This is a genomic window from Paenibacillus brasilensis (assembly GCF_009363115.1).
GTDB lineage: Bacteria > Bacillota > Bacilli > Paenibacillales > Paenibacillaceae > Paenibacillus > Paenibacillus brasilensis.
The window spans coordinates 3,328,187-3,443,529 of sequence record NZ_CP045298.1; the positions used below are offsets into that span (position 1 = coordinate 3,328,187).

The window sequence follows — 115,343 nt, forward strand, 5'->3', positions numbered from 1 at the left end:
TGTTGTGAATATATATGATTGCGTCAACCGGAAACAGGATTTTGGCATGATCGAGAAAGCGTATATCCGCATTCTGGACGGTGCGAACTCCAAGGAACTGGTGACGTTCAATTTATCTGATAATTATGAAGGACTGACTGCGCTGGTCTGTGGAGAACTCTATCGTCATAATAACGAATGGAAGTTTGCTGCAATCGGTGAAGGCACCCATGCCGAGCATATTGATGTGCTGGCTCGGCGTTACATGTAATTTTTATTGTCATACAAAACTAATGAGAAACGGGGTTCTTACTCATGGCAATTAACTTATCTAAAGGTCAAAAAATTGATTTGACGAAAACAAACCCAGGATTGTCCAAAATTACGGTTGGCCTCGGCTGGGACACAAACAAATACGATGGCGGTAAAGATTTTGACTTGGACGTATCCGTATTTTTGGCGAATGCGGACGGTAAAGTGGAAACGGACAAGAACTTCGTCTTCTTTAATAATCCACAAAATGAGAACGGTTCTGTCGTTCATACCGGAGATAACCGTACAGGTGACGGTGACGGAGATGACGAGCAAATTAAAGTTGATCTGAGCAGCGTACCTGCGAACGTAGAAAAGATCGCTTTTACGATTACCATCTATGAGGCACAAGAGCGCAGCCAAAACTTTGGACAAGTGTCCCGTGCTTATGCGCGTATCGTAAATGAGGCAAATAATGAAGAATTGGTTCGCTTTGATCTGGGAGAAGATTTCTCGATCGAAACAGGCGTTGTGGTAGGTGAACTGTATCGTCATAGTGGTGAGTGGAAGTTCAATGCGATTGGCAGCGGCTACCAGGATGGTCTTGCAGGGCTGACACGCGATTACGGTTTGGCTTAAAAAATCTATACAAGAAGGCAGGTATGCGGTATGACCATTAGTCTTTCCAAGGGACAACGTATTGATCTGACCAAAACGAATCCAGGCTTGACTCGTGTTGTCGTAGGTCTTGGATGGGATACCAATAAATATAGCGGTGGCGCGGAATTCGACTTGGATGCTTCGGCTTTTCTGCTGTATGAAGACGGTAAAGCGAAGGCAGCTGACGATTTTGTATTCTACAACAACCCGACCGGTGGAGCGGGTGCTGTTACGCATACGGGCGATAACCGCACAGGTGAGGGCGACGGGGATGACGAGCAGATCATTGTTGATTTTGCGAAGGTTCCTGCGAACATCCATCGTATCGGAATTACGGTTACGATTTATGATTATGAGGCACGTGCACAAAACTTTGGACAAGTATCCAATGCTTTTGTGCGGGTGGTAGATGCGGCTACGGATCGTGAAGTGCTGCGTTACGATTTGGGTGAGGATTTCTCCACTGAAACGGCCGTGGTTTTCTGTGAATTTTACCGTCACAATGCGGATTGGAAATTTCAGGCGATCGGTAGCGGCTTTGCTGGTGGATTGGGTGCGCTTGCTAAAAACTATGGCTTGGACGCTCAGTAATATCCACTTGGGGTGGTGTCCAAAGGGCGCCACCCTTTTTTTTTAAGCCATTGAATGGCGTACGCTGACACATGACAAACGGACAGAAAGGTGACACAATCATGGCTGTTATCGTAGTAAAGGGACAGAAGGCGGATTTGACGAAAACCAATCCGGGCTTGACCCATGTCAACGTAGGGATCGGATGGGAGTCCCCGGCGGCTTTGGAGCTGGATACTTCCGCATTTTTGCTGGGTCCGGGAGGGAAGGTATCGGGCGATGAGGATCTGATCTTCTACAATAATCCGACCACACCTTTTATCACTTATTCAGATGGACAACAGTTAGGTGACAAGAAACAATTTTCCCTTGATCTAACCAAAATACCTTCACATATTGAGAAGATTGCGTTTACGCTGACCATTTATGATGCAGATCAGAAACGGCAAAATTTTGGACAGGTTCAAGGTGGATTTATACGTTTTGCCCATCCGGTTAGCGGAGAGGTTTTGCGGTTTAATTTGGATAGTGGTTTTACAGTCGAAACAGCCATTGTTATTGGTGAACTGTACCGCCATAACGGTGAATGGAAATTTAACGCGATTGGTGCGGGTTTTTCCGGTGGATTGGATGCGTTGTGTGGAAATTTCGGAATCGAAGTGGATAATAATCCGGCTCCTCCGGCACCAGCTCCTATACCACCTCCAGTTCCTCAGCCAACCCCGCCGCCAGCACCTCCCGCTCCAAAGCCAGAGCCACCTGCAACTCCGGTGAATCTGAATTTGCGCAAAATTGAGCTAAAGAAAAAGGGCGACACCATTAATTTGAAAAAGGGCTCAAGTGGATTGGGTGAAATCCTGATCAATCTGAACTGGAATCAGGTACAGCAAAGTAAGGGCTTTTTCAGTCGTGGCTCCAAGGGTGTCGATCTGGATCTGGGCTGCTTGTATGAGATGAAGAACGGGGATAAAGGGGTTGTTCAGGCGCTTGGGGAAGCATTCGGTTCTCTCCATCGCTTCCCGTACATTGCCTTGGATGGTGACGACCGGACAGGCTCTGTGAAAACAGGGGAAAATCTCCGCATAAATGGGGCTAAAATTTCTGAGATTAAGCGAATTTTAGTGTTTACCTTCATTTATGAAGGAGTCACGAACTGGTCACAAGCAGACGGGGTGGTCACGCTGTACCAGAAGGACGGGCCGGACATTATTGTTCATATGAACGAACATGACAATCGCAAAGGGATGTGTGCGATTGCGATGATCCAAAATGTGAATGATGAAACGTTCAGTATTGAGAGACTCGTGCAATTCTATGGCGGTCATCGTGAACTTGATCGGGCATACAACTGGGGCATGCGCTGGACGCAGGGTAGTAAATAAACTGAATTATCGGAGGCACTCTTTTCATGTTAAATGATTTATTCAAAAATATCAGCGAGAACTACGGTCATTTCTTTTCATGGAGTGATGTGGTAGGCACGTTTACTGACCCGGTAAGTTGGGGGATTATTGGTACTCTCATTTTGCTGGAAGGTCTTTTGTCAGCGGATAACGCTTTGGTTCTCGCAGTTATGGTTAAGCATTTACCGAAGGAACAGCAGAAGAGAGCCTTATTTTACGGAATTTTAGGTGCGTATTTATTTAGATTCCTGGCCATCGGCTTGGGTACCTTCCTGATTAAATTTACACTGATTAAGGTACTGGGTGCTGCTTATCTACTTTATATCGCTTATAAGGGCTTGTTCAAGTCCGAGGGTGATGGAGAAGTGAAGAACAAACCTACTTCTTTCTGGAAAACCGTATTAATGGTCGAACTGATGGATATTGCCTTCAGTATTGACAGCGTCATTGCCGCTTTTGGGGTGAGTGAGAAAGTATGGGTTCTGTTCATGGGTGGTATACTCGGCGTTCTAATGATGCGTGGTGTCGCACAACTGTTCCTCAAGCTCATTGACAAATTTCCGGAACTGGAACAGACAGCCTTTATTATGATCGCCATTATCGGGGGTAAAATGCTGGCTGCTGCTTTTGGCTTTCATATGTCGCAAGTATTATTCTTCGGCATTTTGATTGCCGTCTTTGTAGGCACAATGATTCTCAGCTCGGCGAAAAGAAAGAAAAAGGCCGACAAAGAGGCTTAATGTACAAAGTATAGCGAAATCCCTCCTGAAACTAAGGGGGGATTTCTTTTATACCCGAGGCGTAGGGCTTCAGTCAGGCGAGATAGAGCAAGAGGAGGGAAAGGACCCTGAAATATTTTAATGATTTAACCTCTGAGGAAGTAGAAAGCATCTTTTGTACTCCACCGATGGAGTTTCATAACCGTTCACCCAAAAGTATATTAGCTTATGCGATAGGGGCAGCTCTGTACATGCCGGCGACCCGCTTGGAAGTAGCGGAAGAGATCAAAAATGGAAAGCATGCAGGACTAACCACGGTCATTTTGGATTTGGAGGATGCTATAGGGGATCAGCAGGTCGGACAGGCCGAAGAATCGCTGGCACAGCAACTGCTTCAACTATTGACCTATGTGCGCACAGGTATGATGAGTGAACAGAAATTACCTTTGCTGTTTGTACGTGTTCGCTCTGTCGAACAGTTGGAACGACTGCTGAACAGCTTGGGCGAAACCTTGGCGCTGCTCACGGGCTTTGTCCTCCCCAAGTTTTCTTCTGATCATGGACGGGCGTATTTTGCCCTCATTGCTGAATATAACCAGACTATGCATACAAGGGCAGGAGACGCAAGCCACAGGCCTGTGTTGTATGGATTGCCGATTCTTGAAAGCTCTAAAATTATTTATCGGGAAACCCGCTGGGAAGAGCTACTGTCGATTAAAGGAATTTTGGACGAATATCAGAAATATGTGCTGAATGTACGAATTGGGGCAACTGATTTCTCGAGCTTATATGGACTGAGACGCAGCCCGGATATTACGATTTATGAAATCGCCGTCATTCGGGATTGCATTGCAGATATTATGAACTTGTTCGGACGCGTGGACTCGGATTATGTCATTTCCGGGCCTGTATGGGAATATTTCTCCCACCGAGAACGTATCTTTAAACCTCAATTAAGAGTGTCACCCTTTGAAGACGCATTTGGGAAGCCAGGGCGCCACTTGCGAATGGACTTCATCTCAGATGCGGTGGATGGGCTGATTCGAGAGGTCATGATGGACAAAGAGAACGGGATTATCGGCAAAACGATTATTCATCCGTCCCACATTAAACCGGTACAGGCCATGTACGCGGTGACACATGAGGAGTATATGGATGCCCTCGCGATTGTGGAGCGTAATGACGGTAGTCTGGGTGTGTTCAAAAGTACCTATGCCAATAAAATGAATGAAATTAAGCCGCACTTGAATTGGGCTCATCGTATTATTAGTAGATCAAAAGTATACGGGGTGTTACATGAACAACAACATTTTGTCAGTCTCTTACCCAAACACGAAAACACATCTGCTCCCAATCTTGGAGCAGTTCAGCGTTAAAATTACCGAGACACATAATCCATTCCGCCTCCCTGTGGACAAGCTGTTTGCAATGGCGGCGCGGGTGAACAAGAAGCGTTCGTTTTTGTTTGTCAGCAAGGTACTGGGCAAGCATATTCCAGTGAACCCATACACCTCCCTTCTCAGTGGCGCGGCGCTGGCGGTCCTGCTGTATAAGGAGCTTGTCCCACAGGCGGGACAACAGATGGATCAACTCATCGGAGAAGCCGTGAAAGGACTTCTGGACGTGGAATATGCGGAAGAAGCCTATCGCAGGCTGCTAAATGAGCGTTTAGCTTTTGCCGAGTCCATCAAGTTTGTTGGTTTTGCCGAGACGGCTACAGCGTTGGGACACAGTATGTATCATATATTTGCCGATGGTGCTTCGTATATTCATACGACGCGTGAGGATATTCCAGACCTTCTGCCGATCATTCGGTTTGAAGAAGAGCATTCGCATGCTGTTGATCATCGCTGCTATGCACTGGATGAGCATGCATTTGCCGGAGATGGCCCCATTGTACTGGTAGATGATGAAATTACGACGGGCAAAACGACCCTTAATATCATTCGGGATATTCAGGCACATTTTCCAAGAAAGCACTATGTGATTGCTTCATTATTGGATTGGCGGACAGACCGTGATGAGCAGGCTTTTAACGATCTGGAGGCAGAGCTGGGAATTACGATTACGCCTTTAAGCTTGCTCAAAGGTAAAATCCAAGTACTAGGGGAACCCATGCTGGATCACGCAGAATACGCTGGACAGGCCGGACACACCGAACATGCTGCTACTAGCTTGGTAGAGGATGCGGCAGAAGCTTCTGGAATAATTGACCACTGTTTTGAGAAGGATGCTTTCTGTTTTGAGCGGATACTGCACAGCTCCATCTCAACGGACGGATACGCCAATACGACTCCTTATTTGAAATATACAGGTCGTTTCGGTCTGCAATCCGCTGATAATCCAGCACTGGATGCAGAAATCACGCGCACAGCTGAACGACTGAACCAACTTCGTTCAGGGCAGCGCACATTGGTGATGGGTACAGGTGAATTCATGTACATTCCCATGCGGATTGCAGCAGAGTTAGGTCCGAATGTATATTATCAGTCCACGACACGCAGCCCGGTTTACCCCCATCGAGAAAAAGACTATGGCGTAGCTTGTGGTGTGACCTATTCCTCGCCCGATGACAGTACAATACGTAATTTTATTTATAATGTAGATCCCGGTCAGTATGACGAAATATTTGTTTTGCTGGAAAGGGAGTCGAACCCGGAGCGAATGAAGCCTATGCTGGATGCTTTGACCCACCTGGGCTGTGATAAAGTACATGTGGTTTATTTTAACCGTTTAACTAGCCAAGAGAGTAAAGGAGCGCGGATATGAAGCAAGCACTCATGGAGCAAATACAGCAGAAGAACATTCATCCGCCCGAACCGTTAGGCAGCTACCCTGCTTCGGATGTCACTTTCTTATTGAAGAATTTAAGTCGTGTTACATTAGAAAAAGGAACAGAGGATCGTGAAGAGGCAATTCAGTCGGGTATCCACTATTCCGAAATGCTTCCCGTGGAATATGAGCCTACAGCAGAGTATATTGCTTTGTTTCACGAAACGCTTGCCCAATCTGCCGAAAAGGTTGCGCTAGCCGCAGCTTCTGTGGCTGAAATGATCGTAAGAAAAAGAGGACTGAACACGGCAATTGTGTCGCTTGCCCGCGCAGGAACGCCCATCGGTATCCTGATCAAGCGTTATATAGACTGGAAGTATGGCGTTTCCCTTCCGCACTACAGCATCTCTATTATTCGCGGCAAAGGCATTGACCGGAATGCTATTTTATATATTTTACAGGAACATGGACTCGATATTGAGCTTCAGTTTGTAGATGGCTGGACGGGGAAAGGCGCGATTCGGCAGGTGTTGATCGAGGCTTGTCGTGAGATGAACACGGATTACGGATTGCGCCTGAATGATGATTTGGCAGTGCTGGCCGATCCGGGAAGCTGCTCAGATACCTTCGGTACACGGGAGGATTACTTGATCCCGAGTGCTTGTTTGAATTCGACCGTATCGGGTCTGATGAGTCGGACGGTATTGCGCGACGATCTGATAGGCCCGGACGATTTTCATGGAGCCAAATTTTATGAAGCCTGGCGGTCAGTGGATCAGTCCAATACGTTTGTAGATACGGTTTCGGGTTACTTTCAAGATGTGACTGCAACTGCGGTTGCGTATGCTGAACAGATGACATTGAACCCACCTGCGGTAACATGGCAGGGCTTACGGGATATCGAGGCAATTCAAAAGGCTTTTGGTATTCGGGATATCAATCTGGTCAAGCCCGGTGTGGGGGAGACGACCCGTGTGCTGCTGCGCAGGGTACCGTGGAAAATCCTGGTTGACCGTGAAGACAATCCGAATCTTCGTCATATCCTGCTGCTGGCAAAGGATCGTGGAGTGCCAGTTGAGGTTTTCGAAGGATTGACCTATTCCTGCTGCGGGATTATCAAGCCGCTCAAGGGGGGACAAGAATGATTTACGCAAGCGACCTGGACCAGACGCTGATATACTCCAAACGTTCGCTTGGCGTGCCGCTGGAGTCCGCGGGGCTGTTGCCTGCGGAGCATATTGACGGCGCAACAGCGGCATTTATTTCAGCGCAGGCCCTCCAGCTGCTGAAGGCGCTGCCGGAAAATATCATGTTTATGCCTGTGACGACGCGCACGATGGCACAGTATTTACGGATCACCGTGTTCCAAACGGAGCTGGTTCCGGCTTATGCCGTGACGAGCAATGGCGGTAACATCATCGTCGGAGGCGAGGTGGATCGAGAGTGGCATCGGCGCGTTCACGAACAAGTACGTCGAGACGGTGCCCATGCGGAAGAAGCACGTCAAGTGTTCGGACAGGTGCTGCATGAGGACTGGGTCATCCGTGAGAGTTTTTGCGACGAGTTATTTTATGCTTTTGTGATTGAACGGGATCGTATGCCGCTGGAGCAGGTGTTAGAGAAGGCACAAATCATGCGTGAAATGGGCTGGGAGGTATCCATTCAGGGACGAAAGGTGTATCTTGTGCCTGCGGCCGTGAATAAGCAGGCAGCCGTAGAGCATATTCGTCATCTTACTGACGGTGGACCTGTTGTGGCATCTGGCGACTCATTGCTGGATCGCTGCTTGCTGGATTATGCCGACTATGCGATTGCTCCGCGTCATGGTGAGCTGTACCGGGAACAGCTGCGGGATGAACTGGAGGTTAATTACCGCTTTACGGAGTCGTCGGGTGCATATGCAGCCGACGAAATCATGGCATATGTTTATGAAATATATCGGAGTATGTCTACAGCGCGAGCTTAATTTTCAGAATAGATAGGGGACGTGGCTCTGTGAAGAAGGTCAAGGTATATTTTAACCGCTGGTTTTCAGTGGCGTATCATTATATGAATGCTATTCGTAACAATGAGGACGGTATCCCGTTCGAAATCTATGCGACCCACTCAGATCCGCAACATATGGCTTTACAGGCCAGCGATGTAGCTGAAGTGGAACCGCGCACAAGTGGTGTAGAGTATGCACGTTTTTGCGCTGATTTTTGCAGACGCCACGAAATTGATGTATTTATTCCACGCTGGAAGATGCTTGATATTAGCAAGCATCTTCATTTGTTCGACGATGTTGGAGCCAAGGTGATTGTATGCCGGGATACCGAACTGCTCGAGCAATTGATGGAAAAGGATTTATTTTATGAATCCATTCGTCAAAAAGATATTGTCGCGATCCCGGATTATGCCATTGCCAGCAATGCGGAGCAGTTTAAACAGGCTTATGAATCGTTAACAGCGCGCGGGCATAAGGTATGCTTCAAGCCATGTAATGCAGAAGGAGGAATGGGCTTTCGGATCATCGACAACGAACGTAATCCGCTGGAGAAGCTGTTTGGGCATGCGCTAAACCATATTTCCTTCGAGGAGGCCCATCGAGTCTTGTCATCCACAGAGTCGTTTCCCAACCTGATGGTGATGGAGCTGCTGGAGGGATATGAATACAGTATTGATTGTCTGGCTGACCGAGAGGGAAAGCTGTTGGCAGCAGTTCCGCGCAGGAAGGCAGGGGGACGATTACGGCTGCTGGAGCAGCATACAGAGCTGTTGGATGTCGCGCAAAAGGTCGCTGACGCGTATCACATACCGTACAATTATAACATTCAGGTAAAATATAACGGTGAGCGTCCCAAGCTGCTGGAAATCAATCCGCGGATGTCCGGAGGGCTCCATGTATCATGCTTGTCCGGCATCAATTTCCCTTATCTGGCAGTGAAATCGGCTTTGGGCAACGAGATTGGTCCACTTTATCCGCAATACGACATTTTAGCTAGTCATATCGAGCAACCGATCACCATACGTACATCCTTACATTGACATAAACAAATATTGTTTTCTACAATATGGTAAGGGTTTACGTCAGGAGGTACAAGCTATGACGTCAAAAATGTGGGGTATCACGATTGCCGTGGTCAGCTATCTGATTGCGCTTTTACTGAGTTATTGGTTGCCACTGTTTGTATGTTTGGCAATTCCAGTCATTTCTCTAGGAGGATATAATGCCATTATGGCTGTCCGCCATCCTCGCCCCAATCTGGCCGGTTCCGTGATTCCGATCATGCAGGAGCAGGCTGCTGATACACGGCGGCCCGAACCGGAAGCTTCAGCTTCATCACAGTCTTTAACAGGACAACCACGGGTATCAGACCAGGTTTCCAGTGAATTTGCTCAGGTGATGGAGTATCTGGGGGTACTGGAGGATATGGTGATTTCCGAGGGACAGAAGGATGCGCTCGATAACGAAATTGTCGAGAAGGCACTGGCTTTGTTTGCACGTTTGCAACGTGTGATTCCGCTTTTGCATGAATTAGACAATAGCGAAGTGAACCACACGGTGCGGAGGTTGATTTTAAAGGATCTGAACGGGCTGATTAACCCGTTTCTTCGGCTCAGCGGCGATGCCAAGCGGACCAACCGGAGGACGTTATTAAACGGGTTGCGAGATGTGGATAGCAAAATATCAGTGATTGTATCCACGGTGGAGCATAAGGATCTGATGGAATTACAGAGCAAAGCCGAGCTGATTCACCAGCGGTATAGCAGTTCCGAATTGTAAGCTGTTTTTTAAAGTTAATTGGTCTTTGAATCATAGTTATGGTTTAAGTTAGGAGGTAGCGTTATGGCCACCCCATGGGCTGAATTAAAAAAAGAAGATGAACAAAAGGTGACTGAGGAGGCTTCACAGCTGATTCAGAAGGTATCACAAAGCGATGTCATGAGCCTGGATACCTTAATGGATGACATCGGTAAGCTGGGAGTGAAAACGCAGGAGCGTGCTGGACAAACTCTTAAAATGCTGGATCGCCCGGTGAATGATCTCATGTCCGGTGATCGGGCCGAGGTATCGAACATGATCTTAAAGCTGCGGGATGAATGTGAAGCGCTCCAGCAGAGTAAAAATGTGAGCTTTTTTGGCAAGCTTATACGCAAGAGTCCGCTGAAAAACTACATTTACAAGTATCAGTCGGTTAAGACGAACATCGAGAAAATCATTACTGCCTTGAGAGATGGCAAGGACAATCTGGAAGAAAACATTGTCAGCATGAGACAGCTGAAAAGGGCTTCCATTGAAGAAATCTACAATTTGCAGACGAAGATTGCCTTTGGCAATCGCTTAAAAGAGCTGTTCGAGACGGAGATTGCCAAGCCGGAGAATGAAAATCGGAGGCCTCATCTGGAGCGTGGATTGCGTAAGGTGGTTACACGCACGCAGTCGATGACTGAAATGATTTTGTTGTATAATCAGGCGATAGCGGCAACGGATATTATTAATGATAATAATGATAAGCTGATTGACTCTGTAAATAATGCGATTGATAAAACATCGAATCTGATCACCGTATCGGCTATGATCGCGATGGCGCTGGCCGATCAGGACAAAATCATTTCAGCCGTCGATGCGACCAATCGCACCATTGAGGATCAATTCAAGGAAAATGCCAAGCTTCTCAAAACGACGACCGAGAGAACGACGGATTTGCTTAGCAAGCCTTCGATGTCGCTGGAGGCTGTGAATCAGGCGATTGGCGATTTGGTAGCTGCTCTGGATCTATCGGAAAAATCCAACCGTCGAATTATTGAAAGCTGTCAGGATTATACGAGCAAAATGACGGCAATCAACGCTAGCCTAAGCCAACGTTTGGGGATCGAAGGGAAAGAACAGTCCACAACGCTGAAGGATAACGATTCATCGGATGGTCTAAGCTCGTTTCTGAACTAATTTTACAAATGCAGAATAATGGATCTATAGAAGCTGAACGCTTCCCATGTTTAACTTATATATAGTCTATTGAAAAGGCGCTCGGGTGACCCCGAAGGCGTCTTTTTTGGTTTGACAGTGGCCAATAAAGGACATGATGAACATACAAAGCATTCTCGTGCATAAACTCTTAAAAAAGCGAATTCCAAAGGAGAGAGCGAGCGTATGATGTCCTTAATTTTGGTGTGTGTGATTGTCTATTTACTCGTGGCTGCCAGTAGCGAAAAAGCCGATTCTATTATGGAATTAAATGATTCTGTGAAATAAAATTTTTTATTGAAAAGCATGCATTTTCTGATAGGATAGAGTTAAATATTGGAATCCAAAAGGAGAATGCATGCTGGAATTTTCATTTGAAATCATCGACGAATCGAAAATCAATATTGTGTATCAGTATGGAAGCAGCAGCTTTAATTTCAATTTGTTTTTTAATTACGGTGTATGGACGCTGCATCCTTTTGACGGGATTCTGTTGCAGAACAAGGAAATGTGCCGTTTGATCGTTGCGGAGCTGTTTAAGAACAAAGATTTTCACGTCATGCTGGCACGGGAAAATATTTTATTGTCGGCCCTGCGTACCTCTATTGATCTCAATCCAGACATACGAGTACGAGGAGAGCGGTATCAAGAACAGGAGCCCGATGAGCTGTCTGAATTTGCGGAGACGCACAGCTTTGAAGATGTGCTGCACATCGAGCAGGATTCTATCCGCGAGCGTATGGATTTTTTCCAGAACATCATTCAAAAAATGTATATGGAAGGATTCGGTCCGGAAGACAGTGATTTTAACAAGGTACAAGCTATCATCCGAATTTACAAAGCTGCACATGACCAACTCGGAGATTTGAGCGACTTTCCCCTGAGAGGTGACGAACGACGCAGATGGTAGAGTAGACGGACTAGGCCTTGAAACGTGAGAATCCCACAAAGCTTTTCTAAAAGAATAGAATATCAAAAAAAGAGAGTCCCACGAATAAATGAACTGTGACCCGAAAGATGGACACTTTGAAAAAAAGTGACCTCTCTCGGGTCTCTTTGCGTTTATAATCGATATACACGAAAGGTTGGGGATACAAAATGGGGAACCGTTGGTCTACCGGTGAACAAAGGTTTAGTGAAAGTCAGATCCGCCAGATGGAGGATCATGCTAACGTATTGCATATTACAGAGCGTTCTATTGCTTACCAACCCACATTCAAGTTGGCTGCTCTAAAGGCCTATCAGGAGGGGAAAACTCCTGCAGAAATCTTCAGGGAGGCAGGATTCAACTTAGATATGATCGGACGGGAGAATCCGAATAGATGCTTAAAACGTTGGAGAAAAACCTTTGCTTCTCAAGGTGAAGCAGGTCTTCTGGAAGAGCAACGAGGAAAAGGCAGCACGGGAAGGCCCGCAGCAGAACAGTCGATGGAGAAGAAGCTTGCACAAGCTGAGGCACGTATAAAGCTTCTGGAAGCGGAGAACGACTTCCTAAAAAAGTTCGAGGCGCTCGAGAGACAAGCCCAGCAGAACCAATGCTGACACCCTCTGAGCGCTTCGAACTCATCAATCGTACCCTCCGTAAGCATCAACTTGAGAAGATGACTCATCATCTTTGTAAGATGGCGAATGTCAGTAAAAGCGGGTACTACTGGTGGTTAGCCGCTGAACAAGCACGACAGCTGAGAGAAGAAGCGGACGAACAGGATCTGTTACTCATCAGGGAACATTTTGAAAAACGTAATGGGAAAGTGGGAGCACTTGTTTTAAAAATGTGCTTGGAGCATAAGAGTGGCGTCATCATGAACCATAAGAAAATTCGCCGTATCATGCGTAAATACGGGTTGGTGGCCAAGATACGCCAGGCCAATCCGTACCGTAAGCTTGCAAAGGCCACACAAGAGCACAGACACTCCCTAATCACCTTAAACGTCAGTTTGACCAGGGCGAGCCGGAGAAAGTCTTTCTCACAGACATCACATACCTGCACTATGGTCAGGGGCAATGCGCGTATTTGTCCTGTGTAAAGGACGGTGCAAGCAAACAGATTCTTGCTCATTATGTATCCTCGTCCTTAGAAATGACGATCGTAGATCGAACCTTGGACAGGTTGATTCAACGACTGGATGGCAACATTCACCCCGAAGCCATCATCCATTCTGACCAAGGTTTTCACTACACGAATCCGAGGTTCCAAGCTCGAGTTAAAGAGATAGGCTTCCAGCAGTCCATGTCGCGAAAGAGTAACTGCTGGGACAATGCCTCCATGGAGTCTTTCTTCGGTCATATGAAGGATGAACTCGAGTATAGGGACAGCGTTACTCTCCAGGAATTACGGGCACGCATTAATGAATACATGGATTACTACAACACCGATCGGTATCAATGGACATTAAAAAAGATGACTCCTGATGAATACAGGAACCATCTATTAACAGCATAATCTAACTCTTTTCTTTTATGTGTCCACAAATAGGGTCACAGTTCAAAACTCCGTGGAACTCTCTTTTTTTCGTGTTATCTATCTTGTAAAACATAACGAATCATGGTGGGCACTGTCCATTTAGTCATCACGACCCAAAAGATATTGGTATTTTTCGGATTCATTGCGAATATCCACAGCAAGCTCTTCATATTGGGCTGAAAGAACGATGGTACGAATACGTTGCGCTTCCGGATCTTTTGGATCCAGGAACCCTTCTTCAATCCACTTTTTAATCTTTTCTCTTACCGTTCGTTCACCAGCGTCCAATAGCCTACAAATCTCTGTTATTGAGGCGGCATTTTGCTTGAATACCAATTGACGGAATAGTGTACGTTGCTGTATGTCCAGCTTACGGATCAGTTCAGGTTCTAGCCTGAGCATCTCGCTATTTTTTTGCCGAACGATCTCTGCTGCTTCCGAGTATACCTCAGCCAATCCATTCAAAAAGTACTCTAACCAAACAGTTATATCAGCATCATTTCGACCAAAATAATAGTTGTGGGAAAGCTTCATTTGCAGTGCTCGGTAATAATCATTCAGGTTTCGATCGTAGAAATTTTCCAAAACAAACAATCCTTTCAGACCATAACCCCCCCTACGCAAAATGTACGTAGCGATCATACGAGCGGTTCTTCCGTTGCCATCCATGTACGGATGAATAGTTAAAAACTGCCACATGGCTGTTCCTGCTTGAATGGGAGCAGCTAAATTCACATTATTCGGCGAATTAATCCATGCAATCAAGTCTTCCATCAGAACAGGAACATCTTGGGACTCCGGCGGGAGATAAAAGCCTGCCTGATTGCGGTCGCCGACTTTATTTTGTTCATTACGGTATTCGCTCAGTCTTGGTCTGCGTCCATGTACAACTTTAATGATAGCATGTAGTTTTTTAATCCATTCTTCGGTGATGGGCAGTTCACGCTGCTCCGACTCATCTAGAAATTCAATTGCCTTCATCAGGTTATAAACTTCTTGTTCTTCGTCGTTTTTACTGGATTTATAAAGAACCTTCCGCTTGGCTTCATTGTCCAGCGTATTACCCTCCATTTTGGTTGAAAGAAGTACAGTAACTTCTTGTGCTTCTTTTTTTAATTCCTCAAGAATCGTTGCTGGAAGCGGAAGCTGCTCTACAACTACGCTGGAGCGTTCTATTTTCAGTAAGTCATTAATCATCGACGACGTAATATTATATCTTGGCTTAAACATAAAATAAAACCTCCTCTTAATTTTATTTTAACACATTTACCGCTAAATTACCGTAAATCAAATAATAATTAGTGATTTTAATGGAAAATCAATAAAAAAGAGCCCTGCGAATAAACTTCGCGGAACTCTCTCTTTTATTGTTTTTCAGTTATTAGTATCTAGGAAAAATGTAGTCCAAGTTAATGACCTTGGACTACCACTTTCAAACTACTACACCCACTCTAAAACGTAGAGTAGCATTACAACGGTTGCCAGCGAAGCAGGCAGAGTTGTTCTGGAGAAGCGAAGCATTGGCGGCGATCGGAAGAACAATCTGCACGCGCAGCGCCTACCAACCGCAAGAAAGCTTCTCATACGTTTAATCACCCTATCCCCATTAAAATCTAAAATCACGCCAAGTGAATCGTTAGCCATCGTTCCCCAACTGGCGGATGGAGACTGAATCCCCAGACCGAGAAAACTGAGGAACGATTCGGCAAAAATAGCCGATGGAATAGTGAACGTCAGGTTTACGATAATGATGGCCGCTGCATTTGGTAGCAAATGCCTGAAAATAATGCGCGAATGAGATATCCCCAAGCTACGGGCAGCCAACACATATTCCTGCTGCTTGAGCTGTAGGATTTGCCCGCGTACGACCCGGGCCATACCGACCCATCCGGTAATAGATAAAGCAATAATCATGGTGAGCAGGCCGGGCTTCATAATGACGAGCAGTAGAATGATGACCAGCAGATAAGGAATGCTGTACAAGATTTCAATAATACGCATCAGGACATTGTCGGTTCGGTCGCCCATTTTGCCATGACCCGCACAATAACCAGCCACACAACCGACGAGAATGCCGAGCACCAAATCAATGGCAGCAGCAGCAAAACCAATCATAAGTGAGATTCTGGCCCCAGCCCATGTCCGTGCCCATACGTCTCTGCCTAGATCGTCTGTGCCAAACCAATGTTCTTTCGAAGGAGAGAGATTCGTCTTCAAAAGGGATTGATCACTGGGCGCATAAGGGACCATGGAAGGCCCGACAATCGCCAGCACCATAATAATGATAAGTAGGGAAAGTCCCAACAGGGCAAGCTTGTTGTTGAAAAGTCTGCGAAGCCGATCCCGCCAGGGTGACTCTTGGGGTCTGGTTAATGTGGGGGCGGGCATCTGACTGCGGTCTACAAGACTAAACAGGCTGTCTTTTTCGACAGTAGGTGCTGCTTTCATGTTAATCTCCTTTGCTGACTAATTTGATTCGCGGATCGACAAGGCGATAGGAAATATCAATTAAAAATAAAGTGACGACCAGAATGGCGCTGTAGAAAATGGTCGTACCCATAATGACTGGATAATCCCGATTAAAGATACTGTCTACGAAATATTTACCGATGCCGGGAATGGCGAATATTTTTTCGACGACAAAGGTACCCGTAATCACAGAAGCGAATAGCGGTCCGATAAATGACAGCACCGGAATCAATGCATTACGTAGACCGTGACGAATAACCACTGCCCTGGAGGACAAGCCTTTTGCTTTGGCGTGCGTATGTATTCCTCATGCATGACTTCCAGCATACTTGTCCGCATAAAACGGGCAATAACGGCAAGAGGTGAAACGGCGAGAGCTAGCGATGGAAGCACGGTATGCTGCCAGGTTCCCCATGAGGCAACTGGGAGCAGATGCCATTTGACGGCAACATACTTGATTAACAGCGGTGCCAAAATGAAGCTAGGTACAGAAATACCAACAATGGCAATAAACATCGAAATATAATCCAGCGGTCGATTATGGTGTAAAGCAGCCAATGTTCCGAGCGAAATACCGGCTATAATCGCAACCACGATGGATTGAATACCCAGCAGTGCAGAAGGTGGAAAGCCTCTGGCAATGAGCATATTAACGTCCGTCGTTTTCGACTGAATAGACGGGCCCATATCCAGCACCAGCAAATTTTTGAGATACAGTACATACTGCACTGCGAGCGGCTTGTCCAGATTGTATCTAGCGCGCATGTTTTGCAGCACTGCTTCCGGAATCGTTTTCGAATCGTTCGAGAACGGATCACCTGGAATGATGTGCATGATGATGAATGTTAAAGTGACGATAATCCACAACGTAACAAGCATCATAAAAAGGCGTTTTAAAATGTACATGGGGGTTTATTTCTCCTGTCTATGCTGAAAATAATGGCAATCAAAATAAACAAAAGCATATAAGAATGCTGGGAAATGGTAAAACGGATAAGGTAAATGTCAAGGTAAGGTTTTACATTATAGAACATTGGTCAAATTTTCGTCACAGGTTTTCCATTTTTATAGGGCTAAGATTCCGCTCCTTCCTCTCGACGAGTATCCTGTCGTATGATATGATGATACTCTGATAACGTGTTAACGAACTAAAGTGTTTGCCGCCAGTCCTTTGGATACGGGGGTCACTATTGTTGGAGGGGAAAAAGATGAGAAAGACAGCCATGTTTACGATGATGATTGGATTGATTATGATCGTGTTGGCCGGATGTTCCGGCGGTAAGGATAACAGCAAGTTGATTATTGGAATTGATGATAAATTCGCGCCAATGGGCTTTAGAGATGAAAATAACGAGCTGACCGGCTTTGATATTGATTATGCGAAGGCGGCCGGAGAACAAATGGGCAAACAAGTGGAATTTCAACCAATTGACTGGTCTGCCAAAGAATCCGAGCTGAACAGCGGACGTATTGATCTCATTTGGAATGGATACACCATTACCGATGAGCGTAAGCAAAAAGTGCTGTTCACGAAGCCATATCTCAAAAATAGTCAGGTCATTGTCGTTCCGGCTGCCTCCAGTATTTCCAAGCTGGCTGATCTGGCGGGCAAAACGGTGGGTCTCCAAACGTTGTCCTCGGCAGCCGATGCATTGGACGCAAGCCCGATCAAAAGCAAATTAAAGCAAGTACCCGAATATCCGGATAACGTTCTTGCTTTGACCGACCTGAAAACAGGACGTCTGGATGCGGTTGTCATTGATGAGGTTGTTGCCAAATATTATATGTCCAAGGAACAAGGGACGTATAAGCTGCTTGATGAATCACTGGCCCCTGAGGAATACGGCATCGGTGTGAAAAAAGGAAATGAAGAGCTGTTGACACAGCTGCAGTCCGCTTTGGATGAGCTGCACAAGAACGGAAAAGCCGCTGAAATTTCAAAAAAATGGTTCGGTGAAGATAAAGTTTTGAACTAATACGTAATGTATTGAACTAAGGGTTTAGGAGTCGAAAGTTATGAGTATGGAATATATTTTGCGAATTATGAAGCCTATGCTTGAAGGGGCACAGATGACGGTTATTTTATTTTTTATCACGCTCGTTCTGTCCATTCCGCTGGGTTTTATCGTTACATTGCTGGCGAAAAGCCAGATTAAGCCAATTGCCTGGCTGATGCATACGTACATTTATGTTATACGCGGCACGCCGCTTCTGCTGCAATTGTTGTTCTTTTGTTTTGGTCTGCCCATGCTGCCTGTCATCGGGGAATATCTCGTCCTGGATCGGACAACGGCAGCGGTGCTGGCATTTGTGCTGAATTATGCCGCTTATTTTGCTGAAATTTTCCGAGGCGGGATGTTGTCGATTGATAAAGGTCAATACGAAGCCTCGCAGGTACTGGGCTTGAGCAAGTCACAGACATTGATTAGAGTCATTGTGCCGCAGATGGTACGGATTGCTTTGCCAGCGGTCACCAATGAGGCGACAACGCTGGTGAAAGATACGGCGCTGCTGTACGCGGTGGCCGTACCAGAACTGCTCCATTTTGCCAATACGGCTGTGAACCGTGACTTTACGATTGTTCCTTATGTTGTAGCAGCAGTTATTTATTTGTTGTTGGCTTTGGTGCTGACACTGTTCTTCAGGGCATTGGAAAAACGTTTTAAATTTGAGTAAAAGGAATGTCGGGATATGAACACTAACGCAATTGAAGTAACTGATCTAAAAAAATCGTTCGACAAGCTCGACGTTCTGAAAAGAGTGAGCTTTAACGTTAAGGCAGGGGAGGTCGTAGCCGTCATTGGTCCTTCAGGCTCAGGAAAAAGTACCATGCTGCGCAGCTTGGTGCACCTGGAGGATGTGACGGGCGGGACGATCCGCATTCATGATAAAGCGCTGGTGGAAAATGGTCAGTATGCTCCGGCAAGCGAAATTAAAAGCATTACCACCGGGATGGGCATGGTGTTCCAGCATTTTAATCTGTTTCCTCATTTGACGGTGCAGGATAATTTGGAGCTGGCTCCAAAGCTGGTCAAAAAGGTAAGCAAGGCCGAACTGCGTCGACAAAGTGCAGAGCTGCTGGCAAAAGTCGGCTTGGCGGATAAGGCCGATGCGTACCCGTCTCGACTGTCAGGCGGACAGAAGCAGCGTGTGGCGATTGCCCGGGCAATGATGATGAATCCTGACATTTTGCTGTTCGACGAGCCAACCTCGGCCCTTGATCCCGAGCTGACAGGCGAGGTGCTGCGAGTGATCAAAAAGCTGGCTGAGGAGCACATGACGATGGTCATCGTGACCCATGAAATGAATTTCGCAAGAGATGTGGCGGATCGCGTCATTTTTATGGATAACGGAGAAATTGCGGAATCCGGTACACCGGAGCAGATTTTTGGCAATCCGCAGTTGGAACGGACGAAGGTGTTTTTGAATCGGGTGGGGGATTAAAAACATAGTTGTTTGTTTGGGCGTATGTCAGGGAGGCGCTACGCGTGCAGATTATTCTTCCGATCGCTGTTGCAACGGGATTTTTTCATTTATATGACACCTGGTAAGGTTAAAATCCCGTTGCAAAGTCGAACGCTCCGCTTCTTCAGAACAATTCTGCCCGCTCCGCTCACCGACCACCTGTATAGGCACTATGTTTTTAAGCAGGAAGTGTAAGTAGGAATAAGAGAAAGGGAGATGGCAAAGCGTCGTCTCCCTTTTTTGCAGTTGCAGGGCGTACTGCAAACTGGGTTTATTTAAGCTGATAAAGCACTCTTTTATCCATCATTTTCCTTATGGTTATGACCAGCAACTCATTCTTTCTCACTGCTAAATACTTCAATCATCGTCAATGCCCCCGTCCGATAACCGTGGGTGAACGCTGCTGCGGAGTACAGGGAAGTTGACTCGCTTAATAAATCAAACATGACTTCAATTTGCTCAAAATCGACTGCCGATAATTTATTTTTCAACATCTCCATAAGATCGCAAATTTTTTGATTCACTTTTTGAGATTCGGGGTCGGTTGACTTTATTTGTTCACTGGGACGCCATTTCCCATAATAAATATCCTCCAAAATCATTTTCATCATGCCTCTCTATGAATACTGTTGTGTTAAGTCTTTGTCATCACGTAAATCCATCATCCAAGCAAAGTTTACTACATATGGAAGCTACATATTGATATTTATGCGTTATTCGCATAAAACTTTTTTAGTATACAAGCCGAGTTAAAAATGTACATGGGGTGCCACTACGCGGTCGTATTTCTTGATCAAGCTAAAAAGTTTGAAATCCGGGCACAAAGGCGAACGTTATGGCTTGAACAGCACTATTCTGTCCGCTTCGTTTCTTGTTCGACTTGGTGCTGACTTCTTACAAATCTCACAAACAACCTATTCCCGATATGAAAATGGGAACCTGGACATCCCAAGTGTTGTCTTGATCAAATTGGCGGATTTCCACAAGGTGAGTATCGACTTTATTCTTGGTCAGACAGATAATCCTGAACGTTACAGGTAAAAAGGTATTAGATGCACAATAAAGCTCCCGTGATGATTCACAGGAGCTTTATCGATTGCTGGTCTAACGGTATAGTGTAGACCATTCACATAAAATTCTCTCTTTTTGCAGTTGCAGGGTATACCAATAGATCAATTCATGAATCATTTCTAAATTTGCGGAATTCTTTAGGTGTTTTATTATAATGTTTTTTAAAAGACTGAATGAAGTGATTTACGTGATTGAAGCCCACTCTGTGGGCTATTTCAGTTATGGTATATTGTGTTGAGGTTAGTAATTCACTGCTTTTCTTGATGCGGTATTTAATTAAATAATCATAAGGGGTCATATGAATAGTTCTCTTAAAACTACGAGTGCACTCTGAAACACTTAGATGCGCTATTAGATATTAAGATGAACCATAATTGTGCCACTTTGATGGCTACTTCGTACTCCCAACCAAAATTTTTTTTCAAATCAAACTTCTGTTTCATATCCCACAGGATTTGTAGAATTTGAATTTGCCATTCAACATCCCCTTTAATTACTAGTGACACTAAGGAAGAGTTTGTATAAGGCAGTACATAATTTTTTTCCATTGCACTATCTGCATAAAAGGCCAGCAGCTTTTCTGGGAAATTGAAACTGACATATTGACCGTGATGTGAAAGCTGGGTAGTAACGTGAAGAACACCTTTATTAATTAAAATGGCCTGACCTGTATCTAATTCATGATCAATCCCGTTCACTTGTATGACTAGCTTTCCCTTAGTGACCAAAGTGATCTGTAGTTCTTCATGCCAATGTAAATCGTTAAATCCTCTACCTTTAGGAATACTTTCATGAACCGTATGGGTGTACATGATGTATGGAAATGAAACATCGGGATAGAGAATGGTCTCGTGCAATTGTTTTTCCATAGAAGAGAGGGTCCTTTTTTATGACGATATTCCTATATAAATAAAAGATATAATTACACAAAATAAATAAAAGCGGTGATATTATTATATTCAGTTCAGTTTATTATGCAATTGTTCTGTGCACAGAGAATTGGTTAAAACATCTGAGAGGATCATTATGAAAATAAATAAAATATCGCTATCTTTGCATCCGTATTTTTTACTGTTCATCAGTATTTTGTCGGTTTCCGTCTCTTCCATCATGATAAAATCTTCACATACTCCAACCTCCGTGGCTGGAATGTTTAGATTGTATATGTCCGTCATATTCATGCTTCCTTTTCTACCCTGGAAAATGCTCCGCTCCTTAAAAATGACCAAAAAAGATTGGGGCACTGTTTTCTTGGCCGGCCTTTTTCTCGGGTTGCATTTCTTATTTTGGATGGAATCTTTGGTATACACCTCAGTTGCCAGCTCCATGGTCATCTTATCCTTACAGCCTTTATTTGTAATGATTGGTTCATACTTTGTGTTTAGAGAACGAGCAAACCTATTCACTATTTTTTGTTTGTTTGTTTGATTGCTGCTCTTATCGGTTCGATCATTATAGCTTGGGGGGGACATTGGGACCTCGAAAGAAGCACTAATCGGAGATGGGTTATCTTTATTAGGAACAATCGTGATTTCAGCTTATATGCTGGCAGGACAGAAGGTAAGTCACAAAATAAATGCAAATTTATATAGTGTGATAGTCTTTTTTCTTGGTGGCAGTGTTCTGCTAGTCTACAATTTGGCGAATCATTATTCCTTGACCGAATATAACTCGTCGGATTGGATGTATTTCTTATTGCTCGCAGTAATCCCAACTATTTTCGGGCAATTTATTTTTAATCTGCTGTTGAAATCAATGGGAGCAACTACGGTGTCAGTGGGCATTATTGGAGAGCCTGTTCTCGCCATCCTTCTTGCCTATGTATTTTTGGGAGAAATCATGTCTGCATTTCAATTCATAGGTGGAATTATGACTTTGTTCGGTATGGGGATGTATTTTTGGGCAAAATCTCTAAAGTATACAGTTGCAAAATATTAAAATTGTTTACGGATTATTATGGGATTTAAGAAAACAATGGATGAGGAGAATACTTACACGGCAACGATTGAAGATTTTTTGAAACTCGATATTCGGGTTGGAACCATCATTAACGCTGAGTTTTTTGCAGAAGCCAAAGTGCCTGCCATTAAACTTGGACAAGATATTGGAATAAAAACATCGAGTGCACAAATTACAAAAAGATATGTAGCTGAAGAGATGATAGGGGAACAAATCATAGGTGTAGTCAACTTTCCTCCTCGACGAATAGCAGGCTTTAAGTCAGAGGTATTAGTCCTTGGCGGAATACCCGAAAAGGGGGACGTGGTTTTGTTGAAACCAGATATTAAATTACCTGATGGAACGCCCATCGGATGATAAATCGTTCCTTTTTCATCTGTGACCTTTTCATAAAAGAAGGTAATGGGTTGCAAGTATAGAATTACTACCTTAGGAAACTACTAAATTTTGGAGGTTGATAGCATGTCTGTAGTAGCTCAATATCTTCAGGAATGGCTAAGGCACAGATTGGTGTTGCAAGAATTGGTTGAAGTGATTCCGGATGAACATATTGACTTTAAACCCTGGGACAATGCGATGCCTATGGGTTCCCTAATTGTTCATATAGCCAGTTCTATGGAAATGTTCGTGAAAACCGTAAAAAATGGTACCTTCACTCCACCGACAAAAATAGATCAATATCACACAATAGCCGATGTACGCAGCATAGTCGATCAATTGACAGAGGAAACAATCCGAGAATTGAAGGGGTTAAATGCTCAACAGCTAGAAAAGGAGATTGAATTTAAAAACTTCCTTGGCACTGGGAGCTTCTGGCTATCCACGGCGAAAGACCATGAGATTCACCATAAAGGCCAATTATTTACGTATGTACGAATGGTTGGAGTACAAAATATACCTTTTATGATTATGCAACCTCCCCAAAAAACAAATTAACGTTCGGATGTATCATTATACGAAACCCAAACGGTAGCTTCATAAATATGAGACGGCAGCCATGAAAACGGCTGCCGTTTTCTCCTCCATTAACGAGCAGTTTTACCCTAATGCCTACCCGTAAAATTTACTCACTCTGAAAGCGAGATATCTTCTTTTGATTGGTTATTTGAAGAAGGCTTTTTATTGAATGCTAATAACAAGATCAGTCCGATGATACATAATACACCCATCCATTGGAAGAAGCCAAAAGGCTCTTTTAACCAAAATACAGTTGTTAGAACAGCAGCTAGCGGTTCCAAACTACTTAGAAAGCTTGTTTCTTTTGGTGAAAGACTTTGTAAACTTTCTATATAGAACCAAAATGCGATCATTGTACCGAATATAATAACGAATGCTAGGTATAAATAGGTTTCTGGTGTCAAGGTTTTAAAATCGATTTGCCAAGGTGGATGGATCAAGCTTAATCCCAAACCGCCAATGACCATAGCCCAACCCACAATAACTAGGGAATCATATTGCTTCAAAAGAGGAATGGCGTATAAGGTATAAAAAGCCAGGGCTATTGCTGATAAGATACCCCAAACGATTGCGATCTTCGGAACGGATAGTTGAGAAATAGAGCCGTTTGTTAATAAGAAAAAACAACCCACTAAAGCCAGGAAAATAGCTGACAGATCCTTTCGTGTGAAGACAATGTGCCTTCGCAGAACTAAATAGATGATAATCATTACAGGTGCTAGATATTGTAATAGTGTCGCAACAGCAGCATTACCACTTTGGATCGAGGCCATATACGTATATTGGACCGCTAGCATACCCACCAAACCGTAGACAATGAGTTGGAAAGCGGTTCTTCTATTTTTCCATACAGCCCATATTTGTGAACGTTCCTTTACCAAAAATTGTACAGCCAACAATAGTGTTATAATAGGTGAAAAATATTTTAAATTATACCTGAATAGGATAAAAAAATATAAATATATTGAGGTTGTGATGATTTGCAAATAAAAAATTTCATGGTTGACCAAAACCTAAAAGAACTAACTGAGCATCGGACAGTCGTACTACCGATTGCATGTTATGAAACAACGATTAACCAAAATATACATGGGCATATACCTCTTCATTGGCATGATGAAATTCAATTTGTTCTGGTTGTAAAAGGGGAAGCGATCTTTCAAATTAATGAAGATAAACGAATTGTACGACAAGGTGATGGCTTATTTATAAATAGTGGCTTCCTACACATGGCGGAAGATCAGAATGAATCGGGTTGTGTGTATATCTGTTTAAACGCTTCTCCTCATTACGTTTTATCACCAGAGCTTTACAGCCCCTATGTAGCCCCTTATATTCAAGCAACTAACTTACCTTATGTATATATAGATTCTAATGAGCTCTGGGGGAAAAACATCTTAGATGCCATTTTTAAAATCAATCAATGTATTCAACAAAAATCACCATACTTTGAGATGGATATTACCATGCATTTAACAATAATCTGGAAAAATTTAGTCATGAATGGCTTTAAATTAGAATATGACCAGACGGAAATGGTAAAGAGTCAGCGGATCAAGCAAATGTTAAATTGGATCTATTTGCATTACGCTGAAAAAGTCACATTAGATGATATTGCGAAAGCTGGTCAATTGAGCCGTTCTGAATGCTGCCGATATTTCAAACGAGTGTTAAAGATAACTCCGCTGAATTATGTCATGGATTATCGAATTCAAAAAAGCTTGGTCTTACTGCAGCAAGCAGAATCTAACGTTACAGAAGTTGCCTATAAGGTCGGATTTAACAGTACCAGCTATTTTATAGAAAGATTCAGAAAAGCAATGAACATGACACCCTTAGCCTACAAAAAATCAAAAATGGCTGATTGATAACCCATGGATGAACTCGCTTAATATACATATTATTATCTTTTGTTAATTACAAGGTGTGAGTATGGAAATATAATCTAGACAGATGTTGCAGAATTCTGAACGCAACCAAATATAAAGTATGGGAGTGAAGGAGGAAACAGATGAAGGATGAATTCGCTCAAATCCAAAATTCAATTGAACTGCTTATGCAGGATAAGCTGCCACAAGAGGTCGTTAACCATGCAATGAATAAGTTTACAAAAAAGAAAATTGCTAAAGGAGATTTATTAGTTCATCAGGGAGTTGTACAAAAAGAAATATACTTTGTTATCTCCGGTTTATTAAGAAGCTTTTATATAGATGTTAATGGGGATGATATCACAAGATTTTTTTCAAAAGAGGGTTCAGTGCTTTGTTATGAAATATTGTTTGATCATAAACCTTCAAACCGTTGTATCGAGGCTTTGGAGGATAGTGTAGTTATGGCCATGCCATGTAACGATTTTAAAAAATTAATAGAGAATCATATATATTGCATGAAAGCTTATACAAAATTATTGGAACGTAAGTTGGAATATAAAATTCAAAGAGAGAGCAGTTTTTTATTAAAAAGTGCAACGGAGAGGTATTTGGATTTTAGAAAAAGGTATCCCCAGTTGGAGAAGCGTATCAATCTAGCCTATATCGCCTCTTATATCGGAATTACACCCGTGTCGTTGAGTAGAATCAGAAGGGCGATTGCGGAGGAAATTTAAAATTTGGAAAGCGAGGAGTTCATAATGAAATATGTAACTATGAAAAACGACAAAATACCAGCTATTGCACTGGGAACGTGGTCATGGGGCACAGGTGTTAACGGTGGAGACCGGGTTTTTGGAAATAACTATACTGCTGAGGAATTGAGACCTGTTTATGAAAAAGCCGTTAAACATGGTTTTACCTTATGGGATACTGCAGCCGTATATGGTTATGGCGCATCGGAAACCATTTTAGGCCATTTCATTAAGGGAGAACAAGATATATTGATTTCTACTAAGTTCACACCCTTCGATGGCCAAGAGCAAAACATGAGGAAGTCATTAAAGGAAAGTATGGAGAGACTTTGTAGGGAAAATATTGACCTTTATTGGATTCACAATCCCCGGAATGTTGAAAAATGGACACAAGAAATCATCCCCCTTGCAAAGGAAAACAAGATTAAACACATCGGGGTATCTAATCATAACTTGGATGAATTGAAATTGGCTGTTAGCATTCTGGAAAAAGAGGGTTTGGAACTTGCAGCCGTTCAAAATCACTATAGCTTATTATATAGGGAATCAGAAGAAGCAGGTATTATCGATTGGTGTAACGATAATCATATCGTTTTCTTCTCTTATATGGTCCTGGAACAAGGAGCACTAACAGGCAAATATAATGCTAATCATCCGTTCCAAAGCAATACAAGAAGAGGAGAAGCATTTAGTATAGAAACCCTAAGAAAACTTCAAAATTTAATCAATGTTATGAGCGAGATTGGAGACAAATATAAAGTTGGACCGGCCCCCGTAGCAATGGCTTGGGCCCTTGTAAAGGGGACTGTACCCATTATAGGAGTTACCAAAGAAGCACATATTGACGATGCATTAACTGCTATAACTCTTACACTAGAAAAAAAGGACATTCATGATTTAGAAGACGCAGCTATGGAGACAGGTATATCCGTTAGGGGCGCATGGGAAAAAAGTATGAAAAAATAATTTTGCGCTTTATAATGAACGCTCTTTGTATTTGGATGGAGGTATATCATCATGAATTCTTTAGCCGAACGCAAGTCTATTCCCACCTGGCTCACATTTTTGCTTGCTGCTTCTTGTGGAATTATCGTGGCCAATCTTTATTACGCGCAGACACTGGTTGGACCAATTAGTGAAACTACCCGATTGTCCTCATCTGTTGCTAGTCTGATCGTGACGATTACGCAAATTGGGTATGTGCTTGGTTTGCTGTTTATAGTTCCGCTTAGTGATCTTGTTGAGAACCGCCGCCTCACTGTTATTTCTTTGGTCGTAGTGGTCCTCGCGCTAGCCGGTGCTACCTTTGTCCACAACGCAGGAATTTTCCTGACCGCTTCCCTGTTCATTGGCCTTGGCTCGGTGGTCGCCCAAATTCTTGTTCCTTACGCCACTTATTTATCTTCAGAAGAACAACGTGGACGAGTAGTCGGCAATGTCATGAGTGGCTTGCTGCTTGGTATTATGTTTGCCCGACCGTTGGCCAGCTTTGTAGCCAGCTTATGGGGATGGCAAGCGATCTTTGCTTTTTCAATGGTTTTGATTGCCCTGCTTACCCTTGTTTTGTCTCGTGTGCTTCCACAACGGAAACCGACACCTACATTAAATTATCGACAATTGATTCTATCGCTTGGCTCCCTATTTGTCCGTACACCCGTTCTACGTCGCCGCGCTTTCTATCAAGCTTGTCTGTTTGGCGCCTTTAGCTTGTTCTGGACCGTTATTCCTCTGCATCTGGCGGATCACTTTGGCCTCTCGCAGCAGGGTATTGCATGGTTTGCCTTAGCTGGTGTGGGTGGCGCTATTGCCGCACCTATTTGTGGCCGTTTAGCCGACAAAGGCTGGACCCGGGCTTTAACCGGCACATTCCTGGTGGTAGCTGTTTTTTCCTTCCTGCTTGCCGTACTGGTAAAAGGTCATTCTGTTGTGGGTTTACTGCTGATGGTTGTCGCTGCAATTACACTGGATATGGCTGTTTCGGGCAATCTGGTATTGGGTCAACGCGCTATTTATTCGATTGGCAAAGAATCAAGAGGACGCTTGAATGGACTGTTCATGTCATTATTTTTCTTGGGCGGCGCAGCTGGCTCTTCCTTGGGCGGCTGGGCATACGCCCAAGGTGGCTGGCAGACTGCAGCTGGTTTGGGTACAGTTCTCCCGGCTCTGGCCCTCCTGTACTTCCTGACTGAACGAAAACCCGTTTTTAGCAAGCTCAAACAAAGCTAAAAGTTGTATGCCTCCCGGGGGGAACACGACGTCGCTTTATCAGGTAATTAAAAGTTTGAAGTCACTAAACTAACGCGATACATTAGGTATAAGTAATCGATGAAAAGAAGAGGGGGAGACTGAAATGAAGACAATCAGGTGCATGATGGACCACCTATACTGGGCGGACGGACGCATCTTGGACGCGCTCGAGGAGAGTGAGACGAAGAACAAGGACCTTCTGAAGCTGGTTCGGCATGTTGCGGTCGCGGAACGAGTCTGGCTGGACCGATTGCAGGGCAAGTGCAGTGCGAAATATTCGTTGTGGGAGGAAACGGAAGACCTGACGGCGATCCGGACGATGTTCGAAGAAAACGCCGAGCAATATCGCATCTATATCGAAGGGCTCAAGGAATTCGAACTGGATGAGATGATTGACTATGAGAACCAGAGCGGGGGTTCGTTCCGAACGTCCGCCCGGGACGTCTTGTTGCAGGTCCTCTTACATGGGCAGTATCACCGAGGACAGATCAACCGGGCACTTCGGATTGAATCGGCAGAGCCTGCCCAAGTCGATTACATCACGATCACGAGACTCTAACGGGGCCTAATAATTACCATAAAATCTAAAGTCGTAGGAAAAATTATGGTTTATAATGGAGATGTTATGAAAGAGGACCTGGGTAGAGGAGAGATAGATCATGACGGATTTAAACTTCATTGGCATGCTTCCCGACATCGAGGAGAGCAGACGTATATTTCAAGCTGCAGCCATCCTGGACGCTATCCTTATGCCGGAGTGGGAATACCGATATTATTCGTACAACGCCCATTGGGATGAGAATGAACAGATGGCATCGATGAGGGACGGCGAAGGGGATCACTATTTTGCGCTGTTTCAGCCAAACGGACTGATCATTAAAGGGTTTGATCAGCGGTTTAATCGGGTGCATGGGCCACATGATGTGCTCCAAGGCGTGCCTAACGAATTTGAAGGATTTCTAAAGGAACCAGCGTTTATTATGGATGAGACTACCTTTTGCACATGGAAGTTGCAAGGCAGCCAGGCATGGTCCGCAAGTAAAGAGTTGGATGCTAAAGCCTACGAACTGTTGCATATTTTAAACGGCAAAGCGGATTATTATTATGCCTGGGCAACGGAGTATTACGAGATTTCACTGGATCGATCACTCGTACAGCGAATATTTGATATAGAGCCACTGAATGGGAAAATGCTTAAAGGTCTTAATGAAGAATTGGAATTTGCTGGTCTTGAAGAGGACATCCAGGAAATAGACTATCCGGTAAAAAGGGAAGATTGAAAATAGTATGTACATAGACATTCCACCAAAACTGCTATCGATATTATTTGCATCGATCTCATTTGCGTGTATGCTAGGTGCCAGTCAGTAAGCTTGGCGGGTTCATAGATCAAATGTTTCCTTTGGAACCAGGGACAAAAATATGTTCCTGTGCACAGACAATAAAGTTGTGTTTTAAAAATTCAATAGAGCCGACAATAGATTATTTCTTTGGGTCTCTTTTACGGTGGTAAAGGAGAGAAAAAGGCATAGGATTGAAGTATTTGACAGAAATCAAATCCTGTATCATAATAGAATGAACATTCGATCTAAGTCATTTAATTGATATAGAATGAACATTCAATCTAAAATTTGGAGGTATTAACATGAGTAAAACAGTATTTATTACGGGAACCAGTTCAGGCTTGGGAAAAATTACGGCGATTCGGTTTGCTGAAATGGGCTGGAACGTAGCTGCAACCATGCGTACACCCGACAAAGAAACGGAGCTTACTGATTACGATAATATCAAAATTTTCAAACTGGACGTCACCAATGTGCATGAAGTTCAAACATCGGTAGATCAAGCCATTGCCGCGTTCGGTAAGATCGACGTCGTCATCAATAATGCAGGTATGGGGACTTACGGTCCGTTGGAATTAGCCCAAGAGGAAGCTATTGACTGGCAATTCGCCGTTAATACGCGAGGACCGATCAATGTCATTCGTAAATTTATACCACATTTCAGAGCCAATGGTGGAGGCATGTTCATCAATATTAGCTCTTTCATGGGAATCACGACAGCGGTGCCGCTCGGATCTCTCTATAATATGTCGAAATTTGCTTTGGAAGGACTGACGGAAGGTCTTTATTACGAACTGAAGCCGTTGAATATCGAGCTTAGATTGATCGAGCAGGGAGGTTCTACAGGAAATAATTTCAAGGACAGTATCACTTGGAACCAAGATGATAACATACATGATTACGATAATCTAATGACGAAAGTGCAGAATTTAATGAATCATGCGGAATCCAGCTCTACATTGGATGATCCTCAGATTATCGTGGATGCCATAGCCGCATTGGCGACTGGAGAGAGCAATAAATTTCGCACTGTCATCGGAACAGCAGGCAATGATCTGATGGCGCTAAGAAATTCTGTGTCCATTGACGAATATTTGGAGACGATCGCTAAGAATTATATGTAAGCCCATTATGAAGCGCTTTGTTATAACGCCAGATCGATCTGACAATCTTGACTACGGATTGTATGAGGTGTATCTTAGATTAGAATGAACATTCGATCTTATGATGGGAGCGGGATACCCTAATGTTTGAGAACTATAACAAGGTGCAGCAGGCTATCCTTGAAACAACACTTAACATTATCATCCGAAAGGAATTACAGGCTACCTCAATGTCGCTTATCGCCAAGGAGTCTGGTGTATCGACTGGTAATATTTATCACTATTTCAAAAGCAAAGAAGATATCGTTAACGAATTGTACAAAGCCATTGTTACGTTTAATGGAGAGTATGTGCGAGAAGGCTTGCTGAAGGGCACAACGATTCGTGAAAAGTTTGAATTTGGTTGGAATCGGGTTATCGAACTTGGGAAACAATATCCTCAGGGCTTTCAATTTATTGAGCAGTATTCGTTCTCGCCTTACATTTACGAAGAGGTAAAGCAAGAAGTCTATACCGGCGGATGGTGTGCGCCAATGAACGAGTTATATCAAGAAGCCATTCAGGAGAAGCTGTTTATCCCGATGAATCCGAAAATGATGGTGCAGATGCATTACGGCACATTTGTTTATATGCTGAAGGCCCATCTACACGGAATCTTCGAGTTAAGCAGTGAGAGCGCCAGTGGTGCAATCCGTTCGTGTTGGAATGCTGTAACTCTTAGAGATTTAACATAAATAGATGGCCAAAAGCCGCCCTCAAAGGAAGTTCGATAACAACCTTTGAGGGCGGCTTCTGTTTTTATGGGTGGGCATAGTCGCCATTGGAGGGCTTATATTGAAGGGGATATAACGAAACCGAAGGCACACCTGCCTAGGGGGTTAGTGATGGAAGATTCACTCAACAGCACCATGTGCAGTGGACGGAATAGAATTGTTGCTCAGGAAGCATATTTGACGAGGACTGGTAAGGATTTTATTTATAAAACAGGATGTTCTTAAGAGGCATTTGAAAATAAAAGTGGATGATTGCTAGCCGCATGCGGAAGCTACATATTGATATTTATGCGCTATTCGCATAAAGTTTTTTTGTATATGAACTGAGCTATAAATGTACATGAGGCGCCACTACGCGGTTTTGTCCTTTTTTAATATGCCTACGGGCAGATTAGCTTAATAAATGATATGCTTAAAAAAACAGATCATTTGACCAGAGGAGAGGTACATTAATGCGGTACCATGAATTTTATATCGGACAACTATTTAGAACCAAGTCTTTAACATTAACAAAAGAGGATATTACCAGATTTGCAACGGAGTTTGACCCACAATATATGCATTTGGATGAAGATAAAGCAACGCAGGGAAGATTTAATGGAATCATAGCCTCAGGAATTCAAACGCTAGCAATTTCATTTAAGCTTTGGGTTGAAACGGGTAGTTATAGTGATGATGTCATTGCTGGAACTGCTATGAACAATATTAGATTTATAAAACCCGTGTATCCGGGAGATGAATTACATACCATTGTGGAGGTAACTGCACTTCGAGAGAAACTGAATGAAACAGGAATAGTTACTGTTATGCTGACGACTTTCAATGACAAGGATAAGAAAGTATTTGAAGGTGAATTGTCCGTTTTAGTTAATAAATAAGGTGTATTCAGACAGTAGATATAGAGCCTACAGAAGAGAGTCTCCTAATATTAAGTTGATTGGGGAACAGAGTTGTTCTTTATAATGATTTTAAGGTGAGGACTACCTGCTGGTGACCGCTAAAGGTTGCTCTTGAAAATAGATTTTATGGAGGAGCTAGATGACTAAAGAGGAAATAATAAATTACTGTCTGACTTATCCCGACGTTTATAAAGACTACCCCTTTGACGAAAAATGGACTGTAATACGTCATAAGGATAATAAAAAAATATTTGCGATGCTTTACAAGCATGATGGCCACCTTTGCATCAACCTCAAATGTGAGCCGAGTCGAGCCGATTTCCTACGCAGCATATTTAAAGAAGTTAAGCCGGGATATCATATGAATAGAGTGCATTGGAATACCGTTATTTTAGATGGTAACATGCAAGAGGATGATCTTTTTGATATGGTGCAACATAGCTTCCAACTGACGAAATCGAAGAAAAAAGGGGTATACCGGAGAAGGGAGCTACCTGCGGCTGGCTGAATGCTTCTGGCACAAGCTGGTGCTCGACCCGCTTAGCTCACAGGAAGACTCCCTGCAAGGAATTCATGCTAATACGCAAATTCCCAAGCTGATCGGACTTGCCAAAGAGTATGAGCTGACCAATGATCCGATGCGCCGGGCGCCGGTGGAGTTTTTTTGGGAACGAGTGGTGGAGCATCATTCGTATGTCATTGGCGGGAACAGCTTTGGAGAATATTTTGGAGCACCGGATGGCTTGAATGATCGCATCGGGCCGCATACGACGGAGACGTGCAATACCTTTAATATGCTTAAGCTGACCAACCATCTCTTTCAATGGAATGTATCCGCCAGGGAGGCGGACTTTTATGAACGGGCTCTGTTTAATCATATTTTGGCCTCGCAGGACCCGGTTCACGGGGGTGTGACGTATTTTCTGTCCCTGGCCATGGGCGGACACAAGCATTTTGAAAGCAAATTTGATGATTTTACATGCTGTGTCGGCACAGGGATGGAGAACCATGCAAGCTACGGCAGCGGTATTTATTTTCACGATCACAATAAGCTGTATGCCAATCAATTCATCGCTTCGACATTGAAATGGCAAGAAGCAGGGGTTACGTTAAAACAGGCCACCTCCTATCCGGACACGGATCATATCAAGCTGGAAATTCAATGCGATCAACCTGCTCCATTTATGCTGCTCATCCGCTATCCTTATTGGGCTGAAAAAGGGATGACTATCCGTGTAAATGGCAAGGAACAAGCAGTCGTGTCAGAACCGGGCAGCTTCGTATCTATTGCTAGAACGTGGATAGACGGTGATATTGTCGAGGTGGAGCTTCCGATGTCGCTGAGACTGGAGCCGATGCCGGATAACCCGGACCGGGCGGCTGTCATGTATGGATCGCTGGTGCTGGCAGGCGACCTCGTGCCCATAGATGATCCAAAGGCCAAGGATTTCCTCTACACACCGGTATTCATACCTGAGTCGGGGGAACTGGATGCCCGGATATAGCCGGTGGAGGGCAAAACGAATACGTTCCACACCTTGAATGCCGGGCATCCCCGGGACGTGGAATTGTCTCCTCTGTATAAAATACACGACCGTACTTACTCGGTGTATTGGGACATTTTTACGAAGGAGACATGGCAGGAGGCAGAAAAGGAATATACAGCGGCGCGTGAAAAACTGGCGATTCTGGAGCAGTGTACGATTGACTTTGCCCAGCCTGGAGAAATGCAGCCGGAGCGGGATCATAACTTTCAGGGGGATGCTTCCACCCGCACCGGATATGTAAACAACCGACCTTATCGAAATGCGGGCATTGACGGCTGGTTCTCTTTGGATTTGCAAACAGATCCGACTGCTCCGATGCTGCTCGTTATCACCTACACGGCCACGCTGGAAATGCCCAACTGTGGTTTTGACATTTTGATTAACGGTCATCCGCTTGAGCATTTTAGTGAAGGCTTTGATGAGGCCGATAAGTTTTACAACGTAAATGCCGCCATTCCGGCTGCATATTTGGAGGGTAAGGACATAGCGACAGTGACCTTTAAGGCCAAGCCGGGACAGCGTATCCGCAGATTGTTTGGGCTGAGAATGGTCAATAAAGAGGTGTATGAGCAGCTCTATCAGGCGGGTAACTAGCGTGATAGCGGATGGATGTCCTTTGAGATGCTTTGTGAGTAAAAGTAATGTTTGATTTTTAATAGATTATGATTTATGATGTAAGAAATATTGGATGATGTTGGAACAATGTTGTTATGAACTGATTTATTCATAGTCGTTTGCGCGTGAAGCACACGGGCTGTTTCTTCCTTAACTGGGGAGAGGCAGTCCTTTTTTGTTGGTTTAGTACATTTTTGCCTACTCCGTTTTATATTCACTTTTTCGAGTTCGGCGATAGAGATTGGGATGGCTTTTTTTAAAATGTCTATATGTTAGAAGTTTTCCTTATAGATTTTGTAATAAGGAAACCATATAATATATAAGTTGTATCCAGTATTTTCCGAAAGTGGGGATGCAATAAGTATATGAGAGTAGGGTTGATATACATAGTTTAGAGTACTAGTAGACAAAGGGGATAGAGAGATGAGTATAAAAAAATGGATATTGAGTTTGACCGCAGTTACGTTGCTATGGGGCGCGACAAGTACAATTCCAACGACGGAGGCGGCAAACAACCCCCAACCGATTGAGGTCTTGTTAAATGCGAAAAAGATACAGTTCCCGGATGCTAAACCCTTTCAGGATAGTAACGATTACGTGATGGTTCCTATTCGTTTTGTATCCGAAGCCTTGGGGGCCAAGGTTGGTTGGGAAAAAGCAGGCGGTCAATTGGCTGTGTCGATCAAAAATGATGCACATGCCGTTAGCATGACGGTCGGACAAAACACCGCCACGGTGGACGGACAGACCAAAACATACGAAACGAAGATTATTTTGAAGCAGAACCGTACTTTTGTGCCGCTCCGGTTAGTAAGTGAAGGCTTGGGCCAGACGGTGGAGTGGGATAAGATCAGCCGCTGGGTCTGGATCGGGAAGAAGGAAATCACTGCGCTGGAGGATACAGGGCATCAGGCGGTGAGTATCGAGCCGTATAGGAAGGCGATTGGTACAATACCAGGGCTTTTAAAAAATGTTATTGGTAAGTCATACGATAAAGTGGTGATTTTTAAACAATATGATCTACCTATTAAGATGCTGCGAGATACTTACTCAATAGAACCTTACACAACCTCTAAGGGTGTACCCTACCTACGAATGAGAGTAAAAACAAATTCTTCTACAGGAGGAATTTTCTATCTGACGAAGAATAAAGACGCACGTCTTCGTCCTGCACTAGAACAAATGACGCAAGACAATGGGGATGGTACGAAAATGGTTTATTATCCGATATATTCGTCTGCTGATGAGATTTACTTAGGTGTTAAAAACTATAAATCTTTTAAGTTGCAAGACATTGAGTATATTGGTTTTGATCTCGCATCAAGGGACTATATCCCGATGATGGTTAATCCGTGGAAAGGAAATTAATCATATGAGTAACACCAAGCGCATTTTGGTCGTTTTGCTGGTGGGAGTGCAGCTACTGTTGCAGCTCCCTCCCTTTTATTTCCCCACGGATAGGGCGGCGGCCGATACGGAAATTACACCCTTGTCTTATTATGCGGATAAAAACGATCGCTATTTTGTCGGTATGATGTATTTCGATATGTGGAAGAACACAGCCGGGGAATGGGTAACCCAAAAAAAGCAGCCCGGAAAGGGAATGCAGGGTGAAGCGACTTTCACCTACAAGTTTCAGTTTCCGGGCCGTAAAATCAAGAACGTTACCGCTCGATTATATACGACAGCCGATTATATGAGTAATGGTGACTATTTTGTGAAATCTAGGTCTGATAATTATGAGGAATATGCGAGGCATATGAGTAAGGGGACAAAAGATTCAGATATCCGTCCCTTTCAGAAACAGGGAATTGGTTCAGACACTACTATCATCCCAATCACCATAAATATGAAACTTGATCCAGTAGATCAGGCTCGCAACATTAAAGAAGAGAGCTGTCCCACATGCGCTAAAGAAGTAGAGGCCTGGCGCATCTACCAGCCCATCCTGTTCAAAATCGAACTGGAGAGCAGTCTAATCGTCAAGCATTTTACCACTGATGGAAAATCGCTTAACAACGTATTTACACCAGTTGAAGATGAACTAAAACCTGATCAACCGTATGATTTCATCCCACCAACCAATCCTAAATATGAATATGTGGGTTACAAGAAAAGCACGACGGGTAAACCGCCGAGCGGAGATATTTTGCCGGGCATTGTACCCGGGTTTACGTATGATGGTTCTTTTGAGCAGTTTACCGCTTATTTGTATTACAAAGAAGGTCAGGGCTGTCCTAAACCTGGAGAAAGCCAAGAGGGCTCACCCTCAGATTGCCAAGGCGAGGAACAGCCGACGAAAGGTGTTGTCTGCTCCCGCCCAGTTCCTGGCTTGCGCTTGGAAACTGCCGAGCTGGACCCGACAGTATCGGCCGTTATTAAAGCAGACCAGCGTGGCCGGGAACAGTTTGACGTGTCCAAAGGTATTCCTACATCTGAGAGCCTGTACGGTCATGTACAAGCCAAGAGATACCTTTTCCAGCATAAGTTTGTAAACATGACGGGTCAGTGTACGTATACGGTAAATGTAAAACGGGAATATCGGTTAAGCTGGCGGCCCAAGAAAAAATCTACGCGGAGAGAAACTGTGAAAAAAACCTATACCTACAAAATCGTACGTCCGTACTCTTTTTGGAAGATAGACAACTTGGAGGTGTACGGTATCAGGGAAGCTACGCTCCGAAATTATGCGTTACCTAATGAAACAATCACCATTCGTCCGCAATCCTATACCTTACCTTCATATGTCGCAGCGACCATGGGCAACTTTTATCCGCCCCCTGCACCGGGAACCGTGGATGCTGGTAGTCGCAGCAAAAGTGGAGGCAGCAGCAAGCCGAGTGTACCTGACGAACGCAGTACACTACAATCCAAGGCAGAGGGGGCTGTTAAGGAAGTCGAAGTGGAGAACGATACCCTGACCTTTGAGAACAGGACCATCATGAATCCGCAGCGCGTGAAGGTGAATGGACCCAGGCCGGGTGTTATTCCTTCTTCCGGGGCGATTGGGCCGGATGTGCTATACAGTCCGGGTCATGTGATTGATCAGCACAAGATAAATAAGCCCAATACGGCTAGCAGCGGTGATATTATCTTCGCTATTCTCAAAGGGAATATCAATGGCGGTGCGGATAAGACGTTTTCGATACAAGGGATTAACACGGTGACTGTCCACACTCCCGTCGTGAATCTTTCCAGCGTATCGGATGATGCTGCTCATAACCAGAAAACCAAGCCTACGAAGGGGCGATCGGCTCTTATCTTGGAGCGCCCTTTCCAGGTGAGAATCTCGACCTCAGGCCCACATTTGAATATTCCCGGCTACGGGAACCGGGAATATGCCAAATATGTACGAACTAAGCAGGTGCGATTCCCGTTCGATGTGTACGATAAAGGAAAGACAAAATTTTATCCGCGAGGTACCTGGATTGACATTCCGGTGCAGCAGCTGGATACAGACTTTTATTTACCGGTATGGGTGGATGAAGGCAACTACACAGTCGAGTTCCGTACCATTGCTGAAAATGCACCGGACGGGTTCACCGAACAGCGTCATGCCAATATGGATCTTGCTCATCATGTTGCCAATGATGTGGTCAACATTGAAGTTATCGGACGGATGTATGATTTTCATATCACCGATATTGCCGATTATCATTGGGAGCGGGTATTTCGTCAGCACAAGGGAAGCCCGCTGCATAGCGGTCTGTCCTACTGGACAGGGCTAGGCGGCATCGACGGATTGCCAAGGGGAAATCCGGAGCTGTTTACCCTGCCTGTACGTCCTGGTAGTCATCCGCATGAGGGCTACCAAAATGTGGCGGTCAAGACAGGCTATCATTTCAAGTTTGATCTCAAAACTAAAGGTAATATGTTCAGCGCCAAGGATGGTATCCGCATTACGCCCTCATTTTATTGGGTGAGCAAAGATGGGCGACAGCGGGAAGAGGTGGATCTGTATACGCATTCCGGCAGCCGAAAATTTATCCGTGTGGGATCGGCAGAGGACCGGGAGAAACGATATGTTATTTTGAATGAGCGGCTGCGCAATGTCCCCATAGAGGAAATGCAGGATACAGCAGCCTACCAATATCAACATGAACTGAGTGAAGCACAGCGGAGCCAGTTAACGCTGGAACGTTATGTAGCGCTATATGCCCAGCGTATTGCACGCAGCAAAACGTGGATTGGCCGCTACGATTGGCTAGTGCTGCCCGCGGCGGTCCGTACCTTAATCGGTCCGAAGACAGACCTGCCGGATGGGGTTGATGTCGACCGTGCCAATGCGGCGATTCAGCGCTGGTATGGCGAATATAGCCTGCCTGCCGATGTGTACGCCGTCACCAAAGGGACGGATCTACGTAATGAAAGCCGTCAGCGAGAGCTAAACGAGCATACGGATATATTTAAGAAAACGGGCTTTATCGTCGTCCGCTTCAATTTGGAATCGCTTCGTCATGGGGACACGGAGCATCCACATTTGCAATATATCAATGGTCCGTTGCTGAACCAATGGCAGCTGGAGGGGTATCGCAGAGAGGTAAAAGACTCATACGGACATGCCTTTCATTTACAGGATGGGGATGTTGTGTTTTATCATGCAGACCAGTCCAGTCGGGATGATTTCGGTTCATTTGTCCCTCACTAATTGGGAGGATATACAAATCAAGAATGACCTGAACCTCTTCTTAATGAATGACAAGCGCAAGTTTGCCAAGCCCTGTTTGGAGTGTTTAGTCGGTTTCCAGTTTCCCTACCTGGTCATATGCAGTGGAAGCGAGCATTTGGGCCACTCCGACATGTGAAACAGTAAGCCCAGCATTAATGTTAAGTGAACAAAATGAGCAAGCCTGGATTCTCATCCAGGCTTGCTCATCTTCTTGTATTGATGTTATTGTGCTGGCACAGGAATTTTCATTTCAAGTTCCTTGATATATGTCTTATCTCCGTTTTTATGCTTGCCGTCTGCTCCCTTGCCTTGACCGGCAAACTCCAATTAGAGGGATTGACTGTCAATGTATACGGCTTGATCGTCACATATTGGGGTCTGCTGCCTATAGCACTGTACAGCTCATCAATATGGTACTTCGTTTTAGGCTTGCTGTTGTAGAAGCCGACTTTCCGTTGTTGAAGCGTTTTTCCCTGATCATCTACGATGTCATAATACATCATGGATGGAGCGTATTTTCCCGTCTGCTGGGAAGACGCAGGTACTTGACCTTCGCTATCCAGCACAAGACGGGTCGTATGGGAGGTAATATCAAGCTGTTTGACCGTGTAACTGAATGACCCGCTCTTTTGGGTCGTATTCGGCTTGACACTCACCGCACTGCTGTCCTTTTTGACAGGAACTTTAAATTCAAAAGGCTTGCTGATTCTGGTAACCCCTACCTGGACTGTCATTTCAAAATCGTCTGAAAGTGAGCCCAACTGGTTGTATTCGGCTTTTACGGTGTTCTTTTGGGATACTTTTTCTCCGAATTCTAGAAAGCTTTTCAGTTTCTTCCCATCTATCAGAACTTCAGGAGACTTGACATAGCCCTTTTTCTGATCTTTCTCAGGAACCATATATTTCTTGAGGCTTTTACTGGCTTTGGCATCTATTGGGAGGTACAGGCTCATGACTCCCTCAGGTAAATTTTTGCCTTCACGTTCGATAGAAAAAGACAGGCGTGTTCCATCATAGAACACATCACTGAGCTTCAGTGTAACCCCGTCCTGTGTCAGGCTCAGCTTGGAAGAAGCGGCTTGCGCGGATTCCGCGTCACTAGCGGCTGACACAATGGGGGATATAAATTTCGGTATTGCTGCTCCTGTTCCCAATATCGCGAAAGCCGATGTTGTAAGTAATACCCGTTTTAGAAATGTGAATTTTAAGTTTGTCTGTTGCATTAGACATTTCTCCTCTCCGGAAGCTTGTGATTTCAAATTCATGAATTGAATCATTTGTGTTTAGTTTTTCAGGGGAATCTCCATTTCCAATTCCTTAATATACGTTTTGTCACCCTTCTTCACTTCGTTGCCAACCTTGTCATTCACTTGTCCAACGATGCTCCAGTCAGCTGGCTTGACGGTTAAGGTGAATGGCTTAATCGTTACGTATTTCGTGTTCGGCTTAACTGCATCATACAGCTCATCCACATGGTATTTTGTCCTAGGTTTGCTGTTGAAATAACCGAATTGGCGCTGCTCAAGAATGTTGCCCTGATCATCCACAATATCGTAATACATCATCGTTGGCGCATACTCTCCTGTCTGCTCCGGGGAAGCAGGCACTTCACCTGTACTGTCAAGTACTAAGCGAGTCGTCGTTGAGGTAGATTTCAGCTCCTTCACGGTGTAGCTGAAGCTGTCGCTGGTTTTTGTCTCATTCGGCTGGACAACAATCATGGTGTTGTCTATTTTCACCGGGACCTTGAATTCATAGGGCTCATCAACACCTGTCATCGAGGTCCTAACCGTCAACTCAAACTCGTCCGGGAGGGAGCCTAACTGCAGGAACTCCCCCATGACTGAATTGTTTTTGTGCGGATCATCACCGAATATGAATTGTTTAGAGTCCACCTTTTTGCTATTAATCAGTACTTCCGGATGTTTAAAGTAGCCCTTAAGCTGATCTTTTTCAGGCACTTTATGCTTCTTTATCCATTCCTCATCTTTACTTTCAGTTTTGGAATCCATAGGTATATAAGGGCTCATGGAACCTTCCGGCATATTCTCGCCTTTACGCTCAATGGAGAAGGACAGGCGCGTGCCATCATACAGAACATCACTCAATGTCAACGTAATTCCGTCATGAGTCACACTTTCGTTAGGATGGCTGAGAATGCCCTTGTCTACAGCAGTCTGAATTTCATCCGCACTCAATCCATAAAAAATACTGCCAATTCCGGGAATTTGCTTCAGTGTGGCCGCCATGGTCGGTGATACAAACCCGGCACCTACCACTCCTGCCCCTAATACACCAACTACGGATGCCGCCACGACTGCCCGTTTTGCTAACTTTGATTTCGTGGTCTTTCTTTGCATGGTTCTTTCTCCAATCTTCTTCATAATTTGATCACTCATACTGCCTCTGGGCATGACTGATTCATTGATCCAATTCTCCAACTGATTCAGTTCTCGTTCATAAGGTGGTGTTGGACGGTTGTCCATTGGCAAGTCCCCCTTTGCTTCTCTGGTCCAGCAGCTTGCGCCGAAGCCGCTCGTATTTTTTGCGGATGGTCGCCGACTTTAAGCCCATGATGTTGCTAATCTCCTCAAAACTGTATTGCTCAACAGCCTTCAGCAGCAGAATATGACGCTCTTCCGGTGTAAGATAAGTCAGCAGCTCTTCAATCACACTTTTATAAGGTGATATCTGGACGATTGGCTCGTGCTCTTTGACCTGCTGTACCAGTCTGAGCCAGCGGCTGTGCTTCCTTTTGATGTTCATTAAGTGATGGTAGGCCATCTTGTATAGCCATGCCGAGAAGCTGGTCTGTCTGCTGTACTGATGAAGATGCTCATAAGCTCTGATGAAAATGTCCTGAACGGCGTCCTCTGTTGCTTCATGATTTCTCAAAATATAAAAGCAGTAGGTGTACATCTGCCGCTCGAATTGCCGAATAATAATTTCGTAAGCTTGCTGTTCACCTGCTTTGACGCGCTCTACGGCCAGCTCAACCTGGCTGTATTTGTTTTGCGTATCCCCGGGGATGGTTGCCTGCAAGAGCTCACCTCCTTGTATTTATGTCTATATAACAACCGCAATCGGGCGTTTTGTGACATCATTTTTGTGAAACCCTGATAGTGTATGTTTGATCATAGCTCACGCAATGAACCGTTATAAAGCGAGCTTGAAGGAATATTTCAATAAAAATGAGCAACAACACGGATTTGTGTAGAGAAATTGCCGGATATTTAAACGCTTTAGGGAGAACGACAAAACTATAATAATAAGGAATTTAAATTATGTAAGCGCAATCATTTTGGCGTACTTGCTTGTCATCACAGCACAATTGAGGAGGACGACTTGGATTGCTCAAAGGAAAGGCGCATGGCGAAAGGGAAGCTTGACCGCCGCGTTGGCAACGATGCTGGTGATGACGGGGACGATTGGAGGAGTGGCTGCGGAAGACTTGTCCGAACCGACAACGCTGCAGGCGGAATCAGCAATTGCTGTTGAACAGAACCGTAGCGGCAGCATTCAGCTGGAAAATCTGGATCGGGGTCTGGTAGCTGCGGTGACGCAGGAGGGTGTATTTTTGAGCTGGCGGTTATTGGCCCAGGAAGTGAGCGGCTATGGCCCAACAGGACTGACGGGAGCGAAACTTTAATGTATACCGTGACGGCAAGAAGATTGCAACGGTGACCGACAGCACCAACTATGTTGATAAGGAAGGAACCGGAAATGCGGTGTACAGGGTGGCTTCAGTCGTTAATGGGAAGGAAAAGGATCGCAGTGCCAAAGTGATGCCATGGCAGCAGGGCTACTACGAGCTTCCACTTCAAAAGCCCGCCGATGGAGCAACACCCGCAGGTGAATCCTATACTTACTCAGCCAACGACATGAGTGTGGGGGATGTGGACGGAGACGGACAATATGAATTTTTCGTAAAATGGGACCCGTCAAACTCCAAGGATGTATCTCAGAAAGGCGATACCGGAAATACGTATGTCGATGCATATACGGCCGAGGGCAAGGGTTATATCGGATTGACCTGGGTGTGAATATTCGATCAGGCGCACATTATACACAGATGATGGTATACGATTTTGACGGAGATGGTAAAGCCGAGCTGATGTTCAAGACGGCCCCAGGCAGCAAAACGATTACTTTTGACAAAAAGGGCAAGCCGAAAAAAGAAACGTATATTACCCTGCCCCGTGAGGATCGAAAAGCAGGGATTACGCATAAGGACGATTACCGTTTAAGCCGCACGGATTATTACGAGCATGTGGTGAACATGTTCATGAGCTGGACGAAGCATGAAGAAGTGGTCAAGGGGCAATGGCCCGCTACGCTGGAGGAATGCTTTGGCATTGCTCCAACGTATAGCTATCCGTTATCCCGAAAGGATGCGGAAAGCCTGGCGGACTACTTCATGGATGTATACGCGCCTGCACGGAGCGACAAAAACAAGCTGAGAGAGTGCGAAGGCTTTATTGTGGATGGACCGGAGTATTTGACCATTTTCAAAGGAAAAACGGGAGCCGAGCTGGACACCGTCCGCTATGAGCCGGAGCGTCATGACGACGGTCTTATGTGGGGGGATTACGCTATGGCCCGGATTGAACCTGCCAACCGTGTGGATCGTTTCCTGGCAGGGGTGGCTTATCTGGACGGCCGCCATCTTCAAAAGCATTGGATGGTGGACAGCGGCTGGGCACCGATGACTAATCCGTTTAATGACAGCCCGCACGGGCGGGACGGAACGGACCCGAAATTCGGCACTTTGACCACACAGGGAGCGCATTCGCTGAGTGTGGTGGATGTGGATGGTGACGGCAAGGACGAAATCGTATACAGGTCTGCCACCATCGACCATGACGGCAGCCTGCTGTACAGCTCGTTTGATGTCATGCCTCCGGAAAGCGCGATTCCGGGCCAAACAGCCAGACTGGGACACGGGGATGCGCTGCATGTGACTGATATTGACCCGGATCGGCCGGGCAAAGAAATCTTTATGGTGCATGAGGGCGGAACCTATGCTCCATATGGCTATTCGCTGCGGGATGCCAAGACAGGCAAAATCATCTACGGCGCATGTTCCGGCAAGGATACAGGGCGCGGAATGATCGGTGACATAGACCCGGATCAACGAGGACTGGAAACCTGGGCCATCGGCTTGTGGACTGCGGCGGGCAAGCAGCTTGATACGAGGATGCCAGGCACCAACATGAGTATCAAATGGGCCGCTAATATGACCACACAAATCGTGAACGGGGCGATTGACGTAACCCCGACCATTGAGGATTGGAGGCGCGGTACATTGCTGACCGCAACAGGCACCAAAACGAATAACTATACCAAAGGAACGCCGTCGCTGGTTGCCAATATTTTCGGAGATTGGCGCGAGGAGATGCTTGTCCGTACAGCGGATAGCTCTGCGATCCGTATCTATTTGAGCACTGAGCCTACAACGCACAAGTTATACACGTTGATGCATGATCCGCAGTATCGGGCGGATGTGGCGCGTCAAAATATCGGCTATAACCAGCCGTCCTATACGAGCTTTTACTTTGCATCCGATATGGATTGGGCGAACGTGCCGATTCCCAAGCTCTATACGCCAAGAGCCTTGATTGAGGAAGAGAGCAGCGTTGAAGCGGATGAGGTAGAGGCATCAGAGATAGATGAAAAGGAAGTTGATGGGACGGAAGTCAATAAAACGAAAGCCAATGGGACGGAAATAGATACGAAAGAATTAAAAGCAGAGTCGGTGGAATCAGCAGAGGATTTATAACAGGAAGGAAGCATAAGACTCTTCGCTGCATTAATCGTTATTGAATTTAGGAGAAGGCAAGACTCTACTTACTTAGAGGCTTGCCTTTTTGCATTCTTAATGCCTTTCAAGTGGCTTGTACCATTTACCAAAAACAGATGTAATACCTTTAGAAAAGCTATAATAATGAGGGAATCTACTGAAAGCAGCGGAGAGGACGGAACGATTGCGAAAAAGCGTCAGCGGTCGCCACAACAGCGATTGGAGCAACGTTCTGTTCGCGGAGCGTCGTCAGAACTCCTCTTTTACTTTTCTATTTGTAATATCGGTGTGGACTCTCTATATATCGGATCTGTTTTGATATGTGTGATTTGATAAGGTCTGGAAGGATCTTTGACCCGCGCCAGTAGCATCTCAGCTGCCGTAATACCCATCTCGTTATTGTAAATATGGACGGTAGATAGATGAGGCTCCACAATCCGGGATTCAGGAGCATTATCAAATCCAAACACGGCAATATCCGCAGGGATTTTCATGTTTTTATTTTTGAGCGCTTTCATAACACTGACGGCAATAAAATCATTGGCGCACACAAACGCAGACGGCAGCTCGTTCATGCCCTCCAACTGTTTATCCATCCAATCCGACTCGGAGAAAAAATTTCGGTCGTGGTCGATGATACAACAGGATAAATCCACAGTAAGACCGGCTTCAATTAAAGCTCTGTTATATCCAACCCACCGCTCGTTGAAGCTTTTGCAATGCTTATAATCCCCAACAAAACCGATCTGCGTAAATCCGCCCTGAATCAGGCTTTTGGTAACAGAATAAACGCTATGCTCATTTTCCATCAACAATAAATCCGCTTTCAAATCAGGGCAAAAAATGTCCACCGAGCAATCGATAAAGATCGTGGGCAGTCCCAAACTCGTAACGAGCTCACTATATTGTGGATCAAACATTTCAATACAAATGATCCCATCGGCCTTGGAGGCTTCAAAATTATTAGGAAGTGCTCCTGCATATAACTCATTTTCCCGCACAATATGAATCGACAGATTATACCCTTCCGCGCTTATTCTTTTCTCCAGACCACTGATCAGCAAGGAGCCAAAATGCGAGCTGTTCGGCAGATTGCATGTGAACAGGGCAATATTACCTTGATTTTTCAGAATGATGCTCTCTGTTTCCACATAGGCAAATTGCTTATATTTGAGTTCTATCGCTTTTTTTATGACTTTGTTCCGTGTCTCAACCGGGATGCTGTCATTTCCATTAATTGCTTTGGAAGCGGTGTTTCGGGAGATTCCCAAAGCATCGGCGATATCTTGAATAGTAACTTTTTCTTTCTTCATAGACAGGTTCCACCTTCGCTTATATATGATTGTCGGTGAGGTACGGTTGCCTTTCCGAATTCTTGTATAGACCTAAAAATGTATCCTAAATGTATAATAGTTCACACGAAATAGCAATGTTCGTGTTACAAATGATTAATTAATTTTTACGTTTGTAAATCGAATTGTATTTGGAGGGCCGTCTGTGCGGACTCTCTTTTTTATGTCCGGAGGTCATTGAGAAAATGAAATGTAACCGCACACATGTTAATTATGAGGTATATTATCTGACGTAAAAATTGACACATATGTGAAATGAGGACAAATGTCAGGAATTTCGGGAAGAAGCGAATTGACTGGATATGCCCCTGTCTCTAAGATGTAATTATATTCCAGACCAAATTAGAGATTTGTGTAAGGGAATATAACGTGGAGAGGAGGGAATGAATGGACTCTTTAGCTGATCTCTCGGAAACCCCCTTAGCATTAGAAAACCTCAGACGACATCCCTGTTATAACGAAGAGGCACATCGCTATTTTGCACGCATTCATCTTCCGGTAGCTCCGGCATGCAATATTCAGTGCCATTATTGCAACCGCAAATTCGATTGCGTCAATGAAAGCCGCCCCGGCGTGGTCAGTGAACTGCTCACGCCGGAGCAGGCGGCGCGCAAGACCTATGGTGTAGCGGCACAGCTCATGCAGCTGTCCGTTGTCGGCATTGCGGGACCTGGAGATCCGCTGGCCAATGCAGACGCAACCTTCGATACCTTCCGCCGGGTCCGTGAGACAGTTAAGGATGTCATATTCTGTCTCAGTACGAATGGACTTACCTTGATCAGGCATGTCGACAAGATTGTAGAGTTGGGTATTTCGCATGTCACGATCACGATCAATGCTGTGGATCCAGTCGTGGGAAGCCGCATTTATGGATGGGTCCACGATGAAGGAAAACGTTATGCCGGAGAGGAGGGCGCGCGGCTGCTGATTGACCGCCAGCTTGCAGGCTTGAAGATGCTGGCTTCAAGAGGCGTATTGTGCAAGGTGAACTCGGTACTGATTCCCGAAGTCAACGATGCCCATCTGCCGGAGGTAGCCAGGGTGGTCAAGGAGCACGGCGCAGTGATTCACAACATTATGCCGCTCATCATCGCTCCCGGCAGCCAGTATAAGCAGGAAGGGATGCAGGCCCCCCGTCCCCGTCTGGTGCGGCAGCTGCAGGAGCAATGTGCTGACGCGGGAGCCGTTATTATGCGCCATTGCCGTCAGTGCAGGGCGGATGCAATCGGCCTGCTGGGCGAGGATCGCAATCAGGATTTTACATGGGAGAACATAGCGGCCGCTCCTCCCATGGATGAAGGGGCAAGGGCACAATTTCAGAAAGAACTGGATGAGAAGGTGAGAGTGAAGATGGAGCGCAAGGAGGGACAATCGCACCCCAAACAATCGTCAACCGCGGCTGGCTGTAGCTGTCCGTTATCGGGCGAGCCTGAAGCAAGCTTTACCTCAAAACCGGTCCTGATCGCTGTGGCCAGTCGTGGCGGAGGAAAGGTGAATCAGCATTTCGGCCGTGCCAAGGAGTTCATGATCTATGAGAGCGACGGGACGATTGTCAATTCCGTAGGCATCCGCAAGGTGCAATCCTACTGTCACGGGAAAGCCGATTGCAATGGGGATAAGGCCGAGACGATGAAGGAGATCCTTTCCATGGTGCATGACTGTGCATTGCTGCTGTCGGCCGGCATAGGTGAGGCCCCCAAAGAGGCATTACAGGAAGCTGGCGTGCTGCCTATTGTATGCGGCGGGGATATCGAGGAATCCGTTCTGGAATATGTAAAATTTCTGCGTTATATGTATCCTGTGCAGTGCAGTAAGAAAAGTAAGCATTCAACCATTGAACATTTTGGAGGCTGAGAAGATATGAGACAAATAGCGTTTTACGGTAAAGGCGGTATTGGCAAATCGACAACCTCGCAGAATACATTGGCTCAGCTCGCGACCAAATTCAAACAAAAGATTATGATCGTAGGCTGTGATCCCAAGGCAGACTCCACCCGTCTTATTCTGAATACGAAGGCCCAACAGACAGTACTGCATCTGGCGGCCGAAAGGGGCACGGTGGAGGATTTGGAGCTGGGGGATGTTGTCCAGAAGGGCTTCGGTGACATCCTGAATGTGGAATGCGGCGGGCCAGAACCCGGTGTCGGCTGTGCAGGGCGCGGCATTATCACAGCCATTAACTTTTTGGAGGAAGAGGGAGCCTACGAAGGGCTGGATTTTGTGTCCTACGATGTACTGGGCGACGTAGTGTGCGGGGGCTTCGCCATGCCGATCCGGGAGAAGAAGGCTCAGGAAATCTACATCGTATGCTCAGGCGAAATGATGGCCATGTACGCTGCCAATAATATTGCGCGCGGGATATTAAAGTACGCCAACAGCGGCGGGGTGCGTTTGGGCGGCTTGATCTGCAACAGTCGGAATACGGACCGGGAAGCAGATTTGATTACCGAGCTTGCAAGAAGACTGAATACGCAGATGATCCACTTTTTGCCGCGTGACAATGTTGTGCAGCATGCTGAGCTGCGCCGTATGACCGTGACCCAATACAGCCCGGACCATAAGCAGGCTGCGGAGTATGAAGAGCTGGCAGGTAAAATTTTGAATAACGATATGCTAACAGTTCCCACTCCCATTACCATGGAAGAGCTGGAGGAGCTGTTGATGGAATTCGGCATTATTGAGGATGAAGAGACCGCAATTAAAAAAGCTGAGGCGTCGGGGCAGTAGACCGCAGCCAGAAGGCTTAATGACGGAAACATCGGATGATGGTGGGGAGCTGAACGCGCAGCTTGCAGGAGGGAGGAATAGGCCAAATGAGCAGTATTGTGGATAAGGGAAAGCAGATCGTAGAGGAGATACTGGAGGTATATCCCCAGAAATCAAAGAAGGACCGGACCAAGCATTTTGAGATCGCGGATGAGGAGCTTGTGAACTGCGGAACCTGTTCCATCAAGTCCAACATGAAATCACGACCCGGCGTCATGACGGCGAGGGGCTGCGCTTATGCAGGGTCCAAGGGTGTGGTATGGGGCCCGATTAAAGACATGGTGCACATTAGCCATGGTCCTATCGGCTGCGGACAATACAGCTGGGGCACTAGGCGCAATTATGCGAATGGGGTATTGGGCATCAATAATTTTACTGCTATGCAGATTACAAGCAATTTTCAGGAAAAGGATATCGTGTTTGGTGGAGATAAGAAGCTGGAGGTCATTTGCAGGGAAATTAAGGAGATGTTCCCGCTGGCCAAAGGGATCTCCGTGCAATCCGAATGTCCGGTTGGACTGATTGGTGATGATATCGGGGCTGTGGCCAAGAAGATGACAGAGGAGCTGGGCATTCCGGTCATTCCTGTACGTTGTGAGGGCTTTCGCGGGGTGAGTCAGTCTTTGGGCCATCACATTGCCAATGATGCGATCCGCGATTTCCTGATGGGTCGTCGCGAGCTGCAGGAGTGTGGACCTTATGATGTCTCCATTATCGGGGACTACAATATTGGCGGGGATGCCTGGGCCTCACGCATTTTGCTGGAGGAAATGGGACTGCGGGTCATAGCGCAGTGGTCGGGTGACGGCACGATCAATGAGCTGGGCATTGCCCATAAATCCAGGCTCAATCTGATCCATTGTCATCGTTCAATGAATTATATGTGCACAACGATGGAGCAGGAATACGGAATTCCCTGGATGGAATATAACTTCTTTGGCCCGACCAAGACGGTGGAGAGCCTAAGGGCGATTGCCGCCCGCTTTGACGAAACGATTCAGGAGAAATGTGAGCAGGTCATCGCCCAATATATGCCGCAGATGGAGGAGGTCATCCGTAAATATCGCCCCCGGCTGGAAGGTAAAAAGGTGATGCTTCTGATTGGCGGGCTGCGGGCAAGGCATACCATCGGCGCCTATGAGGATCTGGGTATGGAAATTGTGGCTACTGGCTATGAATTTGCCCATAAGGATGATTACGAAAAAACGTATCCCGATGTAAAGGAAGGTACCATTCTGTACGATGATCCAACGGCCTATGAATTAGAGGAATTGGCCCAGCGGCTGAATATTGACTTGATGGGCGCCGGAGTCAAGGAGAAATATGTGTATCACAAAATGGGCATTCCCTTCCGCCAAATGCATTCCTGGGATTACAGCGGGCCTTATCATGGCTTTGACGGCTTCAAGATTTTTGCACGTGATATGGATATGACCATTAACAGTCCAGTATGGAGCCTGCTGCCGTCCCAGCAGAATGTGGAGGTGTCGGTATGAGCGAACATTTGAATATTGTCGATCACAATCAGCTGTTTCGGCAGGATAAATATGTGCGCCAGCGTGAGGGAAAACGAGCCTTCGAGGCCCCTTGCTCGCCGGAGGAGGTTACTTCCACCCTGGAGTACACCAAGACCACGGAATACAAGGACAAAAATTTCGCTCGTACAGCCGTAGTTGTGAATCCGGCCAAGGCTTGTCAGCCGCTGGGAGCGGTCATGGCTGCGTTAGGCTTCGAAAAAACACTCCCGTTCATTCATGGCTCACAGGGCTGCACGGCCTATTTCCGCAGCCATCTTGCCCGCCACTTCAAAGAGCCTGTTCCTGCTGTATCCACCTCGATGACCGAGGATGCCGCCGTATTCGGCGGCATGCGCAACCTGATTGACGGTATGGAGAACTGCATCGCCTTGTATAAGCCGGAGATGATTGCCGTATGCACGACCTGTATGGCAGAGGTGATCGGGGATGATCTGTCCGCCTTCCTGGGTAATGCCCGTCAGGAGGGAGCCCTTCCCGAGGATATGCCGGTTCCTTTTGCCAATACCCCCAGCTTTTCCGGTTCACACATTACAGGCTATGATGCCATGCTGCGCTCTGTACTGGAGACACTGTATAACAAGTCAGGCCGGACGCCGCAGCCAGGTCATGAATTGAAGCTGAATGTGCTGCTCGGGTTTGAGGGGTATACGGGCAATTTTGCAGAAATGCGGCGCATACTGGAATTGTTCGGCGTACCGTATACCATTCTGGGCGACCACAGCAGTAATTTTGATTCAGGCGCTACTGGGGAGTACAGCTACTATTACGGAGGAACGCCGCTTGAGGATGTACCCAAAGCCGCAGATGCTGCCGGTACGTTGGCGATCCAGCAGCACTCTCTTCGTAAAACATTAGGTTATATAAAGCGAACCTGGGGGCAACAGTTGTCCTCCATCTCTACGCCGCTGGGCATCCGCGCTACAGATCGCTTGCTTGAAGAGATCAGCCGTCTGTCCGGAATCGAAATCCCCGAGGCATTGAAGCAGGAGCGCGCCCGAATTCTGGACGCCATGATGGATTCGCATGCTTATCTGCACGGCCAACGAGTGGCTATGGCGGGAGACCCGGATATGCTCATCGGCCTGATTGGCTTTTGTCTGGAGCTGGGCATGGAGCCTGTGCACATTGTCTGTTCCAATGGGGACCGGAAATTTGAAAAGGAAGCAGAGCTTCTGCTGAAGTCCAGTCCCTACGGTGCAGAAGCAACGGTGCATTGCGGTCAGGATTTGTGGCATATGCGTTCGCTGCTGTTCGAGGACCCGGTGGACCTAGCTATTGGCAGCTCTCATCTGAAGTTTGCGGCCAAAGAGGCGAACATTCCGTTGCTGCGTGTGGGCTTCCCGATCTTCGACAGGCATCATCTGCATCGTTATCCGATTATCGGCTATCAGGGTGCGCTGAATCTGCTTACCCAATTTGTGAATACCATACTGGATGTCATGGAGGAGCAGGCTCCGGATCACAGCTTTGATCTGGTACGCTAACCGCTGTACCGCGTAGATGGAAGTTGGTTGCTGGACTTGTGACAATGGATTCTATCTGAAATAAGGGGGTTGTGCTGATGGAGGCGGCTGTGTCTAACGGAAGGCTGGAGGTATCCTGCGGCAACAAAATTCCCAAAAGCACGCCCTGTCCCCGGCCTGTGCCGGGGGAGGCTTCGGGTGGCTGCTCCTTTGACGGGGCCCAGATTACACTGATCCCCATTGCAGATGCGGCTCATTTGGTGCATGGACCGATTGCGTGTCTCGGCAATAGCTGGGAGAGCAGAGGCAGCCTGTCCAGCGGTCCGGAGCTGTCGGCGTATGGCTTCACTACGGATCTTGGGGAACAGGATATTATTTTTGGCGGTGAACAGAAGCTGCATGAATCAATTCGCTACATTGTCAGCCGTTTTGCACCTCCGGCTGTGTTCGTCTATACAACATGCGTCACAGCCCTCACCGGCGAAGATATCGAGGGGGTCTGCAAGGCTGAATCGGAGCGGCTGGGTACGCCGATCATTCCAGTGAACAGCCCGGGATTTGTGGGCAGCAAGAATCTCGGGACCCGGCTGGCTGGAGATGTACTGTTCCAGCAAGTTATCGGCAGCACCGAGCCGGAACAGACAACCTCCCATGATGTCAATCTCATCGGGGAATACAATATAGCGGGCGAGATGTGGCATATCGAGCGGCTGATGCAGCAGACAGGAATGACTATCCTGTCCCGAATTACCGGGGACGGCCGATTCCGTGAGGTGGGCTGGGCGCACCGTGCCAAGGTCAATATGGTCGTATGCAGCCGGGCTTTGCTGGGCCTGGCGGTGCAAATGGAGCGTAAATACGGCATCCCTTATTTTGAGGGGTCATTTTACGGAGCAAAGGAAACGAGTTATTCCTTGCGGCAGATGGCCTACCTGACCGGAGATCGTGAAGTGGAACGACGAGTGGATAAGCTGGCCGCACGGGAGGAAATGAGGCTCTCGCTGGAGCTGGAGCCCTACCGCAAGCAGCTGAAAGGAAAGCGGGCAGTGCTCTATACCGGAGGTGTGAAGAGCTGGTCTGTCATTACGGCTTTGCAGGAGTTGGGCATTAAGGTGGTTGGGGTAGGAACGAATAAGAGCACTGCCGAGGATGTATCCCGGATTGCTGCCCGTATCGGGGATGATGCGGAATACATCCCGGAAGGCGGCGCCCGCCAGATTTTCAAGACCGTACGGAGCCGCAAGGCCGACATGGTCATTGCCGGGGGACGGAACATGTATATGGCAATTAAGGAACAGGTTCCTTTTGTGGACATCAATCAGGAGCGGCACAAGGCTTATGCGGGCTATGACGGGCTATTGTCCCTGGCGAAGCAGCTTGTGCATACGCTGCAGCATCCGGTATGGGAGCTGACCGCCAAATTGGCTCCATGGGAGGAGGAGACGGAATTTGCCGATTAAATCCGCCACGAAGCCTGTAAGTGTCAACCCGCTCAAGGTAGGACAGCCTTTGGGCGGCGTGCTGGCTCTGCAGGGGATATATCGCTCAATGCCTTTGCTGCACGGCGCTCAGGGCTGCTCGGCCTTCTCCAAGGCGCTGTTGACCCGCCATTTTCGAGAGCCGATCGCCGTTCAGACCTCTGCGCTGCAAGAGATGGACGTTATATTTGACGCAGACCGGAATCTGGAGGAGGCGCTGGATCATATCTGGTCCAAGCACCACCCGGATGTCATCGGCGTTATCAGTACGGCCCTCACCGAGGTGGCTGGTGTTGATTTTCAATCCAGAGTAAAGACATTCAAGCGAGAACGGGCATTGAAGGACAGTCTGCTGTTTTCTATATCTCTGCCTGATTTTCACGGTTCCCTGGAGACGGGCTACAGCAGTACAGTAGAAGCGCTAATGGATGCCGTACTCGGATTGGCCGGAGGCAAGTCTCCCAAAAAACAGCGCCGGACGCAGGTCAATCTGCTGCCGGCTTCTTATCTGACTGCCGGAGATGTCATGGAAATCAAGGATATTATCGCTTCCTTTGGCCTGGAGGTTATTTCGCTCCCCGATATCTCCACTTCCTTGTCCGGGCATCTGCTGACAGGCTTTTCCCCTTTGACAAGAGGGGGAACTCCGCTGGATTCAGCCTGCCAGATGCTGGAGTCTTCCTGCACTATTGCCATTGGCGCAAGCATGGAGCGTCCGGCACGCAGGCTGACTCATGCCGCAGGCATTCCCTATCACTTGTTCGATGGTCTGTCTGGCTTGGCTGCGAGCGATGCGTTCATACATTTCCTGCAGAAGATCAGTCGCGAGCCAGCCCCCGTCCGTTTCCGCTGGCAGCGTGAAAATCTGTTGGACAGCATGCTGGATGCCCATTTCTATTATTCCGGCGCTTCGGCTGTAGTGGCGCTTGAACCGGATCATATGCTGTCGACCGCAGCCTGGCTGGAGGAGATGGGAGTGGAACTGAAGCGGCTAGTTACAACCTGCAGCACGCCCGCGCTGCTGAAGACAGAACGGGAAATCTGGATCGGTGATCTGGATGATGCAGAGGAGAGCGCGCAGGGCGTGGATTTGTGGATCAGCAATTCGCATGGAAGAAAGGGAGCGGCACGGGCCGGTGCCTCATTCGTACCGGCAGGCTTGCCGGTGTATGACGAGTTGGGCGCTCATACATCCGTAAGCGTCGGATACCGTGGAACCATGGAGTGGGTGAACAAGGTGGGCAATGTATTGCTTGCCGAGAGGGGGAAGGGAGGATGAAGGTTGCATTTGCGACGGAAGACGGGGTGCTTGTGAATGCTCATTTTGGGCAGAGTCCCATGTTCACTGTATTCGAAATTCGGCTCTCAGGCGTCCAGTTTCTGGAGCATCGGCAGTTAGCCCCGGGCAGCGATGAGAACGAAGCGGGCAAAATCGCCAGCCGAATTAGCCTGATCGAGGACTGTGCCCTGATCTTCCTGGTACAGATCGGCGCTTCGGCCGCTGCACAGGTTACCAAACGGACCATTATGCCTGTAAAGGTAGCCTACGGCAGCTCCATTGAGGAGCAGGTCCAGCGTCTCCAGAATATGCTGGCTCGCAATCCGCCCATGTGGCTTGCCAAAATCCTGCATGCTGAGGAGGGCAGCGGCAAGGTGGAATCATAAGCCTTCTGTAAGAAAGAGCGACGATATGTGGTGCCAAGATCATGCAGAACGAATATCTTTAAGGCGGGAGTCGCACATGGAGGGGATGGACGAATGGTACAGCTGCTGGAAGACAGCAGATACGGACGCCAGTTGAAGCTGCTGGGAGTGGAAGGTCAGAACAGACTAAAGCAGGCCACTGTCATGGTCGCAGGCATCGGAGGCTTGGGAGGGACAGCGGCCATGTACCTGACCGCTGCCGGAGTGGGAAAGCTGATATTAGCCCACGAGGGCGTAATTCATCTGCCCGATATGAATCGGCAGGTGCTGATGGACAGCGGACGAATCGGTGAGGAACGGATGGAGACAGCATTGCAGCATTTACATCGTATCAATCCGGAGACTGAACTTGAGGGTCACGCCCACAGAATCACGGAAGAATCCTCCGGACCATGGGTAGAAGCGGCAGATCTCGTAATTGATGCACGCTATGACTTTCCCGAAAGATATACGCTGAACAGGCTGTGTGTTCGATATGACAGACCGATGATAGAAGCCGCCATGTACGACTATGAAGTATCGCTAATGACCATTGTTCCCGGCAGGACGGCATGCCTGGAATGTCTCTACCCGGAAGGAGGGCAGCCTTGGGAGCCTCTGGGATTCCCGGTTCTGGGAGCCACCTCCGGCTTGATTGGCTGCATGGCTGCACTGGAAGCAGTCAAATGGATTACAGATGCGGGCAATCTGTTCACTGACCGCATGCACCGCATGAATGTGCTGGATATGAGCAGCTGCAGCATAGCCGTCAAGCGCAATCCGCGTTGTCCGTGCTGCGGAACAGGAGGGGATACAGATGAATCGGTTGCACATTTGTGATACGACGCTTCGTGACGGAGAACAGGCTCCGGGCGTTGCCTTTTCGACGAAGGAGAAAGCAGAAATTGCCATCATGCTGGATCTGGCGGGGGTAGAGCAGGCTGAGATCGGCATTCCGGCCATGGGGGAGGCAGAGTGCAGGTCTATTGCCAGGATTGCCGCTCTCGGACTTCAGATGAAGTTAATGACCTGGAATCGCGCAGTGTTCTCGGATATTGATGCAGCGGAATCGACGGGTGTCGACTGGGCCCATATTTCGGTTCCCGTATCGGCGGTGCAGATGAAGGCCAAGCTGGGTATGACTCCTGTGCAGGTGACAGAGCTGATCCGCAAGTCTGTCGATTACGGTCTGTGTAAAGGATTGACTGTCTCCGTAGGCTTTGAGGATGCTTCAAGGGCAGATGACCTGTTCCTGGAGCAGCTGGCGAATCAGCTCTACAGGGATGGTATCCGGCGGTTCAGATATGCCGATACGCTGTCCGTTCACCATCCCGATGCCATAGCGGCCCGCATAGGTAGGCTTGTATCGCGTGTCCCGCAGGGTGTGGAGCTTGAGATCCACTGCCATAACGATTATGGTCTGGCGCTTGCCAATACCCTGGCAGCTTTGCAGGCAGGAGCTGTCTGGGCCAGTACCACCGTTTCGGGCCTTGGGGAAAGGGCTGGCAATACGGCGCTGGAGGAGGTAGTGATGTCGTGGAGGGACTTATATAAGGGAACCTGCAGCGTTCGCCCCGAGCTGCTGAATCCGCTGGCTGCACTGGTGTCCAAAGCCTCTAACCGAGTCATTCCCGAGGGCAAGCCAATTGTGGGAGATATGGTATTCGCTCATGAATCCGGCATACATATCAATGGTCTGTTGAAGGAGCGTTCCGCCTATCAGGCCCTTGATCCGACCGAGCTGGGCACTGATCATTCGTTCGTGCTCGGCAAGCATTCGGGCAGAAGTGCAGTTCAGTATATGCTGGAGCAGGAGGGAATCAAGGCAGGCCCCGATGAAATCAAATTCCTGCTGGAGCGGCTTCGCCTGGTCGGTGAAGACCCCAAGTGGGTCATCTACAGCAAGGACTTAAAGCACTGGCTGGAGCATTATCCGGCAGAACTGTCGAACTAATCAAAAAGCGTTTCTGTCCGGTGAGTGTGCCGTGACTGGAACGCTTTCTTTCATATAACCTCCAACGCCAATGGAGGGTTTATTCGTACTGCTGTTTTTTTACATATCTGTGATGGCTGCAAGCGAAGTCTCGAATTTGCTGGTTAAACGAAGTCGTTCAGAGGGGTATAATACAATATAGTGCTGTATAATGTGCGTTAGATGGTTTTACGGCAGGTTTGATTCATATGACGATTAGATGCTGATCTGGAAGGACGGCTGTCTGGCAATTGGAGGAATGCTTGTGGGGATGATGTTTTCTTTTCTAAAAAAATATCGGGTTCCAGCCATCGCAGCACTCGTGATGATGCTGCTGGAACTGACGGTGGAGTTATCGCAGCCATATTTGATCTCCAAAATCATTGATGAGGGTATCCGGCAGCAGGATTTGTCCATTGTCTGGTTATGGGGCGGTGTGCTGGTAGGAAGTGCCGTTATCGCCTTTATGGCGGGTATTGCCAGCTCCTTTTTTGCTTCACATGCAAGTCAGGGCTTTGGCTATGATTTACGGGAAACGCTGTACCGCAAGGTCCAGTCCTTTTCCTATCCGGTGTTTAAGCGTTTTGCCACCTCATCGCTGATTACACGTTTGACGGGGGATGTTACGCAAGTACAGGATACGGTGTTTATGAGCCTGCGGTTTATGACACGGGTTCCGCTGGTGGTCATCGGCAGTATTGTGATGGCATTGGTCGTACATTTCAGGCTTGGTTTGCTGCTGGCGATCATGGCGCCGGTGCTATTTGTGTTTGTACTGGTGATGATGCGTCGGACGGTCACTTTGTTTAAAGGCGTTCAGCGTCGTCTGGATGATGTGAACGGGGTGATTCAGGAGAATCTGACCGGGATTCGGCTGATTCGGGTGTTTGTGCGGATGCGGCATGAAATCGAGCGTTTTGCCCATTATGGAGGAGAACTGATGAAAGGAACGGTATCGGCTCTACGCTGGACAGAAACGACAATGCCGTTCATTTTGTTTACGATGAATGTGGGAATTATTGCGGTGCTTTGGTTCGGAAGAGGTCAAATTTCCACAGGCGATGCGAGTGTGGGACAGGTAGTGGCAGTCGTCAATTATTCTTTGCGGACGATTGGGGCCTTGTCTGCCTTGTCCGGCATCGTGGTCGTGTTTTCCCGGGCAACCGCATCTACGGGACGGATTCGAGAGGTGCTGGAAACACAACATGATGAATATGGAGCGGGTGCGTCTGCTCCAACACATAACACGCGAATTGAGGGACAGGTGGAATTGGAACGGGTGAGCTTCCATTATCCGGGCAGCGATTTGGCTGTACTGAAGGATATTACTTTTAAGGCTGGGCCAGGTGAGCGTATAGCGATTATGGGAGCTACAGGCTCAGGTAAGTCCTCGCTTGTGCAGCTGATTACACGTCTGTATGAAGAAGATGCCGGCCATGTGCGCTTTGACGGAAAGGACGCGCGTGAGCTGGACGCTTCCATACTGCGTGAGGCCATTGGCTATGTACCGCAGGAGGTGCTGTTATTCACCGGGTCGATTCGCGACAATATTGCTTGGGGGCTGGAGAATGCCAGCCTGGAGCAGATTCAGGAGGCCGCCCGGATGGCGCAAATTCATGATACGATTGAACGCCTGCCGCAAGGCTATGATACCTTGCTTGGGCAGCGTGGCGTCAATCTGTCCGGTGGTCAGAAGCAGCGGCTATCTATTGCGCGCGCACTGGTGCGCCGTCCGACGATACTTATTCTCGACGACAGCACGAGCGCGCTGGATGTTCGAACTGAAGCAGCGCTGCTGAAAGCGCTGGATGGCCTATCCTGCACGACATTTCTAATTACGCAGAAAATCAGCTCGACCGCATCGGCGGATCAGATTTTACTGCTGGATGAGGGTCGTCTGATCGCAAGCGGAAGTCATGAGCATCTGCTGAATAGCTCAGAACTGTATCGACGCATCTATGAATCGCAATACGGAAAGGAGGGGGCGCATGCTCAAGGAACTTATTGATCCGTTCCGTCAGCCGACACCATCGTCCGGTGTACTGCTTAATCCGGCAGGCGCCGAGGGACGCCGCAAGGCCAAGGCGAAGAACTGGTCCGGTACGCTGGGTCGGATATGGGCTTACCTGGCCCGCCGCAAGGCCAAGCTGATGCTGGTGCTGTTTATGGTCATGCTCAGCTCGGGGCTGGCTCTATTGGGTCCGTATTTGGTCGGCGTAGCGGTGGATGATTTTCTCGAAGGTCCGGGTGGACGCACGTGGATTTATTTTCTGACTGGATTAGCGACTGTATATCTGTTCAACTCGCTGACCTCCTGGCTGCAAAATATCTGGATGATTGAAATCGCCCAAGAGACCGTATACCGGATGCGTTTTGATCTGTTTTCGCATTTGCATCGGCTGCCGATTCCTTTTTACGGCAAACGCCAACAGGGAGAAATCATGAGCCGGCTGACCAATGATATCGAAAATGTCAGCTCTACGCTGAACAGCTCGGCTATTCAAATTTTTTCGAGCATATTGACGCTGGTCGGTACCCTTGCAGTCATGCTGTGGTTAAGTCCTTTGATGACACTGCTGACCTTTATCATAGTGCCGCTCATGGCGTCCGGGATGCGCTGGATTACACGCCGGACCGGGCCTTTATATAAGGAACGCCAGAACAACCTGGGCGAACTGAATGGTTATATTGAAGAAACGCTGTCCGGGCAGCAGATTATCAAAGCATTTTCACAGGAAAAGAGAGTCATCCACGGTTTTGGCGAGCGAAATGACCGCATTCGTCTGTCGGGCTTCTGGGCACAAACCATTTCCGGCTTTATCCCCAAGCTGATGAACGGACTGAACAACCTCAGCTTTGCCATTGTAGCGGGGATCGGCGGGATTTTGGCGATTCACGGCTCCATTACGATAGGTACGATTATCGTATTCGTAGAATATGCCCGTCAGTTCACCAGACCGCTGAACGATTTGGCGAACCAGTGGAACACGCTGTTGTCTGCCATTGCCGGAGCTGAACGTGTATTCGAGATATTGGACGAGGATGAAGAGTCCAAGGACGAGCAAGGTGCAGTGGCTCTGAAGCATGTAGAAGGAGCCGTACGATTTACCGATGTTTCCTTCGGCTATAATGCAGGGAGCGATACGCTGGAGGGTATTTCCTTTGAAGCCAAGCCTGGCGAAATGATCGCGCTGGTCGGTCCAACCGGGGCTGGAAAAACAACGCTGATTCAACTGATTTCCAGGTTCTACACTCCCGACAAGGGAACGATTACGCTGGACGGACGCGACATTACGACCATACAGCGTGAAAGCCTGCGCTCCCATATGGCGTTTGTGCTACAGGATTCCTTCCTGTTCCAGGGAACAATTCGTGACAATATCCGTTTCGGCAGGTTGGATGCCACGGACGAGGAGGTTGAGGAGGCATCCAGGCTGGCGAATGCTCATTCCTTTATCATGCGGATGAAGGACGGGTACGACAAGGTATTGGAGGCCAACGGTAGCGGCATCAGTCAAGGGCAAAAACAGCTGCTGGCTATCGCACGCGCTATTTTGGCGAACCCTGCAATTCTTGTCCTCGACGAGGCAACGAGCAGCATTGATACCATTACCGAGATGAAAATACAAGAAGGACTGGAGCGGCTTATGCAAGGTCGAACAAGCTTTGTCATCGCTCACAGACTGAATACCATTCGTCAGGCTGACCGGATTCTGGTCTTGAAGGATGGTCGTCTGGAGGAACAGGGCTCTCATGATGAGCTGCTGACCCATAAAGGCTTTTACAGCGACTTATATTATGGTCAGTTGAGAAAGCAAAGCTCTTAGGTGAGAGGTTGGTAGAGGGGTTGGCTATAGGAAAAAAAGGACTACCCCGGAGGAGACCACTGAGGTAGCCCTTTTTTTATGATGCTTTCTTATCCAGATTTAGTTAATGGGCTGTTCAAGGGACGGGATTCAAGCTCAGCATGTGCCGGAGCAAGCTCCGCCTGTCTGCCCGGATGAAACTCATTTTCCGATTTGGCGACGATGACGGTAGCGACTCCATTACCAATCAGATTGGTGATGGCGCGTGCTTCTGACATGAAGCGGTCCACTCCGAGCAGCAGCGCCATTCCCGCCAGCGGAATGGAAGGGAACGCCGCGAGTGTGGCTGCCAGCGTGATAAATCCGGAGCCTGTAACGCCTGCTGCTCCCTTCGAGGTCAGCATAAGGATACCCAGCAGTGTCAGCTGCTGCCACAGGGTCATCTCCACGCCGGAGGCCTGGGCTACGAAAATGGCAGCCATGGACAAATAGATTGCCGTACCATCCAGGTTAAACGAATAGCCTGTTGGAATGACCAGACCGACCACTGATTTGGAGCAGCCGTATTTCTCCATTTTTTCCATCATCCGTGGCAGAGCCGACTCGGAGGAGGAAGTCCCGAGTACAAGCAATATTTCTTCTTTGATATAAGCGATAAACTTGAAAATGCTGAAACCGTACATGCGAGCAATCAGACCGAGCACAATGATTATAAACAGGGCCATGGTCAGGTAAACGGAGCCCATCAGCTTGCCAAGAGAGGTCAACGACCCGATGCCGAATTTACCAATGGTGTAGGACATGGCACCAAATGCGGCGATTGGCGATAATTTCATGATCATATTGACGATACCGAAGAAGGCGTGAGAGAGCTTGTCGAACAGGACAATGACGGGTTTGGCTTGCTCTCCCATGGCCGTCAATGACAGCCCGAAGAGGATGGCAAAGAACAGGATAGGCAGTAATTCTCCACCTGCCATAGCGCTTACTACATTTTCAGGGATAATGCCGACGATGAAATCAACGAATCCGTGACTTGATTCCGCTGCTTTTTGAGCATATTGAGATACATCTCCGGTTGCCTTGCTCACATCAATACCGGCGCCCGGTCTTATCAGGTTAACCACGAGCAGACCAATGGCTAGCGCAATTGTGGTAACGATTTCAAAATAGAGAAGCGCCTTTCCGCCAATACGACCGACCTTTTTCATGTCTCCCATGCTGGCAATTCCGTGCACCACCGTAAAAAATACAATGGGGGCGATGACCATCTTAATGAGCTTGATAAAGGCGTCTCCGAGCACTTTGAGCTTTTCGCCTGTTGTAGGAAAAAAGTGACCCAGAAGAATGCCCAGAACAATAGCGATAACGACCTGAACCGTCAAGTTTTTCAAATTAATTCTCAGTCTCATAGGGATACGCTCTCGCTTTCTTTTTTTGTTTTTTTGAAAACGCTTTATTTTTTGTATCCCCAGTGTAAAAGCTGCGTTCTTGGCAAACAAGAATACGGTCATAACGTTCCTTTTGGTCTTTAAGGTCCCTGAATCATATCCATCAGATCGGACCCGATGATGGGTGTGAACTCCGGATAGAGCACACGCAGACGTTCCCTCCAAAGCTTGCGCTCATCGTCGGACAGATAGGTAATTTTAATGTCTCCGGTCTGTTGCAGCTGATTCAGTCGATTGGCGTTTTCATAGGTTTTCAGCTTGTTCCAACGCGTCGTTTCCTCCAGGGCCTCTTGTAGCACCAGCTTGGCGTCACTTGGGAGGCGATCCCAATAGGATTTGTTAAATATGACGGCATACCCCAGATAGCTGTGGTTGCTAATGGTCATATAGCGTTGCACTTGGTAAAACCGTTTGGTAAAAATATTGGATATCGTGTTCTCCTGTCCGTCCGCCGTTCGCGTCTCCAGACTGTGGTATATTTCGTTGAAGGGAGTGCTAATGGTCGATGCACCAAGCGTTTCAAACTGACGTTCCAACACCTGGCTTGGCTGGATACGGAATTTCAAGCCCGCAAAGTCTGCGGGTTTGCGAATTGGACGGGCGTTGTTCGTCATCTGTCGAAAGCCATTGGACCAGAAGGCGACGCCTTTCATGCCATAAGGGTCAAGCGTTTGCGATAACCGCTTGCCCAATTCTCCGTTCAGTGCCTGGTCGACTTCAGCCTGATCCTTAAAGGCAAATGGAAGGTCCATCACCATCCAGGCTGGGTCAATCGCGTTCAAATTGGAAAAGGAAGGAGCAATCATCTGGATTTCTCCTCGCTGAAGCGCGGCCACTTCCGTGGCTTCTGAATAGCGCATTCCATTGGGGAACACTTGAATCTCAATTCGATCGTTAGATTTTTCTTTAACCCGCTGTGCAAAATAAGCGGCGGCCAGCCCTTTGGGCGAGTTTTCAGCTACCACATGACTAAATTTGATCACGATCCGATCTTTAAGACCGGTAAATTCATTATCATAAGGGAGTTCTTCGTTAAAATTTTTTTGAAAACCGATTACATAAGCCGTTAGGATACCCAGTACGAGCAAAACACCAAATCCAGCAGCTCTTTTCACAAAGTAACCTCCCATCTGTTGCTATTTTAGACCCATTATTCCACAATGATATTCAAAGGTAAACGGTTTAAAGGGAAGGTGAAGAGGATGAACAGACTTCGCATATATTGGAAAATTATGATACTTTCATTTGGAGTCGTTCTTTTTTCTCTTTTGATCGGCGGTCTTTTTCTGTTTGGCAGCGCCACCCGGCTTAAGGAAGAAGAACTCAAACAGCGGCTTACGATTACGGCCCAGACGGTTGCGAACCTGCCGGACGTAGTGAATAGAATCAACGACCCGAATGCTTCTGCCGTAATTGCACCTATGGCGGACAAAATTCGGATATTAAACGATGCGGCTTATATCGTCGTGCTCGATATGAACCGCAAACGGTTGTCTCATCCGCTATCGGAGCGAATCGGCGGAACGTTTGAGGCTCGGGATGATGATGCTGCATTTGCTGAACATACGTATGTCTCCAAAGTGCGCAGTGAAGCGGGCATTGGCCTGCGTTCCTTTGTGCCGATTATGAATGCTTCCTCAGAGCAGGTGGGCGTCGTCGTCGCGGGCGGCCTGCTGCCAGGCGTGACAGAGATTATCCGTCAGGAGAAGCAATCCATTCTCATCACTTCGTTGCTGTCGCTGATGTTTGGTGTGATTGGCTCCGCATTGCTGGCCCGTCATATTAAGCTTCAGATGTTCAACCTCGAGCCTCAGGAGATTGCGAGAATGTTTCGCGAGCGAAGCGCGGCCTTTCAGGCGATGCATGAGGGTGTCATTGCCATTGACCGCAACTGCATGATTACCATTTTCAACGAACGAGCCAAGCAAATCTTCCACGTACACCGTGATGTAGTCGGCTTGCCGATCCGTGAGGTCATCCCGGATACCCGTTTGCCGGAGGTGCTGGATGCGGGTGTCGCGATTCTGAGCCAGGAGCTAAAAATTGGCGGAACCATTATTTGGAGCAACCGCATTCCCATTCGCGAACAGGGAGTTACGATGGGGGCAATCTCCATATTTCAGGATAAGACCGAGGTGACGAGAATGGCCGAGGAGCTCACAGGTGTCAAAGAGTTTGTTCATGCGCTTCGTGCACAAAATCATGAGCATATGAACAAAATGCATACCGTCGCCGGCTTGCTTCAGCTTGGGCAGCAGAACGAGGCTTTGAGCTATCTGTTTGAGGTGACCGAGCAACAGGAGGAGATTACACGCTTCCTTCAACGGCATTTCGACGATGACGGAGTTGCAGGTCTGCTATTGGGTAAAATTAGCCGTGGTAAAGAGCTTGGCATTGATATTAGGATTGATCCTGACAGCAGAATGAATCAATTTCCCCGGCTGATTGACCGACATGATTTTGTGCTGTTACTCGGAAATTTGATCGAAAATGCCTTTGATGCACTGGCGGATACAGAAGTCGGCTCCAAAGAAATTTATGTCAGCATCCAGCAGGATGACGAATATATGTCCATATTAGTCGAGGATAATGGCTGTGGAATGTCGGAAACGACGAAAATACGAATGCTCGAACGCGGATTCACGACCAAGGACGGAGAGAGCCGCGGCATGGGGCTTCATTTACTGAGCGGGATTGTCACCAAGGGGAACGGCCGCCTGACATGCGAATCTTCACTTGGCTTGGGAACTTCGATCGAGATTCTATTTCCGTTGAAGGAGAGAGGGAGAGGCAATGAGCAAACAGATTAAATCACTGTTTCGTGTGCTGCTGGTCGAGGATGACCCGATGGTACAAGAGGTGAATCGGCTTTTTATTGAACAGGTTGACGGATTTAAGGTCGTAGGTCTGGCTTCCAATGGGCTTCGCGGGTTAGAGCTGATTGAGGAGCTAAAGCCTGATCTGATTTTTCTGGACGTGTTCATGCCATCGCTCAACGGGATAGCGACTTTGCAGCGTATCCGTTCCATGGCATTGCCTGTAGACGTAGTTGTCGTGACGGCTGCAAAGGATACGGAAACGATCCGCGAAATGATGCGAAACGGAGCGTTCGATTATATCATTAAGCCGTTCAAGGTAGAGCGTATCCATCATACACTGGAGCGTTACCGGGTACAGCAGGCTGGATTATGGGCGGAAGAAGTAGGAACCCAGGAAGAGCTGGACCTCATTATGCAAAATAGAGAAGCTGCCAAGGCAGCGGTAGTGCCTGCTCCTGTATATGAGGAATGGGCGTTGTCTTACGATGAGCTGCCAAAGGGCTTGAATGCAGCTACCCTGAAGCAGGTGCTTGCGGTCATGGAGCAGCATGGCGGCAAGCTATCTGCTGAAGATACCGCGGAGGGAGTAGGGATTGCCCGTGTAACGGCAAGAAGATACCTGGATTATCTGGAGAAAAGAGGGATCGTGCGCCTTGTTGTGCATTACGGCGGGGTCGGTCGTCCCGTTAATCGGTATGAGCTGCTGCGTGAACAAAATGACCATAAGTAACAATATGGACAAAAGCTTCCCAACGCTTTTATGAAGGCGATACCATGTAACAGCAAGGGAACTGGATAATGCTTCAATACACGTGTCTGTCCTTGGACCGCACATGTGCTATGAATAGAATAGGAGCGGATGTACATGGCCTTTAATAGTCTGATTCTTCGATTGGAGCTCGTTCACTCTAAAGTAAACTTTGGTGAGGTCGCATCAGCCATCAGCCGTGCCGGGGGAGACATTACTTCCATTGATGTTATTCGTCCCGGACAGGATTCGTCTGTTCGTGACATCACTGTTCACGTCGCTGAAATAGCAGAGGCATCGCTAATCGAATCACTCAAGTCGTTAGCAGGCATTCAACTCATTAACGTTTCTGACCGCACGTTTCTCGCGCACCTGGGAGGGAAAATATCAGTCCAGCCCAATTTGCCGATTAAAAATCGGGATGATCTGTCGCGGGTATATACGCCGGGAGTGGCCCGGGTCTGTACGTCCATTCATGAAAATCCGAAAAAAGCGTACTCCCTGACCATCAAGCGAAATACCGTCGCGGTAGTTACCGATGGCACCGCTGTGCTTGGGCTTGGCGATATCGGCCCACATGCGGCTGCACCCGTGATGGAAGGCAAAGCGATGCTGTTCAAGCAGCTGGCGGGAGTCGATGCATTCCCCATTTGTCTGGACACGAAGGATACGGAGGAAATCATTCGTACGATTAAGGCGATCAGCCCAATTTTCGGAGGAATTAATTTAGAGGATATCAGTTCTCCACGTTGTTTCGAGATCGAAACCCGCCTGGCAGAAGAATTAGATATTCCTGTCTTCCACGATGATCAGCATGGGACGGCGGTGGTTGTGATTGCCGGGCTGCTGAATGCACTGAAAGTAGTTGGCAAGCGGATCGAAAATGTTCGGGTCGTTGTGAACGGTATAGGAGCTGCAGGCGTGTCGATATGCAAAATGCTGCTCGCCGCAGGAGTAAGCCGTCTTGTTCCGGTAGACCGGGATGGAGCCATCATACAAGGTGGGACTTATCCCCATCCGATGTGGCAGTGGCTGGCAGACCAGCCTCAAGTAGAGTCACAGCCGGGCACATTAAAGGAGGTTATTCGGGACGCGGATGTGTTCATCGGCGTGTCGCGAGCCAATCTGCTGAATGCCGCGGATGTACAGCGTATGGCGGCGAACAGCATTGTTTTTGCGATGGCTAATCCGCAACCGGAAATTGCTCCCGAAGAAGCCATTCCGCATGTTCGTGTATTTGCAACGGGGCGAAGCGACTATCCTAACCAGATCAACAATGTACTTGTGTTTCCGGGGATATTCAGAGGAGCGCTCGATTGCCGGGCGCGCCACATCAACGAGCCGATGAAATTAGCCGCCGCCCGTGCCATTGCCTCCGTCGTAAGTGAACGGGAATTAAACGAGCAGTACATTATTCCGAGCATTTTCAATGAACAGGTTGTTACCGAGGTGAGGAAGTCTGTGATTGAAGCGGCTATTCTAACGGGAACGGCCCGGCGTATTCCACCGGATTTTAGATCGTCTGGTGGAGCAAAATAGAATAACACGACCAGGTCTGTTAAACTGTGAAAATAGAACGGTTGCAGATACGTTACCGTGTTAGCCTTATCTATTTTGCGGAGGTGCGGGGATGAACGGAAGTCTGTTTGAGCTGCGTTTGCGGGACGGGGATTATATTCCCCGTTTCTTTGCTTACTATTACAAGCAGTGGCGCGACTATACGATGCCGTACCACGATCATCGTTCGACTGAAATTATGTACATGATTTCCGGCCTGTGTCGGGTGGATGTGCAAACGGGAGAGAAGGCCGACGCAAGCATTACGCTGCGTAAAGGAGAGTTTATTATGCTGGACGCAGGCGTACCGCATCGGCTGGTGGTGGAGGGAGAACAATCTTGTCGGATGCTGAATGTGGAGTTTGGTTTTACGGAGGGGATGAGTGTAGGACCGTCCATCCGACAAATGGCAGCGGAGGAGCAGGAGATCACAGCCTTCATGTCGCGTCCATTCCCGTATCTGGTGTTGTCGGACCCGGAAGAGGTATATTTTACGCTGAAAAGTCTCGTGCTGGAGCTGGATCAACGAAAAGAACATCCGGGTGCAATGGCGGAGCTGCTTTTTATGCAATTGCTGGTGCGAATTGCGCGTCTGCGGGCAGAGGCAGAGCGCAGCAACACGCAGCAAACGGATATGTATATCAAACGCTGCATTGAATTTCTCCATCTCAACTATGACCGGGATATTGTGGTCAAGGATATGGCAGCCGCCGTGAATCTGCATCCAGGATATTTGCACCGTATTTTCAAAAAACACACCGGACAAACACTCACCGCTTATTTGACCATGCTGCGAATGGACAAGGCCCGGATGCTGCTTCAGCAAACGGACATTCCCATTCAGGAAATTGCCGATTACGTAGGTGTCGGCAGCAGGCAGTATTTTCATATGCTGTTCAAAAAGCATACAGGTAAGACGCCAGTCGAATACCGTTCTGCTGTGGAACGGCATGTATGGAACTATGCGGACGAGGAAAGTGGAAATTAGAAGAAGGTAAGTAGCTCCTGTCGATATGAAAGTTAGAATTTTTGACACCTATATACGAATCTGGTCATGATTTTGATAACGCTTTCCACAGGCATATTGCTACAATGACGGTATATTACAATTCTAATCCCGGAGGTTGATTGCCGTGTCATTTAAAGTAGCTTTTATTGGAGCGGGAAGCATTGGTTTTACACGTGGCATTTTGCGAGATTTGTTATCGGTGCCGGAATTTAATGAGATCGAAGTGGCTTTTACGGACATAAGTCAGCACAATCTGGACATGGTCACTGAGCTGTGCCAGCGGGATATCCGGGAGAACGGTTTGTCCATACAAATACAGTCCTCTACGGATCGAAGGGTAGCCTTAAAGGATGCCAAATACGTCATTTGTACGATCCGGGTTGGCGGTCTGGAAGGCTTTGCGACCGATGTGGATATCCGTTGAAATACGGCGTGGACCAATGCGTAGGAGATACGCTGTGTGCGGGAGGCATTATGTACGGGCAGCGGGGGATCGCTGAAATGCTGGACATTTGCAAGGACATCCGCGAGCTAAGTGCACCGGATGTGCTGCTGCTGAACTACTCGAACCCGATGGCGATGATTACGTGGGCCTGCAACAAGTACAGCGGTGTGCGTACGATTGGTCTATGTCATGGCGTCCAGCACGGACATCACCAAATTGCCGAGGTGTATGGTCTGGAGAAGCAGGATGTGGACATTGTGTGTGCCGGAATCAATCACCAGACATGGTACATCCAGGCATCCCATCAAAGCAAGGATCTGACGGCAGGACTGCTGGAGGCTTTTGAAAAGCATCCCGAATATAGCCGCACCGAAAAGGTACGGATCGACATGCTTCGCCGTTTTGGCTTCTACAGCACAGAATCTAACGGTCATTTAAGTGAATATGTTCCCTGGTACCGGAAGCGTCCGGATGAAATTCTCGACTGGATTGATCTGGGCAGCTGGATCAATGGAGAAACAGGAGGCTATCTGCGCGTATGTACGGAAGGACGCAACTGGTTCGAGACGGATTTCCCCAACTGGATGAAAGAAGACCCAATGGAGTACAAAGCGGAGAATCGTGGTGAGGAGCACGGCTCATATATTATTGAAGGGTTAGAAACTGGACGTGTATACCGAGGGCATTTTAATGTCGTTAATAACGGAGTAATCTCCAATCTGCCAGACGATGCGATCATTGAAGCACCCGGATATGTGGATCGGAACGGCATTTCCATGCCGTATGTTGGCGAGCTTCCGCTTGGTCCTGCGGCCGTCTGCAATGTAAGTATTTCCGTCCAGCGTTTGGCTGTCAAAGCGGCTGTGCATGGGGATGACAAGCTGCTGCGTCAGGCGTTTATGATGGACCCGTTGGTGGGTGCGGTTTGTAACCCGAAAGAAATTTGGCAGATGGTCGACGAAATGCTGGTAGCGCAGGAAGCGTGGCTTCCACAGTATGAGGCAGCGATTGCCGAGGCACGTCAACGTCTGGCTGCGGGCGATCTGATCCCCACTCGTCCTTATGAGGGAGCAGCAAGGCTTAAGGTCAAAACGGTTGAGGAAATGCAGCTGGACCGGGAGGCGGCAAACAAAAATGCGGGCGAATCGGACAAAGGCAAGGAACGTGAAGAGGTGCAGCCCAGCAAGGCATAGCGGCTTGGTACAATCGCATTAGCGCTCACTGCATGTATGCATGATATTGACCCGTGAGGCTACACAACGATAACTATCCAACGATAAAAGGATGTTTTCATGGCCATGAGGACCTGAAAATGCCCTTTTATTGTTAATAGATTTAACAATTTGATATGGATCAAGTTTGAAGTTTATTATTGTCGATTTGAGCTGACGGAAATTAAAGAAAATACCCTTATTTTTTCAAAATTCGGCTTCATTGGTGTCGTGATTTCAGCCCTTTTCCCAGCTCCATCCGGCACTGAACCGGAAATATGGAGGTACGGGTCTGGGGCTGTCCATCTGCAAAAACCTGGTTAGCCTGATGGGCGGTTCCATTGGTGTGGATAGTGAAGAGGCCAAGGGCTCGACGTTCCGGTTCCAGCTGGATCTTAGGCTGCCGGAAGAGGAGGAAGCTGGCGAAGTTGAGGCACGGAGAGTCTTATGAATCGAAGAATTTCCTAAAAGAAATAGCCGTGATGCATCATGCATCACGGCTATTTTTTGTAATAAATGGCCAAACAAATGATTGACAAACCGTACTAACTGTACTATTAATTATAGTACAGTTAGTACGGTTTGAAATAATATAAATCGGACCAAGTCTTGAAAGGAGGAAGTCCATGTTCGAGCTGGATATCCGCAGCCGCAAGCCGATCTACGAACAGCTAATGGACAGAGTGAAGGAAATGATCGTGTACGGATCACTTCAGCCGGATGAGCAATTGCCTTCCGTGCGGGCACTGTCCGCTCAGCTTACAGTGAATCCGAATACGATTCAGAAGGCGTATCGTGAGCTGGAACGCGAAGGATATATCTATTCCGTCCAGGGCAAGGGCAGCTTTGTCACACCTGCCCGGCAGCAGCCGCAGCAAATGAAGCGGGATGAGATTCGGGCAGCATTGTTAAAGCAGATGATCGAAGCCGTCCATTTCGGTTTTACGCAGCTGGAAGTGGACGCCATATACGTAGAAGCTATGCAATCGAAGGAAAGGGGGATGTCCCTTGATTGAATTAAGGGAAGTCACAAAGACATTTGCAGAGGAAAAGGCAGTGGATCAACTCGCCCTCACGGTGAAAAAGGGCTCCATTTTTGGATTGCTGGGCTCGAATGGGGCGGGTAAAACAACACTGCTCAAAATGATTGCCGGAATCTATCGACCGGATACAGGGAAGGTACTGATCGGGGGGCAAGCCGTATATGAGCAGCCCGAAGTCAAGCAGCGCATTCTGTTTATGCCGGACACACCCTATTTTTTTCCGCAAGCGACGATTCAACAGATGGCCCGTTTTTATCGTTCCATTTATCCAAGCTGGAGTGAGGAGCGATACATACAGCTTACGGATATTTTCAAGCTGGACCCCAAACGCAAACTGCATCGTTTTTCCAAAGGAATGAAGCGTCAGGCCGCATTTTTACTTGCCTTGAGCTGTATGCCTGAACTGTTGATTTTGGATGAGCCGATTGATGGACTTGACCCCGTGATGCGACGGATGATCAAAAATCTGCTATTCCAGGAAACCGCTGCGCGCGAGCTGACCGTTGTAATTTCATCCCATAATTTGCGTGAGATCGAAGATATGTGTGATCACGTCGGTATTATGCATCAGGGACGTATGCTGCTGGAAAAGGAAGTCGATGACCTCAAGTCCGATACGCATAAGGTGCAGGTTGCTTTTCGTGAAAGTGCGCATGAGGAAGGCGTATGTAAGCAACTTTCGGTTGTACATAAGGAGCGGAGAGGCAGTGTCCTGCTGCTGATTATCCGTGGGGAACGGGAGCAGATTGCAGAAACGATTCAGGCGTATGAGCCGCATGTGTTCGATTTGCTGTCGTTGACGCTGGAGGAAATTTTTATTTATGAAATGGAGGATGCGGGTTATGACATCCAACCGATTCTTCTGTAGCGGCGGCGTGATTCGCCAAAGCCTGAGACAGCATGGCTGGATCGGTCTGTTGTACTTGGCGGGATTACTGTTTACGGTGCCACTGCCGTTATTTATGAGTACTGGAAACGAGCAAGTGCCCACGGTTTTGAGAAGCCTGTTCGATAGTACAAACTCAGGCGATGGAATGCAAAGTATCATTTTCTTGACCGTACCTGTGCTGGCAGGTGTGATGCTGCTTCGTTTTATTCAGCGTCAGGGCTCCTCGGATTTATATCACAGCCTGCCCTTACGCAGAGAGCATCTGTTAACGGCACATTTAATTAGCGGCCTGATCCTTTTGATTGTACCCGTATGGCTGACTGCTGGAGTAACGGCCCTGGTAAACATGTCGGTTGAGCTGCCTTTTATTTTCCATATCAATGATATTGGATCATGGGCTTTGGTTGTATCGGTTCTTACGATTTTCCTGTTTGCTTTTACCGTGTTTGTAGGTATCTGTGTAGGACAATCGCTGTTGCAATCCGTTGTAGTGTATGCTTTGCTGCTGTTGCCCTTTTTTTTGTACTCCATGATTAGTCGTTTTCTGGGTCACAATCTATATGGTTACTCTCAGATTATTGGAACTATTGTTCAAAGTAGTAATGGCGTGGGGTTGCGTAGCAACAATAATATTTGGTATAGTTTATCACCGTTCACCCGCATTACGGATTTGTCGAGTAGCGCATTTTCATATGTGGAGCTGCTTATTTATGTTGGTGTTTCCTTGCTGTTTGTAATTTTGAGCTATGTGTTATATCGCAAACGGCTCGCAGAGAAGGCAACGCAGGCCATGGCCTTTACCTTCTTCCAACCCATTTTTAAGGCAGGAGTTATGTTATGCGCCATACTGCTGGTAGGAGAATATTTTTATGGCACAGGAGGCCAGGGGAGAGACTGGTCGATCTTCGGGTATGTGCTTGGAGCTATTTTGGGCTATATTGCTGTGGAGATGGTCATCCGCAAGACGTGGCAAATTGTACGTATTCGTGCTTTGCTGGAACTGGTCGCATACGGTGCGGTTTTGGGACTGGCAATGTACATCCCCACATCTAGCTGGATAGGCTACGAGGAACGGATTCCAACCGCGCATTCAGTCGAGCAAGTCTATGCTGGGCCAAATTTGTATTTGGACGGGGGATCAGCACAGAAAAATCTTTACTTTTCGCAGGATAAAGCTTTTATCGCCGCTGTGCTAAATTTACAGCGTGAGCTTGTGAGAGCACATTCAGCTGGAGAGACGTCCGGGTCCAATAAAGAGCCTCAACAAAGGATATCCATTGCCTATCGTTTGGATGATGGTACCATTATGACTCGCAGTTATACATTTCCTGAGCAGCCTTTCCGGGCAGCGCTGGCGAAAGTGATGCTGTCTGAGCCGTATAAAACAGTAAGCTACTCACTTGATAAGCTGTACGGTAAAGCAGAGACGATCAGCATTCAATCGGCAGATGATAATGAACGGCGAGTTGTTCTGACTGATCCGGAAGATATTCGTGAATTTGAAGCTGTGCTGAAAGAAGAAGTTTTGGACATGAGCTATAGTGAAATGCAGGCAGGCTCTTACGCGTTGGGGAATATTGAAATTCTGAACAAACCTTCATCTGTTTTAGCAGAAGAACCAGAGTGGACTCGCAGCGTCTACTATAATTGGCGCTTATCCTTCCACAAGCTGAATGCTTGGCTGGAACGCAAAGGATATGCCGACAAGGTGATGATCACGTCGAAAGACATGATATCGGTTCGAGCTATTCCAATGGTTTCTCAAGAGAAGGAGCCGTATCAGCCTGGCAAGTATATTGAAGCGGCGAATTTATTCAGGATATTGCAGCAGAAGTATAAAGTCACCACAATTGAAGATCCCAAACTTTGGAATACTGTGCTGGATAACCGCAATAATTATAGCTATGATCCACAAGTGGAGAAAGGCACTTATCTGTTCCAAGTCAAAATCAAGTCCATCAGCGGTTCCGGCTTTCATACGGTTTATTACTTATTAACTCCAAAAGACATCACACCGGAGCTTGCTAAGTTTCTGCCAACAGCTTCTTAAGCGAGACAGAGAAGTACAAAAGCTCTCCCACATTTGGACTAACGTAAATAAAGGCATAGAGAGATATAAGGTAGAACATTAAAGAGAGAAGAGTTCTGTAATGTACAGATTAATTACGTACAGGCCAATTGTGGAGGAGCAGCAAGCTATGAAATATATAGAAGATCGTGAGTTTCTACAGCTATTAAAGCATCATGAAGAGTCCTTTCTCGGATGGGACTTCTCACTTATCTCGGATACAGGCCGGGTCGCAAGCGAGCCTTTGGAATGGTCTTATGTCAGCAAGGCTATGACATTTATCCATACATCGAAGGCGATGCTGGATATGGGGACAGGTGGGGGAGAGCAATTGTCCCGTTTACGCCCTTTTCCAGAGCTTGTATGTGCGACAGAGGCGTATGCACCGAATGTTCCAATTGCTAAAAAACGGCTGGAGCCGCTGGGTGTACGTGTCATCGCTATTGATGACGACGACTTCCTTCCGTTTGACGATGCCGGGTTCGATCTTGTGCTGAATAAGCATGAGTCATTTTCGCCAGCGGAAGTGCGCCGTATTTTGCGTCCAGGCGGGACGTTCTTGACCCAACAGGTGGGGGGCCTGGATTGTGCGGGTATTAACGAACGCTTGGGAGCGCCAGATTACGAGTATGCGGACTGGACCCTTTCTCAAGCGCTTGCAGGTCTGAAAAGCAACGGCTTCGAAATCGTGGACCAGCAGGAACAGTTTCCGATACAGCGATTTTACGATATCGGCGCGCTCGTCTATTATTTAAAAGCAATTGAATGGCAGATTGCAGACTTTCAGCCACAGAAATATATAGAACAGCTGTATGGTCTGTATTTGGACATCCAACGTGATGGATATTAGGACGTGAAGCAGCACCGTTTTTTGATCCATGCCAGAGCGATATAAAAAAGATTCAAACCAGAAAGGCCTTTCCTCCAGGGAAGGCCTTTTTCCCATACGCATTAGGGTAAGAACAAAATCAGAAGCCACATGGCAGTTGGCAGTGAAATACCGACGGCGATGGCTATATAGGGCAAGGGGGTTTTGAAGTAGCTTTTCCATTCTGCCTCCTTGTCCTTTTTTTCATGATAGAACGCTACCTGTGTTGCAAAGCTGTGAAGCAGCTTGAGTGCCTCGTCGTTCGGAATATGCTGTAAGGAGCACCATAGATCATCGTGTGTTTTTCGGAGCAAGGTTACATCGGAGGTGTGATCCTGATGATCAGTTAAGGACATTTTACCATCTCCTCGTATACTAATCTTTACCATAATTGTACAATGAAGAAGCAATTGTTTACAGTCTTATTTCATATAAAAGGTATAGGGGGATGTACATGTCTGATCCAAAGGGAGTTATAGCTGATACGGAGAAAGGCGCTTCTATGCGGACAGTATGGTTTTTGCCATGGCTGGGCGGTACGTTTATGTTTGGATTGTTTTCAGTCATGTTTAATGTAATTTGGAGTATAGCTGTGGCATCCAATGTGCAGTTTCTGCTGAGGCATGCAGGTGTGACAGATACAGCAGTGATTGTAATGATAGTGCTGTATGCCTGGATTGTCGGTCTAATTTTTGCAGCTTACGGTGCCTTGAGTGCGCGTTTTTCCAGTATGCGTAAGCTTCCACTAATGCTGACCGGGCTGTTGTCATTATTGTGCGGGCTGTGGCTATGGATTGTGGGGCTACAGGGATCTGGTGGTCAACCTGCCGAGGTATGGGGAGGCTCGTGGGAGCTATTTTCACTTTATCACGCTTGGGCGGAGCCAGTGCTGGAGGTATTACAGCCGTATACACAGCATAGTGAAATCTGGTTTTTGTTGACTGCACTGCTGCCGATAGCCGGCATGGTGGTAGGCGTCGGGGTAGATCGTTATCCAGCGGTGACAGGCAGGGATGGTAAGGTGGATCATAAATGGCAATGGGTTGTTGCCGCGATATCCGCTGCACTCGTCATTGTCCTGACGATTACACTGATGCTTCCTCAACGTCCATACATTGCGGAGAGGGATTTTCCAGTCGTTGACGGAGCTACAGCGGCTATCCCGTTTGCGCAGGATATGCTGCATGAATTGACCGGAATGAGCAGGGCGCGTGCGGCGCACGAGCTGAAATTCAATACGACGCATCAGGCGTATGTAAATTTGATTGAAAAGAAGGCGGATCTGATTCTGGTAGCCGGGCCATCCGATGCAGAGCTGCGTCTCGCCAAAAGCAGGGGTGTGCAGCTGAAGCTCACTCCAATTGGGCGCGATGCATTTATTTTTCTCGTTCATCTAAGCAATCCGGTTAACGGACTTTCTTCGGATCAGGTTCGCCGCATATATGCTGGGTACATTCATAATTGGTATGAAGTGGGGGGAAAGGATCAGCCGATCATTGCTTATCAACGGGAAGAAAATTCAGGAAGCCAGACATATATGCAAAAGAAAGTAATGGCAGGCCATGAGATGGCTGAACCTCCCCGGGAACTCCGAATTGGCATTATGGGTGAGATGATTAATGCAGTCGCAGATTTTAACAAGGATCACAACGCGCTGGGCTATTCATTTTATTATTTTGCAAATGTGATGCATAATCGTCAAGAGGTCAAATTTCTATCTATTGATGGAGTGGAGCCGAACAAAGAACATATTCGTTCGGGGCAATATCCATTCACGGCTCAATTATTTGTGGTCACACGGGAAGGCGAGAAGCCACGCCCTTCGATGCAGCGATTACTCGAATGGCTGCAAAGCGAAGAAGGAGCCCGGGCTATTGAAAGAGGGGGCTTTGTTGCTCTGGGCTCGTAAATCTGCCATGATGATTTGCATACAGTTGATTTCCGTATCTTGCCCGTAAGAGTGAAATGAAGACAGCAGGGTAATACATAGAATATGCCCTGCTGTGATTACGATACCCGCACAGCATCAGCATGGATATCAACAACATAAGGGGATGAACGAAAATGAAGAAAAAAACATCGGCCTGGCTGCTTTTGCTCGCCGTAGCCATCATGGCGGCGGGGTGTGAAACGAGTGCACAAAACGGATCGAAAAAAACGGATGGCCAAGCGGCTCAGCATGAGCAGCAAGGTTCAACGTCGGCACAAGCGAACGGTTCAGGAGTGGCAGTACATACACCGGAACAGCAGACTGCTTCTGATGGAAGCAATACTACATCTCCATCCACCACCTCGGGGACAGGAGGACAAGCATCTACGGACGGTCATGTAGCGAAGGTCCGCATGGATAATATTACTGCACTGCGTCTGATCGACGGTCAATCCGGCTGGATCGGCGGAAATGGCTGGATTGCCCGGACAGACGCGGGACCATCCGGCTCAGTCGGATCGGCTTGGAAGGTGCAATATCAAGGCCAAGGTACGGTGCAGCAGATTTTTGCCTTGAATGGTCAACAGGCCTGGGCTGCTATGGCAGATAGCGGCTCACTGCTGGCAACGCGCGACGGCGGCAAACGCTGGGAGGCTGTAGGGACAGTACCTAAGGAAGGAACAGCAGGCTTTTTACATTTTGTATCATCCAACGAAGGATTCAGCGGCAACCAATATACGAAGGACGGCGGACAAAGCTGGTCAGCGCTTCCTGTGCCTGATCATATGGTGGGACAGCCCTATTTTCATGATCGGCAAAACGGCTGGGCGGTAACACAGGCCACAGACCGCTCGTTCCAGATTGTACACACCGTTAACGGAGGGCAAAAATGGACCGCTGTCATGACACGGACGACCGAAGAGCCTTTGAACGGGGCCGTTATCCGCTCGGTGGAACGGAGCAACGCATGGATTGAGCTGATTGGGGGCACAGGCATGAATCAGACCTCGTATTCGCTCTGGCATACGGCCGATAGCGGTCAAAGCTGGCGAGCTGTACTGGCGAATGCCACGGCTGGCGGCGGTCCCGCGCCCGGTATTAGCCAGCAAGACAATCATTCCAAAAATGAAGGGGTGGCACCGGGGATGCTCTATGCGGTTAACAGCAATACCGCATTGATGGGCGGCTACTGCGCACCGTGTGACAAGCCCAATACGATCGGCTGGACGAATGACGGCGGCAAAACGTGGAACAATGGCAAGCAAAGCTTTGACGGTTATGGCAGCCAGCAAATCGGGATGGCGAATGCCAAGGAAGGCTGGGCAATTTTCTCGGATTCGGAGCAGGCACCTGTGATGTATACCACCTCGGATGGTGGAGAGCATTGGACGCAGAGCCATGTCTTTGACAAGCCTGCGGCATCAGGCCACTGAATCGGTATAAAAGGGGGGAAAGCACATGAGCCAACAAGAGAAAAGTGTACTTGCATGGACTGACGGACGTGAAGTGCCGCTCATTGGACAGGGCACATGGCATATGGGTGAAAAGGCTTCGCTCCGTCAAGAGGAGGTACGTGCGCTTCAACTTGGTTTAGAGTTGGGCATGACGCTGATTGATACGGCTGAAATGTACGCGGAGGGTGGCGCGGAAGAGATCGTCGGGGAGGCTATTCGGGGCCGCCGGGATGACGTGTATCTGGTCAGCAAGGCCTACCCCCATCATGCAGACCGCCAAGGGCTAATCCATGCATGTGAAGCGAGCCTAACCCGCATGGGAACGGAGTATATGGACATGTATCTGTTGCATTGGCGTGGGAACATTCCGCTGGAAGAGACGATACAAGGCATGGAAAAGCTGCGTGAGCAGGGTAAAATCCGCAACTGGGGAGTGTCCAATCTGGACAAATCTGATATGGAGGAGCTATGGAGTCTGAATGGAGGCGATGCCTGCACAGTTAACCAGGTGCTGTATCATGCAGCTTCGCGAGGCATTGAATACGATCTGCTCCATTGGAGCCGTACACACGGGGTGCCTGTAATGGCCTATTGCCCGATTGCCCAAGGTGGACGCCTGCGACAGGGACTGCTGGAGCATCCCGTTATGGTAGATATCGCAGCCAGTCACGGGGTAACTCCATCCCAAATCGCGCTCGCGTGGGTTATACGGGACGGCGATGTCTGGGCAATTCCCAAAGCGGTACAGGAATTGCACATACGGGAAAATGCAGCGGCAGCCCATATCCGACTTACCCCTGAGCAGCTTCTACGAATAGACGAAGCTTTTCCTCCGCCAATGCGGAAGCAGCCGCTGGATATCGTTTAGGGAAGGGGAGGCCCATGTCAGAGCAGGAGACAGAGCTGCGTGAGGTAGATGATCATTTGGATTATGGATTATCCGTTGTATTTATTGGTTTTAATCCCAGCTTGAAATCAGGCGAAATAGGCCACCATTATGCGAATCCGCGCAACCGTTTTTGGCGCATACTGGAGGGGGCGGGCTTGACGCCTCACTTGTACGATCCATCGGAAGATCGGGAGCTGCTTAAGCTTGGCTACGGTTTTACGAATATCGTTTCCCGCCCTACCAGGGGCGTGGAGGACATTACGCGCGAGGAATACGCCAAAGGACGTCTGGAGCTGCATGCGAAGCTAAAGGAATATCGTCCGAAGGTTGCTTGCTTTGTCGGCAAAGGTGTATACACTGAGTACAGTAAAAAATCCAAAGTAAATTGGGGATTTCAGCCTGAACCGCTTATCCCCGAGATGCATGAATTTGTGGCACCCTCGTCCAGTGGACTGGTGCGTATGTCGTTGGAAGAGATCACGGATATTTACCGCCATCTGCAGACATTCCTTTCGTCAGAAATCGTCTGAATACGTCTAATGCTGCGACTACATGAAATACAGTGAACAGAAAAAGAACCACACGTCTTCGTCCCTCAGGGAAAAGGAGGTGTGGTTCTTTGAGCTGCAGTTATTCTAGTGCAAGGCTTTCGCCTGCCATGCCTGTTCTACCGGAACGTAAGGATACCCCAGATCGCGGGCGACTGCTTCGTAGGTGATATGTCCGTTCAGGACATTGGTGCCGCTAAGCAGCGGCTTGCTTTTGCGAAGCGCCTCCTGTACACCCAGATCCGCGAGCTGGAGAGCGTAGGGGAGCGTGGCGTTCGTCAGGGCAAGCGTCGAGGTTTGCGGTACCGCCCCCGGCATGTTCGCTACCGCGTAGTGAATGACGCCATGCTTCACATAGGTCGGCTGATCGTGTGTCGTGATGTGGTCAATCGTTTCGACAATACCACCTTGGTCGATGGCGACATCCACGATCACAGAACCAGGCTGCATTGTCTGTACCACGGCCTCCGTGACAAGCCGCGGGGCCTTGGCACCGGTGATCAGGACGGCCCCGATCAGCAAATCGCTTTGTGCGACGGCTTCGGCAATGTTAGAAGGGGTGGACACCAGCGTATGGAGCTGGTTGCCAAAAATATCATCCAGCTGGCGCAGCCGTTGCAGGCTCAGGTCGATCAGGGTTACATCTGCGCCAAGACCGATGGCGACCTTGGCTGCGTTCGTGCCGACGACCCCTCCACCAATAATAGTCACTTTGCCGCGCTTGACCCCCGGTACACCTGCCAGCAGGATGCCTTTGCCGCCTTTTGGCTTTTCCAGCAGCTGCGCTCCGATTTGTACAGCCATTCGGCCTGCAACCTCGCTCATCGGAGTGAGCAGCGGAAGACTTCCTTCGACGTCCAGTGTTTCATAGGAAATGGCGGTTACACCGTTGTCCGTTAAAGCCCGGGCCAGCGCTGGCTCGGCAGCCAGATGCAGATAGGTGAACAGAATCAATCCTTGTCGAAAATATCCGTATTCTGAGGCTAGTGGCTCCTTCACCTTAATGATCAGATCAGCCTGGGACCACACATCGGCAGCTTGCTGCACAATGGTTGCACCCGCAGTGGCATAATCCCCATCGGTAAATCCGCTTTCTATCCCTGCATGACTCTCTACAAACACGTGATGTCCGTGTTGAAGCATTTGAGCTGCACCTGCAGGGGTCAAAGCCACACGATTTTCATTGTTTTTAATCTCTTTCGGAACCCCGATGTTCATTCCGTTCACCTCTCCTAAACATAATAGTTATCCAACGGAAAATCATTGTTACTCAGGACAGCTATGCTGTTATACTGCTGTTTGCTGGTATTAAATATTACAAAAATTGCATTATCATTTTTGTGCAGGCTGCCGATTAGTTATATGGACTCAAGCCGATAAATGCAATTCATGTTAGATTAGGTACAGTTTACAGGGGGATAAGTTCCTTGACATCATACATTTTGTCGGATTATCTGACTTGAAGGCTCGACTTTTTGATGAATATATGTCATATAATATGACACAAAGACATATATATAAGGAGAATGCCGATGAGCGGTAAAAAAACATTTACCATTGCGGATGTGCTGGAACGTCCTGTTTTCCGGCGGGCCAAGTTGGCGGCGGGGGAGCAGGGCACGAACCGCCGGGTTGGTTGGGTCCATGTGTTGGAGATCACCAATGTTTCCCCGTTTGTGAGCCGCCATGACCTGATTTTGACGACTGGCCTGTGGCTAACCCGGAAGGGGGAGGAACGATCCCAGTATATGGAGCAGCTGATCCGCTCGGAAGCGGCGGGTTTGTGTGTGGAGCTGGGCACAAGCATTCATGAGATCCCGCCGGAAATTCTGGAGCTGGCGAAACAACACCATTTTCCGGTCATCGTATTTGAACAGCCCGTACGTTTTGTGGAAATTACGCAAGATATTCATTCCCTTCTTATTAACCGCCATCATGAACTGCTAAAAGATCTGGAGCGTTTTTCACGCCAGCTTCAGCAGGAAACGCTGCGCAGCACCGATATGAACGCTCTCTTGCGAGTACTCCACGACTATACCGCCCGGCAGATCATCTACATGTCCTCCATAGACACTAATCGGTTCGTACCTTCCGTCCAGCCGGATTCGGCGGACCGCATTGCAGATTTTTATGCCAACGAGGTGGAATCCAGCATGACAGCTGATCGCGAGGGGCATCTGCTGTTTCAGCTGAATGACTCCACTGCCGTCTTGTTTCAGCCTGTTGTATGCTTTGGTCAGGTGTTTTCTGCTGTAGGATTGGTGCTGCACGGTGAACCCCCAACGGAAGAAATGTCGCTGCTGCTTGATTATACAGCCAAGGCAGCCGCCACATTGGTGCTGAGGACACAGTTTCTCGAAGACCGATTATTACGTAACCAGAACGAACTGATCCAGGATGTTTTGAACGGACAGCTTCCCAGCGAAGAACAGGCTCAAACCCGGATGGGGCTGCGATTGTTGTCGAAGGGGCAGTATTTATTTTGGGCAGGGATTATCGAGGTGGAGCATCAGGACAAGGATGTCAGTCAGGTGCGCAAGGAATCCATCAATCAGGATGTGCTGGTGCTGCTTCGCTCTTTGCTGAAAAAAGAGACGCTGCACAATCTGTTAATGATGAAGGGCAGTCAATGCTATATCCTTTGTGCCAGGGAGGAATTAACATTGCGTTCTGCGGCGCAAATGAAAAAAGTGCTTGCCCATACCGTACAATATATTCAGAACTATGCCGCAGGACAGCTTGACAAGGTGCGCATTCATGCAGGCTTTGGTAAAGTAAGGCATCGTATGACAGGGACGGACCGCAGTTTTGAAGAGGCATATCAGGTCATTGAAGTCGCGCGAAGCGTCCCGGCCATGAAGGATCGGCTGTTTTACGACAGCATCGGAATCTATCAGTTATTGAAGGCGGCACCCAGCATTCCTTTTTTACAAGAGTTTGTACAGGACCACTTGGGTGGACTGATTGCGCATGATCGCGAGCACCATATGCAGCTGCTGGACACGCTGGATGCCTACTTTCAAAGTCACGGCTCCAAGCGCGATACGGCCGGGATGTTGTACATTCACAGACAAACTCTTTATAATCGGCTGGACAAAATTAATGAAATTGTCGAGGGGAGTTTAGCAGACACGGACACACGTCGCTGTCTGGAAATGGCATTACTGGCTCACCGGATGCTGCAGGCTGAAAATTGATCCTAAATGACTAGCTCTATTTTCCAATCTTATCATTTACAATGCGTATTAACACTGAGATAATAGAACAGAGTACGGTAATATCTTGAAAGGGGTTTAATATGAATATAAAAAAATGGATTGCCATCCCTCTTATTCTGTTAATGGTAGCTTTGACAGGTTGTCAGGCAGTAGGTGGATTTGATGTAAGTAAAAATCTGCTAGGAACACTTGATGTGAAATCTCAGCAGTCAACGGAGAAAATATCTCTTAAATTGACTCCGAGAGAAGGAATTACACAAGGTGATCAGGAAATCATAGATTTGATTAATTCCATTTCGGTAACGGTGGATGAAGCCAAGGTACAGTCGGAGGAAGTCGCTTCCGCCAAGGGTACATTGCACATCGACAAGTATAATTTGCCGTTTGAGCTTGCTTTGGATCGCCAAGGTATGGCTATTCAACTGGAAGGCGCCAAAAAACCTTATTACATACCTTTTAACCCGCAAGAGGGTTTAGAAGGTATGCCTGCTGGATTTGATCCTTATGTATATTCCAAAGACGTGAGAGACCTGACGAAAACAGCTGCGGCACTTATGCTCAAGCATGCTCCTAACCCTTCAACCATCTCTGCAACGTCTGTAACCGAGGAAGTATATGGTGAAAAGGATAAAGTAAAACTGACTCATTTGCATGCTGAACTTCGTGGCGATGAGCTGGTAGCGCTCGTGAAACCGTTCCTGACCAATCTGGCCAAGGACGAGGCTGGTTTGAAAGAACTGATCAGTCAAGCCATTGATATGACTAAAAATATCGCTTCCGGTATGAATCTTGAAGGTAGCGATAAAGTAACAGCTGAACTGAGTGCCAATAAGGAAAAGCTGGTTAATGAGGCTTATACCGAGGTTAAAAAATATTTGGATCTGGCTGTTGCGCAGTATGATGTGGGAGTTAGCACATTGTATGCACAGTCCCCTGAAATCAAAACGGTTCTGAGTGCGAACACGGTGCTGAAAACCGACTCGTATTTTGATGAAAAAGGAAATGTTCGCAAAGCGTCAACAGACCTGACGGTTGCTTTGCCAGATGTGGAGGGTCTCCCGGTGAAATCCTTCTCGATTGTGACTGAAGCGCAATCCTGGAACATCAATGGCAGTGTAACGGCTGACAAAGTTGATATTTCGAATGGTGTGATTGACCTGAATAAACAAGCTGAATTAACACCGGGAGCGACGCTTCGCAATTTTGATGCGAATTCTCCGATCTATAATATTTTAAAAAATGATTTGAAAATTACAAAAGTAGAAACCACCTTCAATCCGAAAGACGATTACTACGTTTTGGAGAATCGTGGAGGTACGGCCTTCATTCCACTGCGTGAATTGAAATACGAACTGAATTCCGAACTAAAATGGGATGCAGCTGCCAAGCAAATTACAGTAGTGGATGATATTACAGGCAAGACACTCAAGCTGAAAAGCGGCTCCAAAAAAGCTACACTGGAAGGAAATACGCTGACGCTGCCACAGGCTCCATATACGGATCAATATGGCACGCTGTATGTTCCTTTCAAAACAGTTGCCGAGGCGCTGGGCGCCACTGTAACTCGCAATAGTGATGGGGGATATGTACTAAAACGCGACTAGGAAGAAATTCCACAGCCCTGTATCCAGCCACTGTTAGTGCTTGGAATATATCAGGATAGATGCAGGAACCGGCCCGATGAGGAGCCGGTTCTTTTTTTACATCTCCTTATGGACATGAATCATATAAATAGGATTCCGCTCTCTGTATATTTATGGGGATCACTCTTGGGAAATAGATTAGAATAAGCGCTTGCAGATTAAAATATTACCCTACTTTTGTACAGGGAAAATTGAGATAATTATAGTGTTATTACGATAAAATTTTTTGCAATAGGTGCATCCGAGGCGCCAGACATATATTTGCGGCCAGTCGCCACGGTGGAAATCACCTGCCATTAGGGGGATATACGATGAAAGATATGGAACTGTTGAATTTCTAGTGAGGGACAAATTGTACTCGCCCTCCTGTATGGTCAAGAGCAGGTTTCAGAGCAAACGACGCGATATCAATCACTTATACAAGCGTACCGGGAGCACTTTGGGGTGGTGGTGGCTTTGCTGGAGTCATTTTGACGATTCTCCCCAATGGTCATGTTGATGATTACAAGGCGTGGATCAGCGGATTGCTGGGAACTCCAGTACTCGTTGTCAACGTCCGTGAGCATGGTGCCGTTAATGTAAGTGATTTGATTCATGCGGCAAAGAAGGATTGAAAATGAAGCCATATTTGGACGGGCCTCAGGAGTATTGCGTATTATTTACTATATTTGACAATCGGAGACTTTAGCCCATGGGTTAAAGTCTTCGTTCTTTTTGGACGATGCAGCCCAGGCTTGAGGTATAATAGAGTATGGAAGTTCTAATGAAGGAGGGCCTATTCATGGCTATGTACCCGTCCTGGTCCTATTCGCAATCAAGAGCCCAAACATTCGATGAATGTCTACGCAAATACTATTACCATTATTACGGCTCGCATAACGGCTGGAATCCTGCACAGGGCAGTGAAGAGCAGGTTACGTTGTATCGGCTCAAGCAGCTGAGCAATTTATATATTGTATTTGGGAATATCACGCATCAAATGTGTGAATCAGTCATACGTGGTTGGATGGAAAAGGGTGCGATTCCGCGTACAGCATACCTGGAGACAGCGATGAAAAACATGCTGAATGACAGCTACAAGGAATCGCTGCAACGTGAACTATGGCAGCAAGATCCCAAAAATCGAATCATGCTCGCTGAAATTTATTATGATGACGAAGTGCTGCCTGAACGGATTGCCCGGATTAAGGAGCGACAGCATGCGGTGGTACACAATCTGTACCGTACTGCGGTTTGGCGTGAGCTGCAGCAGGGTGAGGCTCGAATCGTTGAGGTGGAGAAGTGGGATACGATGCTGCTTCATGGGACGAAGGTATATGTCAAAATGGATTTGCTCTACCGCAGAGGGAACGGAGATATGGTTATCGTCGATTGGAAGACAGGCAAGGAAGGCGACTTCTCAGACCAGTTATTTTTGTATGCTTCCTATGTGCAGGAGCATTATCAGCTTCCTCTGGAGAAGATCGAGGTACGTGTAGAATATTTGATGACTGGAGAGCATGAAGTGTACCATCCTGCGCAGGAGGATATTGACAAGGTGGCTGGCAATGTCGGGCGGTACATCGAGGAAATGAAGTCCTGTCTCGATGACGATTATTATAATCGTCCGAAACCGGAGTCTTTTTTCACCCCGATGCCTTCACGCAGAGCTTGTGGCGGCTGTAATTTTCGGGAGGTATGCAAGTATCGCGCGGTGTGAAATATGGTTTTTACCTGATAGGCTCTATTCAAGAAAATCCGGGGGCGGTGGCGATGGGAAGCACTGTCCCGCCTGCGTAGTGGCGCTATAGGTATCTTTTAGATCACACCTGTTGATTAACCACTAAATGGTAGAAAAAGAGCCGTCAACTCGGTAAAATGTTTGTACCCCTACAAACTTAACCGAAAGGTGACGACTCCATGAAAAAGTCTATCACGATCCCATTCATCCTTCAATCTATTCTGACACCAGAAGAAGTGCAAAGCGTTGCCAAGGAAACAGACTATGAAGATAAAGCCCGTAAATTCACGGTAACCCACTTACTTCAATACTGGTGTGTAGCTGCCTTAGAACAATGGGACAGTTATCGTTCCGGGGTGGATCATGCCGCTCACAGTGGCTTACTTGCGGTTCATTATTCGTGTTTTTCCACCAAAGCGGCCGAAGTCCCCTTTGCTATATTTAAGGAGCTTCTTCATCGGGTCATTCACAAGTGTAGCCGAGAAACACGCCGAAAACTTGCGTTTCCCAAAGAATTGCTCCTCATCGATTCGACCACCATGACGGTGGGAAAAACACGACTACCCTGGGCTCCTTATCACGGAGAGCGTGCAGGTATTAAACTTCATGTTGCTTTACGAGCCCAAAATGGGCAACCCCTTCAGGTGGTCGAAACGCTGGGTTCCAAGCATGATGGCCCCATGAGTGAAGCGTTGACTCAACCGGACTACATTTTGGTGATGGACCGTGCTTATGGGAAACTGGAGCGTCTGGATGACTTCAAAATCCAAGGACAATCCTTTGTCATTCGGCTTCGTAACAATGTCCATTTGGAAAAACCTCATGCCCTTTCCCGTCTCAAGCCATCGGATTCAACTATCCTTCGGGATATCACCTGCCAGTTGGGGACACCGCAGTGTCGTTCCAAGCGACGTCATCGTGTGGTGATGTTTCGAGATTTTGAAGGTCGAATAATCCGAGTCGTTACCGATTTAATGCAGGTCACAGCGGAACAAATTGCACAGATGTATAAAGCTCGATGGCAGATTGAGGTCTTTTTCCGGTGGATCAAGCAACATTTGAATATTCCAACGCTGTTTGGGACAACCGAAAATGCGGTCTATGGGCAACTCTTTTGTGCGCTCATCGTTTATGTCCTGCTTAAATGGTTATTTGATGCCGCTCAAGGGACGTGGCCCCAACATGCCATTCTTTCCTTTGCTCGATTTTCTCGTCTTTTTCTTCTGCAAAATCTACCGGTGGAATGGCTGATCCAGATTCAGCATGTTCTTTTTAAGCGTGTCTCTGCTTCTATTAATTAAATTACTTATTCTGGTTAATCAACAGACGTGATTTCCGAATAATACTCATCTTCTAATAGAGGATATATATCGATTGGATTTCATGTATTAATAATTTGTATAATTAAATTCGTCCGCCCCACCAGTTTTGTTCTTGGATTAATATAAATTGTAAAATAAGTATTTTTTTGAAATAATCCCCATTCTCTTATCCGCTTTTCGCATGAATAATTGTATTAACGTCTATATATTTCAAGTTTATAGCGCCAACCAATGATGTGAGCATTAGGATATACAACATCAAGTGCACTACCTTTTGGTGAGCTTATAGAATTTTTTCTTGGTAAGATTGCTCTTTTACTTTTGAATCCTTAATTTCTGTTGCTGTAAGTAGTTTTTTTCTTTCTTCAAGCAGTTTTTCTAGTTGATCAATAACTTCTTTCTCGTTTTTTTCATGTTTCAACAATATTGCTACTAGATTAGGAATCGGAACATTATCCTCTTCTTCACGAAACTGACTAACAAATTGTTGAATTATGAGTTCTTTTTTCGATACAGCTGGTGTGTAACTGCGGGTTAAAACAGTGCCACTATATACAATGTCAGCAACTTTTATACAACCTTTCCCCAAAAGCTTCCTAATTACAGCCTGTACAGTATTACTGCTTAGCGACTCATCTATCTTTGTAATGTCCGAGGCAACTAATGGCTTTTTACTTTTCCAAAAAATTCTCATTACATCCATTTCTCTTTCCGTTAATGATAATGTACTTTTCGCTTTAGACATATGCCTTTTCTCCTTAAGATCATTTACTTAAATTTTATATTACATTGTTTTATTTACTATATCAATATATGTTAAATAATAAAATACAGTTAAGTATATAAATACAGTTAAGTATATAAATACAAACTTTAACCGGTATGTTTTGTTATATAGTTATCCAAAAAAATTGAATATCATAGATATTGTGTAAATGCTTGACATCAAAATCCCTTTGTGTTTTAATGACATTGTAACAAAAATAATAACTCATTAAATTAATTAATTTTAAAATAAAATATGAAAGGTGGTAGGGATTTTATTATGGCTAATAATCAACCGTTAATTCACCTGTTTTCAACATATAGATTTAAGTACATGTATGATGCCAACAAAAATCAGATCCTCAAAGTAGATGATGTAATTTTTGAATATCTTCAAGATTGCATGAGTAGTAAAGATTTTTATTCACATGCAGACTCAATCAAAGATGAAATGTTTGTAAATTTTTATACACGCTCAAAAAATCAAGGTTTTTTTAACCCTCATAAAGTAAAGGAAGTTAAACATCCTGCCAGCGATATGATTCCGCATCTATTATCAAAAGGATTGAATGGTGTAGCTTTACAAGTTACCCAAATGTGTAATCTTCGTTGTGAATATTGTCCATATAGCGGGCATTTATATGTTAACCGCCAGCATTCAGGAAAAAGAATGCCCTGGGAGACCGCTAAAAAAGCTATTGACTTTTATATAGCCCATTCTCCGAATTCTTACCATATTGGGCTTGCGTTTTATGGCGGAGAGCCTTTGTTAGAATTTGAATTGATTAAGAAGTGCGTTAATTATATTGAAAATAAAGTCAATGATAAGAAAATTAGGTTTGATTTAACTACTAATGCTACTTTACTTACCGATGAGATGATAGAGTTCTTTGTTAAACATGATTTCCAGCTCTTAATTAGTCTTGATGGCCCTGAAGAAATCCATAATCGCTTTCGAAAATTTGTCAATGGAAAAGGCTCTTTTCAAAAAGTCATACATAATGTTAGAAAGTATAAAGACAAACATCCAGATTATTTTAGCAATAAAGTTATGTTCAATTCGGTCATTAATCCGGATAAAGCTGTTACATGTATATCTGATTTTTACGATTTGGATTCTACTTTTGCAGACGCTATTATTAATGCTTCTCCAGTCAGTGACAGTTCTCTAAAAGATGAAGCAAAAATATATTCAACTTCCGACTATAACAGGAGTATTCAATTTGAAAATTTCAAAGTCATTCTAAACCGACTAGGTTTGTATGATGGTACTAATTTGCAACGCCCTAGCATTTTTACTGGAAATTATCAAAAAATTCGAGAGTTATCTAAAACTCTTCTTACTCCGCTAAAAAAATTGCCAGATTCATTTCACCCAGGGGGACCTTGCATACCTGGCCTAAAAAAATTTTTTATAAGTGTAGATGGAAAGTTTTTACCTTGTGAACGTGTTAATGAAAATTCTGCTGCAATGAGTATCGGGAATTTAGATGAAGGAATAAATTTTGAACAAATCGGTCAACTGATAAATGTAGGAAAGTTGACAGAAAATAATTGTAAAAACTGTTGGGCTTTTCTTCACTGTTCACAATGTTGTGCTCAGTGTGAACAAGATGGGGAATTGTCTGCTGAATGTCGTTTAAAAAGATGCCGAATGATAAAGGAGAATGTCGAGTCCGATTTGCAAGCTTATTGCTTTTACAAAGAATTTGGATATGATTTTGGAATAGAAAAAACATACTATTTTAGTCGTTCTTAGCGAGGTGAGAATATGAATCAGAAAGTTGTTGCATACCCGTTATCAGCTCATAATTTGGTTGTAATTCAAAATAGAAAACAATTAAAACAATTGGAGATTGTTGGGGCGGTTTCTGCCGAAATTTCAACAGATAAAAAAGATACCTTCTTTACAAATGAAAAGTCAATATCAAATGTTACTTTATATGATAATTTTGAAACAGCAATAAAAAATACTGATGCTGTGTTAATCTTGCCATTATCGAACTATGCCAATACTAATTTAGTCATCAGTAAAATAAAATACGCGCTTTCAAATAATAAGCGTGTGTTCTCTATGCAAAAATTTGACTCAGATACACTAAGTTCCTTAACTTCCTCCAGTAGCGATTTGTTTACCAGTCTACTGAATTTAGAATCGGTGAATACTGAAACTTTTTATGAGAAAGTAATTCACAGAATAGAAACACCTCTTGTTGTTGTAGCTGGTCTCTCCGATGAATGCGAGCTTCCTAATCTTCAACTTCAACTAAGATCAAGGCTAAAGGAACTCGGGTATAAAGTTAGTCAAATAGGCAGTATGAATTATTCTGAGGCCTTTGGATTTCATTCTATACCGTCTTTTATGACAGATAATTTAATTACAGCAAGTGATAAAATCTATCGTTTCAATCGATTTGTTAAGGAAATTGAGGTCGCTGAGCAACCTGATATTATGGTATTAGGACTACCAAACGCACTGTGTCCTTATAATAATAAATTCACTTTAGGATTCGGCATAATACCTTTCTACATTACTCAAGCCGTTGTTTCAGATTACAGTATCATTGCTTTAAATTATGGCGAATACAATTCAGAGTTTATTGAAAATATGCGATCAGTACTTCGCTTTCGGTTTAATTTGGAACCAGATTGTATTCTTATGTCAGACATCCATATAGATTATAATGACATTGATAATTCAGGCAACACAAGACACTTTACTTGTGGTTCAGAGCAAGTAGATAAAGCCATACAATGTTGTGAATATGAAATACTGAACCTCCACAAAGAAAGTGATTTAAATTCTTTAGTTGAACAACTTATTGAAAACTTATCTAACAACTATGTGTAGGGGGAAAAATATATGTATACGCTTGACCAAATAACCAAAAGCATTACTGACGCTTTTGAAAACCTACTTAATATTAAATTACTACCATCTCAAAATTATGTACCGATTTTTTCGGATGAAATGGAAGTTTCCCCTTGGGCAGTAATTCATGTGATTGACCTTATCAACAAAAGGTACAATTTCATTTTTGATGTATCCGATATAGCTGCCAATCCGATATTTTCAATTGACGATTTTGCACAGTCCTTATATCGGCAGCTATTAAAGATAAATACAAAAAAAAGGGAGGTGCAAACATGAAAAAACTCGGAAAGAAAATGGAAAAAGCGCAGTACACTGTTCAACAGTATAGTTGCACTTGCAACTGCGTTTGTTTCTCGGTTTGGCTTTCATCTTTGGCTACCACCGCAGTATATAACAGCGCTCATTAAAAGCATTAATCATGCACTAACCAAAAGTCATATGACTTTTGGTTAGTGCTATATTAGGAGAAAACCAATGATTAAAGTTGCAATTATTGATGATGGGGTTGCAAAAAAATATCTCTGTGACACTCCCATCAAGTCATTTAAAATAGATCAGTATAATAACTTTCATGAATGCGAATCAGAAAAAGAAATAAATCATGCAACTCAGTGTGCTCTTATAATAAAAAAATATTTTTCTCAAGTAAGCTTTACTAGCGTCAAGATAATTAGTAATTCTGATTTCGGTTTAACTAGCTCGGACAAATTAATTGCTGGTATTTGGTTTGCATTTAATAATGGTGTTAGGATTATCCATTTTAGTCTAGGTAGTATTCATTTTCAAGAAAGAAAAAAATTGCTTTCCTGTATAAATTTTTTAACAGCTCATGGAGCTATTTTCATTTCACCAAGCAGTAACACGAATAACATTACTTTCCCAGCGGTGTTTTCGTCTGTAATAAGCGTAGAAACGTTAGATGTTGATCACGATATTATTGATACAAATTATTATATATATAATAACAGCTACAACTTTACTAACACAGATTTTGCTGCAAATTCAGTTCACCAAATCGGAGATTTATCAGATGGTCTATTATTTACTAAGCAAAGTAACAGCTTTGCTGCGCCTGTAATAACCTCATATATTTGCAATATTATTAAAGAGAATCCTAATCTTACATTGTTGCAAATCAAACAGGCCCTCATGAAAATGGCCTTTAACTATACAGAAGGCATAGAATCGTCTAAGCAATATTTAGACTGGATTTCAGAAAGTATCATTATAACTAAACGGAGATTTCAGAACTATGATAACTTATATTATTTCTCAATGAAAGAAATCATTACAACATCTGTTATATCTGAGACACTATTAGAAACGCTTAGTACAAAAAAATATTACTATGACACTATCATTGTAGAAACCGATGAAAATTGCGAAGAAGCAGTAAGGGAAGATATTGAAAAATTGATTCCCACCAATAAAAATATAGTTTATATAAGCAATGTGAAAAGTATCACTATTAATGTACAATATCCATATTACATTTATACTCTCCCCTTATCATTTAATTGGTTAACATCTATGCCACCATGCTCATTTGAAATTGACGAACCACTAATTTGCATTAATGTAGATAAAGTAACTATGGCTGCCCCCCTTATATGTTTATTGCAGCAACAGTTTGAAAATCAAAGCTATAATACATTAATACTTTCTGATATTTTGGATACATTTTATGTACAAAGCGATTATTTTCCTCCAGACTATTATGATAGTTACTATGAGCAAATATTATATTATATTGGATGCAAAGATAAATTAGGGCTTTATGATTTAAATTTGATTTTTTTGCATAAGCCTCATAATACTTTTGCAAAGAAATGCGATATTGTACTGGATTTAGATATTCAAGACTCTATTTGCTGTTTTTCAATAAACAATTGTTCATATACAATGGATATAAATGATTTTTGTAATTTTTTAACAAGCCAATTTGATAAGGAGGAGTAGAATGAAGAATAAATTTAAAACGGTAGTAAAACTCATTTCTCCGTATAAGAAAAAAGTAATTGCTATATTTGTTGTTTTCGCTTTAACGGCTATTATAACTATTGTAATTCCTCTACTTTCTAAAGATTTAATGGATAAAGGCTTTCTTGACAAACAATTAGCTACAATAATTACCTACACTATATTGATCTTCATACTTACTTTTTTTCACCAATTCATGGAATTAATTAAAGAATACCTTCGAACTGACATTAAATCGAAAATTACAAATGATCTCTATAAACAAGCTGTTGATTGCCTGCTCAACGTGAAAATAAATAGAATCGAAGGAAGCTCTTTGCGTATATATAATGATTTAGATATTGATATAAAATCGATCTCATCTATTGCAGATGATTCAGTTTTTTTTGTCATAACACAGGTTTTTACTATGTTGGGTGGAATTATTGGATTATTTATCATTAACTATAAATTAGCTATTTTAGCCCTGTTTCTTATTCCAATAAAATATCTATTCATTAAAATTTATTCTAATATTAGAGAAAAATCGGCCAATGATGTGATTAGATCAAAAAGCTCTTTGGCAAATTGGTTTAGCGACTTTTTAGATGGATTAAAAGATATTAGATTATTAAATTTGCAGCAACAAATATCTAATAAATTCAGAGCAACAGTAACTAAATATATTTTTAGCAATAGAAAATTTGAAATGGTAACTACTTATAATGTCACAACAGATAGAATATTCATCGAAGCTTTTAATACCCTAATTTACATAGTAGGTGCTCTATTATACTTAAAAGGTGAAATTTCTGTTGGCGGTGTTTTTTCTTTTATTACATATTTAGTATATATTTCAAGCCCAATGTCAGCGATTATGAATTTGAGATTTATGATTTCTGGAATTGTACCATCAATCAACAGATACTATGACTTTTTGAATATGCAAAAAGAAACAAGTGGAAACCTCAAAATTGATCATAAGTGTGAACAACATCCAGTCATAGAGTTTCAAAATGTCTCTTTTAGTTACACAAATAATCAACATTCATTACAGATAAAAGATTGCAATATTAAAATTGATAGGGAGAGCAAAGTTGGAATTTGGGGCAAAAATGGCTCCGGCAAGTCAACTTTAATTAACCTGCTCTTACGTTTTTATGAGCCTGCCTGTGGTTCTATATTGTTAAATGGGATTGATATTGCAGAATATGATATTGAAAACTATCGAGGCAATTTTTCTGTGGTCACACAAAATATATTCTTGTTTGAAGAAAGTCTTGAATACAACATATTTTTGGATGGAGAGCCAGACAATTCAATAGTTATGACCTTAAACTTACAAGAATTAATTCATGAGAAAGGTTTTAAATACCAATCTCACATAGATGGAACCAATCTTTCTGGAGGACAAAAACAAAAAATTGCTTTAGCTAGGGCATTATACCTGAATAAACCTATATTCATTTTTGATGAACCAACTTCTAGTCTCGATGCCGATTCCCAATTGCAATTTAATCATATTTTAAAATCTCATCTACATAATAAAACGGTTATTTTAATTTCACATAACTACGAAACCCTTAAAAACTGTGATATTATAATCCAATTAGAACAGGGAAAAATAATTGCTTTAGGATCTCCCCAAATGCTAAACTATCTTAATATAAATTAACACAACACGCCTGTTGAATAACCAGAATAAGTAACTCAATTCATGAAACAAGAGGTACACTGAAGAAGAACGCGCTGAATCTGAATCAGCCATTCAACAGGTAAGTTTTGAAGAAGAAATAGACGAGAAAATCGCGCAAAGGAAAGAACGGCATGTTGGGGCCATGAAGTCTGAGCAGCAACAAATAGCCAATTGAGCAGGACATAGACGATTAGAGCACAGAATAATTGCCCTAGACCGCATTTTCAGTCGTACCAAACAGCGTTGGGATATTCAAATGTTGCTTGATCCAACGAAAGAAGACTTCAATCTGCCATCGAGCCTTATAGATCTGTGCGATTTGTTCTGCGGTCACCTGCATTAAATCGGTAACCACCCGAATTTCCCGACCTTCAAAATCCCGAAACATCACCACACGATGACGTTGTGTGGAACGACACTGAGGGGTTCCCAACTGGCAAGTGATATCCCGAATGACGGATGAATCTGGCTTCGTAAGGCGACGTAGCGCATGAGGCTTTTCCAAATGGACGTTGTCGCGAAGCCGAATGACAAACAATTGTCCATGGGTTTTGAAGTGATCCAGACGCTCCAGTTTCCCATAAGCACGGTCCATCACCAAAATGTAGTCCGGTTGAGCCAACGCTTCACTCATGGGGCCATCATGCTTGGAGCCCAGCGTTTCGACCACCTGAAGGGGTTGCCCATTTTCTGCTCGTAAAGCGACATGAAGTTTAATACCTGCACGCTCCCCGGGATAAGGAGCCCAAGGCAAACGCGTTTTTCCCACCGTCATCGTGGTTGAACCGATGAGTAATAATTCTTTGGGGAAAGTCAGTTTCCGACGTGCTTCCCGGTTACATTTGCAAACAAGTAGATGGAAAAGTTCCTTAAATACGGAAAACGGGACTTCGGCGGCTTTGGTTGAAAAGCGTGAGTAGTGGACGACAGGCAAGCCACAGAGAGCCGCATAATCTACGCTGGATCGATAGCTACCCCATTGTTCCAACGCAGCCATGCACCAGTATTGGAGTAAATGGTACACCGTAAACTTGCGGGCTTTGTCTTCATAACCTATTAACTTCACAACCCTTTGAACTTCTTCAGGAGTCAGCATGGATTGAAGGATAGATGTAATCGTGATAGAATTTTTCATGAGATCGTCTTCTTTCGGATTCGTTTGGATGGTACCAACGATTCTACAGAAAAGACGATCTTTTTTCTACCATTTTGTGGTTATTCAACAGGCGTGCTTTTAGATTCAGCTTATATATTAAAATTCATATGGCAAATCTACTATTCTCTCATGTTTTGAAATCGCTTTCTAATTTAGAGGATACGAGGTATGATAAGGGTATTATTGGAAAAATTGAAGGAGGAAATTAGGGAGATGACGAGTATGGGACATACACGTGTTCTTTTTCAGGGGGATTCCATCACAGATGGAGGAAGAGGACGGAACGAGGACGCGAACCATTGGCTGGGTCAGAGCTATGTGTATCTGATCGCCGGTGCACTGGGGAGTCGGTTGAGTGCTACGCAGCCGGAATTTGTGAACCGGGGGATTTCGGGGGATCGGGTTTCGGATTTGTATGCACGCTGGAATGAAGACACGTTTAGCCTGAAGCCGGACCTGCTCAGTATTCTGATCGGAGTGAACGATGCCTGGCGAATTGTGGAGCAGGAGCCGTCCGGTGTGACAGACCGATTTGAACGGGCCTATCGCCACATTTTGGAGGAAACGCGCGAAGTGCTGCCTGATATCGGACTGGTGTTGTGTGAGCCTTTTATCTTGAAAACGGGAGCTACCGAAGCACGTTGGGACATTTGGCAGGAAAAAATAACGAGCTACCAGCGGCTCGTACGTCAGCTTGCAGACGAGTTTGGAGCCGTATTTGTGCCGCTCCAAAGCCTGTTGAATGAGGCTGCTACCAAGGCGGATGCTTCCTACTTGCTGCATGATGGGGTTCATCCGACAGCTACTGGACACCAGTTGATAGCCGATCAATGGATAGATATCGTACAAAAGAGTCCGCTGGCGATCCGCTAATATAATGAATCATAGTCTACTCTTTGTCATTTTTGGGTAATACACGATTATGGACATACTTAACTTATATTATGCTTCCATCCAAAAATGATTGCTGCAAGGGGGTGCTTCTTGCTCCGACGTAAACGGGGCAAGGAAGACTATGGAAACGATAAATATCATTCTGGTTATTTTACTTATCGCGTTAACTGCTTTTTTTGTGGCTTCGGAGTATTCCATTATTCGTGTGCGGGTATCTCGCATCAATCAGCTGGCCTCCGAAGGCAACAAAAATGCGAAAGCTGTTAAAAATATTTTGTCTCGGCTGGACGAGTATTTATCCGCTTGTCAGCTCGGGACGACATTACCTCCATGGCGCTGGGCTGGCTGGGGGAATCGACCGTTGAGAAGCTGCTGCATCCCCTGTTTGTACTGGCGCATATTCCCGCTGGCCTGACAGGAGTGCTGTCCTTTTTGCTGGCTTTTCTGATTTTGACCTATTTCGAGGTGGTCGTGGGAGAACTGGTGCCCAAAACATTTGCCATACAGATTGCTGAACCGATGGCTTTGTTTTTCGCCCGTCCGATTACGATATTCTATAAAATGACGTATCCTCTGAATTGGCTGCTAAGTCGTTCTTCACGTGTCATTACGGGACTTTTCGGGCTGAAAAAGGTATCTGAGGAAGATGCTGCGCTCAGTGAAGCAGAGCTTCGTTTGGCGTTATCCGAGGGCTTTCGTAGTGGTGAAATCACGCCCACAGAATATCGTTATCTGAACAATGTGTTTGATTTTGACGACCGTGCAGCACAGGAGATTATGGTACCGCGTATCCACATCCGCTCCATCTCTCATCAAGCAACGGTGGACGAATACGGCGGAACGTCTGGACTGGTCACACTGAAGGATATTATGGAGGAGATTGTTGGGGATATTCCTTCTTATACCGATACCGAAACCGAAACCCCCGCTGCCTTAACCCCGCTCATTACCAAAACAGATGATCATCGCTACATACTCAAGTCACAGGCGCTTATTCATGAGGTCAATCGGCGTCTAGAGACAGATATTGAGGCCGGGGACGTATATACGATTGGCGGCTGGATGCTGTCCGAGCGTTTTGATATCCAGCAAGGCGAAAAGTTGACTCTTGGATTATGGGAGTTTACCGTGCTGGAAAAAAACAGTCACCAAATAGACACAATTGAAGCAGTCAAGAAAAAAGTCGCTCAACAGGAAAATAACATTAATTCCGAATGATGGAATCTTGGCTTATTGGCAAATAGCTTGATTAAAATGTGACGAATAGCCTGTAAAGCAAGGAACAGCGCGATTCGTCTAGCCTTATTCCAGGCTGCTGTTCGATAACATAGTGCTTTTCGCAGTTAGATTGAGGGTCTTAAGTCTCTCTATCTTTATGCTCATAAATAGGGTTGTCTGTGAAAAATACTACTAGAATTGTAGCAATTTTATGATAAAATGGAATCAAATTTGAGTTTTTTGGGGTGGGCTACAGTACATGAAGATGTCACTAGGCACGAAAATGGTTGCTGCGTTTGTCGCAATTTCTGCAATAACCTACGGAACAAGCGCTTTTTTTATTTTTGTACTCAAGGACTGGCTTGCTCAAGATGCACGAGAATGGGTATATACTTCGGTCATTCTGTTATTGGGTGTGCTGTGGAGTGGCATTTTGGGCTGGTTGATCTCCAGATTACTCACACGTCCTATTGTTAGATTGGCCAAGGCGGCCGAGGAAGCTTCGGCGGGAAACCTGTCTGTTGTCATTCCGGAACGGCGTGCGGATGATGAAATCAAGGTGCTTTATGATGCATTTCGGCGCATGATGCTGAACATTAAAGATATGTTTAACGAGATTTCGTACAGCACCAAAACAACTTCACAAAGTGCGGAAAATCTGAGTTTGGCTATTGTACAGGCTGCAACTCAAATTGAGGCCATGTCTTCGGTGGTAGAAGATATTTTGAATGGTGTGGAGCAGCAAAAGCAAGCTTCTTCCCAGTCTATTGAAACAGCGGATCGAATGCTGGGCGATTTTAAAATGATGCGTAGCAAATCGGGACATATGCTGGAACTGTCAAGTCACATGGAGCATTCGGTGGATTCAACGCAGAACGTATTTTCATCTCTAATGGATGGAATGGGAGAGCTTACAGCTTCACATAGTCGTTCACAGCAGGTTATTGCACGTCTGGAAAAGGAAGCTTCACAAATTGAAGCGATCACAAGCACGGTGAAGGATATCGCGGAGCAGACCCATCTGCTCGCACTGAATGCTTCTATAGAAGCGGCGCGCGCGGGAGAAGAGGGTAACGGTTTTGCCGTAGTGGCTCACCAGATTCGTGCACTTGCTGCGCAAAGTACGGAGTCTGTACAGCAAATTAATGCCATCGTTAGCCGTGTGCAGGCACAAATCGTAGAAACGGTGCAGCTGATGCATCAGCAAACGTCGTTGGTCAGCGCTGAGGCGGAGCGGACAAGCACTGTCGATCAGACGCTGAACCGCTTGAACGCCATTGTACACGAATTTGTCGAGAGCATCCGCTTAATGGAAGAAGCCGTAACGGAGCAGACGAACCGGGTGGATCAAACCTTTGAACAAATTCGTCGTATTCAGCAAATGTCAGGGGCCTTCTCGGAAGGTGCGCACAAGATTTATACAGCCGCTCATGAGGAAACCGCTATCATGCAGGAAATCTCATCTTCCTCCGAGGATTTGAAAGTGCTTACGAATAAACTCATGATGAAAACACGTGGAATACAACTATAGCAGGAACAGCCACGAGGGATGATGGTTCAAAATCAGATATAGCCGCTGTACACCGGAAAACGAAGCAAAATGGTTTCCCGGTGTGTAGTGGCTATTTTTTAATTTCAAAAAATTCACATTGATTTCTTGGATGGTAGGCCAGATCACTGACACTGGATTGCACGACGATGGTTTGATCGTCAAAACGGATGATGGTTCCGCCCGAGCCAATCAACTGGTCGTCCTGAAATATCCGGACACGAAGATGGCGTTCCAGTGCCTCACTGAAATCCTGATCTGTAATTAATTGGCGATTAATGGGCATGAGAGATCTCCTTTGAATATGATATCTATTATCATAAAGGCTGAGGTATGGAACAAGCAAGAAAGACGGCTAGAACATATTCGGTTTTTTGGTATAAAATAGAATGCAACGAATAGGAAAAAGTGATAGAAAGGGGCTTTCTATGGACAAGCCGTGGTCAGAGTCCTGGTTCGATGCTTATGCGCCACAAAGATTCGAGGCTTTTACGACATCACATGTATGGGCTGTGCTGGGGCTCATTGTATGCGCTTTGCTGCTGTGGCTGACGCGAGGGTTCATTCGGTCGCATAAACCTGTAAACGAGGGGATTCGCTGGTTTTTAATGACTGTCCTCATTCTGTCAGAGGTAACTCTAAATATATGGTACGTGACGCAGCGCATTTGGGATGCCCGGACGTCGTTGCCGTTAGAGCTGTGCAGTGTGACACTACTGCTGTCAATTCTGATGCTGTTTTTCCGAAACCGCTGGCTATATCCGATTATTCTTTTTGCCGGAATTGGAGGAGCGCTTCAAGCGGTACTTACGCCTAATTTGTCGTATGCTTTTCCTCATTACCGTTTTATCCATTTTTTTGTGGCCCATAGTGGTATTATTTTGGCGGCATTGTATATGACTTGGATAGAAGGACTTAAACCGACGTGGAAAAGCGTTGGAGGAGCCATGCTTTTTCTGAATGGCTTGGCGCTGATCGTATGGATCGTAGATGCTGCTCTCGGAGCAAATTACATGTTTCTTGCCGGAAAGCCGTCCACACCGTCGATATTGGATATTTTGGGGCCATATCCGGCGTATATTTTGGCGGAAGAGGTCATAGCATTGCTGTTCTTTTCTTTGATGATGCTGTTGTTCGAGGTGCTGCCGGGAGGTAGGCTGTATGCCCGCTTTGGCAAACAAGCTATGCGCGGAGCTGAACGGTTCAGGGAGGATCAGAGTATGAAGAAAAACCAGCCCTGAGTTGCCATTAACTATTCCTCCTGTTCCGTTCATAAGCTAAACCTGACTCGTGATTCCAATACCTCTGTTTGTTGAGGGTGAAACAGTATCGGCTGTATTTCACCGAATTTTCAAAATATGGTAACCTAGGCGAACCAGCAGGAACATATAAACGCGAACAACGGAGGTGGATCGAATGAGCAATCACGCAAATGGCCGATCTGAATCGACTGCTCCTTTAGCACTAACCGGAAAAATAAAGCCGTGGGCACTAAACGGCCCCAGTATTCAAATCGATCCGTTGTTTCCCTATTACGCCAACCGTTCGCGGGACAGTATAGCAGATGAAATCGCCCTTGCGGGCTACCGGACCGTTCACTATTTTGTGGTACGTGAAAATGAAGTGGATGCAGCGCTTGTTAGCGCTTTTCAGCGCAGAGGCATGGCCGTGTGGGCGATGGTGCTGGGCAACGGCTCTTTTGGCGTGTCGCAGCTACCGCCGGAGTGGAAAGGATGGCGCATGGAGCTACTGCGCGAACCGGACGACGGGTTTCAGCGGCTTTCGCATTTTGCACATGAGTATGTGGAGTGGAAAAAGAAGGCTGCTGCCCGGCTCGTCACCGACATTCCGTTCGATGGGTTTGAGGTGGCGGAGCCTTATTTCCCCGAATGGAACGGGCTGCGCAGTGGAGTATACGGGGATATCGGACCGCATGCACAGCGCGCCTTCCGCAAACGCAGCGGTGAGGACCTTCCGGATTTCCGCGACAAGCATGCGCGGAATTATTACCGAAAGGTCCCGGAGCTGTACGCGCAGTGGGTCGATCTGCGCGTGGACGCCGTGAACGGGCTGATTGGCGAGCTGGTGAACGGCGCAGGCGGCGTGCGTGATGTCCGGCCGGACATCTATGTGGCGACATGGTCGCTTGCTGTGAACGGGCGTGGCGATGTTCCTGGCCAGCTGCGGGAATGGCAGGGCCTGGACGCGGTAGCCATGATCCGAAGCGTGGCCCCGGATATGCATGTGCTCCAGACCCATTGGCCGGACTGGATGCGCCGCCGTCTGCCGCCGCATTATATCCGCGGCTATGCCCGCATTGCGCAGTCGATACGCGCCGCTTATCCTGACCTGCCCCTCGGGGTGCAGGCTGATATCGGTTCCCTCGCGCGCATGGTTCGTGACCGCGAGTGGACGCGGCGGTTTGCGGCTGCTGCGCTGGAGGGCGGCTACGCTGCCTGGACCGCCTATGAATATCATCTGGGCGGCTATATGTATGATGAGCCGCCCAGACCGCTTAGGGCAGAGCGAACGGCCGCTGATGAGCTGATTGTTTCCTTCAGCAAGCGGATTGCCACGCCGTCTGTAGATGAGCTGCGCCTCTGGAGTCGGGAGGGCGCAACAGGCACAACTGACACAGCTAGCCATCTGAGCGGTACGGTGAGCAACGATTCACTGACACCGCTGGAGCTTGTCGATGCTGTGGCAGACGGCAACCGTCTACTGCTGCACATACGCCATTTACCGTCAAGAGCGTTCAGCCTGAGACTTGATGGTGTGCAGGACACACCGGAACGATGGCTGCTTAAGGGCAGAAAAGGACATCGCAACCTTCCCAAGCATGAGGTGGAAGTTCCTTAAAATTTGGGTAATAACAAAATAACAGCTGTATAAACGGCTCATCTGCCGTGCATTTGAATTGTTTTCAAGACATCATCATATAGTGGAGTGAACTAAGTATGTGGGATTGGGACCATCTGATTCGGGTCATGTTTGCCGGGCTATGCGGCGCGTTAATCGGCTATGAACGGAAAAGTCGGATGAAGGAAGCGGGTATACGCACGCATTTTATTGTTGGGATTGGCGCAGCGCTCATGATGGTGGTATCCAAATACGGCTTTCAGGATCAAACAGCTTGGCCTAATTTGTCGCTGGACCCTTCGCGAGTTGCGGCACAGGTCATTATCAGTCCTTGCTCCATAGCCGTTTTTATCAGCTGGCTACCCCGTCTACGCGGCAGATCGTAGTCATAGCGGAGAATGAGCCGGGTATACTGAATCAGATCAAGGAGCTTATGAAGCGCAAGAGGCTGTTGATTCAGAGTCGAACGCTGACAATGGCCCCAGGGTGATAAAAAAAGGATAAAATAATGATTGAAAACGCTTCCTTTTGTGTATATACTCTTACTACATCACAGAGACTGCAGCTTAGAAAGCATCAGGTGATATGCAAAAGCGACCTCATGCGTATGCACAAGGTCGTTGCTGCTATCTCGTTTACTTTACTTTAACTGGAGCCGGATATTTTTTACCCAGCGTGTCCACGGTTACTTTTTTCATCGTAGCTGGTTTGATCGGCTTGTCGTTGCTGTCCCGTTTGGAGTTGACGATGGCATCGACCACTTCCATCCCGGACGTCACTTTACCGAAAGCAGCATATTGACCGTCGAGGTAGTCCGCATCGGCAACCATGATGAAAAATTGTGATCCGGCTGAATCCAGATCCGCTGAGCGGGCCATGGATAATACACCACGTGTGTGTTTGAGCGTGTTGTTGAAGCCATTGCTCTTGAACTCACCTTTGATACTGTAGCCTGGACCACCTGTACCATTACCTTGCGGATCGCCACCCTGAATCATAAAGCCCGGAATTACACGATGGAAGATCGTACCGTTGTAAGCTCCCTTTTGCACCAGGGAAATGAAATTGTTAACGGTATTCGGTGCTACTTCAGGGTATAGCTCAAGTTTAATCTTTTTACCGTCGTTCATGACAATCGTAACGATAGGATGGGAAACAGGTTTACTTTTGTCTTTCGTCGCGGCAGGGGTTGTACTGCTTGTCCGGCTTGCGGCTTCTACATCTGTCGCTTTTGTGCCACATCCGGCAACCAGCACGAGCATGGTAGCCAGCAGGCAGAGCATATACCAAGGACGTATTGTTTTTCGGATCATTTGAATTCCTCCTGAAAGATTAGATGTGTAAAATCCTAATTATAGTTTGGGGCAGCGCAGAACACTTTTCCGTTTTCTATCATACCTTTTTTTGTTGGGCTTGGGAAATACGGGTTTGAATACCGTATTCTTGGCCCATACTGCTGCTATTCCCAAGGAAAGGGGCAGGATTATGGTGGAGGTAGACAAAAAGCTGGCTAAAGGTCTTATATGGGGGATGGCGTTCAGTCTGCCGGTTTGGGTAGGGGTGCTGTACTCGGTACAACACATCCGTGACTGGCTATAATATAATCGAGCGTGGAGATAAGCCAAAACCGGGGTGGTTCTGGCTTATTTATATTTGTGCCAATCCAAATTGCTGTTATTCAGCAGATGCTCAAAGTTGTTGTCTAGCTTCTTCTGTTCTGCCTTTTTTGCTTCGAGGGCACGCTGCCGCTCGTCTTCCTTACGCTTGTCCTGCTCTGCTTGGGCTTCATTCGCCTGAGCCTTAAGCTTATTCAGCACATCCTGACTCAGCAGATCCTTCAACGTAGCAGGCTTGTCTTGAGCCGCTGGAGCGGGCATCGACGAATTTCTCTTTTTAGCCATGTCATCATCTCCATTCCATTCGATTATATCAGCTTCTACGTGGTTGTTCCACGATAGAAGAATAAGGTCTTTTTTTGTGCTAATAGATAATTATCCCAAACCTTTACTTTTAGTTAACTTATCCATAACCCACTAAACTAATCATATGACAAGGAGGGATATATTATGATAGGAGACGACATTTTACGTCAAAAGCTGGAGAAAGCTCGTCAAAAGCTGTATGTTTTACAGGCAAAACATGGCTTCGGCCATGCCAGTGTGCTTAGACAGTCTGCAATTTTGGATAACCTCATCAATCAATATAACCGCCATTTTTATATAAAAGAAAAAAAGCCGACTGCATAAATGCAACCGACTTATTCTCATTGCTCCTTTTGTTTGCTGTTTATTTGATGTGCACTCAGCAGGACGCCGATAATGACGACCATACCGCCAATGATTTGGCGCCATGTAATTGTTTCTTGTAATAGTAACACAGAGAATAGCACCCCAAATATCGGAACCAAATTCATCAACGAAACGGAGCTGCTCGGTGACAGCTTGATTAAGCCATAGTTGTAGAGCAAAAATGCAATAACAGAGCAGAACACACCCAGATATATTAACAATGTTAACGATGCCGTTGTTGGAGCCTGCCAACTATCCTTTTCCAATAGGGCCAGTGGTATGAAAAAGATACTGCCTGCAACGGTTTGATAAAAAGATAACGTTACAGGCGGGTATTTGTCCACAACCTTGCGCGTCATAAAAGTATAAAATGCCCATGCAAAACCTGTTCCAATCAATATCAAATTCCCAATGAGTTGATTTTTTCCACCCGAGCCTTCGTTGACCGAGGTCAAGAAATATACCCCTATCATAGCCAGTGCGATGCCGCAGATTTTATATTTGGATATTCTTACTTTATACAAAATGAGTTCAAGCAGCGATGTTATCGCGGGATATGACGCGACAATCAATGCTGCATTGGAAGCGGTAGTCAGGCTAACCCCTATATTCTCCATTGAGAAATAAAGAGTGATTCCCAAAACACCACTAAATGAAATCGTAGCCAAATCCTTTGGCTTCACTTTGACATATTCTTTTTTGATAAGCAATACGATACCCAGCACAATGGAAGCTATGATAAATCTGGACAGACCCAATGTAAGAGGGGGGAAACTAATATAGGCCGCTTTTGTGGCAATAAACGACGTGCTCCAGATCAGCAGGGCCAGAATCGTAGAACCATAGTAGATTCGGGTTGCTGCCTTATAAATGGGCAAAATTGCAAAAGGAATTGTCACGCAAAAAGAAGGGAAGCACTAACCGCTATAAGGCTAGGTTGAAAGTAGCCAAGTTGCATGAAAAGATTCGTAATCAGCGTCAGGACTTCTTGCACAAAGTATCTTCCAAGATGATTAGCGAAAACCAAGTCATTGTCATGGAAGACCTTCGAGTAAAGAACATGATGCAGAATCCTAAGCTTGCCAAGGCGATTAGTGAAGTATCCTGGAGTCTGTTTCGTTCAATGCTAGAATATAAAGCGAAGTGGTATGGACGTGATCTGATGATTGCACCTAAGAACTACGCTAGTAGCCAATTATGCTCATGTTGCGGTTACAAAAATGCAGATGTGAAGAATCTTGGCTTGCGTGAATGGACTTGCCCAGAATGCAACGCGCATCACGATAGAGATATAAACGCAGCCAACAACCTTCTGAAACTCGCAATGTAAATTGCATCTATTGGGATAGGGACTATCCTGTAAGCTTGGGTAAACTTGGAGCGGTTGCTCTATTGACCAAGAAGCACCCACCTCTTAGGTGGCGTGTAGTTCACGCAAATCCGAAATCTTAGCTGAGGCAGAACAACAGGTATGTGAAATATCTGATTCAATAACCAAAGTAGATTCCAGAAAAAATTAAACAACCGTTCCCCTATTGAATACTGAGAAACGGCTGCTGCTAAAAGTGTCTTTTTAGTCCTGTCTACTTGATAGGGGTATGGCCATAGCAACATTAACCGTAAAAGTAACCTCCCAATAAGTCATCATAAGCAAGTATAACTACGGTTCCCGGGCTAAGTATCTAATTAGACAAAGCACTGCGATGCGTCTTATAGTAGGAATATAATCGGACAGAGGAGTAGAGAACTGTGGGAAAAGCGACAATCGGGGATGTGGCGTCGCGCGCCGGCGTATCCAAAAGCACCGTATCCCAATTTCTAAACAAAAGATACCAGCATATGGGTCAGGAGACGCGGATCAAAATCGAAGAAGCGATCAAGGCCCTCGACTACCGGCCCAACGTGCTTGCCAGAGGGCTGAAGCAGAAGCGGACTGGTGCGGTCGGCGTCATCGTGGCCAACATTATGCACCGGCTCTCCACGGAAATCTGCCGGGGCATCGAGGACTATTGCCAGGAGCAGAATATCAGCGTCATTCTGTGTAACAGCGACGAGGACGGGGAAAAGGAGAAGAAATATGCCGAAATGCTGCAGACCAAGCAGGTCGACGGTATAATTCTCTTGCCTACGGGCAAGAACGGGCCATTATATGAAAGCCTCGCCGAGCAGGGATATCCGATCCTCTTCATGGACCGTCGCGTAAAAAACGTAAAAGCGGATACAATTGTGGTCAATAACCGGGAGGCAGTCACCCGGGCAGTGGAGCATCTGGCGTCGCTGGGGCATCGGAGCATCGCCTTGGCTACGGGACCGCTCACAATCAGCACGCGAACCGAGCGGACGGAGGGGTTCCGGGCGGCCATGAGTGTGCTCGGTCTGGACTACGAGATATGTAACAACATCATTAATGCGGAGATTTCCTTGCTTAAAGACCGCTTTCGCAAGCGATTAGAGGGGCCGGAGCCGCCGACGGCGCTCATTGCGGGTAATGATCTGGTTCTGCTTGAAGCACTTGCTTTTGTTAAGGAACAGGGGCTGCGGGTGCCAGAGGATTTGGCGCTGGTCGCATTCGACAACATTCCATTCGCCCACCTGTTGACGCCGACGCTGACGACGATCAACCAGCCTTCGCTGGAGATGGGCAGAAAGGCGGCTGAGCGCTTGATCACCCGCATCCGGTCGGAGAAGGCGCCGGATGCGGCCGAGTTCGTCTTTGAATGCGAGCTTGCGGTGCGAGCATCATCTGGTCAGGCCCGTTGAATGTGTTGAGAGGGACAAAATTCATTTTTAACAAAGACAGCTTCAGGTCTGGGACCGGGAGCTGTCTTTGTTGTAGTACGCCTAGCAATGGGCGATATCTTGAGGGTGAAAGTCCAGAACTGGGGCTGGCGAGTAACTAACGTTAAATATAGACCAGGTTTGCACCGCGAGGCGGAATCTGATAGAAGCAGGAGACAAAAACACGGGCCAAGGAACACGATCTGGATTTGAGGCCAGAGCTAGTTGGAAGAGTAACCTACGAACAACGCCAATGACCGTGGGTGGAAAAGTGACGTTTTTATACTGGGAATACCCGTTGACCGATAAATTCCTTCACTGGATGCAATCACCTGGGCCTATTTTCTCCCTTTTAGAATTAAGATAACGCTTTAATGAAAGGGCTTGCAAAACGAAAACGCCAGGATTATAATGAACTCAAGAATTATGTAAACCGGTTTACTAAATCGATTTACAAAGAGATTGGCTTTTCTGGGAACCTCATAGGTCGATCTGAGCATGAAGGAGGATGACAATATGAAGGCGGTCTTTGTTCCAACCTCTGTATTTGGCAATACACCCGGCCTGCAGCATGAATGGACGCCGACGGTTCGCGCCGCCGGCGCAGACGGCATCGAAATCAGGCGAGAATTGTTCCCGCCGAGCAAGTTGCCGCTTGCGGATTGCTGCGAAGCCAACCGGAACAGCGGCTTGCGCTGCGTATATTCGGTTCCGATGGAGCTGTGGGACGAATCCGGAAGGCTGAATGAAACGCAGCTGTCGGAGATTCTGGAGGAGGCGGCGATTCTAAGGCCGGAGATGCTGAAGGTATCGCTTGGGCATTTCATGGCAGCGGCCGAGGCCGATACAGAGGAAAACGTGACGGAAGCACCCGGGGTCCGGAAGGCTTCGGAAGGCCAGGCAAGCCGGAGCAGCGACGAGCAGCTGACCCGTCTGGGGGGCCTGCTTGATCAGTACCGGGTCTTGCATGGACAGTTGACCCTACTGATCGAGAACGACCAAACGCCACATGGAGGCAACGCCGGAAATTTGAAAGCGTTCTTCCAGACGGTGGAGCGTTCCGGGCTCGACGGAGTGCGAATGACGTTCGATACCGGCAACTGGATGTATGCAGGAGAGGAGCCCGTGAAGGCGGCGCTGGATTTGGCTCCTTACACCGCCTACATTCACTGCAAGCATGTCGTATATTCGGACGACAATGCTTTGCAAACGGTTCCCATTCCCCAGGAAGAAGATGCGTTCTGGCGAGTGCTGTTGGCTTATTTGCCGGAACGCGCGTTCCGGGCGATTGAGTTTACGATTCCTGGACCGGATAGTCTTTCAGGATATTTGAAGATGCTACGGCAAGCTCAAGGCATGCCTGAAAAGGGACGAAAAGAGAGAGACTGAAGGAGGAATGGCAGTCATGTTAAAAGATTCGGTAACTTTTGGAGAGGCTATGGTCATGTTCGTAGCGGGCCAACCCGGCCCCTTGAAGGACATTGACACCTTCATCCGCCGCCTCGCCGGGGCGGAGGTTAATGTTGCCGTCGGCCTCTCGAGACTTGGACTATCTTCTGGGTGGATCAGCAGGCTGGGCGAGGATGCCTTCGGCAATTATATCGCGGAGTATCTCGCCAGGGAGCAGGTGGACATCCACGGGATTACCCACGATTCCCGCTATCCCACCGGGTTCCAGCTGAAGTCGAAGGTGCTGGAGGGCGATCCGCAAGTGCAGTATTTCCGGAAAGGTTCCGCCGCAAGCTCGCTTGGCGAGGCTGATGTAGACTCCGGCTATCTGACCGGCTTCCGACATCTGCACATGACCGGCATTCCGCCCGCGCTGACGAAGAGCACACGCGCATTCGCCTATGCGGCGATGGAGACGATGAAGGGTGCGGGCAGGTCCGTCTCTTTTGACCCCAATCTGCGTCCTTCGCTCTGGTCTTCGAAAGAGGAGATGAGGGCGGTCATTAACGATCTGGCCTGCCGGGCGGACTGGGTGCTGCCGGGGATCGAAGAGGGGGAATTCCTGACTGGCTCAAGGGACCCGCAGAAAATCGCCGATTTTTATCTGAACCAGGGCGTTTCGCTTGTTGCCGTCAAGCTGGGACCGGAAGGAGCATATTTCCGCACCCCGAATGAAGAGGGGACGGTTCAGGGCTTCAAGGTGAAGAAGGTTGTGGATACGGTCGGGGCCGGGGATGGCTTTGCCACAGGCTTGATCGCGGGACTTCTGAGGGGGTTAAGCATCACCGAAGCAATTCGGCAGGGAAACGCAATTGGCTCGATTGCGGTGCAGTCTGTAGGCGACCACGACGGATACCCGACTAAGGAAGAGCTTAAGGCATATCTTCACTATCATCTGACAGGAGTGAGAACGAGATGAACAACTCGAACAAAGGCGGCTTTGTCGCTTCGCGCTGGCTGCGTCTGATACCGATTGTCTTTGTAACGTACAGCCTTGCCTATCTCGACCGGGCGAACTACAGCTTCGGTGCGGCTGCCGGCATGGCCAAGGATTTGCAAATTTCGGCGGGGATGTCTTCACTGCTGGGCGCGCTCTTCTTCTTAGGGTACTTCTTCTTCCAGGTGCCGGGCGCCCATTACGCCGAGAACAAGAGCGCCAAGAAGCTCGTGTTCGGTTCGCTGATTTTGTGGGGACTGCTGGCGGCAGCTACTGGTATCGTCCATAACGTTCATGTTCTCATCGTTATCCGGTTCTGTCTCGGCGTTGTTGAAAGCGCAGTCATGCCTGCAATGCTTGTCTTTCTGAGCCGCTGGTTCACGAAAAAAGAGCGCTCACGCGCCAACACCTTTCTCATCCTTGGCAATCCCGCAACCGTGCTGTGGATGTCGATTGTCTCCGGTTATCTCGTAGCTGCTGTCGGCTGGAGATGGATGTTCATCATTGAAGGTCTGCCTCCGATTATTTGGGCGTTCTTCTGGTGGAAGCTCGTCAACGACAAGCCTGCGGAAGCGAACTGGCTGACCTCACAGGAGAAAAAAGAGCTTGAGAGTGCTTTGCATGAAGAACAGAAGGGACTGAAGCCTGTCAAGAACTACGGCGAAGCGTTCCGATCGCCGCTTGTCATCCGTCTGTGCCTGCAGTATTTCTTCTGGAGCATTGGTGTCTACGGCTTCGTAATGTGGCTTCCTTCGATTATCAAGGTCGCTCCGGACATGAGCATGGTTGCCACAGGGTGGCTGACCTCCATACCTTATGTGCTCGCGGTAATCGGCATGCTGACAGCGTCATACTTTTCGGATAAGATGGAGAACCGTAAAGCCTTTGTCTGGCCGTTTCTGATGGTAGGCGCCGTCGCCTTCTACGCTTCTTATTTGCTGGGAGCGGATCATTTCTGGATTTCCTTTATTCTGCTAATCATCGCCGGCGCAGCCATGTATGCCCCTTACGGACCGTTTTTCGCCATCATGCCGGAAATTTTGCCCCGGAACGTCTCAGGCGGCGCCATGGCGCTGATTAACAGTATGGGGGCGCTCGGTTCTTTTGCCGGATCGTACATCGTCGGCTACCTGAACAGCTCCACTGGCGGCTTCGGCGCTTCATATCTCTTTATGGCCGGTTCGCTTCTGCTGTCCGCAATTTTGACTATAACCGTGGGCAGATCCCGGAAAGCGGCGGAATCGTCTACGGAGGGAAAGCTTGAGGTGCCTACAAGATGAACATTCAACTGGCGCTGGACCGGATGAGCATACAGGAGGCCATCAATATGGGGAGATTGGCGGAGCCTTATATCGATTGGATCGAAGTCGGCACTTCGCTGATCAAAGAATTTGGCATGGCGTCCGTGGAAGCGATAAAGCGTGAGTTTCCCCACAAGACAATCGTAGCGGATGTCAAAACCTTCGATAACGCCAAATACGAGTTCGAGCTATGCTATAAGGCAGGGGCCGATGTGACGACAGTCATGGGCTCCGCTCCGTTAGTCACCGTTGATCTCTGCATGAAGACGGCGCGGACATGGGGCAGGCAGGTCATGATCGACCTGCTCCATACGACGCCGGAGGAACAGGCTGCACTTGCCCGGTACCGGGAGGCAGTCCATTGCGTCCATGTCAGCAAGGACCAGCAGGAGGGCGGCGGCTCCCGCCTGACTGGGTCGGGCGCATATGAAGCCACTACGGATACCGATGAGAGCGGGATCAATAGAACCAGTGGGATCGGTGCTAGCGACGCGCTGCCCAGAGGTATAGTTTCCGACGTATCTAGTGTCCGCGGTTCCACATGCGAAAGCCCAACGGGACTTCGGATCGCCGTTGCGGGCGGGATCACGCAGGAGTCGCTGCCGTGGGTGCTGGCGTTGGAGCCGGAGGTTCTCATTGTTGGCTCCGCCATTACGAAAGCCCCGGACCCCGCCTCCGCTGCCCGCGCGTTTCAGGACCGCATCCGGGAGTTGGGAAGAAGATAACGGGACCTCAAGCGGTTTACCACTGAACAGATTATATATACAAACTAAAAAAGCACCGTCCGAGTTGCGGATTTCATTCCAGCCGAATGGTTTCGAATGCGGATGGATTCTGCTTGATCGCGAATAGAGAAGGAGAGACTGAACGATTATGAACAAGCTAATGACTATACTCGCGGAAGCCCGTGCTGTGCTGGAGCGGGTAGACGAGGGCGTTGTTAACGAGACGGCCGCCCTTCTGGCAGGCGCGCCCCGGATCTTCGTTGTAGGTGAAGGCCGCTCGGGCCTGATGGCCAAATCCTTTGCTATGCGGCTGATGCACCTCGGTGCGACCTCGTATGTGATCGGAGAGACGATCACTCCTTCGATAGCCGTGGGTGATTATGTGGTCGCCGTCTCCGGCTCCGGAACAACGCATGGCGTCGTCTGGACTGCAGAGAAGGCGCGGGAGCTTGGTGCATCGGTTATCGCCCTGACGACTGACGCCGAATCCCCGCTCGCCCGGTCCGCCGTGCGGGTGCTCGCCATTCCGGCGGCGACGAAGCACCGCCGCGAAGGCGAAGGCGCCAGCGTGCAGCCGCTAGGCTCGCTGTTTGACCAATGCGTCCACCTTGTGCTAGACGCGGTCTGCCTGTGCTACGCAGAGTCTCGCGGCGTAGACAACGCCGCTGCGTTCAAGCAGCACAGCAATTTGGAATAGCGGCGCCGTTACTTCCACCGCACTCTAGAGTCAAGCCGCTCCGGTGATTAACAGCCTGAGCGGCTTGTTGTGTGTTAGGCTTCCCCTCCGAAAGCTGAAACTAAGGAAATCTACTTTGGATATGTATTTTAACAAGAATGAATTAGTAAACGTTTATCGTAAAACGTCTCCGTTGCATAAAAAATCCCCTCCACTGGTTCTTCATCTAGCTTACTACGTTAAGTAACCTAGACTCAAATCCAATTTCGGGGCTTAAGAGGAATAGCTCAATATGCTGAGGTTAAAGATGGGGCTGCTTGGGTTAAATGGGAAGGCCAAATAAGCATGAATAAACCAAACAACAAGAGTGTGATTCCAAATGTGCTCCAAGTAAGTTGGATAAAAAATCCCCTCCACTGGTTTTTCATCTAGCTTACTAGTTAAGTAACCTAGACTCAAATCCAATTTCGGGGCTTAAGAGAGGTTATCAGGCTGCACTCTATTATTATCTATCACTCTTCTGCTGAGTTCTTGCGGCTCCATTTCTGATGTAGATAAATCTATTGCCAATCCAATGAAAGAGACAAGCGGTGCCGGGGTTAGCGATAGAGAGAGAATCAGGGTTGACGTAGAGACTGGATGCCAGTATTTTTCGAGGACTATGACACCCCGCCTGAATAGGGATGGATGATTCTTTAATAGTCTCCTAGAAAAAATAACCGCTTGTCTTTAACAAGGACAAGCGGTTATTTTTTGGGTCTGTCAATAATTTTGTGTAAGCTCTTTTAGGCATAGTTTCCCCCGAGGGGAAAGTTGTGATTTTAACGCAAGTGTTGACCGACCCGATCCGGAAAAAAGACGGAAAACTGGAGGAGCATTTGTCCCCAGTTCTGGACACGTCCTGTCCATTTTCGAGTGACATCGACGGTGGCTAGATAAAGCATTTTAAGCAGAGCTTCATCGGTAGGAAAGATACTTTTCCCCTTTGTCACTTTACGAAGCTGCCGGTGGTAACTCTCGATCATATTCGTCGTGTAGATGAGTTTGCGGATCTCGGGCGGGTACTTGAAAAAGGTAGCGAGCTCCTCCCAATTGGTCCGCCAGGAGCGGATAATGAGGGGATATTTCGTACCCCAGACTTCCTCGAAATGGTCGAGTTCAAGCAAAGCTCCTTCTTCGGCTGCTTTGGCTGTGGTTAGCTATGACCTTGTTCAAGTAAAAATCTTCCCTGAGATGACCTCTTGTGGAAATGGAATAGTGACTACTATAGTGACTACTATAGTGACTACTAAAGTAACTACTATTAGAAAGATAGTGCGTATACCGGATTTTGTCAAGGGGAAATGATATAGTAGGGATGAACAGTTGAATTGAGGAGAATCCGTCATGAAACCAAAACCTAATGTATTAGACATTCTACGTGATCTGAATTTTAGTGAATATGAAGCCAAAGCTTATGTGACCTTATTGGAGAGTTCTCCACTTTCGGGATACGCTGTTTCATTGAATTCCGGAGTACCGAGATCCAAAATTTATGAGGTTTTGTCAGGAATGGTTAACCGCGGGGATATTATCGTAAGTCAAGAAAATACGCCGCTTTATGTGCCGCTCCCGCCGCATGAATTGATTGCCCAAAGAAAACGCAGAGCAGAGCAGATTTTCAATGTGGCGCAGGAGAGTTTGGAGCAGTACACAGCATCGTTTCAAAATAGAGAGAATATTTGGAATATATCAGGCTATGAAGCCATTATCAATCGCATAAATGAAGGGGTAAAGGGAGCCAAACACCGGATTTTGCTGGAAATTTGGAAAGAGGATGCTGAGGTGTTCAGGGATACCCTTGAGCAAGCCGCACAACAAGGAATTGAAGTGATTATTGTAGCATACGGGGAACTTAACTTTGATTTCGCTACTGTGTACCATCATGATATGAGTGAGGAGATTACGTCTGAAATTGGCGGTCGGTGGATTGTACTCAGCATAGATGACCGGGAGGTTGTAGCGGGTATACTTTCCCTCGG

98 protein-coding genes and 13 pseudogenes (2 of these 111 running past the window's edge) are annotated in these 115,343 nt (G+C 46.7%); 89 read left to right on the forward strand and 22 right to left on the reverse strand.

Annotated features, from left to right (window positions below):
- From GCU48_RS15615 to GCU48_RS15680, 14 genes and pseudogenes are all read left to right on the forward strand, one after another.
- Positions 1–250, forward strand: partial view of a TerD family protein gene (locus tag GCU48_RS15615; protein ID WP_010347449.1) — the 3' portion only. The gene continues 344 nt to the left of window position 1, outside the view; the window shows 250 of its 594 coding nt (coding positions 345–594); its start codon lies off the left edge, out of view; the stop codon is at positions 248–250.
- A gap of 44 nt (positions 251–294) precedes the next feature.
- Positions 295–870, forward strand: a complete 576-nt coding sequence (locus GCU48_RS15620; RefSeq protein WP_152380607.1) for a TerD family protein — start codon at positions 295–297, stop codon at positions 868–870.
- Positions 871–900: 30 nt separating this feature from the next.
- Positions 901–1,482 carry a TerD family protein gene (locus tag GCU48_RS15625; RefSeq protein WP_010347451.1) on the forward strand — a complete coding sequence of 194 codons (582 nt, stop codon included), beginning with the start codon at positions 901–903 and terminating at the stop codon, positions 1,480–1,482.
- A 101-nt stretch (positions 1,483–1,583) separates the two neighbouring features.
- Entirely contained in the window at positions 1,584–2,843 is a 1,260-nt protein-coding gene (locus GCU48_RS15630; RefSeq protein WP_152380608.1) for a TerD family protein, read from the forward strand.
- 26 nt (positions 2,844–2,869) lie between these two features.
- The gene (locus GCU48_RS15635; protein WP_063210867.1) at positions 2,870–3,604 is read left to right on the forward strand and encodes a TerC family protein; all 735 of its coding nucleotides are present in this window, start codon (positions 2,870–2,872) and stop codon (positions 3,602–3,604) included.
- Between the two features lie 167 nt (positions 3,605–3,771).
- Positions 3,772–4,959: an HpcH/HpaI aldolase/citrate lyase family protein gene (locus GCU48_RS15640; RefSeq protein WP_152380609.1), complete on the forward strand. Its 1,188-nt coding sequence runs from the start codon at positions 3,772–3,774 to the stop codon at positions 4,957–4,959.
- Between the two features lie 52 nt (positions 4,960–5,011).
- Complete coding sequence (locus GCU48_RS15645; protein ID WP_152382176.1) at positions 5,012–6,352, forward strand: phosphoribosyltransferase family protein; 1,341 nt, start codon at positions 5,012–5,014, stop codon at positions 6,350–6,352.
- Positions 6,349–7,500, forward strand: coding sequence for a cysteine protease StiP family protein (locus GCU48_RS15650; RefSeq protein ID WP_152380610.1), 1,152 nt, complete (start codon positions 6,349–6,351; stop codon positions 7,498–7,500). Before GCU48_RS15645 ends, GCU48_RS15650 begins: the two co-directional genes overlap by 4 nt.
- Complete coding sequence (locus GCU48_RS15655; protein ID WP_152380611.1) at positions 7,497–8,321, forward strand: HAD family hydrolase; 825 nt, start codon at positions 7,497–7,499, stop codon at positions 8,319–8,321. The genes GCU48_RS15650 and GCU48_RS15655 overlap by 4 nt, the downstream gene beginning before the upstream one ends.
- A gap of 29 nt (positions 8,322–8,350) precedes the next feature.
- Positions 8,351–9,382, forward strand: coding sequence for an ATP-grasp domain-containing protein (locus GCU48_RS15660; RefSeq protein WP_152380612.1), 1,032 nt, complete (start codon positions 8,351–8,353; stop codon positions 9,380–9,382).
- 58 nt (positions 9,383–9,440) lie between these two features.
- A complete protein-coding gene (locus tag GCU48_RS15665; RefSeq protein ID WP_152380613.1) occupies positions 9,441–10,121 on the forward strand; it encodes a hypothetical protein in 681 nt (226 codons plus the stop codon).
- Positions 10,122–10,184: 63 nt separating this feature from the next.
- A complete protein-coding gene (locus GCU48_RS15670; RefSeq protein ID WP_152380614.1) occupies positions 10,185–11,285 on the forward strand; it encodes a toxic anion resistance protein in 1,101 nt (366 codons plus the stop codon).
- A 376-nt stretch (positions 11,286–11,661) separates the two neighbouring features.
- Complete coding sequence (locus tag GCU48_RS15675; RefSeq protein WP_152380615.1) at positions 11,662–12,213, forward strand: hypothetical protein; 552 nt, start codon at positions 11,662–11,664, stop codon at positions 12,211–12,213.
- A 188-nt stretch (positions 12,214–12,401) separates the two neighbouring features.
- Positions 12,402–13,746 (forward strand): annotated as a pseudogene (locus GCU48_RS15680) (IS3 family transposase).
- A gap of 120 nt (positions 13,747–13,866) precedes the next feature.
- On the opposite strand, the gene GCU48_RS15685 reads toward GCU48_RS15680, so the two are convergent.
- From GCU48_RS15685 to GCU48_RS29260, 4 genes and pseudogenes are all read right to left on the reverse strand, one after another.
- Positions 13,867–14,997, reverse strand: a complete 1,131-nt coding sequence (locus GCU48_RS15685) for a Fic family protein (protein ID WP_152380616.1) — start codon at positions 14,995–14,997, stop codon at positions 13,867–13,869.
- Positions 14,998–15,381: 384 nt separating this feature from the next.
- Positions 15,382–16,215: pseudogene (locus GCU48_RS15690) on the reverse strand (ABC transporter permease); the annotation flags it as partial.
- A gap of 1 nt (position 16,216) precedes the next feature.
- A pseudogene (locus tag GCU48_RS15695) lies at positions 16,217–17,001 on the reverse strand (ABC transporter permease).
- Positions 16,990–17,142 (reverse strand): annotated as a pseudogene (locus GCU48_RS29260) (ABC transporter permease); the annotation flags it as partial. The pseudogenes GCU48_RS29260 and GCU48_RS15695, both read right to left, overlap by 12 nt.
- 302 nt (positions 17,143–17,444) lie before the next feature.
- On the opposite strand from GCU48_RS29260, the gene GCU48_RS15700 reads away from it, so the two are divergent.
- From GCU48_RS15700 to GCU48_RS15710, 3 genes are read left to right on the forward strand one after another with little or no spacing between them, the layout of a single operon-like run.
- On the forward strand, positions 17,445–18,212 hold the full coding sequence (locus tag GCU48_RS15700) for an amino acid ABC transporter substrate-binding protein (RefSeq protein WP_025716841.1): 768 nt from the start codon (positions 17,445–17,447) through the stop codon (positions 18,210–18,212).
- 40 nt (positions 18,213–18,252) lie between these two features.
- Positions 18,253–18,912 carry an amino acid ABC transporter permease gene (locus GCU48_RS15705; protein WP_152380617.1) on the forward strand — a complete coding sequence of 220 codons (660 nt, stop codon included), beginning with the start codon at positions 18,253–18,255 and terminating at the stop codon, positions 18,910–18,912.
- 15 nt (positions 18,913–18,927) lie between these two features.
- Positions 18,928–19,680 (forward strand): amino acid ABC transporter ATP-binding protein, encoded by a 753-nt coding sequence (locus tag GCU48_RS15710; protein WP_152380618.1) that lies wholly within the window; start codon positions 18,928–18,930, stop codon positions 19,678–19,680.
- Between the two features lie 353 nt (positions 19,681–20,033).
- Here GCU48_RS15710 and GCU48_RS15715 read toward each other — a convergent pair whose 3' ends face one another.
- Entirely contained in the window at positions 20,034–20,303 is a 270-nt protein-coding gene (locus GCU48_RS15715; RefSeq protein WP_152380619.1) for a DUF6809 family protein, read from the reverse strand.
- 238 nt (positions 20,304–20,541) lie between these two features.
- Here GCU48_RS15715 and GCU48_RS15720 point away from each other — a divergent pair, with 238 nt between their 5' ends.
- A complete protein-coding gene (locus tag GCU48_RS15720) occupies positions 20,542–20,742 on the forward strand; it encodes a helix-turn-helix domain-containing protein (RefSeq protein ID WP_152382177.1) in 201 nt (66 codons plus the stop codon).
- Between the two features lie 136 nt (positions 20,743–20,878).
- Here the strand turns inward: GCU48_RS15720 and GCU48_RS15725 are convergent.
- Positions 20,879–21,641, reverse strand: a pseudogene (locus GCU48_RS15725) (AraC family transcriptional regulator).
- Between the two features lie 241 nt (positions 21,642–21,882).
- Between GCU48_RS15725 and GCU48_RS28080 the strand changes: the two are divergent.
- The 4 genes from GCU48_RS28080 (at position 21,883) to GCU48_RS15740 (ending at position 23,667) form a co-directional block, all read left to right on the forward strand.
- On the forward strand, positions 21,883–22,200 hold the full coding sequence (locus GCU48_RS28080; RefSeq protein WP_244316296.1) for an EamA family transporter: 318 nt from the start codon (positions 21,883–21,885) through the stop codon (positions 22,198–22,200).
- A gap of 99 nt (positions 22,201–22,299) precedes the next feature.
- Positions 22,300–22,710, forward strand: coding sequence for a DMT family transporter (locus tag GCU48_RS28085; RefSeq protein ID WP_244315714.1), 411 nt, complete (start codon positions 22,300–22,302; stop codon positions 22,708–22,710).
- 36 nt (positions 22,711–22,746) lie between these two features.
- Complete coding sequence (locus GCU48_RS15735; RefSeq protein ID WP_152380620.1) at positions 22,747–23,088, forward strand: tRNA-binding protein; 342 nt, start codon at positions 22,747–22,749, stop codon at positions 23,086–23,088.
- 105 nt (positions 23,089–23,193) lie between these two features.
- Positions 23,194–23,667 (forward strand): DinB family protein, encoded by a 474-nt coding sequence (locus GCU48_RS15740; RefSeq protein ID WP_025716835.1) that lies wholly within the window; start codon positions 23,194–23,196, stop codon positions 23,665–23,667.
- 131 nt (positions 23,668–23,798) lie between these two features.
- Here the strand turns inward: GCU48_RS15740 and GCU48_RS15745 are convergent.
- Positions 23,799–24,590, reverse strand: a pseudogene (locus GCU48_RS15745) (DMT family transporter); the annotation flags it as partial.
- A gap of 84 nt (positions 24,591–24,674) precedes the next feature.
- Between GCU48_RS15745 and GCU48_RS15750 the strand changes: the two are divergent.
- The 14 genes from GCU48_RS15750 (at position 24,675) to GCU48_RS15810 (ending at position 39,486) form a co-directional block, all read left to right on the forward strand.
- Positions 24,675–25,556 (forward strand): AraC family transcriptional regulator, encoded by an 882-nt coding sequence (locus tag GCU48_RS15750; RefSeq protein WP_244316298.1) that lies wholly within the window; start codon positions 24,675–24,677, stop codon positions 25,554–25,556.
- A 143-nt stretch (positions 25,557–25,699) separates the two neighbouring features.
- Positions 25,700–26,293: a Crp/Fnr family transcriptional regulator gene (locus GCU48_RS15755; RefSeq protein WP_152380622.1), complete on the forward strand. Its 594-nt coding sequence runs from the start codon at positions 25,700–25,702 to the stop codon at positions 26,291–26,293.
- Between the two features lie 3 nt (positions 26,294–26,296).
- On the forward strand, positions 26,297–27,277 hold the full coding sequence (locus GCU48_RS15760; protein ID WP_244315716.1) for an aldo/keto reductase: 981 nt from the start codon (positions 26,297–26,299) through the stop codon (positions 27,275–27,277).
- A 51-nt stretch (positions 27,278–27,328) separates the two neighbouring features.
- Entirely contained in the window at positions 27,329–28,537 is a 1,209-nt protein-coding gene (locus GCU48_RS15765; RefSeq protein WP_152380623.1) for an MFS transporter, read from the forward strand.
- A 124-nt stretch (positions 28,538–28,661) separates the two neighbouring features.
- Positions 28,662–29,117, forward strand: a complete 456-nt coding sequence (locus tag GCU48_RS15770; protein WP_152380624.1) for a DinB family protein — start codon at positions 28,662–28,664, stop codon at positions 29,115–29,117.
- Positions 29,118–29,217: 100 nt separating this feature from the next.
- Entirely contained in the window at positions 29,218–29,838 is a 621-nt protein-coding gene (locus GCU48_RS15775; RefSeq protein ID WP_152380625.1) for a hypothetical protein, read from the forward strand.
- A 365-nt stretch (positions 29,839–30,203) separates the two neighbouring features.
- Entirely contained in the window at positions 30,204–31,025 is an 822-nt protein-coding gene (locus GCU48_RS15780; RefSeq protein ID WP_152380626.1) for an SDR family oxidoreductase, read from the forward strand.
- Positions 31,026–31,147: 122 nt separating this feature from the next.
- Positions 31,148–31,738, forward strand: a complete 591-nt coding sequence (locus GCU48_RS15785) for a TetR/AcrR family transcriptional regulator (RefSeq protein ID WP_152380627.1) — start codon at positions 31,148–31,150, stop codon at positions 31,736–31,738.
- Between the two features lie 491 nt (positions 31,739–32,229).
- Positions 32,230–32,655, forward strand: a complete 426-nt coding sequence (locus GCU48_RS15790; protein ID WP_152380628.1) for a MaoC family dehydratase — start codon at positions 32,230–32,232, stop codon at positions 32,653–32,655.
- 160 nt (positions 32,656–32,815) lie between these two features.
- Entirely contained in the window at positions 32,816–33,184 is a 369-nt protein-coding gene (locus GCU48_RS15795; protein ID WP_152380629.1) for an MmcQ/YjbR family DNA-binding protein, read from the forward strand.
- A gap of 19 nt (positions 33,185–33,203) precedes the next feature.
- Positions 33,204–34,181: a glycoside hydrolase family 127 protein gene (locus GCU48_RS28090; RefSeq protein ID WP_244315718.1), complete on the forward strand. Its 978-nt coding sequence runs from the start codon at positions 33,204–33,206 to the stop codon at positions 34,179–34,181.
- A 3-nt stretch (positions 34,182–34,184) separates the two neighbouring features.
- Entirely contained in the window at positions 34,185–34,817 is a 633-nt protein-coding gene (locus GCU48_RS28095; RefSeq protein ID WP_244315719.1) for a DUF6805 domain-containing protein, read from the forward strand.
- A 444-nt stretch (positions 34,818–35,261) separates the two neighbouring features.
- A complete protein-coding gene (locus GCU48_RS15805) occupies positions 35,262–36,206 on the forward strand; it encodes a copper amine oxidase N-terminal domain-containing protein (RefSeq protein ID WP_152380630.1) in 945 nt (314 codons plus the stop codon).
- A 4-nt stretch (positions 36,207–36,210) separates the two neighbouring features.
- Entirely contained in the window at positions 36,211–39,486 is a 3,276-nt protein-coding gene (locus tag GCU48_RS15810; RefSeq protein ID WP_152380631.1) for a DUF5704 domain-containing protein, read from the forward strand.
- A gap of 266 nt (positions 39,487–39,752) precedes the next feature.
- Here GCU48_RS15810 and GCU48_RS15815 read toward each other — a convergent pair whose 3' ends face one another.
- From GCU48_RS15815 to GCU48_RS15825, 3 genes are read right to left on the reverse strand one after another with little or no spacing between them, the layout of a single operon-like run.
- Positions 39,753–40,730 carry a DUF5643 domain-containing protein gene (locus GCU48_RS15815; RefSeq protein WP_244315721.1) on the reverse strand — a complete coding sequence of 326 codons (978 nt, stop codon included), beginning with the start codon at positions 40,728–40,730 and terminating at the stop codon, positions 39,753–39,755.
- Between the two features lie 60 nt (positions 40,731–40,790).
- Positions 40,791–41,993: a DUF4179 domain-containing protein gene (locus tag GCU48_RS15820; protein WP_152380632.1), complete on the reverse strand. Its 1,203-nt coding sequence runs from the start codon at positions 41,991–41,993 to the stop codon at positions 40,791–40,793.
- Positions 41,965–42,549 carry an RNA polymerase sigma factor gene (locus tag GCU48_RS15825; RefSeq protein ID WP_152380633.1) on the reverse strand — a complete coding sequence of 195 codons (585 nt, stop codon included), beginning with the start codon at positions 42,547–42,549 and terminating at the stop codon, positions 41,965–41,967. The genes GCU48_RS15820 and GCU48_RS15825 overlap by 29 nt, the downstream gene beginning before the upstream one ends.
- A 307-nt stretch (positions 42,550–42,856) precedes the next feature.
- Between GCU48_RS15825 and GCU48_RS15830 the strand changes: the two are divergent.
- A pseudogene (locus GCU48_RS15830) lies at positions 42,857–45,286 on the forward strand (rhamnogalacturonan lyase).
- Between the two features lie 284 nt (positions 45,287–45,570).
- Here GCU48_RS15830 and GCU48_RS15835 read toward each other — a convergent pair.
- Entirely contained in the window at positions 45,571–46,620 is a 1,050-nt protein-coding gene (locus GCU48_RS15835) for a LacI family DNA-binding transcriptional regulator (protein WP_025717196.1), read from the reverse strand.
- A gap of 426 nt (positions 46,621–47,046) precedes the next feature.
- On the opposite strand from GCU48_RS15835, the gene nifB reads away from it, so the two are divergent.
- The 11 genes from nifB to GCU48_RS15890 all read left to right on the forward strand — a co-directional run bounded on the left by nifB (position 47,047) and on the right by GCU48_RS15890 (position 61,386).
- Positions 47,047–48,513 (forward strand): nitrogenase cofactor biosynthesis protein NifB, encoded by a 1,467-nt coding sequence (nifB, locus tag GCU48_RS15840; RefSeq protein ID WP_152380634.1) that lies wholly within the window; start codon positions 47,047–47,049, stop codon positions 48,511–48,513.
- Positions 48,514–48,519: 6 nt separating this feature from the next.
- Positions 48,520–49,386, forward strand: coding sequence for a nitrogenase iron protein (gene nifH, locus GCU48_RS15845; protein WP_152380635.1), 867 nt, complete (start codon positions 48,520–48,522; stop codon positions 49,384–49,386).
- A gap of 86 nt (positions 49,387–49,472) precedes the next feature.
- Positions 49,473–50,921 carry a nitrogenase molybdenum-iron protein alpha chain gene (gene nifD / locus GCU48_RS15850; RefSeq protein WP_152380636.1) on the forward strand — a complete coding sequence of 483 codons (1,449 nt, stop codon included), beginning with the start codon at positions 49,473–49,475 and terminating at the stop codon, positions 50,919–50,921.
- A complete protein-coding gene (gene nifK, locus GCU48_RS15855; protein WP_152380637.1) occupies positions 50,918–52,447 on the forward strand; it encodes a nitrogenase molybdenum-iron protein subunit beta in 1,530 nt (509 codons plus the stop codon). Before nifD ends, nifK begins: the two co-directional genes overlap by 4 nt.
- Positions 52,448–52,524: 77 nt before the next feature.
- Positions 52,525–53,886 carry a nitrogenase iron-molybdenum cofactor biosynthesis protein NifE gene (gene nifE, locus GCU48_RS15860; protein ID WP_152380638.1) on the forward strand — a complete coding sequence of 454 codons (1,362 nt, stop codon included), beginning with the start codon at positions 52,525–52,527 and terminating at the stop codon, positions 53,884–53,886.
- Positions 53,876–55,183 carry a nitrogenase iron-molybdenum cofactor biosynthesis protein NifN gene (nifN, locus tag GCU48_RS15865; RefSeq protein ID WP_152380639.1) on the forward strand — a complete coding sequence of 436 codons (1,308 nt, stop codon included), beginning with the start codon at positions 53,876–53,878 and terminating at the stop codon, positions 55,181–55,183. The genes nifE and nifN overlap by 11 nt, the downstream gene beginning before the upstream one ends.
- The gene (locus tag GCU48_RS15870; RefSeq protein ID WP_152380640.1) at positions 55,180–55,569 is read left to right on the forward strand and encodes a NifB/NifX family molybdenum-iron cluster-binding protein; all 390 of its coding nucleotides are present in this window, start codon (positions 55,180–55,182) and stop codon (positions 55,567–55,569) included. Before nifN ends, GCU48_RS15870 begins: the two co-directional genes overlap by 4 nt.
- A gap of 93 nt (positions 55,570–55,662) precedes the next feature.
- The gene (locus GCU48_RS15875; protein ID WP_152380641.1) at positions 55,663–56,427 is read left to right on the forward strand and encodes a HesA/MoeB/ThiF family protein; all 765 of its coding nucleotides are present in this window, start codon (positions 55,663–55,665) and stop codon (positions 56,425–56,427) included.
- Positions 56,405–57,541: a homocitrate synthase/isopropylmalate synthase family protein gene (locus GCU48_RS15880; RefSeq protein ID WP_152380642.1), complete on the forward strand. Its 1,137-nt coding sequence runs from the start codon at positions 56,405–56,407 to the stop codon at positions 57,539–57,541. The genes GCU48_RS15875 and GCU48_RS15880 overlap by 23 nt, the downstream gene beginning before the upstream one ends.
- 289 nt (positions 57,542–57,830) lie before the next feature.
- Positions 57,831–59,567 (forward strand): ABC transporter ATP-binding protein, encoded by a 1,737-nt coding sequence (locus tag GCU48_RS15885; protein WP_152382179.1) that lies wholly within the window; start codon positions 57,831–57,833, stop codon positions 59,565–59,567.
- Positions 59,548–61,386, forward strand: coding sequence for an ABC transporter ATP-binding protein (locus GCU48_RS15890; protein WP_152380643.1), 1,839 nt, complete (start codon positions 59,548–59,550; stop codon positions 61,384–61,386). The genes GCU48_RS15885 and GCU48_RS15890 overlap by 20 nt, the downstream gene beginning before the upstream one ends.
- An 89-nt stretch (positions 61,387–61,475) precedes the next feature.
- Here GCU48_RS15890 and GCU48_RS15895 read toward each other — a convergent pair whose 3' ends face one another.
- Together GCU48_RS15895 and GCU48_RS15900 are read right to left on the reverse strand one after the other, a co-directional pair.
- Positions 61,476–62,777, reverse strand: a complete 1,302-nt coding sequence (locus GCU48_RS15895; RefSeq protein ID WP_208811841.1) for a dicarboxylate/amino acid:cation symporter — start codon at positions 62,775–62,777, stop codon at positions 61,476–61,478.
- A gap of 119 nt (positions 62,778–62,896) precedes the next feature.
- Positions 62,897–63,931 (reverse strand): DctP family TRAP transporter solute-binding subunit, encoded by a 1,035-nt coding sequence (locus GCU48_RS15900; protein ID WP_152380644.1) that lies wholly within the window; start codon positions 63,929–63,931, stop codon positions 62,897–62,899.
- An 87-nt stretch (positions 63,932–64,018) separates the two neighbouring features.
- Between GCU48_RS15900 and GCU48_RS15905 the strand changes: the two genes are divergently transcribed.
- The 10 genes and pseudogenes from GCU48_RS15905 (at position 64,019) to GCU48_RS15950 (ending at position 75,455) form a co-directional block, all read left to right on the forward strand.
- Positions 64,019–65,626, forward strand: coding sequence for an ATP-binding protein (locus GCU48_RS15905; protein WP_152380645.1), 1,608 nt, complete (start codon positions 64,019–64,021; stop codon positions 65,624–65,626).
- Entirely contained in the window at positions 65,610–66,365 is a 756-nt protein-coding gene (locus GCU48_RS15910) for a response regulator (protein WP_152380646.1), read from the forward strand. Before GCU48_RS15905 ends, GCU48_RS15910 begins: the two co-directional genes overlap by 17 nt.
- 135 nt (positions 66,366–66,500) lie before the next feature.
- On the forward strand, positions 66,501–67,922 hold the full coding sequence (locus GCU48_RS15915; RefSeq protein ID WP_152380647.1) for an NAD-dependent malic enzyme: 1,422 nt from the start codon (positions 66,501–66,503) through the stop codon (positions 67,920–67,922).
- A 91-nt stretch (positions 67,923–68,013) separates the two neighbouring features.
- Complete coding sequence (locus GCU48_RS15920; RefSeq protein ID WP_152380648.1) at positions 68,014–68,928, forward strand: AraC family transcriptional regulator; 915 nt, start codon at positions 68,014–68,016, stop codon at positions 68,926–68,928.
- Positions 68,929–69,073: 145 nt separating this feature from the next.
- Positions 69,074–70,587, forward strand: a pseudogene (gene melA / locus GCU48_RS15925) (alpha-galactosidase).
- Between the two features lie 253 nt (positions 70,588–70,840).
- A pseudogene (locus GCU48_RS15930) lies at positions 70,841–71,056 on the forward strand (ATP-binding protein); the annotation flags it as partial.
- Positions 71,057–71,231: 175 nt separating this feature from the next.
- On the forward strand, positions 71,232–71,621 hold the full coding sequence (locus GCU48_RS15935) for a GntR family transcriptional regulator (RefSeq protein WP_152380649.1): 390 nt from the start codon (positions 71,232–71,234) through the stop codon (positions 71,619–71,621).
- Positions 71,614–72,516 (forward strand): ABC transporter ATP-binding protein, encoded by a 903-nt coding sequence (locus GCU48_RS15940; protein WP_152380650.1) that lies wholly within the window; start codon positions 71,614–71,616, stop codon positions 72,514–72,516. Before GCU48_RS15935 ends, GCU48_RS15940 begins: the two co-directional genes overlap by 8 nt.
- Entirely contained in the window at positions 72,491–74,587 is a 2,097-nt protein-coding gene (locus tag GCU48_RS15945) for an ABC transporter permease subunit (RefSeq protein ID WP_152380651.1), read from the forward strand. Before GCU48_RS15940 ends, GCU48_RS15945 begins: the two co-directional genes overlap by 26 nt.
- Before the next feature lie 148 nt (positions 74,588–74,735).
- A complete protein-coding gene (locus tag GCU48_RS15950; RefSeq protein ID WP_152380652.1) occupies positions 74,736–75,455 on the forward strand; it encodes a class I SAM-dependent methyltransferase in 720 nt (239 codons plus the stop codon).
- Between the two features lie 101 nt (positions 75,456–75,556).
- Here the strand turns inward: GCU48_RS15950 and GCU48_RS15955 are convergent, their stop codons facing one another.
- Positions 75,557–75,829 carry a hypothetical protein gene (locus GCU48_RS15955; protein ID WP_025721261.1) on the reverse strand — a complete coding sequence of 91 codons (273 nt, stop codon included), beginning with the start codon at positions 75,827–75,829 and terminating at the stop codon, positions 75,557–75,559.
- Positions 75,830–75,927: 98 nt separating this feature from the next.
- Between GCU48_RS15955 and GCU48_RS15960 the strand changes: the two genes are divergently transcribed.
- The 4 genes from GCU48_RS15960 to GCU48_RS15975 all read left to right on the forward strand — a co-directional run bounded on the left by GCU48_RS15960 (position 75,928) and on the right by GCU48_RS15975 (position 80,276).
- The gene (locus GCU48_RS15960) at positions 75,928–77,382 is read left to right on the forward strand and encodes a PstS family phosphate ABC transporter substrate-binding protein (RefSeq protein ID WP_152380653.1); all 1,455 of its coding nucleotides are present in this window, start codon (positions 75,928–75,930) and stop codon (positions 77,380–77,382) included.
- Positions 77,383–77,537: 155 nt separating this feature from the next.
- A complete protein-coding gene (locus GCU48_RS15965) occupies positions 77,538–78,836 on the forward strand; it encodes a beta propeller repeat protein (protein WP_152380654.1) in 1,299 nt (432 codons plus the stop codon).
- Positions 78,837–78,861: 25 nt separating this feature from the next.
- On the forward strand, positions 78,862–79,725 hold the full coding sequence (locus tag GCU48_RS15970; RefSeq protein WP_152380655.1) for an aldo/keto reductase: 864 nt from the start codon (positions 78,862–78,864) through the stop codon (positions 79,723–79,725).
- 14 nt (positions 79,726–79,739) lie between these two features.
- Complete coding sequence (locus GCU48_RS15975; RefSeq protein WP_152380656.1) at positions 79,740–80,276, forward strand: mismatch-specific DNA-glycosylase; 537 nt, start codon at positions 79,740–79,742, stop codon at positions 80,274–80,276.
- A 105-nt stretch (positions 80,277–80,381) separates the two neighbouring features.
- Here GCU48_RS15975 and ald read toward each other — a convergent pair whose 3' ends face one another.
- Positions 80,382–81,512: an alanine dehydrogenase gene (gene ald / locus GCU48_RS15980; protein WP_152380657.1), complete on the reverse strand. Its 1,131-nt coding sequence runs from the start codon at positions 81,510–81,512 to the stop codon at positions 80,382–80,384.
- Positions 81,513–81,826: 314 nt separating this feature from the next.
- Here ald and GCU48_RS15985 point away from each other — a divergent pair, with 314 nt between their 5' ends.
- From GCU48_RS15985 to GCU48_RS16005, 5 genes are all read left to right on the forward strand, one after another.
- Positions 81,827–83,491 carry a PucR family transcriptional regulator gene (locus GCU48_RS15985; protein WP_152380658.1) on the forward strand — a complete coding sequence of 555 codons (1,665 nt, stop codon included), beginning with the start codon at positions 81,827–81,829 and terminating at the stop codon, positions 83,489–83,491.
- A gap of 101 nt (positions 83,492–83,592) precedes the next feature.
- Entirely contained in the window at positions 83,593–85,116 is a 1,524-nt protein-coding gene (locus GCU48_RS15990) for a copper amine oxidase N-terminal domain-containing protein (protein WP_152380659.1), read from the forward strand.
- A gap of 509 nt (positions 85,117–85,625) precedes the next feature.
- Entirely contained in the window at positions 85,626–85,769 is a 144-nt protein-coding gene (locus GCU48_RS15995; protein WP_244315723.1) for a hypothetical protein, read from the forward strand.
- A 167-nt stretch (positions 85,770–85,936) separates the two neighbouring features.
- A complete protein-coding gene (locus GCU48_RS16000; RefSeq protein WP_152380660.1) occupies positions 85,937–86,854 on the forward strand; it encodes a PD-(D/E)XK nuclease family protein in 918 nt (305 codons plus the stop codon).
- A 200-nt stretch (positions 86,855–87,054) separates the two neighbouring features.
- Positions 87,055–88,176, forward strand: a complete 1,122-nt coding sequence (locus GCU48_RS16005; RefSeq protein ID WP_152380661.1) for an IS4 family transposase — start codon at positions 87,055–87,057, stop codon at positions 88,174–88,176.
- A 304-nt stretch (positions 88,177–88,480) separates the two neighbouring features.
- Here GCU48_RS16005 and GCU48_RS16010 read toward each other — a convergent pair whose 3' ends face one another.
- Entirely contained in the window at positions 88,481–88,942 is a 462-nt protein-coding gene (locus GCU48_RS16010) for a BlaI/MecI/CopY family transcriptional regulator (protein ID WP_152380662.1), read from the reverse strand.
- Between the two features lie 300 nt (positions 88,943–89,242).
- Here GCU48_RS16010 and ccpM point away from each other — a divergent pair, with 300 nt between their 5' ends.
- The 6 genes from ccpM (at position 89,243) to GCU48_RS16040 (ending at position 95,471) form a co-directional block, all read left to right on the forward strand.
- The gene (gene ccpM, locus GCU48_RS16015; protein WP_167518708.1) at positions 89,243–90,721 is read left to right on the forward strand and encodes a Cys-rich peptide radical SAM maturase CcpM; all 1,479 of its coding nucleotides are present in this window, start codon (positions 89,243–89,245) and stop codon (positions 90,719–90,721) included.
- A 12-nt stretch (positions 90,722–90,733) separates the two neighbouring features.
- Positions 90,734–91,813 (forward strand): TIGR04066 family peptide maturation system protein, encoded by a 1,080-nt coding sequence (locus GCU48_RS16020; RefSeq protein ID WP_152380664.1) that lies wholly within the window; start codon positions 90,734–90,736, stop codon positions 91,811–91,813.
- A gap of 12 nt (positions 91,814–91,825) precedes the next feature.
- Positions 91,826–92,113, forward strand: coding sequence for a hypothetical protein (locus tag GCU48_RS16025; RefSeq protein WP_152380665.1), 288 nt, complete (start codon positions 91,826–91,828; stop codon positions 92,111–92,113).
- A 17-nt stretch (positions 92,114–92,130) separates the two neighbouring features.
- Entirely contained in the window at positions 92,131–92,244 is a 114-nt protein-coding gene (locus GCU48_RS29265) for a hypothetical protein (RefSeq protein ID WP_425280871.1), read from the forward strand.
- Positions 92,245–92,311: 67 nt separating this feature from the next.
- A complete protein-coding gene (locus GCU48_RS16035) occupies positions 92,312–93,796 on the forward strand; it encodes a S8 family serine peptidase (RefSeq protein ID WP_152380667.1) in 1,485 nt (494 codons plus the stop codon).
- 1 nt (position 93,797) lies between these two features.
- Complete coding sequence (locus GCU48_RS16040) at positions 93,798–95,471, forward strand: ABC transporter ATP-binding protein (protein ID WP_152380668.1); 1,674 nt, start codon at positions 93,798–93,800, stop codon at positions 95,469–95,471.
- Between the two features lie 232 nt (positions 95,472–95,703).
- Here GCU48_RS16040 and GCU48_RS16045 read toward each other — a convergent pair whose 3' ends face one another.
- Positions 95,704–96,627, reverse strand: coding sequence for an IS4 family transposase (locus GCU48_RS16045; RefSeq protein WP_244315725.1), 924 nt, complete (start codon positions 96,625–96,627; stop codon positions 95,704–95,706).
- 234 nt (positions 96,628–96,861) lie between these two features.
- Here GCU48_RS16045 and GCU48_RS16050 point away from each other — a divergent pair, with 234 nt between their 5' ends.
- The 3 genes and pseudogenes from GCU48_RS16050 to GCU48_RS16060 all read left to right on the forward strand — a co-directional run bounded on the left by GCU48_RS16050 (position 96,862) and on the right by GCU48_RS16060 (position 100,291).
- The gene (locus GCU48_RS16050; protein ID WP_208811843.1) at positions 96,862–97,521 is read left to right on the forward strand and encodes an SGNH/GDSL hydrolase family protein; all 660 of its coding nucleotides are present in this window, start codon (positions 96,862–96,864) and stop codon (positions 97,519–97,521) included.
- A 142-nt stretch (positions 97,522–97,663) separates the two neighbouring features.
- A pseudogene (locus GCU48_RS16055) lies at positions 97,664–98,760 on the forward strand (hemolysin family protein).
- Positions 98,761–99,019: 259 nt separating this feature from the next.
- A complete protein-coding gene (locus GCU48_RS16060; RefSeq protein ID WP_152380670.1) occupies positions 99,020–100,291 on the forward strand; it encodes a methyl-accepting chemotaxis protein in 1,272 nt (423 codons plus the stop codon).
- A 91-nt stretch (positions 100,292–100,382) separates the two neighbouring features.
- On the opposite strand, the gene GCU48_RS16065 is transcribed toward GCU48_RS16060, so the two are convergent.
- Positions 100,383–100,595, reverse strand: a complete 213-nt coding sequence (locus GCU48_RS16065) for a hypothetical protein (protein ID WP_152380671.1) — start codon at positions 100,593–100,595, stop codon at positions 100,383–100,385.
- A 142-nt stretch (positions 100,596–100,737) separates the two neighbouring features.
- Between GCU48_RS16065 and GCU48_RS16070 the strand changes: the two genes are divergently transcribed.
- The 3 genes and pseudogenes from GCU48_RS16070 to GCU48_RS29270 all read left to right on the forward strand — a co-directional run.
- Entirely contained in the window at positions 100,738–101,550 is an 813-nt protein-coding gene (locus GCU48_RS16070; protein ID WP_152380672.1) for a YwaF family protein, read from the forward strand.
- A 175-nt stretch (positions 101,551–101,725) separates the two neighbouring features.
- On the forward strand, positions 101,726–103,168 hold the full coding sequence (locus GCU48_RS16075) for an N-acyl-D-glucosamine 2-epimerase (protein WP_152380673.1): 1,443 nt from the start codon (positions 101,726–101,728) through the stop codon (positions 103,166–103,168).
- A gap of 98 nt (positions 103,169–103,266) precedes the next feature.
- A pseudogene (locus GCU48_RS29270) lies at positions 103,267–103,491 on the forward strand (MgtC/SapB family protein); the annotation flags it as partial.
- Between the two features lie 312 nt (positions 103,492–103,803).
- Here GCU48_RS29270 and GCU48_RS16085 read toward each other — a convergent pair.
- A complete protein-coding gene (locus GCU48_RS16085) occupies positions 103,804–104,481 on the reverse strand; it encodes a peptidylprolyl isomerase (RefSeq protein ID WP_152380674.1) in 678 nt (225 codons plus the stop codon).
- Between the two features lie 115 nt (positions 104,482–104,596).
- Between GCU48_RS16085 and GCU48_RS26995 the strand changes: the two genes are divergently transcribed.
- The gene (locus tag GCU48_RS26995; protein WP_167518709.1) at positions 104,597–104,767 is read left to right on the forward strand and encodes a hypothetical protein; all 171 of its coding nucleotides are present in this window, start codon (positions 104,597–104,599) and stop codon (positions 104,765–104,767) included.
- 44 nt (positions 104,768–104,811) lie between these two features.
- Here the strand turns inward: GCU48_RS26995 and GCU48_RS16090 are convergent, their stop codons facing one another.
- Positions 104,812–105,069: a YqkE family protein gene (locus GCU48_RS16090; protein ID WP_152380675.1), complete on the reverse strand. Its 258-nt coding sequence runs from the start codon at positions 105,067–105,069 to the stop codon at positions 104,812–104,814.
- 165 nt (positions 105,070–105,234) lie between these two features.
- Between GCU48_RS16090 and GCU48_RS16095 the strand changes: the two genes are divergently transcribed.
- Complete coding sequence (locus GCU48_RS16095) at positions 105,235–105,414, forward strand: aspartyl-phosphate phosphatase Spo0E family protein (RefSeq protein ID WP_025716233.1); 180 nt, start codon at positions 105,235–105,237, stop codon at positions 105,412–105,414.
- Positions 105,415–105,431: 17 nt separating this feature from the next.
- On the opposite strand, the gene GCU48_RS16100 is transcribed toward GCU48_RS16095, so the two are convergent.
- The gene (locus GCU48_RS16100; RefSeq protein WP_244315727.1) at positions 105,432–106,334 is read right to left on the reverse strand and encodes a DMT family transporter; all 903 of its coding nucleotides are present in this window, start codon (positions 106,332–106,334) and stop codon (positions 105,432–105,434) included.
- Here GCU48_RS16100 and GCU48_RS16105 point away from each other — a divergent pair.
- From GCU48_RS16105 to hxlB, 7 genes and pseudogenes are all read left to right on the forward strand, one after another.
- Positions 106,295–106,786, forward strand: a pseudogene (locus GCU48_RS16105) (RNA-guided endonuclease TnpB family protein); the annotation flags it as partial. The gene GCU48_RS16100 and the pseudogene GCU48_RS16105 sit on opposite strands and share 40 nt — an antisense overlap.
- A 419-nt stretch (positions 106,787–107,205) precedes the next feature.
- Positions 107,206–108,216, forward strand: a complete 1,011-nt coding sequence (locus GCU48_RS16110) for a LacI family DNA-binding transcriptional regulator (RefSeq protein WP_152380676.1) — start codon at positions 107,206–107,208, stop codon at positions 108,214–108,216.
- 648 nt (positions 108,217–108,864) lie between these two features.
- Positions 108,865–109,623, forward strand: coding sequence for a sugar phosphate isomerase/epimerase family protein (locus GCU48_RS16115; RefSeq protein ID WP_152380677.1), 759 nt, complete (start codon positions 108,865–108,867; stop codon positions 109,621–109,623).
- A 16-nt stretch (positions 109,624–109,639) separates the two neighbouring features.
- Positions 109,640–110,602 carry a sugar kinase gene (locus GCU48_RS16120; RefSeq protein ID WP_208811845.1) on the forward strand — a complete coding sequence of 321 codons (963 nt, stop codon included), beginning with the start codon at positions 109,640–109,642 and terminating at the stop codon, positions 110,600–110,602.
- A complete protein-coding gene (locus tag GCU48_RS16125; protein WP_152380679.1) occupies positions 110,599–111,900 on the forward strand; it encodes an MFS transporter in 1,302 nt (433 codons plus the stop codon). The genes GCU48_RS16120 and GCU48_RS16125 overlap by 4 nt, the downstream gene beginning before the upstream one ends.
- Positions 111,897–112,646: an orotidine 5'-phosphate decarboxylase / HUMPS family protein gene (locus GCU48_RS16130; RefSeq protein WP_152380680.1), complete on the forward strand. Its 750-nt coding sequence runs from the start codon at positions 111,897–111,899 to the stop codon at positions 112,644–112,646. Before GCU48_RS16125 ends, GCU48_RS16130 begins: the two co-directional genes overlap by 4 nt.
- Positions 112,647–112,794: 148 nt before the next feature.
- Positions 112,795–113,343: a 6-phospho-3-hexuloisomerase gene (hxlB, locus tag GCU48_RS16135; protein WP_152380681.1), complete on the forward strand. Its 549-nt coding sequence runs from the start codon at positions 112,795–112,797 to the stop codon at positions 113,341–113,343.
- Between the two features lie 800 nt (positions 113,344–114,143).
- On the opposite strand, the pseudogene GCU48_RS16140 reads toward hxlB, so the two are convergent.
- Positions 114,144–114,500: pseudogene (locus tag GCU48_RS16140) on the reverse strand (transposase); the annotation flags it as partial.
- A 208-nt stretch (positions 114,501–114,708) separates the two neighbouring features.
- Here GCU48_RS16140 and GCU48_RS16145 point away from each other — a divergent pair.
- Positions 114,709–115,343 carry the 5' portion of a TrmB family transcriptional regulator gene (locus GCU48_RS16145; protein ID WP_152380682.1) on the forward strand. The gene runs 217 nt beyond the window's last position, so the window shows 635 of its 852 coding nt (coding positions 1–635); the start codon lies at positions 114,709–114,711; its stop codon lies off the right edge, out of view.

Excerpts from the sequence above, each read along its gene's own strand:
- GCU48_RS15805 (WP_152380630.1), top strand. The coding sequence starts at position 35,262 with ATGAGTATAAAAAAATGGATATTGAGTTTGACCGCAGTTACGTTGCTA.
- GCU48_RS15820 (WP_152380632.1), bottom strand. The coding sequence starts at position 41,993 with ATGGACAACCGTCCAACACCACCTTATGAACGAGAACTGAATCAGTTG.
- GCU48_RS16000 (WP_152380660.1), top strand. The coding sequence starts at position 85,937 with ATGGCTATGTACCCGTCCTGGTCCTATTCGCAATCAAGAGCCCAAACA.
- GCU48_RS15715 (WP_152380619.1), bottom strand. The coding sequence starts at position 20,303 with ATGATTTTGGAGGATATTTATTATGGGAAATGGCGTCCCAGTGAACAA.
- GCU48_RS15970 (WP_152380655.1), top strand. The coding sequence starts at position 78,862 with ATGAGCCAACAAGAGAAAAGTGTACTTGCATGGACTGACGGACGTGAA.
- GCU48_RS15795 (WP_152380629.1), top strand. The coding sequence starts at position 32,816 with ATGACTAAAGAGGAAATAATAAATTACTGTCTGACTTATCCCGACGTT.
- GCU48_RS15700 (WP_025716841.1), top strand. The coding sequence starts at position 17,445 with ATGAGAAAGACAGCCATGTTTACGATGATGATTGGATTGATTATGATC.
- GCU48_RS15655 (WP_152380611.1), top strand. The coding sequence starts at position 7,497 with ATGATTTACGCAAGCGACCTGGACCAGACGCTGATATACTCCAAACGT.
- GCU48_RS15755 (WP_152380622.1), top strand. The coding sequence starts at position 25,700 with ATGAAGGATGAATTCGCTCAAATCCAAAATTCAATTGAACTGCTTATG.
- GCU48_RS15880 (WP_152380642.1), top strand. The coding sequence starts at position 56,405 with ATGAATCGGTTGCACATTTGTGATACGACGCTTCGTGACGGAGAACAG.
- GCU48_RS15785 (WP_152380627.1), top strand. The coding sequence starts at position 31,148 with ATGTTTGAGAACTATAACAAGGTGCAGCAGGCTATCCTTGAAACAACA.
- GCU48_RS15915 (WP_152380647.1), top strand. The coding sequence starts at position 66,501 with ATGGCCTTTAATAGTCTGATTCTTCGATTGGAGCTCGTTCACTCTAAA.
- GCU48_RS15765 (WP_152380623.1), top strand. The coding sequence starts at position 27,329 with ATGAATTCTTTAGCCGAACGCAAGTCTATTCCCACCTGGCTCACATTT.
- GCU48_RS16125 (WP_152380679.1), top strand. The coding sequence starts at position 110,599 with ATGAACAACTCGAACAAAGGCGGCTTTGTCGCTTCGCGCTGGCTGCGT.
- GCU48_RS16025 (WP_152380665.1), top strand. The coding sequence starts at position 91,826 with ATGTATACGCTTGACCAAATAACCAAAAGCATTACTGACGCTTTTGAA.
- GCU48_RS15870 (WP_152380640.1), top strand. The coding sequence starts at position 55,180 with ATGAAGGTTGCATTTGCGACGGAAGACGGGGTGCTTGTGAATGCTCAT.
- GCU48_RS16085 (WP_152380674.1), bottom strand. The coding sequence starts at position 104,481 with ATGATCCGAAAAACAATACGTCCTTGGTATATGCTCTGCCTGCTGGCT.
- GCU48_RS16120 (WP_208811845.1), top strand. The coding sequence starts at position 109,640 with ATGTTAAAAGATTCGGTAACTTTTGGAGAGGCTATGGTCATGTTCGTA.
- GCU48_RS16065 (WP_152380671.1), bottom strand. The coding sequence starts at position 100,595 with ATGCCCATTAATCGCCAATTAATTACAGATCAGGATTTCAGTGAGGCA.
- GCU48_RS15935 (WP_152380649.1), top strand. The coding sequence starts at position 71,232 with ATGTTCGAGCTGGATATCCGCAGCCGCAAGCCGATCTACGAACAGCTA.
- GCU48_RS15950 (WP_152380652.1), top strand. The coding sequence starts at position 74,736 with ATGAAATATATAGAAGATCGTGAGTTTCTACAGCTATTAAAGCATCAT.
- GCU48_RS15965 (WP_152380654.1), top strand. The coding sequence starts at position 77,538 with ATGAAGAAAAAAACATCGGCCTGGCTGCTTTTGCTCGCCGTAGCCATC.
- nifH (WP_152380635.1), top strand. The coding sequence starts at position 48,520 with ATGAGACAAATAGCGTTTTACGGTAAAGGCGGTATTGGCAAATCGACA.
- GCU48_RS15910 (WP_152380646.1), top strand. The coding sequence starts at position 65,610 with ATGAGCAAACAGATTAAATCACTGTTTCGTGTGCTGCTGGTCGAGGAT.
- GCU48_RS16060 (WP_152380670.1), top strand. The coding sequence starts at position 99,020 with ATGAAGATGTCACTAGGCACGAAAATGGTTGCTGCGTTTGTCGCAATT.
- GCU48_RS15890 (WP_152380643.1), top strand. The coding sequence starts at position 59,548 with ATGCTCAAGGAACTTATTGATCCGTTCCGTCAGCCGACACCATCGTCC.
- GCU48_RS15620 (WP_152380607.1), top strand. The coding sequence starts at position 295 with ATGGCAATTAACTTATCTAAAGGTCAAAAAATTGATTTGACGAAAACA.
- GCU48_RS15675 (WP_152380615.1), top strand. The coding sequence starts at position 11,662 with ATGCTGGAATTTTCATTTGAAATCATCGACGAATCGAAAATCAATATT.
- GCU48_RS15780 (WP_152380626.1), top strand. The coding sequence starts at position 30,204 with ATGAGTAAAACAGTATTTATTACGGGAACCAGTTCAGGCTTGGGAAAA.
- GCU48_RS16050 (WP_208811843.1), top strand. The coding sequence starts at position 96,862 with ATGACGAGTATGGGACATACACGTGTTCTTTTTCAGGGGGATTCCATC.
- GCU48_RS15735 (WP_152380620.1), top strand. The coding sequence starts at position 22,747 with ATGGATGAGGAGAATACTTACACGGCAACGATTGAAGATTTTTTGAAA.
- GCU48_RS16075 (WP_152380673.1), top strand. The coding sequence starts at position 101,726 with ATGAGCAATCACGCAAATGGCCGATCTGAATCGACTGCTCCTTTAGCA.
- GCU48_RS15770 (WP_152380624.1), top strand. The coding sequence starts at position 28,662 with ATGAAGACAATCAGGTGCATGATGGACCACCTATACTGGGCGGACGGA.
- nifD (WP_152380636.1), top strand. The coding sequence starts at position 49,473 with ATGAGCAGTATTGTGGATAAGGGAAAGCAGATCGTAGAGGAGATACTG.
- GCU48_RS15685 (WP_152380616.1), bottom strand. The coding sequence starts at position 14,997 with ATGTTTAAGCCAAGATATAATATTACGTCGTCGATGATTAATGACTTA.
- GCU48_RS16045 (WP_244315725.1), bottom strand. The coding sequence starts at position 96,627 with ATGAAAAATTCTATCACGATTACATCTATCCTTCAATCCATGCTGACT.
- GCU48_RS16035 (WP_152380667.1), top strand. The coding sequence starts at position 92,312 with ATGATTAAAGTTGCAATTATTGATGATGGGGTTGCAAAAAAATATCTC.
- GCU48_RS15790 (WP_152380628.1), top strand. The coding sequence starts at position 32,230 with ATGCGGTACCATGAATTTTATATCGGACAACTATTTAGAACCAAGTCT.
- GCU48_RS16090 (WP_152380675.1), bottom strand. The coding sequence starts at position 105,069 with ATGGCTAAAAAGAGAAATTCGTCGATGCCCGCTCCAGCGGCTCAAGAC.
- ccpM (WP_167518708.1), top strand. The coding sequence starts at position 89,243 with ATGGCTAATAATCAACCGTTAATTCACCTGTTTTCAACATATAGATTT.
- GCU48_RS15810 (WP_152380631.1), top strand. The coding sequence starts at position 36,211 with ATGAGTAACACCAAGCGCATTTTGGTCGTTTTGCTGGTGGGAGTGCAG.
- GCU48_RS16070 (WP_152380672.1), top strand. The coding sequence starts at position 100,738 with ATGGACAAGCCGTGGTCAGAGTCCTGGTTCGATGCTTATGCGCCACAA.
- GCU48_RS16020 (WP_152380664.1), top strand. The coding sequence starts at position 90,734 with ATGAATCAGAAAGTTGTTGCATACCCGTTATCAGCTCATAATTTGGTT.
- GCU48_RS15985 (WP_152380658.1), top strand. The coding sequence starts at position 81,827 with ATGAGCGGTAAAAAAACATTTACCATTGCGGATGTGCTGGAACGTCCT.
- hxlB (WP_152380681.1), top strand. The coding sequence starts at position 112,795 with ATGAACAAGCTAATGACTATACTCGCGGAAGCCCGTGCTGTGCTGGAG.
- GCU48_RS15670 (WP_152380614.1), top strand. The coding sequence starts at position 10,185 with ATGGCCACCCCATGGGCTGAATTAAAAAAAGAAGATGAACAAAAGGTG.
- GCU48_RS15630 (WP_152380608.1), top strand. The coding sequence starts at position 1,584 with ATGGCTGTTATCGTAGTAAAGGGACAGAAGGCGGATTTGACGAAAACC.
- ald (WP_152380657.1), bottom strand. The coding sequence starts at position 81,512 with ATGAACATCGGGGTTCCGAAAGAGATTAAAAACAATGAAAATCGTGTG.
- GCU48_RS15775 (WP_152380625.1), top strand. The coding sequence starts at position 29,218 with ATGACGGATTTAAACTTCATTGGCATGCTTCCCGACATCGAGGAGAGC.
- GCU48_RS15895 (WP_208811841.1), bottom strand. The coding sequence starts at position 62,777 with ATGAGACTGAGAATTAATTTGAAAAACTTGACGGTTCAGGTCGTTATC.
- nifK (WP_152380637.1), top strand. The coding sequence starts at position 50,918 with ATGAGCGAACATTTGAATATTGTCGATCACAATCAGCTGTTTCGGCAG.
- GCU48_RS15835 (WP_025717196.1), bottom strand. The coding sequence starts at position 46,620 with ATGAAGAAAGAAAAAGTTACTATTCAAGATATCGCCGATGCTTTGGGA.
- GCU48_RS15640 (WP_152380609.1), top strand. The coding sequence starts at position 3,772 with ATGGAGTTTCATAACCGTTCACCCAAAAGTATATTAGCTTATGCGATA.
- GCU48_RS15955 (WP_025721261.1), bottom strand. The coding sequence starts at position 75,829 with ATGTCCTTAACTGATCATCAGGATCACACCTCCGATGTAACCTTGCTC.
- nifE (WP_152380638.1), top strand. The coding sequence starts at position 52,525 with ATGGAGGCGGCTGTGTCTAACGGAAGGCTGGAGGTATCCTGCGGCAAC.
- GCU48_RS15635 (WP_063210867.1), top strand. The coding sequence starts at position 2,870 with ATGTTAAATGATTTATTCAAAAATATCAGCGAGAACTACGGTCATTTC.
- GCU48_RS15665 (WP_152380613.1), top strand. The coding sequence starts at position 9,441 with ATGACGTCAAAAATGTGGGGTATCACGATTGCCGTGGTCAGCTATCTG.
- GCU48_RS15645 (WP_152382176.1), top strand. The coding sequence starts at position 5,012 with ATGGCGGCGCGGGTGAACAAGAAGCGTTCGTTTTTGTTTGTCAGCAAG.
- GCU48_RS15875 (WP_152380641.1), top strand. The coding sequence starts at position 55,663 with ATGGTACAGCTGCTGGAAGACAGCAGATACGGACGCCAGTTGAAGCTG.
- GCU48_RS15975 (WP_152380656.1), top strand. The coding sequence starts at position 79,740 with ATGTCAGAGCAGGAGACAGAGCTGCGTGAGGTAGATGATCATTTGGAT.
- GCU48_RS15710 (WP_152380618.1), top strand. The coding sequence starts at position 18,928 with ATGAACACTAACGCAATTGAAGTAACTGATCTAAAAAAATCGTTCGAC.
- GCU48_RS15625 (WP_010347451.1), top strand. The coding sequence starts at position 901 with ATGACCATTAGTCTTTCCAAGGGACAACGTATTGATCTGACCAAAACG.
- nifB (WP_152380634.1), top strand. The coding sequence starts at position 47,047 with ATGGACTCTTTAGCTGATCTCTCGGAAACCCCCTTAGCATTAGAAAAC.
- GCU48_RS16010 (WP_152380662.1), bottom strand. The coding sequence starts at position 88,942 with ATGTCTAAAGCGAAAAGTACATTATCATTAACGGAAAGAGAAATGGAT.
- GCU48_RS15815 (WP_244315721.1), bottom strand. The coding sequence starts at position 40,730 with ATGCAACAGACAAACTTAAAATTCACATTTCTAAAACGGGTATTACTT.
- GCU48_RS15740 (WP_025716835.1), top strand. The coding sequence starts at position 23,194 with ATGTCTGTAGTAGCTCAATATCTTCAGGAATGGCTAAGGCACAGATTG.
- GCU48_RS16130 (WP_152380680.1), top strand. The coding sequence starts at position 111,897 with ATGAACATTCAACTGGCGCTGGACCGGATGAGCATACAGGAGGCCATC.
- GCU48_RS16040 (WP_152380668.1), top strand. The coding sequence starts at position 93,798 with ATGAAGAATAAATTTAAAACGGTAGTAAAACTCATTTCTCCGTATAAG.
- GCU48_RS16005 (WP_152380661.1), top strand. The coding sequence starts at position 87,055 with ATGAAAAAGTCTATCACGATCCCATTCATCCTTCAATCTATTCTGACA.
- GCU48_RS29265 (WP_425280871.1), top strand. The coding sequence starts at position 92,131 with ATGGAAAAAGCGCAGTACACTGTTCAACAGTATAGTTGCACTTGCAAC.
- GCU48_RS15945 (WP_152380651.1), top strand. The coding sequence starts at position 72,491 with ATGACATCCAACCGATTCTTCTGTAGCGGCGGCGTGATTCGCCAAAGC.
- GCU48_RS15705 (WP_152380617.1), top strand. The coding sequence starts at position 18,253 with ATGAGTATGGAATATATTTTGCGAATTATGAAGCCTATGCTTGAAGGG.
- GCU48_RS16095 (WP_025716233.1), top strand. The coding sequence starts at position 105,235 with ATGATAGGAGACGACATTTTACGTCAAAAGCTGGAGAAAGCTCGTCAA.
- GCU48_RS15920 (WP_152380648.1), top strand. The coding sequence starts at position 68,014 with ATGAACGGAAGTCTGTTTGAGCTGCGTTTGCGGGACGGGGATTATATT.
- GCU48_RS15885 (WP_152382179.1), top strand. The coding sequence starts at position 57,831 with ATGATGTTTTCTTTTCTAAAAAAATATCGGGTTCCAGCCATCGCAGCA.
- GCU48_RS15990 (WP_152380659.1), top strand. The coding sequence starts at position 83,593 with ATGAATATAAAAAAATGGATTGCCATCCCTCTTATTCTGTTAATGGTA.
- GCU48_RS15905 (WP_152380645.1), top strand. The coding sequence starts at position 64,019 with ATGAACAGACTTCGCATATATTGGAAAATTATGATACTTTCATTTGGA.
- GCU48_RS15650 (WP_152380610.1), top strand. The coding sequence starts at position 6,349 with ATGAAGCAAGCACTCATGGAGCAAATACAGCAGAAGAACATTCATCCG.
- GCU48_RS28080 (WP_244316296.1), top strand. The coding sequence starts at position 21,883 with ATGATAAAATCTTCACATACTCCAACCTCCGTGGCTGGAATGTTTAGA.
- GCU48_RS15960 (WP_152380653.1), top strand. The coding sequence starts at position 75,928 with ATGTCTGATCCAAAGGGAGTTATAGCTGATACGGAGAAAGGCGCTTCT.